This is a genomic window from Aquimarina sp. AU119 (genome assembly GCF_900312735.1).
Lineage (GTDB): Bacteria > Bacteroidota > Bacteroidia > Flavobacteriales > Flavobacteriaceae > Aquimarina > Aquimarina algiphila.
This window is the reverse complement of the sequence record NZ_OMPF01000001.1, coordinates 173,015-288,357: the sequence shown is the minus strand read 5'-3', so window position 1 is coordinate 288,357 and position 115,343 is coordinate 173,015. Positions and strand designations below refer to the sequence as shown.

Sequence of the window (115,343 nt, the reverse complement as noted above, 5' to 3'; positions counted from 1 at the left end):
TCATTGGTTTTATGTTTCCAGTTTACACTTAACCCTTTGTTTTGTGTAATTAATGAATCTACAACAAGTTCTTCTCCTCCTGTAAAGTCAAAGTCCAAACGGTTTCTTGTGTACAACCCACTAACAGAGATGCTATTTTTGACATTAGGTTTTAGAATAAGTTTTGCATTAACATCGGCAAAAGAAAAATCATTATTACTTGTTTCAGGGTTAAAATCATCATCTGTTTCAAGTTCTAATACATTACCGTTACTATCTCTGGCTATTCCAAAGTTTGTAAATATTTTATCTTCATAACTTTGATATGTAGGAGTTTCTACAATATCAGAATATGACCTTCTTGCAAAGGCATATACAGCAGTTTTTTGGGATAAAGGAACTTTTACAAATCCATTTACCGATAAACCATCAATTTCAAATCCGCCTTCTGTTTTTTCAGGAATTAGTTCTCCGCTGGAAATATCGATAATTCCAGAAATACGATCACCATAACTAGCACTTGTGCCAGACCTGAAAATGGTTGCTTTTTTTGTAGCAAAAGGGTTAAATAAAGAAAACATTCCATAGAAATAACCTGTATTATACAATTTGATATCATCGTACAATATCAAATTTTGATCGGGTGATCCTCCACGAATCTGTATACCCGTTGCAGATTCATCTAAGGTTGAAATACCAGGGATTAATTGAATACTTTGTGCTATATCGGGGCTTACCAATCCCGGTAAAATTCCTAATTTTTCAGAATCAAGGGCTATCGATCCATCTTTGTTTCTGTCAATCCCAGAGGTAACATATCCTAATACAACGACTTCATCAAGTACCGAGGATAAAAGATTTAATTCAATTGATGTACAAGGTTCTCCAATAGAGAGAGTAATGTTTTTTTCATCATATCCAATAAAACTGATACGTATATTTCCTGTAGTCGAACTAATATCTTTAAAATTAAAATATCCATTATCATCACTAACAATGGATTGATCATTATCAATGGTAACTGTAGCAAACGGAATTGGCTTTTTTGTAGTGGCATCAATAATATAACCACAGATGATTCTTTTTTGGGTAATAATTACCTGTTGAGAAGATACTTTTTCAAAAATAAGTCCTGTCTGCGTTTCCAAAAGAGGAAGTAAATTGTCAATAGTAATTTCTTGTTGAGGTAAGGTGATAGACTTAGAAGCTATTACTTCTTGGGCATAAGAAAAAAGTATAGTTGTTTTTGATTCTACATCAGTCAATACCTCTTTCAGAGAACTGTTGGTATAAGAGATAGTCAATTTTTCCTGAGTATAGCACACCATAGAAACAAGGAATGTGAATACAAATAATAGTCGTTGGTTCATCAAAATTAATTGTGCAATTATTGTAAAGATACAACAGTTTTATCTTCAGAAAGTGTATACAAAATGCCCATTGGAGCGAGTGTAGATTTTAATGCTTTTTCTAAATCGTTATGTAAAAAACTTCCCGTAAATAACCTAGATAGATCAGCATTATTAACCTGAAAAGTAATATTGTATTGAATGCGTATTTCATCCAGAACTTCATGTAAAGGAGCTCCTTTGAATATACTGATACCATTCATCCAGTTGGGTATGTTTTCCTTGGTTTTTTGATCTACGAGCTTATCATCTGAAATAATAATTCGATCATCTTTTTTCAGAATACGATGTTCTTCTGTAACTAGCTTATCAAAGCGAACCACACCTTCATAACAATTTAATTCAAAGGATTTAGATCGTGCTCTAATATTAAATTTGGTTCCTAGAACAGATATAGTTCCATAAGTAGTTTCTACTGCAAAACCTTCTCCCTTTTCTACTTCAAAATAGGCCTCTCCTTTTAGGCTGACATTGCGATTATTTAACCAAAAAAAACGTTTGTGCGTTACTTCAGAATCTGCATTGAGTTGTATAGTAGAACCATCAGGTAAAGTAACAGCTAGTTGTTCTCCGTAGGAAGTTGTATAGCTTTTGGTAGATGTAAATAATCCAAATACTCCCAGAATAATCACAATAGAAGCCGCAACGGCATACCAGGTAGTATATGTTGGTTTGGTTTTCTTCCCAAAAGTAATTTTTTCTTTTGTTTTTATTAGCGACTGTCTATGGTCAACAGGCGGAGCCTTAAAGTTTTGAGATATTTCATTAATACGATGAAATCCCTGGTATGCTTCTGATTTTTTGAACTCAGATAATTCTTCTTCGCTCAACTCACCAGCTACCCAACGCGCTATAAATGTTTCATCTGATTCGTATTTTTCCATAATAGTAAGAAAGCCTAAAACTTTCGGTGATTATAAGATTATCTTTATTAAGAGTTGATCGAATTGAACTTCTCTATATAATTATAATACAGGTAACTATAAGATTACCCTATTTTTTTTAAATATTTAAGTCGTTACCGAGTAATTTTCTAAGAGTTATAAAGGCATTACTCATCCTTCTTTCTACGGCTTTTACAGAGATGTTGGTGATTTCAGCAATTTCTTTATAGGTTTTTTTATCAATTCGGCTTAATAAAAAGACTTCTCTTTCTTTGGAGGATAATTTAGCAATGCAACGTTCTAATTTATCTTTAAACTCTTCTGTCTCCATTATAAAATCCGGACTTTCGTTGTTTTTATCATCTCTTGGTATAGCCTCATAACGTAATACCACTTTTTTATGTGCGAATTCATTTAAGAGTGCATTATTACATATGGTAAAAATTAAGGATTTTGCAGTTTCAAATATGATATCAGCACATTGTTTCCACAATTTTACAAAAGCATCCTGCACGATATCTTCTGCCTGTTGCAAGTCACCACATTTATAATATAGGTAGTTTCTCGCCGATTCAAAATGAGTATTGAACAGGGAGTCAAAATTCTTTTCCTCACAAACAGATTGCTTTTTTTCGGGCATGGGGTTTTAAAGTTAATAGGATATTCAAAACTATTAAAAAAAAGCGGAAAACCTAGACAATTCCTAATACAAACAGTTTCTTAAGAATGAATAAATAACTGTTTTACAGGGTTTTGTGTTTTTTTGTAGGGGTGTTTGTAGGGGTGTTTTTTTCTTTAAAAGTATAAAGCCCGACATATTTTTTGCGTCTCCCAAACTTCAAATCTTTTAACCTATGATTATGTTTACCTATTTCATCGACCTCTTTCCTGAGTATTTTAAATATCATCTTTTTTAGAAGATTATAGATTACAATATCATTTTATCTCTATTTATAAAAAATAAAAATAGGGTATCTCCAAACTTGGCTGTATTACATAAAAGACGATCAAAACAAATTAAATTTTTAAACCCCTTATTTATGAAAAAACTACTACTATTGTTATTAGCATCTTTCTGTTTTGCTTATAACCTACAAGCACAATGTGGGCCTGGACAGGATACCACTCCACCTGTAATTGACAGTGCAGGAGATGGAACCCTTGCTCACCCTTTTCGAAATTTATTACAAGCTACTGTAGGAAGTGTTCCTAGCGGGACTTACTACTTTAATTTTAACGGCAGCACTTTCCAAGGAGTATTAGATAATGATACCGATGGTGGTGGCTGGTTAATGATTTTGAATTATGTACATATAGCTGGTGATAATTCTAACCTAACAGTACGAAACAACGATTTACCTTTATTAGGATCTTCTACCCTAGGCGATAATGAAGCTGGAACCACTAATTGGGGACATATAGGTAATGCTTTGGCAGCTGCTATTGATTTTGAAGAAATGCGACTTTATGGAGTAACCACGGGACATAATCGTGTAATCAACTTTAAGACAAGCTTTCAAGGAGTATTAAATTGTGTAAAAACAGGAACAGGTTCTTTTGATCGAATTAATGAAGTATCAAATCACACGGTATTATCAAACCATTCTGCTAATATTCCGGCTCAAGCTTATAATGAATGGGCAGATCAAGGAGATCTCGCACTAACCAATTTCCCGTTTTGGACTGCAGGGAATTATCATTGGGGAATTCGTGGAGGAGGTTCTCGTTGGGAAGTAGATGATTTTGCTAATAATACACAAAGTACTATACACCGTGTATGGGTGCGTGGTGACCTTTCGCCAGTGGGTCTGACAACGCTTACAGTGAATTTAGATGCAACAGGTAATGCAACCGTCGCACCAGGAGATTTTGGATTAACCGCTATAGACAATTGTACTACTCCTGGTCTTAGTTTAAGTCAAACTGACTTTGATTGCACAAATGTTGGTAGTAATATCATCCAATTCACCGCCACCGATGATCAAAACAATAACACATCTATTGATGTTACTGTTGTAATCGTTGAGTCTGCACCAGTAATTACCACAGATAATTTTGCACGTGTTAATTTGGATGCTACAGGTAATGGTTCCATTACATTGGCAGACCTTAATGCTAGTGCAACCGATGATTGTGGATTACAAAGTATTACACTAGACCAAACAGATTTTGATTGTACTAATGCGTCTCGTACAGTAACGGTAACACTAACAGCTACAGATGTTAATGGAAACGTAAGTACCAGTCAGGTACGTGTAGCTGTTCAAGATCAAATAGACCCTATAGTACAATGCGTAGCTCCAATTACTTTAGAATTAGATGCAACTGGTAGTGCTACCATTAGAGAAAACGATTTAGTGTTGAGTGCTACAGATAATTGTACAGTCAGAGGTATCAGTTTAAGTAAAAGTTCTTTTACCTGTGCAGATATCGGGGATAATGTAGTAACGGTAAGGGTAAGAGATAATGGTGGAAATTTAGTAAGTTGCTCAACCACAGTTACTGTTACTATTCCATCTTGTCCTTCAGATTTCACTTTAGAAAGTGATCCTACTGCCTGTGGAGCTGTATATAATTATCCTTGTGCCAGTAATATTACCTCTGGACCTGCAAGTGGAACGTTGTTAGCTATTGGAAGCACAACAACCTTTACTTATGATACTTTGGATAATGACGGTAATACGGTGCAATGTAGTTATGATGTTAGTGTGGTTGACACCAGAGCCCCATTGTTTAATACTAAAGACACGACACTTGCACTAGGAAATTTTGAAGATACGGTTACCGTTACTCCACAAGACATTATAGGTGCAGACCCAATAGCTCGCGACTATACCGTAGAAACTTCGGGCACATTTGATCGTGTAGATATTAGTACTTCAGGAACCGAAGTAACGCTGAGTGATGACGAAGTATCTGAAGCATTACCTCTAGGATTTGAGTTTGGTTTTTATGGAAATTTATACACAGAGTTTTATGTCTCATCAAATGGGTTTATCACTTTTTCTGATGAAGGAGAAGATGGATGTTGTGGTTGGGATCCTCTTCCAGATGCTTCTACACCAAGTAATCTCATTGCTTTCGACATGACTGATCTTAATCCACTAGAAGGTGGAACCATAAGATACACTACCATAGGAACAGCTCCTAATCGAATAGTTATTATAGATTTTGATGCTGTACATTATTATGATACCACACCAGATGCAACGACCACCCAAATAAAGTTATTTGAAGGTACTAATCGTATCGAAATACATGCCACTAGTACTTTTGATTCGGATAATGATAAAATACAAGGAATAGAAAATATTGATGGTACGGCAGCAGTTGTGGTTCCTGGACGTAATGCTAGCGTTTGGACAACAACCAACGATTATGTGGCTTTTGTGCCGACTAATGGTGCCTTTGATAACTGTGGAATCGATACCATGGTAATTTCTCCTAATACCTTTAATGTCAGAAATATTGGAGACAACATCGTAACACTTAGTATTACTGATATTAATGGTAATGTATCTGAACAAACCGCTACAGTAAACATAACTGGAGATTGTTTTATAGATAATTTAACCGATACTAATTTCCAGATTCAGACGTCTGGTGAGACCTGTGCTGGTAAAAACAATGGTATTCTAAGTATCGACGCAATAGAAAGCCTTAATTACATAGCAACGCTCAATGGCGAAGATTATCCTTTTAACACTACTCTTGTTATACCTGATTTAGTCCCGGGAACCTACCCACTATGTATTGCTATTTCAGGAATTACGGACTGCGAAAAATGTTATGAGTTTGTGATTGAAGAGGCTCCAGTGTTAGAAGGTAAAACAACAATGGATGAGATCAATAATAAAATGTTTGTTGATATCCAATCAGGTACTGCTCCATATACTGTTATTATTAATAATAAAGTAGTAGGTGAATACAATACTAATAGTTTTGTGGTCGATGCTAAAAATGGAGGGATAATAGAAGTATTTTCCAGTAAAGCTGCTTGTCAGGGTAAATTATCAACAACTATTGACGAATTAGTAAACATTAATGCATATCCTAATCCAACCCGTGATAATGTGACCCTTAGCATACCTAATACCGGTAGTGATACTGTGAGCATTGAAATTCATAATGCATTGGGAATAACCGTATCTTCTGGAATGTATAACGTCACGGCTAACAAGGTAGAATTATCGATGCACTCATTACCAGCAGGGATATACTTTGTGAGCATAAAAGGTACATCTAAAACCATAAGAATAAGCAAACAATAGAAAAAATAATCCCTTTGCCTTTTTTAAGGCAAAGGGTATAAAATCATAAAAAATAAATACCCATGAAATATATATATGTTTTTATTTTAAGTACACTATTATTATTTTCTTGTAGTGTAGAGGAGGATGAAAGTATACTTGTAGAATCTCTACGAGACCTAAGATTAGAGCCAACGATTCCAAGTTTAATATACCCTACAAATGATTTGGTATGTACAAATTTTAACCTTGAGTTTGACTGGAACAGATCTACATCTATTTATAAAAAACCATTAGATTATGTTATTGAAATTGCAACCGACAGAGGGTTTGAAAATTTATTGTTTACTACTACAACCTCAGAAACAGAAAGTAACTTTACCTTAGAAAAAGGAACCTATTATTTCTGGAGGGTAAAAGCCAAAGATAATAAAGGAAATGAAAGTTTGTATTCAAGTATTCAAACCTTTATTACAGAACCCGAGGGAAATACAAATATACTTCCTTCAATTTCTTCTTCGAGTACACCCATTACAGGAGCAATAGTAACGGGAAATACGACTAGATTAAGCTGGAATGCTAATGATCATGATGCGGACTCATTAGTATATGATGTATATTTTGGAGAATCCAACCCACCTCAATTAGTTGCAGAAAATATTGATGTAACAACATTAGATGTTCAGATCGAAGCCAATAAAACCTATTATTGGAGAATTGTTGCCAAAGATGATAAACAAGGAGTAGCTATTGGTCGAGTTTGGAATTTTAGTACTCAATAAAGAATAATGCTTACATAATACTATAGAATCATAAAAATTAACATTGCGAAAGTAAGGGGTCGTAATTGATTTGTTTAAAAACCACTCAGGAAACTGAGTGGTTTTTTCCTTCCATCACTTCCTTGATTTATGTTAACCATTTTTTAATATAAAGTCAAAGTCTATTCTTAAATAAAGTTTACTCTAGATATATAATAATACTTTAAGAAATTAGGTTAATGTTCAGGTGTGTATAAAGATGATTCCAGCATGCAGTTTTATCGACCAGCAAGATTAGGTAACTCTCTCCCCCTTGCACATCGGTAAGGCTTCAATACACTACTTTTACCGATCAACGGCATTAGGTGATCCTCCCCCGCAGATAGGTGACCCTCCTGCGCACTACTTTTATCGACCAGCGGTACAAATTGGGGCTCCAGCGGCGCGCGGACCACTAATAACATGAAGGTGTTCTCAATAACACATTGCAAAGGGCAAGCTAATCAGTCAGTTCAGCTAATGGTCAAAATAATAATATAGGCTTTTGTAGGGGTGTTTGTAGGGGTTCATTTTTGCTTATACCTGTAAGTCCTAACCTATTTTAGCAATCCCAAAACCCAAATCAATAAAACCTATATAACATGAACTCTTTTAACCGAATTTCTTTCACTTCCAAAAATGCTTACTTAATAGCAATTCAAAAAAATTCAAAAAAAATTCAAATTAAAAATAGGGTATTCTAAAACTTAACTGTAATACCTATAAGCAGCACTATTAAAATTGCTGAAAAATTTAATAGTAACATTAACTAAGCCCCTAGTACCATGAAAAAAATTACTCCTTTGATATGCGTAACAGTCTTTAATGACTTCTATAGAAAGTTTCTACCTGCTCATGGTAGAGTCTATTTCCAATTCTTATAAGTACAACGAACAAAGTAATTAAATCTTGATCTAGGCAATGTATGTGCAATTCATGCAATTGCTCAGATGATCTTACTGCCATTTTATATAAAAAAATCAATTACTAATAAACCCCCTTATTATGAAACTTCTTTTACCCAAAACTAATTCAGGAATTACAAGAAGCACGCAAAAGCTTCTTTTTATGACCTTTTGTTTTTTGGTTACTACTATTTCTTACGCTCAATTTGACTTTGCATCTGAAACAGAACCAAATAACCTTACTAATGATAGTGGTGTACAAACACTTACTGTTGCAACCACCAATACGACTACTATTTTTAGCGGTGGTACTGCCGTTGATTCTGACGAGGATTATTGGAAAATCGGTAGGTCTCCCTTTGTACTAGGTAGTATTGGAATGGCTATTCAATCCAATAGTGGATCGTCGCAGCCACAGATTTGGCTAGAAAAAAGAACCGGAAGCTATGATGGCCCATTAGTGTCTAATACGCTAATACATCCTGGTACTGACCAATCGAACAGACCCATGACATTGAGCTATACCGCAGCAAACGAATACTATTTGGTAAGAGCAGGAGGAAATCTTTCTGGTGGTTATAATTATAGGGCTCATTTCCCTAGGTGCGATATTCCCGGTTTAACAACAGTATTATCAACAAACCCTACCGAAAATGATTTTACTATAACCGGTGTTGCGGGAAGTACAAATATCTCTTTAATAAAAGTAAATACTGTAAATAGTTTTACAGACCCTAGTTCTGGTTATACGTATCCAACTGCTACTACTGCTACTAATGTTGCTTACTCAGGATCGGGAGAACAAACAGTTTATACGGGGAATTATACTACACCCAATGTTACTATTTCAGGACTAACAGCAAATACAACATATTATGTTAAGGTGTTTAACTATAGTGATTGTGGAGGAAATTTACAATTAAATGCAGGTAACGTATTTACGGTTACTACTTGTGGCGCAACTCCAACAACTGCCACAGCATTAAACCTAGCAGCGAACAATGAAAGCTCTAGTTATGTGAGTTCTATTACCGGAACAACTGGAGCATCTATACGATATGTTGTAAAAGCGAACACAACCAATAGTTTTACCGCGCCTGCAAACGGTACAACATTACCAACTGCAAACGCAGTATATGGTGCAGGAGAGCAAGTGGTATATGTAGGTGACTCTGCAACTCCAAATGAGTTAATAACAGGGTTGACTACTGGAACAGAATATTTCTTTAAGGTATATACCGCAGAATTATGCGGTGGAAATTACTATTTTGAATCTACAGGAGTGAACTCATCAATAACACCAGTTTGTTCACCACCAAACAGTAATGCAGGTATTTATCTATATGCAGAACCAACCAATTTACATAACTCTATTGGCGTTGTAAATTTTACCGGAGGTAATAATGCTGATGGTAAGATTATCTATATGAGTGATGAAAATAATTTCACATTACCCACTACGTTACCAGTAGCATCTTTACCCAACGTAAGTACTGATTATTCAGGAAAAACAGGTCAAACAGCTATTTATACTGGCGCAGCTACAGGGTTTAGAGTTACAACTACAGGATTATCTCCAAACACTACCTACTATTATGCGGCAGTCAATTATAAAATATGTAATGGTGTTTATTATTTCTATCCAACCGGTATTTACAGTCAACAAACTACTTGTGGTGTAACTTCAGCATTAGCATCAGGTGCAGTTCTAAATAATATTGACACAAGCTCTATGGAGTTGAATTCTTTTACGGCTCCAACAGCGACAGTAAATGCACCTGACGGATATGTAATTAAAATGAATACTGTAAATAGCTTTTCACCTTTGGCTATTGGCGTAGCTATTCTGACAGGAAATACGGTGTATGCCGGAGGAGAACAAGTTATCTATTCGGGAACTTCGGTTACTCCAAATCTTAATATTACAGGACTATCAGAGGGAACTCAATATTTCTTTACGATTTATGCGTATAAAGATTGTAACGGTACACCAGTATATCAGCAAACAGGATATACCTTTTCGCAGTCTTCTTTAGGGTTGAATTTTACATCGCCTACATTAACATATAATGATCCTGCTACTGCACTAAGTTCGACAACCACTAGTACAGGAGCCATTTCTTATAGTTTAATAAATGATACTACAGGGGCAACTTTGGTTGGAAGTGATTTTACTCCAGGAGCAGTAGGTAGTACAACTTTAAGAGTTTCGGTAGTAGCAGATGGTATTTACCAAGCTATTTCAAAGGACTATAGTTTAACGATCACAAAAGCTACCCCAGTAATCACTTGGAATGCACCAGCAACAATTGGCGAAGGTATACCTATTGATGCTTCTTACTTAAATGCGACAGCCAATGTACCAGGTACTTTTGAATATTATACCTTTTATAATTCTTTTATAAATAGTTTTTCAGGAAGAATCACAGAAGGAGTCACCACCTTACCATACGGCAGTGGTTTCCCTACAACAATTTATACGAGATTCATTCCTAATGATACCAATTATAATGTAGCTGTAGGAAGTACTCTAATCTCTGTAACAAGTTCGGGTAGTAGTCTTAGTGTTGAAATTACACCAAACGATATTATAAAAGCAATAGGAAGTGCAGATCCAACGCTAACTTCTGCAATAACTAGTGGTGCTTTAGCCCTAGGTCATAAAATATGGGCACCTTTCACAAGAGTACCAGGAGAAACGGAAGGGACGTATGTTATTTCTCTAGATCCAACTGCTCAGGCCCCTGCTAGTTTTGATCGTTTAAGTACTTGTCCTCCTGGAGTTTGTATAGTAGCACCAGATCCAGATCCATTTGGTGAAGGAGAAGATATTTCAGTTACTAATAATTATACTATTCAAACAAACACAGGAACCTTTACCATTACTAGTAAAGAACAAGTAACCATTACGTTAGATCGATTTGATTTATATGCAACTATTTATACTGCTAATCCAAGAAGTGCCGTAGATATTTCTAGTGTTGTATTAACTTCTGATGGAAGTCCTGTTTCACCAACAGTAAATTTATTTTATGCAGGAAATGATATATTAGGAAACTCATATGCCCCATCAGCAACGCCGCCAACAAATGCAGGTAATTATACGGTAATAGCATCTGTAGATTCAGCCGATCCTAATTATTTTGGATCTGTAACGGGTAACTTTACTATTAATCAAAGATATATCGCTATTACTCCAGATACGCCGCAAACAAAAGTATATGATGGTAGTCCTAAAACTTTTGAAGCTACCGCAACAGGATTATCCGGAGAAAATATTCCTTTAAGAATATCATATAGAATCGGAGCTTATTTTAGTGAAGCAGCACCTATAGAAATAGGAAGTTATCCGGTATCAGTTTACGCATCCGAAACAGGAAATCATAATGTTTCCTATTCGGCAGGAACCTTAGTTATTACCGATAATTCAGAGGTAACTATAACTCTTGCAAATCTTACGCAACAATTTGATAATACTCAAAAACCTGTTACAGTAAGTAGTATTGAAACGAGTCCAGGAGTAGCTGCAACACCAACGCCTACCATAAACATAACTTATGAAGGAATTAATGGAACTAATTATAATAAGACTACTACACCGCCAAGGAATACTGGAGAGTACAAAGTATTTGCCTATGTAGATACAGCTGATGCCAATTTCTATGGGAGTGCAAGTGCAACATTAACCATCTTTGATAAAGAGTACGTAACCTTTAATTTTGGTTCTGGAAATTTAACCTATAATGGGACACCACAAGGAGTCAATATTGTAAGTATTACAGATAGTAATGATGTTGTTATTACTCCTACTCCAGTCTATACCATCTCGTATGATGGAGAAGATTACGACGGAAACACATATGGGCCAACTACAGTACCACCTACAAATGCTGGAGACTATACTATAACAGTAGCCATAGATGCAGCAGACCCAACGTATCAAGGAAATGATACTTATGACTTTACTATAAATACAAGAGCTATTGAAGTTACTGCCGATGCTAAAAGTAAAGTATACGGAGAAGCAGATCCGGCATTTACATACCAAATTACTAATGGAAGTTTATTAGGTAGTGATGTCTTAGTAGGAAGCGTAGAAAGAGCAATAGGTGAAGATATAGGGACCTATGCTATAAATCAAGGAGCACTAAATAATTCCAATTATAGTATTTCATTTGTAGAAAGTAATTTAGGGATTACGGCTAGACCTATACTACTAGCTGCTGATTTTAAAACTAAAGTGTATGGTGAAACTGATCCAACATTAACACATAGTATCGTAGCAGGTAATGTACTTAATGGAGATATGTTTAGTGGTGAGCTTATTCGTGTTGCGGGAGAAGATGTTGGAAACTATAGAATAAATCAAGGTACACTAACTTTAGGAGTCAATTATACTATAATTTTTAACCCAAGTACTTTAGGAATTACTCAAAGAGTTATTGAAGTTACAGCCGACCCAAAGACCAAAGTTTTTGGAGATCCTGACCCAACTTTCACCTATCAAATTACTGCGGGTGCGCTACAGTTTAGTGATGCATTTGCAGGAAGTTTATCTCGTGTAACAGGAGAAAATGTGGGGACCTATGCTATTGAGCAAGGAACTTTAACGGTCGGTCCTAACTACAATATATCTTATATATCCGATGATCTCACCATCGGTTCAAGAACCATAGAAATTACTGCCGATGCTTTGAATAAGCAATATGGGGATACTGATCCTGCACTTACGTATCAAATTACCTCTGGAACGCTTGTTGGAAGCGATATCTTTACGGGAAGTCTTTCAAGAGTAGATGGAGAAGATGTTGGCGATTATGTCATCAATCAAGGTACATTAGCATTAAATCCCAACTATGCCTTAAGTTATGTGAGTAATAATCTTACTATTGGGGAAAGAGCCGTTGAAATTGCTGCAGATGCTAAAACCAAAGTATTTGGTGATGTAGATCCAGCATTAACATATCAAATCACTTCAGGAAGTTTAGTAGGTAGTGATGCCTTTACAGGAAATTTAATTAGGGTAGCAGGAGAAAATGTAGGAGCCTATGCAATTAATCAAGGAAGCGTAGCTTTAAATGCAAATTATACGTTGACTTATGTAAGCAATAACTTAACTATTAATCAAAGAGCAATTGAAATCACCGCTGATGCCAAGAGCAAAATCTATGGAGATGCAGATCCTGTCTTAACTTATCAAATTACTGCTGGAAACTTAATGGGTAGTGACGCAATTATAGGGGTCTTAGAAAGAGCAGCAGGAGAAAATGTAGGAACCTACGCAATTAATCAAGGAACTTTAGGAATAAATCCTAATTATGCAATATCGCTGGTTTCAAATGATCTTGAAATAACAACAAGAGCTATAGAGGTTACTGCTGATGGTAAAACCAAAATTTATGGAGATGCAGATCCTGCATTTACATATGCAATTACCTCCGGAAGTTTAGCCGGTAGTGATACCTTTACAGGAGCTCTAGATAGAATAGCTGGACAAGCACAAGGAAATTATGCCATTAACCAGGGAACATTGTCTTTGGGAGCCAATTATGATTTAACTTTTGTACCTGGTAATTTATTTATTAATTATCGTTTTATAAGAGTAATTCCTGTCGCTCCTATTTCAAAAACCTATGGAGATGCAGACCCAGATTTAACCTGGCCATATATTATAACACAAGGGTCTTTAGCATTTGATGACACCTTAGAAACCTACGGAACATTTAGATCTCCAGGTGAAAATATAGGAAGATATCAGATAAGAGGCTTATCTGCTCGGTTTACATCCAACAACGGAGGAGAGTCTTCTTACTCGATAACATTTACTAATGGAGGATCCGTAAGCCTAGACATTACAGCTCGTTCTATAGAGGTAACTGCAGATGCGCAAGCCAAAGTGTACGGAGATACAGACCCAGCATTAAGTTATCAAATTACTAATGGTGCTTTACAGTTTAGCGATGCCTTTACGGGAAGTTTAGCCCGTGTAACCGGGGAAACTGTAGGAAACTATACTATTGCTCAAGGAAGCTTAAGTGCAGGTAGAAATTATACATTGACTTATATTAGTAATGATTTTACAATTGGTCAAAGAGCTGTCGAGATCACGGCAGATGACCTTACCAAAGTTATAGGATCTACAGATCCTGTCTTAACGTATCAAATTACATCGGGTACTTTACAATTCTCTGATGCGGTAACTGGAAATCTTACACGAGTAGCTGGAGAAACCCTGGGGAACTATGGTATTAATCAGGGGACATTAAGTGTTGGGAGTAATTACAACCTGACTTTTGTACCGGGTAACTTAACGATTACTAATTTAATACCACAAGCGATTACTTTTGGAGCGTTATCTGATCGTACTTTTGGAGATGCTGATTTTGTATTAACGGCTACAAGTGGTGCATCAGGAAACCCTGTAACATATGTAAGTTCTAATACAGCAGTAGCTACCATATCTGGAAATATAGTAACTATAATAGGGGCAGGATCTACAACTATTACGGCATCTCAAGCGGGTAATGGGACTTATGCAGATGCAATAGATGTTCAACAGATTTTAACTGTGAATAAGGGAGATCAGACAATTACTTTTGCATCTTTAGGTGATGTAAGTGTTGAAGCTTCTACCTTTAGCTTAAATGCAACGGCAACTTCTGGATTGGGAGTGACCTATACAAGTTCTAATCCAGTGGTGGCAACAGTTACAGGAAATACGATCTCTGTGTTAGGTATAGGAACCACAACGATTACAGCGTCGCAAACCGGAGATGCCAATTGGAATGCAGCCATAGATGTTATGCAAAACTTAACTGTAGTAGAAGCATGTCCATTGGCGAGCCTTCCTGCTGATAATATACAAGTACAAGCTTCTAGCGAAACCTGTACCGATAAAAATAATGGAATTATTACCATAAATGCTGGTCAAGCTCAGAACTATATAGCAGCGATAAACAGTCAAACCTATAATTTTACATCTGATCTTACTGTGACAGATTTAGCCCCAGGAACTTATCCTGTATGTGTTGCTATAGCTGGATTTACCAATTGTGAGCAATGTTTTGAATTAGTTATAGAAGAAGCGCCGGTATTAAACGGTAAGACGACGATAAACTCGAATGGCAATAGTGCAAAAGAAGTATTTGTTGAGATAGCGACAGGAACAGCTCCTTTTACTGTTAAAGTTAATAATGCTATTATAGGAGAATATAATGCTAATCGCTTTATGATAGAGGCCCAAAGTGGAGATACTGTTGAGGTTTCTTCTAGTCGGGAGTGTGAAGGTAAATTATCTAAAACTATTGATGCATTTGCAGATGTTACTGCATATCCTAATCCTACCAGAGCAGGTGTAACACTTACGTTTCCTGACACAGGTAGTGATGCAATAACGGTAGAGATTTATAATGCGCTTGGAGTAAATGTATCTGTAGGAAGATATTCTATAACGGGAAGCAAGGCTGTACTTCCAATGGAAAATTTACCGGCAGGGATATACTTTGTAACACTTAAGGAAGGGACTGCAAAAACATTTAAAATCATAAAAGAATAAGTAGAATAGAATACGCTCTCCTGTTAAAAAATAGGAGAGCATTATTATTTAAAAATAAATACAATGAGAAAAATATATATTATACTACTCAGTTTATGTGTACTACTTTCATGTAGCCGTGAAGAATTTGTAGATGAAGCTCCAAAACCTGAGCCTGTAAATGAAAATCCTACCATACCAAATTTAATCTTTCCAGCTAATAACCAAGTGTGTACTAATTTTAAGCTTGGATTTGATTGGGAAGCCTCATCAGACGCTAATGGAGATGCTATTGCTTATCAAATAGATATTGCTACAAATGATACATTCGAAAATATTTTGTTTTCTATAACTACTTCAGAGACTACCAGGGCATTTAATCTGGAAAAAGGAAACACCTATTACTGGAGAGTAAAAGCCATTGATAGTAAGCAGAGTGAAAGTGAGTATTCTGTGATTCAGGCATTTTTTACAGAACCCGATGCAGGAGTTAATCATGTTCCTTTTTCACCTTCAGTAATATCTCCTAAACCAGGAGAAGAAGTATCAGGAAATATCATAACGTTGGATTGGGATGCTACGGATACTGATGATGATCCATTGTTGTTTGATGTATATTTTGGAACTACAAATCCGCCGGTATTATTAGCTCAGGATATCTCTGTATCCGCATTAGACGTAAATGGATCTCCAAATACCACATATTATTGGAGAGTTGTGGTCAAAGATGATAAACAAGGAGTTGCGATTGGCCGAGTTTGGAGTTTTAGAAGAAATAATATGTAGATATATAGAATAAATGCAATGCCTAAATAAAAAAGTAGCCTATTTAGGCTCATTTGTTAAATTCATATAAGGATGTGGTTTAGATCTTTTTAGTTAGAATCAGAAAGGTTTAAACCACTTCTATTTGAGTGTACGTACCTTTTTTATAATATTTTTATACGTATCACTTAATGTAGCTTTGTGGTTTCCTGACAATAAAATAAGATTGTCACCAGGAATTATTTCTGTTATCTTTTCTATATTAACAATATAATTTCTGTGTGTTCTACAGAAATCTGAATTGTCCAGTAATTCTAAAATTTTTGTGAGTGATATTAGAATCACAAACTTCTCTTTTTCGGTAATGATGTTACAGTATTTTTCTTCTACTTCGATATATATAATATCAGAGAGAAATACTTTTTTTAAAGCTTTTCCTTTTTTTATGAATAAATATTCAGTACTTATTACAGTATCTTCTTCTTCGCTTAGAAACACATCAGTTTGTCCATAAAACTTTTCTACGGCCATTTCAATAGCATATAAAATTTCTAGTTCATTAAATGGTTTTATAAGATAGCTAAAAGGCTGTGTAAGTTTTGCTCTTTCAAAGATTTGACGATCTGTAGAACTGGTTAAAAACACAAATGGTCTTCGTGCATCAGGTACAATATTAATAGTTTCGGCAAAAGTAATTCCATCTGGAGTACCATCTAGAAAAACATCTACAATCGCAATGTCTACTTTAGCATTGTAAAACATGGTCAGTGCCTCCTTTAAACTTCTGGCGACACCTACAATATTGTAGTTATTAGCCAGGAGTACGTTTGATAAAGTATCACTTTCTTCGGGAGTATCCTCTATAATAAGTATGTTTACATTATCCATTAGGAGGCGTTTTAGGTAAAGATACGATCATTTTTGTACCTTTTCCTAATTCACTTTTAACAGAAAATTTCCCTTTGTTTTTTTTAATCATTGATTTACATAATTGCAAACCTAAACCTGTTCCAATAATATTTTCATTTTCTTTTTTAGAAAGCAAAACAGAATCTTTAAGCAAATCTAAACGAGTGTTTTCATTCATACCTACTCCTGAGTCTTCTACTATTAATTCGCAATAGATATCATCTGTATTTCTGGAATAGATTTTAATTTCCCCATCAGGATTAGAAAATTTAATGGCATTGTCTATTAGATTTCTTAAAATAATTTTTAAAGATTCCTGATCGGCATAAACCATATCACTTTTTGATACTTTATTCTTAAAATCTATATTTTTCTCTAGCATTAAAGGTTTGTAGTTATAGGCAATTTGTTCTACGATAAAAAATAGACGTATAGATGTGATCTCAAAATATGATTGTTGCGTCTGTAATAAGGCCCAATGCAATAAATTGTCGAGTAAATTATAGGCTCCATTTACAATAGCACTGTTGTTTTGTAATAAGCCATCTAATACTTCCAGGTTCTTATTTTCTAGATTGTCTACTAATTTTGTATTACTTGTTTTTAATGCATGTACAGAAGAGCGTAAATCATGACTCACAATAGAAAAGAGTTTGTCTTTTGTAGCATTTAGCTCATCTAGAGTCTCTTTTTGTTTGGTGATAATAGCATTGGTTTTTACTTTTTCCCTATAAAAATAAACCCCTGCTGCTAATACGACTAATAATACTATAGCAGAATACAAGAACCCGTTTCTCTCGGCTATTTTTATTTTATTTTCTGCTTGTAGGACCTGTACCTCTTTCTGTTTTTGTTTGACAGCAAATTGTTTTTCGAGTTCTGCTACCTCCCAAATTTTATTTTGGTCGTTTAATGAATCTCTCCATTTTTCATATTCTTTTCTATAGACAAGAGATTGAGAGAGGTTTTTACGATTTTCTTCGACCACAGCCATATTACGTGCTGTATTTTGCTTAGCCGTATAATCGGTAGTTGTTTTAGAAAGGCGATATGCTTTTTCAAAATAAGGAATCGCCTGTTGGTCTTTATATTGCTCATAATATAAACTGGCAATATTACCATAAGTCCCTATTAATCCTAAAGTGTCTTTTTGTTCTTCTTGTAATTTTAGACTTTTAATTAGGTATGGTTCTGCGGCATCAAATTCTTTAAGGTGTAAATAACAAATACCTAAATTATGTTCGATGTTACTTTTTTTGATACCATAAAGTTCATAAGTACTTAGGTGTTCGATCTCTTTAAAATAGTGTGTGGCGTCTTTAAATTTGCTTTGTTCTAATGCGATTGTCCCTAAAATCATCTTTACCCGATTGTAGAAATAGAATGTTTTAGAGACCATCGATAATTCTCTTTTTGCTTCTTTTAATGTCTTTTTTTGGAAGAAGCTATGTCCTCTAAAAAGGTGACAATAATTCTTAAGTTCTTCAGTATTTGTAGTGACATTTAACTGTTTCATGGTATACACCAAAGTAGAGTCCCATTCCTTTGCTAAGTAGAAGGATTGCGCTTTGTTAAAATTTGGTTTGTCACTAAATTGAGTACTCCTTTTTTTGATTTCTTTTTCAAAAAGACTTGTATTTGTTTTTTGTTGAGAAAAAAGCAACGTAGAAATGGTAAGAAATAGAGGGAAGAATATTGCTTTAGTCTTAATACCCATATACTAATTTATGAGCAATTTAGTTAATTTTGGAGTATAAAAAAAGCAGAGGATATAGTATCCTCTGCTTCTGGTTCAAAAACCGCCCCCCAACGCTTTTTGATATGTTGTATTCAATTTTCTTTTTATTCTGTAGGAGGAGGGACAGTAGTTACTGTGCCTCTTGAAGTTTCTGGGTCCTCATTCCATAAGAAAATTTGTATACTTCTAATTAATTGCCCATTAGGGGTTTGTATTTTTAATCCTAAGTTTAATGGATAAAGATTATAAGAATCAGTTTCTGGGTTAGCTGGAGGATTACCATCGGCAAGGAAAGGGCATATGTACAAAGTCAATTGAGGTGCTCCGGTACTACAAGTGGTATAGTTTTGATAAACAGAAAAATTTGTAACAGGAATTGAAGAATCTATAAAAACCATTGCTTCTATCGCAACGCCTCCTGTATTAGTATAAACTGCTTTAATCAATGGAGGTAATTGTTCTCGGGATGGAGAGCCTAAAGAGAATGTGAATTTTTCATTCCCGCACAGTAATGGAGTTGCTTTTATTTTAGGGTTCTCTGGATTAATTATTGTTCCTGGTGGAGTTATTGGAGTACAAATTCTTTGTATTGTTTGAGCGCACATAATAATTTATTTTAGGGTTAATATTTATTTCGTTAAGTACTACATTTAATAATCAAATAGATTCTTCTTAATTACCGTTACCTGACTAACAGTAACACTACAAAGGAAACAGAATAACCTCATGATTTCGAAAAAAAAGGAATAAGACCAGAGATTATAGGTATGAAATGGTGAAAATGCAGTATAGGACATAGAAAAGGTTTAAATTTTTTTAATTCATCCAAAATTCTAATTGTTTTTTCCAATATATACAAACAATAATTGGCCTCATGAGACACTAGAATTTAATCTATTGATGTTTTTCTTTTTTGAGTAAAAACCAAATCTAAATCCTACATCTTCGGCATAGACATAACTTTGTATACTTATATCATATTCAATAGGAGCATTTAATTTTTTCATGATATCAATGATGCGGTACAATTTTGTTCTGGAAATTCGTAGACGAGATGCTAATTCTTCTGGGGAACCTGTAGCCTGTAGTCTAATAAATTGATCAATTCGTTCTATAATTTCGACATGTTTAATAATAATATTCATATAGTTTATCCCTTTGTTGTTAGTAATGACTTTTGATTGTATTTATATGATATGACGATGTCTATGGGTACGTTGTGAGTTATTATTATTTTTTAGACTGAGAGTTTAAGATTTTATATAACCTATAGGTGTAAAATGCCGAAGTGGTTATATAATATAGATATTGCATGGAAAGGATGAGAATGTTGTCAGTGTTCATTTTTTTGTATATTTTAGCGTTAGGAATACAAATATAGTTCAAAATATTAAACTTGTAAAATTTAAATAATTAATATTTTGAACTTTAACACATTTGTATTTTATCAAAGTTTAGATTTTGAATTTTTATTTTTACTATGGAATTACATAAAATCAAGGAGTTAGCCGATAAAAAGGGCAAGCAAATAAAAGATTTAATTGAAGAGACAGGAATAAAGAAAGGAACGCTATTTAATTATTTGAAAGGAAAAACTCCTATTACCTTAGAAGCATTCTTAAAAATTTCAGAAGTTTTACAGGTTTCTTCCTTAGAGCTGCTTTCTTTTGTTCAAAATATTGAACTCGATGCTAAGGCTGCTCAATTTCTTGAAAAGATTGGGCCAAATAAAGATATCGCTCAAAAAGTACCAGAGAACGTTAATGTTATGATGATTCCTTTGGTGAATCAATATGCGTATGCTGGATATTTGGGAGGATTTGAAGATGAAAGTTATGTAGAAGAATTACCAAAAATACCATATTTGGCAGATAGAGAATATAAAGGTAATTATGTGTTTTTTGAGGTGAAAGGAGATTCGATGGATAATGCAAGCTATGAAAGTTACCTTGAGGGTGATCTTATTCTCTGTAGAGATGTACGGCAAGACTTTTGGATGAGTAAATTACATATTAATAAATGGGATTTTGTAATTGTTCATAAGACAGAAGGGATACTTTTAAAGAGAATTACAGATCATAATGTAGAAGAAGGAGTACTTACACTCCATTCCCTAAATGAATATTATGAAGATAGTAAAGTACATATAAAAGATATTGCCAAGATTTTTAATGTGGTTGATGTAAGAAGAAACAAAAGCAGAAGATAGCTATACATTTTCCCTGAAGAGATTTAACTCTCAAAATAAAGAATCGTTAAAATAAACTAAGAAACCCTCTATTTTTTATTAAATACTGTTTTATTTGCATTAATTATTAGTGAAAATATAAAAACAGGATGTTGTTTTGATAAAATAACTTTGTGCTTTTAGAATAAAAGAAAAAATTAAACTCTTCTTTTTATGAAATTAGATAGTGATTGTAAAAAACAAGAACCTTCTACAATGGCGGTTCACTTTCAACAGTTTGAAAAATATATTATAGGGAATAACCATTCCTTTGATTCTATAAACGGGAATCAAAAACTATTATATACAGATTGGATTGCTAGTGGAAGATTATATGGCCCGATAGAAGATATAATGCGCGATACGATTGGTCCAATGGTAGCTAATACACATTCTTTTTCGAGTGAAACAGGTAAAGCCTCTACATATGCCTATAAGCATGCACGTCAAATCATAAAGGAGCATGTAAATGCAAATAAAAATGATATCCTTGTAACGGCAGGTACGGGGATGACAGGAGTATTGTCAAGATTACAACGTATCATGGGTTTGCGATGGCCAGATGTAGTAAAAGATAAAATCAATATTCCAGAAAATGAACGTCCGGTTGTTTTTATTACACATATGGAACATCATTCTAATCATGTTCCCTGGATGGAAACTATAGCAGATGTGGTCATTGTACCTTGTGATGAAAATAATTTGGTTTGCCCTAATCGTCTTGAAATAGAAGTTGAGAAATATAAAGAAAGACCTATAAAAATTGGAGCATTTACGGCTTCATCAAATGTAACAGGAATTATAACACCATATCATACGTTAGCCAAAGTGATGCATCAACATAATGGCTTATGTATTATAGATTTTGCGGCTTCAGCTCCTTATGTGCAGATCGATATGCATCCCAAGGATCCAGAAGAACAGTTAGATGCAATTTTATTTTCTCCTCATAAGTTTTTGGGAGGACCAGGTACTTGTGGTGTTTTAGTGTTTAATAAAGCATTGTATAATACTAATTGCCCTGATGTTCCTGGTGGAGGAAATGTAAAATGGACAAATCCCTGGGGAGAATATGGATATTATGATGACATAGAAACCAAAGAAGATGGAGGTACACCAGGGTTTCTACAAGTTATGAGAACTGCATTGGCAATTCGGTTGAAAGAAAAAATGGGAGTGAAAGAAATTGCTCAAAGGGAAGAGGAGCTATTAGCACTATGCTTTGAGAAGTTAAAAGAGATTCCAGGTCTATATGTTTTGGGAAATACCAATAAAAAACGAATTGGTTGTGTCTCTTTCGGAGTAGAAAACATCCACTATAATTTGATTGTTCGTTTGTTAAATGATCGTTTTGGGATACAGGTGCGAGGAGGATGGTCCTGTGCCAGCACATATGGACATCATTTATTTAATATTGAAACTGATTCTTCAAAAGAGATGATCCAGGATCTATTAAATAATAACCTGACAAATAAACCAGGATGGGTGCGATTGTCATTACATCCAACATTGACAGATGAACAACTAATTTATACATGTAATGCGATACATAAAATTGTAGACAATATAGACGATTGGAGTGCATCGTATACATACAACCCTAAAACCAATGAATTTGAAGTAGAGGGAGTTGGGGATGATAATATCTTGAAAGAAATAAAAGAGTGGTTTACCATATGATCTAAGAGGTATATTTTTATACCGATTTCAATTTGAAAAGATAACTTCAAATGAATTGCTGTGATTGATGGTTAGTTTCATATATATGAACTACAAAAGTTATATTTTTAATAGATAATGGAGTATGTTTTATTCAATAAGAAAAAGGAAAAAGTATTAACAATAACTTCTCTTTCTAAAAACTCTTTTTTTTCTGTATTTGAAAGACCTAATTTTTATGGAGTCTTCTTCTTTACCAAAGCAAAAGGAGTATTAGTTATTGATCAGCAACAAATTGAAATAAAGGATCACTATATCTTATTTTATTATCCATATCAGAAACTATCCTTAGAAGGGGTTTTTGAAGGAACTTTTGTTCAATTTCATCCTGATTTCTTTTGTATAGATATTCATGCTAAAGATATTGGTTGTCAAGGATTGTTATTCAATAATTTTTTTAATGATTTTTTGTTGCGATGCGCTAAAGAAGAATTTAATAAGTTATTTGATTTTCATGTCTTCATAAAAAATGAACTACTAAAGAAAGAAATAGGGCAGTTAGACATGGTATCAAGTCAGTTAAAAATATTTTTGATTAATGCCGTTAGAATTAAAAAAGGAAAACAAGAGAAAGAACTTCCCTCCAAAGATAATGTACATCACCAAATCGAAAAGCTAATAGAAAATAATTTTGTTACGGAGTCTTCTCCAGAATTTTATGTAAAAGAGCTAGAGATTTCATTAACTACTTTTAATCGATTATGTAAAAAATATTTTCAAAATAGTTTTATTACTATTCTAAATCTAAAAAGAATTGCAATCGCAAAAAATAAGCTGTTCTTAACCAATAGTCCTGTTAAAGATATTGCTTATGAAACCGGTTTTAATGACCCTCTTTATTTTAGTAGAGTTTTTAAGAAGCATTGCGGAGTTTCCCCAAAAGAGTTTAGGAAACAATTGAAAAACAATAGGTTGGTTTAATTGTCCATGTTTTGGTTATATACTCCTTATTTCTAATAGGAGTACTGATCTATTTTTGTTTAAAACTTAAAACATAAATAGTTATGAAACCAAATAATCTAGATATGGAACAAAAAGAAATATGGTTAAAAAGTCTGATTACAGAAAGCCCGCAAGAAGGATACGAGTTGGCTATACAACTTTCTAGAATGGGAGTAAAATCAACTCAACCAGATATAGAAGTATTAAAACGATTGCGCACAGATTATGCAAATAGTGCTTCTGGACTTACAGCAGCTTCTCATGTTATAGCATTGAACTTTCAAACTATTTCTGCTGCCAATGGATATTGGAGGTAGTATTTTAGAAATGAAAAATGATTTTAAGTAATTATTACTGTTTAGATACTAACTTCAAAAAACCAAAAACCTCATAATAATGTGAAGCTTTTGGTTTGAATAAATACTACGTTCAAAAACAGATTATAAGTAATGTACTTTATCAATAGTAAACCCTTTTACCTCATGGTCATCTAATAAAATAAGTGTGGTTTGATCTTGGATGCTTTTTAATAATTGAAGTATTAATTGTTGAGTTTTTATATTCAATTCTTTTAATGGCTCTTCAAGAATAAGAATAGGTTTTTTTGTGAGCAGAGCCCTACAGTACATAAGTATTTTTTGTTGGCCAGAGGTTAGGTTAGCTCCAAGGTCTCCTATTTTACTTTCTAGTTGTAATTGATTTTGCTTGTCTTCGTGTTGCTGAAGGTGTTCTAGTAAGAGTTCGGCTTTTTCTTTGCTACGATCCTTTCTATTGTAAACAACAGCTTCATATACATCTTTACCATATAATGGAAAATCCTTAGATACAATAGCGATGTTTTTTCTAATCGTCTTTTCAGATAATTCACTGCAACAACGATTTCCAATAGAAATACTTCCTTTAGATGGTGACATTAATTTTAGTATTAGACGAATGAAAGTTGATTTTCCTGTTCCTGATCTACCTTGCAGGAGTGTAGTGCTTTTTGCAGAGATCGATAAGCCAAAATTCTTAAATACGGGTTTTGAAGCATTAGGATAGCCAAAATAAACATCTTTAAAGACAATTTCTTCTTGATTAAGCACTAAGTGTGCAAATGGTAATTGGTTTTCCTTTGGTAAGCTAAAGATATCTATAAGCTTAGAAAAAGAGATCTCTCCTAATTTCCAGACGATGCTTACTCTTAAACTTCTTCTCAATACAGGAAGTATAGAAATGATCAGTAATATAAGTACTAATAATGAGGATCCACTCAGAATTTTATCAGGGTTTTTTGCAGATATAAATACATATAACATAATAATTCCTAACATAGCATAGGTAATGGCAGGGATGATAGCTTGTAGCAATGATACAATTTTGGCATAACGTTTTCCTATAGTATAAAGATGATCTGATCTTTTTTGATATCGCTTTTCCTCGGGCTGATATTTATTAAAAGCTTTTAAGGTTAAGATCCCTCTCAATCTGGTGTTAACAAAAGTTAGCATTCCAGAACGACTATTTCGTCTGTCAAGAGAAACCTCATATAACGCTTTGTTAATGAGCCAAAGCAGTATAGAGGAAATGAATATACATCCAGCAATAATCAACGCCAAATACACATCAAAATAACCAATGGCAATGACTACAATGAGTAATAAGAATACATCTTGTAAAAACCTGATTAATCCATTTCTCATATAATTTTGAATGCTCTTAAGGTCTCCGCTATACCTCAATAGGTATTTGCCAATCCCTTTATTATCATATACTCCCATTGTTAGCTGTAATTGATTGATAAAAAGCTGCTCTCTTAATCGTTTGGTAAAACGTTCTCCGACAAGAGCAATGCCATATCGATTAAAGTATTCGAATACTAATCGTAACAAGACTAATGAAAAGAAAAAGACAAGAAAAGAGCTAAAGTCAGGAGCATCCATAAAAGGAATGAACTTGAAAGCGGCCAAACGATGTGAAGAAAAACCAAAACTAAGTTCATAAAATTTTCCAATACTGATTGGGATCATAATTGTAAGGATATTATAGCAAAGCCCCATAAGAAAAGCGAAGATTACTAATGTTATATTCTTACGCCCAAAATTTTTGATAATACTCCATTTATTGCTTAACATAGTATGAATTTAAATAGGTTCTTTTTTAAGAAAATAAATAAGCGGAAGGCCAAACCCTGAAAAGGACACTCTAAATCTCTTTTCAGAGTTGTTTTTTGACCCGCCACTTGAATTTTTATTCATAATTCCAGAAATCTCATCTTTTGATCTGTTTGTGGTAGCTCACATTTTTGCTGTTTGCCAAACCATCGATATCTGTTGGCGGCAATAATATCGTATATGAAATCTCTAAGTATTTTGGGGATGACCCCAAAAAAGCTTCCTAAATGCCATGGTGAATTGAGGTTTCTGCAGATACGCAACACCGCATCACTCTTATGATAAATAGTGTTATTTTCTATAAGAATGATGGATGATAGGTTTTGGGGTATATTGTTATCAACTAGTAGTTTATTAGCAGTTTCTGATTGTAATGAAGCAAAGAGATATTGCTGGTTTTTTTCTCTTTTTAGAATGAATTTAACCCATCCGTTGCATAAATTACATACTCCGTCAAAGAGAATAACGGGTTTTGAAACTCCATTATTTGTCTCTTTTTTAGCATATTCACTGACTTTTTCTTTTCTGGAAGGGTTCCATAGTTTTTCCAGATCAAAGAATGATAGGAAGATCAATCCACTCATTTGATAGCGAAAACTTATGCCCATGATAAAAAAGATACCCCAATGCATCATCCAGGTTAAGGCGGCCCAAGCCATACCCCATCTCCTTTTCACCAAAGCCAGTGGTGCTCCCAGCTCTAGGACAAAGGTCAAAATACCCATTCCTAGAAATAACCAGGTGTGCTCAAATAAAAAGTCGAAAAGGGGGGCGCTTTCTGAGCCTAACATTTCTTTGCGTATTGCATCTACAGCTACTTGCGAACGCATAGCACTTCCATTAGCCCATTCTAGCGCAAGATCACCAGCAAGCTTAGCAATACCTGAAAGAAAATATGAACCAACAGTCACTGCACAAATGAGCTGAATTGGCCAACCATATTGCCAATGGGCTTTGGGGATTTTAAAACCCTTTTTCGTTCGTTTCCAGGAATCCCATGACCATGCATCAGCAGATGCTACTAATCCTAATATTATAATATGTAGAATGAGAGCATTTCTATTGTGATAAATCATGGACCAGGAGTTACGATAGGTAAAGTATAATAGGGCCACAATAGCAAATGCAGGACCGGTACTTTTAAATTTCCAGCCAATGATATAGAGTATGTTCAAAAGGATTACTCCTATACTTATCCACCAGAATAATTCTGGAGATATAGGGTGTTTCATCCAACTTAATACTCCGATAGGATCAAAAGCTTCTAAATTTTTACCCATCTTCTGAAGCATATCAAAACGAGAAAGTAAATACCATAAGCTAAATAAGCCTGTGGCAATACGTAATAGAGCAAGACGTTGTGGAGTCACGGTCATAAACCAGTGATCTCGTATGATTTTTAAATACTTATTCATGGTTTTTCAATTTTATAAAAAGCCACTTTTCTTTCATGAACAGGGAGTGTATCTTTTTTTAGAAAATAATTCTCTAAATGATAATATCCTTTAACTAATTCAATTCGCACTAAATTGGAATAAGGATACCCCTTTTTATTGGCGATTTTTTCTGCAACTTTTTGTGTGAATGCCTGAGCTCTATCTGATCGAGCCGCTTTTCTTATTTGCCTTCGAACTTGATTAAAACCTCCTGTTCCTGCAATTTTGTAAGAGATCTTATGTCGTTTTTGAGTAGTATCATACCCTACAAAATAATATAAACCATAGGTCGCTTTTCTTTTTTTAGAAAACATTGGATAATACGATAAAGGAAAATTGTCTTTTGGTTTACTAGCCCAGTTTTCTGCAACAGGTGATAAAATCAAAGCAATAATTAATATACTTACCCACATGGCTTGTTTTTGAGAATATTTCATGGTGAAGAGTTTTTTTGATGAATTATTCTTTTATACAGCAACATTCACATCCTGTGATAACAGATCAATCAATATGTCAGATTGTACTAATTTACTAAGTGAAAGAACAGGAGTTGAAAATTGACTCTGGACCTCAGCGACTAGAAGAGGACTGCCAGTAAACAGGCCTGCTAAAGCAAATAAACGGTCATTAAAAATTGGAGATAACATCTGTATACCACTATGTATTGCTAGACTATCACAACAGGATAAAATAACATGATCAATGGTTTCTGTAAATAATGAATGGTTTAATAGTGCTTTGGTTTCTTGTTGATACAATCCATCGGCTATTTCAATGACCACATAATCTGGATCTGCTTGTGAGACATCGGATAATAATCCTTCATATAAATCCATTATGATAGTAGTAGAACAGAGATACGTAGAAGGAAAACCAAATTCTGAAAAATCACTAACAATATCTGCACCACAATCATACGCTAACATTCTGTCTTTATTAAAAACAGTTCCGGTAAGTTTTATATATGCTACTTGATATCCAGAGGACTTTAATCCTCTACAAAGGTATGCTGCAGTAGTAGTTTTACCACTATCCATACTAGAACCTATAGATAAGATAGTTTTAAAGTTTCTTATTTTTTTGGCATTGAACTTTACTGGTTTTCTATGATGATAAATAGTATTTATTACTTTGCCATGCTGTTGGGTAACATATCCAACTAATTTTAGTTTAGTAGGACCTTTAAGTTCTAATTTGTAAAACATAGAGGTTACGGTGCCGGCTACACCGCCTTTACCTAAAAGATCATATTCTTGATGATATCCTTCGGGAACATATCCTTCGAATTGATTGCTAGCATAACGATTGCCAAATGCCAGCATTATTTTGTCTCCTTCGAAAATATAACAGTTTCTTCCTTCAAAATCTTGAATTGCATTTAAAGAGCCAATACTAATGACTTCAAATATCGCCACATCTCCAGCTATTGGTTGATGGTTTTTGACAATGGTTTGGTCAATTTTATAATTGACAATATTTTTACAGATGTTAGATTTTTTGATTGTTTTCATAATACATATTGGTTAAAAATTAATATCTAATTAGTGTTTAAATTTATTTAGAGGCTAGTGTTGTTTGTAAAGCATTGATTTTGGAGAAATGACTTCCTACGGATGTCGATGATGATTTTTTTCTTAAATCGAGTTGATAAGAAAATCGAAACATCACAACAGAAAAATGGTTAAATGCTCTACGGATTTTACCGTTTCTTGGATCTGTTACATTAATTTCCCGATATTTATTACCGATATTGAATTCTGTTTGCCTCATATAACTTAGACTAGCATTTGCTCTTTTAAAAGGTCTAAAACGAACCCCTAAAGTGATTCTATGAGCATGAAGGCCGTTAGGAGATTGTTTAACTACTTTTTCTCCTAATTCATCTCTATATTGTAGAGGTCTTCCGGATAAGTAATAATGAAATTCATTTGTAATAAACGGAGTGGTTTTAAAAGGTAAACCCCAATTACCACGATGAACTCGAAATCCATAACGTAAGCGGTATTCGAATTTACTTCGTTCGGGGAAATGCCATTCTCCTCTAAGGCTATTTGCAATACGAAATTTGCCTAATTTTAGATCTAACCTAAAACGACCTGTAATTCTATTTCTGGCTTCCTGATCAGGGTCAGAAGGGTCAGACGATCTAAGGTAGCCTACTCCAAACCGAATTCTCTTATTCAATCTGTAGGAAATATTGGCACTATTTTGCAGAGAGGCCAATTCGAATGGTTCTTGGCTAAATAATAATAATTGACCAACGTTAAGCCTCCATTCTTTGGTAAGTTTTGCCTGAGCACTATGTCCAGTCCATACCTTAAGATCTTCTTGTCCCATGGTCGCGGTAACGAAAAAATAGAAGAAGAGTATAGTTATTATTTTTAGTTTAGTCACAGTAGTAATATCTAATGAGTTAATACTTTGTTGATATGTTACCCTTATAAGAGAGAAAGGGTAATAGTGTGACAGACTATTTTTATTTTTTTTTTAGAAACGTCTAAAAAAGAGAAGAGGAGGACTGTGAAAACATAATTTTGATACTTATTTTAATCGTTTTGAATAGTGCCATATGAAAAAGAAAAGTACAAATAACCCCACTATTACTATCCAAATAGTTGGACTTATGGACTCTTTGGTTTTGTCAATTTCACCCAATAAAATAAAATTAGCCCAATAATAAGGGTGTTTTTTGTTTGGCTCTGTTCTGGAAAGATAATCCAGTTTGGATTGATGTAATGCAAGGTCTTTAGGTAAACCGTCATGTATGTTTTCTAAAAAAGATGTAGTGATGGCTATAGAACTTGCTTCTGTAGCATTCCATAAACTAGACATAATGTTGTGAGCACCTCCTAATAAAAATGATTTACTCATTCCTTGAACTCCTTCTCCACTGTATATTTTTCCGCTTGCAGAATGACAAGTACTAAGAAGTACCAAATCTGCATTTAACCGATTTCCATATAGATTTTGGGCAGAAAGAATAAATTCTTTCTGGTTGTCATCAAAGAGTATACAAGATCTACCTGGATCATCCAAATCGACTAAGCCATGCAGGGAAAGATGAATAATATCTGCATCAGAACTATGTTTTAAAAAATTTTCTAATGAAGCTTCATTATCAATATACATTTCTCCATCAAAAATAGCTGCTCCTCTTTTTATTTCTTCATCAGAAAGAACAAGTTGCATCAGGTTTTCACTTCCAAAAAAACGTTTACGGGCTTTTAATTTTTGATTGAGTTGACCACTATATCTTGAACTAAAACCGATATAACTCTCCAGAAATGACGAATTTTGTTTTCGAAATAGTAAAGCTACCGAATAGGAATAGGAGATCGTGTAATCTTCAATTAAATATTTTTTAGTCTTGTTATCGCTATCGATTAGTGCTTCAAAAGAGAGTTTGTGTAACTGGCCGTCAGGAATTATACATAGACGTTTTATGTCTTTTCCAATCTTTTTAATGCCTTTTTTGAGACATCTCTCGAATATGAGTTGAGAAAGCTTTTCTGATACTTCTGACTTTGGATCGTGGCATTGTGTAATAAAGTTATCCAGCGCTTTTATAATAGTTGGATCATAAGGAGTAGTAATTGAAAAAAAATCATTTTTGGTTAACCAAAAACTATAGATATTGTTTTCAGAAAGAAAGTATTCTACTACCGCCATATTGCTTGGTAAATCCCCTTGTATATCTTTCAGTTTTGGAGGCCGGATAAAAGTATATTTCTCTTTAAAATAGGTGGGCTCTTTTTGTTCAATTTCTTTAAGATAACTATCTAATGCATATTGAGCTTTGGTATACACTTGTAAAAGAGAATCTTTATCATCCGTGGCTTCAGAAAGTAATACTTGTTGGGCATGCATTTCTGCACGTAAATCTTGTTCATGCTTCACTATTTCTGGAGAAACATTGGATTGAAATGCGTCTGCTTGATTCAGTTCGTATTGCAAAACTATTGCTTTAGTTTTGGAGGAAAAATAATACGCTTCTTTAAGATAAAAAGGATCTCCGGTAATTCGATGTAGTTCCAAAGCATCTTCAATAGCCTTGCCATAATGTTCAAATTTCAGGTTTAAAAAATCTAATTTGGATTGTTCAAATTGAAAAGAAACCAAGCTTCTATTAATTACCGAATCAATCTTATGTTGGGTACTCAAAGCTTGTTTAAGAAATTTTATATCTTTTGATCTTTTATATTTAGCTTTAAATATTTTTATTTTTAATTCAATTAGTCGTATTAAATGTTTGTTATCTAGTGATTTAGATGTTTTTATAATAGGTAAGTGTTCTTTGTCAAAACTCGCATTAGGAACTAATATGTCAAAGGCTTTATTTAGATTATGATTCCCTTTTTCTATATCTCCTTTTCTAATAAATATATCGCTAAGATTTTCATAGGCATGAACTATTGACAATTTGCTTTCTCCTTTTTCAATCATAGTATTTCTGATATCTAATGATCTCATGAGGTTTTTTTCGGCAAGATTAAATTTTTCTTCTTCTAAATATATCATTGCCATTAATTCGAGGCCGATTGCAAAGTAATAGGGTTTATTTTCATTAGTTAATAAGTTTAAGCCCTTTTGCGCCATTTGTTTTGCGGTTTTATATTCCTTGAGCTCTAGATGGGTTGTTCCGGCATTTAGATATACCCAGGCTAAATTAAGTTTTGGAATTGTTTCGGGAAAGTTTTCATGAATAGATAAAGCTTCATCAATATACTTTTTAGCCTTTTCATATTCTTTGAACTCCTTGCTCATAGCAATAAGATTATTAAAGACCTCAAATTGCTTAGCTTTAGTGTTATCTTGTTGTTTATACAGGTTTATTGCATTTTTAAAATATAATTCAGCACGAAAAAGATCATTTTTATTCTTATAAAATTTACCAATACCATGATATTTATTTGCTAATTTATAGCTAGAATAAAGTGTGTCGTTTTCAAAAATGTAAAGAGCTTCATCTAGATATAATTTAGCTGTTTCTATATCATTAAGATATTGGTAAGAAACCCCAATATTGTATATAGTATTAGCTCTTTCTGAAGGAGGAACCTTAGCACAATTTTCCCAAGTATTTAAGACTTCTTCCTTAAAATAAGCTATCGCTTCTGATTCTCTATTGAGAAGATAATAAGATACACCAATTTTGTGCGATATCTTTCCTTTGTAATAACAATCCAACATTTTGTAACCTTTTTGTTTTACTAGGTTCTCAATCAATTGTAGATTATCTTCATAACGCTTCTGTTTGATATTCTGATTAATTTCTTGATAGTGTTTATTAAAAAAATCATCATTTTGCACAGTTGCCATAGACATTGAAGTATAAAAAATGAAAATGCAAATGAAAGGTATTTTTAAAATCATAATTCAATCTCTTTTAGTGCAAGGAGTATATGTTTCGAGTAATTTTTAGGGAAAAATAGTATTAATAAAATCACTTAATACCTTGCGAATTCAATAGCTTTACTATTAAAAAAATCACTAATTCTTGTATCCATGCTGTTGGATGCAAGAATTAATGAATTTTAGATTTGAAAATACCCAGAACGTACAGCGGGTTTAGGTAATGAGAACGTTGTGGTTATTGTTTTATTATAGTATGCATCGTTGTATTGCTTTCTGTATTTACTTTAATAAAATACATTCCCGGTTGTAGCTGATCAGTTTGTGGTAAGTCAATTTGATTTTCTCCTGGAGAGATATGAAATTGATTTTTTAATGTTAATATTCCGTTTTGATTATACATTGAAACGGTGATTTGTTGTTTTGAATCTTCTTTAAGGTGCAATTGAAGTATTTCTTTAAAAGGATTTGGGAAAAACATAGATTTTGGTTTGGAAATTGTAGATCCGCTAGATTTATTTATTGGGAGTTGACAAGCATTATTAAGTTGTTCGAATGCTGCTTGAAAGTTAATAACACCATTGGAAACTACTTTTTCAAATAAATCTGATGAGGTAGTAGAAGTGTTAATTAAAGAACATTTAATTTGTTGGTAGTTAAATGGAGATTGATGTGTGGCTAAAATTGCCGCAAGTGCTGTAACATTTGCAGAAGAAAAAGAAGTTCCTGATTGGCTGGTTATAGCTGCATTTAAACCAGGGCCAGGAATATTTTCACCTAATAAGGCTACATCTACTCTTTGTTGCCCATAGCTACTAAATTGGCTTAGCTTATTATCACAATCTGTGGATGCTACAGATAAAATATTATCGTTAGGATAGGAGGCAGGAAACGAAATAATATTATCTGTATCATTATTTTCATTTGTATTACCCGCGGCTGCTATAATCATAGCACCGTTTTGCTCTGCGTAGTCGATAGCTAACTTTAGTGGCTTATCTGTTGGGTTTACATTGTAGTTCTGGTAACTAAAACTAAAATTTAGAATATTATTACCTTCGTTTACAGCATCTAAAATAGCAGGAATGAGATTAGAAACATATCCTCTTCCTAAATGATCATGAGTTTTCCTAATATCGAACGAGATAGGAGAATTTGTAGTTCCTTGATGATGTAAAAGGTGTTGTATAATGCCTGCAATATGACTACCATGACCATTTTGATCATTGGGTATTGAGTCATTGTCAATATAATCATATCCGGTATACTTATCTATATTAAAAGAATATCCTGGGAAATTTGCATCTGATTGCGTACTAATTCCCGTATCGAAAATAGAAATTTTTATAGGATTTGTACCCAGCGAATATTGGGGGACTATAGTATTAAAACAGAAGTTTTGTATATCTACAGGAGGGTTGGGTACAATATGACCAATATTAAATTCAACCCCATCGATATCAGTTTTTCCTTCTGCAGACTGTACTTGTCCATCTATATTCGTAACGGTTTGGCCATGTGCAGAAACATATGGAAATTGGGTAGTATTCCACAATCTTAGATTGATTTCTTTTCGATACCAAATTTCTTCAGAATTTAATTCACTTAATAAGTCATTAACTGCACTTTGATTAATTGAAGGATCTAGTGTTACAAAATATAAAGTAGGGTGTTTAATAATTTCATCTTCATCTTCATCATCATCATCATCGTCATCGTCATCGTCATCGTCATTATTTTTGGATATATCCACTGATTTGGGCACATGGTTTTGTGTAGTGTTTTTTTGCTGACCTAGAATTGGGAGTTGAAACAATAATAAAAGAATTAGGATTAAAATTTTTTTTAGAGTTTTCATGTTCAAGTGAGTTAATGGTTTTTAATTGTGTGAAATGGTCTTTTTAAAGCGTACTATAGCATGGCATTCAAAATAGAGAGTGACTATTCTGTGCCTGATAATTTCAGTTTCTAACTAGTCTTAGCGCTATTTTTGTAGACTTAGTTAGATACTGTTTATTAAAAATTAGAATTTACATTTGGTGTCGAATATCCTATTATGTAAAGAATGTATAATCGTGTTTAGTTATTCTTCATTGAGTTTTTTTAAGAATTGTTGTGCATCTTTATATTTCCAATCGGTATTGCGAATTTTCTTCAATTGTATTTTTGCTTTTTCATTTTGTTTGTTGAGTATGTATGCCAAAGATTGATACCAATTTAGCTCTTGTTTAAACCTATTGTTGTTAAGGTTGTTCTCCTCAAATTTTTGGATAGCTTCAGTATATTGCTGATTTAATAGTAAAGCTAATCCGTAATAATATTGATCTTCTTCATTCGCAATCCTCAGATTTTGGAAATGTTTAACTGATTGCTGATATTTTTTACTATTAAATGCCTGAATCGCCAGTATTCTATTTTGATCTTCTTCTATAGAACCTTTAGAGGCACCAGGGTGCAATATTTCTTGTTTATCCAGATATTGCTGTGCCATTGCATTAGAATCTATAGAAGGTGTACTTAACAACTGCAAGGTTACAATTAAACTGATACAGGCTGCTGCTGCCAAGAAGATTTTTATATACTTAGAGGATGATGTCGTTTTTCTTTTTCCATTTTTACTTCTTTGTATATCATAATCATTAGCTAGTATTTTTTTCCATTTGACTCTTAAATCATTATCATTTTTCTGCTTTAGTATGTCTTCAAAGATTTGATCTTCTTCTTCTTTAGAGATATCAGGGTCTAAAAGTTTATTTAATTTATCCTTCATGACTATACAATTTTTTTTAAACTAAATTGTTCTTTGAGTTGTTTGATACATCGCTCTTTTTGTTTTCTTATTGTTGCTGGACTCTTTTGGGTTTCTGTGGCTATTTCTGACAGTTTCATTTTTCCATAAAAATGCCAGGTCAGTAGCTTTTTACAAGAATCTCCTAATATTTGCCAAGCATTATTTAGTAAGCTTAACTCTTCTGAATCGGTTGATTCTGTTTCGGTTTCTTGAGCCAAAGTAATTACGCCTTCAATATTGGATGTATTTTTTTTAAGATTTCTAAATAACATTTGCGAAGCCATTTTTGTGAAAAGGAAGCGAAGGTTTCCATATTTTAATTTTCCATCTACAAATCGTGCTCTAAATTCGATTAAGGCATCCATTGTTGCGTCATATGCATCTTCACGGCTTGATTTGTGTTCTCTACATAGATACTTCATGGTTTCTTCAAATTGTTTTAGAAAGACTTGTTCAAAAAAATGCGAATCATTTCTTTTTAGATCTGATATCAGTTTTTCAAATGATGTCTCACTTAGTCCAAAATTTTTATGTTTCATTCTTATTTGGTTTAGTCTCCAAAGGGGTACATAAGATATAAGACTAATTTACTAAGAAAAAAACGGTTTCATTATTGAATTATGTATCCATATAAGGTGCGAAAATGTAAAACGTGACAAATTTTAGTTAAAAATTGTTAAGTTTTTTTATTTCCGTGTTTTTCAGTTCATTTAGTCAAATAATTGTTCATTTACATATGAACAGTTCAAAAAGAAATTACCCTAACTGTATTATGAAAAAAAATGTAGTTATGTTCCAAAATTTAGGCTGAGTTTAATTTTATAAGGTTCGCATATTTAGGTATGGTATATATAAATCAGGCTTCTATGTAAGTAAAACCCTCTTGAAATAACAAGAGGGTTTTACTTAGATTATCTTTTATGGATAATATTTTAAATGCTTTTGAGTAGTATTATGCAGCTAATACCCTGGTAGGCATTCCATATATTTCTATCGCAGGTTCTAGGGTATCCTCAGTAAAAGAAGATTGTAAAGATTCTAATACATTATAATTAAACCATATGGATATTAGTCTGTAAGGAATTTCTAATGAATCTTTTAACCCCAATTTAGAATCTTCCATATGAACCCATCTTTTAAGGGGTTGCTCATATATTTTATTCATGATTTCTGTTTTTCCGAAATGTTTCTTCATTTTGATAAACATTTCTACATCGAATAACCATCTGCTGAAGAAGCTTTTATTGAAAATCACAGGAACCAATTCGGCTTTAAATACTTTAGCACCACATTGCGTATCCTGAATGGATAATCCCAGTATCAATACAATAAGAATATTGATGAATTTTGATATTATAGCTCTAACTCCGTTTTTTTCGATGTTTCCTGAAGCTTCCTTTGCTCTGGAACCAAAAACAAAATTTAATCTTCTATTTGTTTTCAACGTTTTTAAAAGCCCGTCAAAATCTTCAAAATCTGTTGATAAATCTGCATCTATAAAACCAATAAATTCCATATCTCCTCTACTATGTAAATATCTGGCACCTGCTCTTACTGCAGCAGCTTTACCTGAATTTTTTTTCATATCAATAATACTCACTTTATGGGAATTATGAGATTGAATATCTTTTAACACTTCTAATGTGTTATCCTTACTTCCATCATTCACAAAACATAAATGAAAATTGTTTTCTTTTTGAACAAAATTAACAAAGGCAGCCACATTTAATCTCTTTTCTTCGTTATAGCAAGGTATGATGATTCCAGTTTTCATAATAGATTATTTTGGGATTATGTTTCAAATGTAGCAGTGTCTTGGGCCTTAAAAACAGGTATTTCGGTGAGCAGAAAATTGCTATCGACGAATGGTTTTTATCGAAAGACATACCATTCGTCTAAACCCAAACCTTTGTTGTATATTTAAATCGAAAACTACGGCGAGTCTTTATGGATAAATCCACAAATAAGTATTTAATTAGTGCATTACTGGTTGGAGTAATCTTTCATGGTACTTCAATATTTTTTACATTAGAGTCTACCTATGATGCACTGATTCATCTTTTTTTTGGAAATCATTATGCAAATAACTGGTTCGAACCTTGGAATTATAGTTGGTATACTGGGTTTACAGTCATGGGATATCCACCTTTGGTACATCAAAGTATTGGATTACTGTCATACATAGGTGGATTAAAGTTTGGTCTGTTTACTGTTGCTATTATTGGGATTATTCTTTTTATAACAGGAATATATCGTTTTGCTTTGGTGCTAACATCAAATAGGAATGTTGCCGGGTATACAGCTATCTTTGCAGTGTTTTCTTCTACTTTTATAGAAACACTACACGTTTTTGGTCAACTTCCTAGTATAATCGGACTTTCTATTTTACTTCATGCATTGCCAGAAATTTATCTTTGGATAAAAGTTGGTAAGTATAAGTATTTAGTAAATGCTTTAAGTCTTCTTGCAGTAACAGTTACTTCTCATCATGTGACTCCAATTTTTGGGATGGTATTTTTTATTTTCCCGTTAATAGGAATGATCATTATGGATGCATCCAGAGAGCAGGTAAATTCATATAAAGAAGTTAGGTTTTTATTGTTCTTTAAAACATTTCTGTCTCTTTTTAAAAGAATTGTAAGCTTTGGTTTTGGATCATTATTGTTAATCATAATTTGTATTCTTCCGTATTGGATTAACACCAAAAACAATCCTATTACCCAGGTACCTATCCCTCATGGTTCAAGAGATAATTTTTTTGAAGTTACTTCTTCTGGGCTAGTGTTTTTTTTAATTCCATGGGGAATTTTATTGTTTATTCTTCCTTATGTATGGTATCGATTTTATAGTAAACGATATTTGTTTTTTGGTTTATCATTTACCCTTTTAACAATTTTAGGAACAGGTGGAACAACACCAATACCTAGAATGATGTTAGGAGAAAATGCCTTTAATATTCTTACACTGGACAGGTTTACATTGTGGGCATCGATTATGGCATTACCTATTTTTGGGGAATTTGGTTATCGTTTTATAGAGGGTGATCTTAAAAAAAGTATTCAGGATAGATATGGTGGGGTATATCGCAGAATTTTAGGAGGTTTATTTATGGGGACTTTTGTATTCATTGTTTTCTTTACTATGAGTCTTGGGTATTTTAGACCTTTTCAGCCTCAAAAAATTAAAATGCTACCCATTCTTAATTTTTTACAACAAGATCAACATGATCATTGGAGGTATTTACCTTTGGGATTCGGAGATCAAATGGCATGGCTATCTGCTCAGACTAATGCAATGACGGTTGATGGAAATTATCACTCTGCACGTAGATTGCCAGAGTTAACTACAAGAGCAGTTGAACGACTAGAGAATTCTAAGTTTAGAGGGGTAGAAGGAATAGGTTCTTTACAGCAATTTCTTACCGTACCCGAGAAATACAATTTAAAGTATGTATTCTCTAATGATAAATTTTATGATCCTATTTTGTATTTCTGTGGATGGCAAAGGTTACGACAGTTAGAAAATGGAATTATGGTTTGGGAAAAATTAAATGTACCTCCATTATCCAGTATTTTACCCAAAGAAGATGTTCCGATGTTTCAAAAACTGATGTGGGGCCTTATTCCTGTTGGAACTGTGTTGTTTGCATTCATTATTAATATACAATTGATTTGGATTCATGGATTAAAATCAAAACAAAAGAGCTTTCCTGTTTATTTTAAATTCGGAATTCCTTATGAAGGGTTTCATAAAGGAATTTTAAAAATATCTCATCTATGGGGAGGTGTAATGATTATTGTTTTTGGAATAGGGTTTTATAAATTATATATAAAAAATGCAAAGCAAATTAGTCCGGTTAACGTAACAGAATCCTATTATGATGCATTGGATTTTAAGGAATTTGAACGTGCGTATTCCTACCTGGATCCCAGTAGTGATAAAACCAAAGATCAATTTATGTTAGAGATTGCTGTTACTGATGGTTTGTTAAGTTCGTATGCAAAACTGGATGAGATTAAAGTAAATATAACAGACAAGACTGATAGTACAGCCAAAGTAAAAGCGCTAACGAGTTGGATTACGCCTTTAGAAAAGATAGATAAAACATTCTATCATGAATTGGTGAAAAAGAATAAAAAATGGTTTGTAAAACCATCTCTCTATGATTTGGATATTCCTCCAGATCAATTATTTGTAGAAAATACTGCAGAATATCATAACCACGGAAGACGCAGAATAAGCTCAGAGCAAACATATCATGAAGATGTATTAAAACAACCAGTTTTAGAAGTGTTGTCTGCAAAGATTGTCACTTATGAGGGGCGACATGTGATTATAGGTGAATTGCAAAATATTGATAATGTACCGGCAGATGTTGTTATAACCGGTACATTATATGAAAACGATATACTATTGGCAAGGTATAATGCCAAACATCAAATGAAGCATAAATTGATACCAAAAGAGACCACTAGTTTTCGTGTTAATTTTGAAGGAATCGCATGGGTGGATCAAAAAGAACGTAAGCCAGAAACCTTTAATCCAGACGAATTTACCCCTATGGATTTTGAAGACAAACCAAATACATTTGATTTACAATGTGCAGGAAATGTAGCCACTGTAGACTTATATAAGGGAGTTGCGATTAATGAACTTTCTGTTCAAAAAGATCATGTTGAAGGAGTTTTGTTTAATTCGGGTTTGCAAGAAGTTACAATCCCCTTATTATTAATCTCCTACTATGATGAAAATAAAGAATTAATATGGGTAGATCACCAATATCTTCCAGAAGGTATTCGACCACAGCGAAAACAGTATTTTGACTATAGATTTTTAAACTTGTCAGAAATAGAAAAAGGAGAAAACAATCTAAAGAATGTTTTTGTAAATGGCTTGTCAAATACTGTCATTAGTGATAAAGTAGTCCCCGAACGAAAATATGATCATCAATTTGCATCAATGATATCAGTAGATGGAAAAGGATTTAGTTATATAAAATTAGAAATCAATACATATATAGGAGCCCCTAAATAATGAAGGTGAAACTACGACATATAACTCCTCTTTTAATTGTACTGGTACTGTGTATAAGTATAGCATTTACAACTGTTTTGGAGAAGACAGAGGAGGTTTCGGCTGCTTTAATCACAAAAAAAACGATGTTTAATGCAGGAAGCATCATTATACTTAAGTTTAAACTTAATATACCTTCAGAAACTCAGCTTTTTGTACATTCATCTTATGGAAGCACAGTTATCAATCCAGATACACACCAAGGGAGTCAATTTACAATTCCTTCGTTTATAGCAAATAAAAAAGGAATAGTAACGTATACATTGTTTTATCAATCCAAAATACTTACTCAAGGAGAAATACAAATTACTTCAAATGAAACAACCCAAATATATCTAGAATCTTATATTGGTCCGCCAAGTATCATAGCAGGTGGAAAAGATTATACGATGCATGTGGTTGTCCCGACAGATGCTTATGATAATCCATTACCAGATAGCACTGCAATAGTGATGAAGCATCAATTCTTAGAGACAGAAAAAGAAAGGATCATATATAGTAAAGACATGATAGGATGGACGAATATATTCTCATACAATCCATCGGGAAGATTATTATTATTTTCTAAGGTAAATAAAAAAGTTTCTAAAGAATTTTCTGTTGATGTATTCCCTGCGTTACCCGAAAATTTTCAAATACGCAGTAAACGTAAACATATGTATGCTGATGGAAATCAAATTACTCAATTTATTACCTCTGAGATAAAGGACGAATATGATAACGTTATAAGCGATGGTACATTGGTGGATTTTGTAATTAAGGATACAAAGGGAGTAATGTTGCACACCCAGGGAAGTACAATTAATGGACAGGCAATTGCCAAAATGTTACACCCAGATAAAAAAGAAACCTGGGAGGTTAAAGCTTATGTGCAGGGAATGGCAGAAAGTAATACGCTAAGCATAACATATACCCAGGTTTTGGAGGATTTTAACGTGCAATTCAACAATAATAATCGTGAGATTATCATAGGGCCATTACAGAGTTTTATGGAGCAATTAATTCCAGATGGAGCTATGGTGAGGATGGATATTTTTAAGGAACAAAAAAAAATCGATACCAAGATCAAAACTACTTCAGAAGGAATAGTTAGATTTTTACTTCAAGAAGGTTTTTATCCTTCTGGTAGTTACGATATTCAAATTAAAGCTTTAGGAGTTCAAAAAGAATATAAGAAGACAATACTACAATGACAAGTTGGAACAGAAATATATATAGATCGTTTATTATCATTTCCTTTATAGGTATTGTTGTTTTGGTACTTTTCGGAATTAGCCAAGTACTATCATATCTTAACACAGGAGCAGATAGAACCTCTATGCTTCATCTAGCAGTGAGCAAAGAGCAGGTGTATTTACCTAAATTAGAATGGAAGGATACCATAAACCCGGGACGTCCAATAGAAAAACAAACATTGCTCGATATAGAACACGATTATCTTAATGCCTGGTATATACGTAATGCGGCATATCAAACAAATAAAAAAGAAGGAATAGAAGATTATTATACCAAAAGTGCTCGGCAAAACCTCTTAAAATCAATAGGTTCTAATAAAAAGAAAGATATCGCAATACATGGTACAACGATTCATCACAACATTGCATTAGATTTTTATAGTGCAGATGGGCAATTGGCAGTATTATCTGATACAAATGTAAAAGAATATCAAAGAGTTTACAAAGGTGATGAAGTACTGCTCGAAGCAGAACTACGATCAGATTATCAGGTTATGTTAATGTTAGAAGATGGGTTCTGGCGTATCCGTCATATAGTAAAAGAAGAACCCCGACCATTAGATACAATATTACAAAACAAAACTTTGGCCAGAGTGATAGGGGGTAAGATTGTTATAGAGAATCAAGAATATCAAATTAAAGGAATAAATTATTATCCCCAGAAAACACCATGGAATATGTTTGGAGATGATTTTGATATTGATGTGATCGCTAAGGATTTTGATATTATTAATGATTCGGGCTTAAATACGATTCGAATTTTTGTGCCGTATGAGGTTTTTGGTAAAGCAAAAGTTGAAACCGAAAAATTAGATAAACTAAGACAAGTACTTGATAAAGCCAAGGATAAAAAACTTAAAGTTATTGTTACGCTATTTGATTTTTACGGAAATTATTCTGTGTTAGATTGGACATTAACACATAGACATGCAGAACAAATTGTAACTGCTTTGGCAGATCATGAAGCTATTCTTGCATGGGATATAAAGAATGAACCTAATTTAGACTTTGAGAGTAGAGGGAAAGAAAATGTAGTAGCATGGTTAAAGGAAATGATATCACAAATAAGGCAATTTGATCCAAATCATCTGGTTACAATCGGGTGGTCTGATGTAGAATCTGCAAGTTTACTGAAAGAAGAAATAGATATTGTGTCTTTTCATTACTATAGGGATATCAATAATTTTATCGAAGCCTATAATCAATTGAATACCCAAATAAATAAACCGATGGTATTACAAGAATTTGGATTACCGTCAAGCAGAGGGTTTTGGAGTCCGTTTGGTCCTTCAGAAAAAGGACAAGCAGAGTATCATAAACAATTTCAAGAGATAATTAAACAAGAAAATATACACTTTCTTTCTTGGACATTATATGATTTTGAAGAAGTTCCGAGTGCTGTTGTCGGAAAATTACCCTGGCGAAAACATAAACAAAAGCATTTTGGGTTTATAGATCGCAATGGAAATAAGAAACCTGCTTTTGAATTTATTGCAAACTAAAAGCATAAAAGACTCATCTAAATTATGTAAAAAGACCTGGGGTTTGAGAATCTGAATATAAATTAACAAAATTATATGTTAATGTTTAAGTTAGAAAGTTAAATTTTGTTCTAGGAATTCGACCGAATACAATAATGCTAACCCTTTTTTTAACATTTTTTAAAGTTTAATATTTTTCCTTTTCAAAACTTTATTTTATGCTGCCTAACTTATCAGTAATCAAATAGATGATTGTTAGTTTTTCAATTATAGTAATTCTATAGGATTGTTATGTTTTTACGGGATATCCATTCTTACGAAAAGGTTTTGTTACACCTTAAACCACCCGCTATTACTGGGGTTGTTAATTTTTTTGTTTTTTGAATTTCCATATATTCGACTCATAATTTAAACATAAACTCAAACTTTTTACATTATGAAAAAAATTGCTTTTTATGCCTGTCTAGGTTTAGCTACCCTAGGTTTGGTATCTTGTGAATCAGAAAAAGATAACGTAGAAGAAACTGAACAACTATTAGTTGCTTCTCAAATCAAATCTTTAGGTTTTAGTACTGAAGGTATGTATAAAACTGAAATGAATGGACAAAATGGTTTTGTTATAGAAGGAGATATTTTCTTAAATAAGGAAATGATTGATGACCTTTTAGAGAACAAAAAGGCAGAAACTAATGGAGTGAATCAAAAGCACTATGTAACTCCTAATCTATTACCAAGGAATAGGGCAGTTACCATTGATGTGTTTTTGGACCCCGATTTTAGTTCAACGATGGTAGCTGCTTTTAATGAGGCATTACTTCGCTATAACGAGTTGGATTTAAATCTTACATTTAGAAGAACTTTTCAGGAAGGTAGTTCTGATATTGCAATATTATCAGAAAACATACCCAATACCCCAAGAGGAGGTACTGTTTTAGGTCGAAGTGCTGGATTTCCAAGAAATGAAAGACCTGCTACTCCGATCGTATTAAATTCTCGGGTATTTGGAGGTACAAGTGTACGTGCAGATGCTCCTACCGTTATTGCGCATGAGATTGGTCATGCCATTGGTTTTCGTCATACAGATTTTGCAGATCGCTCCTTTAGTTGTGGTGGAGATTTTGATCCAGAAGGTCGTTTAGGAGCATTATTTGTTCCAGGGACACCTAGAGGAGCAGAAGCTGGTTCTTGGATGCTAGCATGTAGTGGAGGAACTGATCGTCCATTTACAGCTTCGGATAGAACAGCATTGAGGTTTGTGTATTAAATAGACAACAGTATATAAACTTATTTACATTATTGAAAAAGCGGAAAGTATCGAAGATCTTTCCGCTTTTTGGATATTATAATTAAAGATATATTTTACAAGGATGCTTGTTCATATGTCTTTTTAACCTTAGGTTTTTTTTCTTCTTTTATAGATGTAAACTGGTCTATATACATGTTAGTAATTTTACTCATTGGATAGGCTGTTGCTGCTTTATAATTTGCTTTTTCTAATACATTCCGATATTCGGGATCTAAAACAATTTTTTCTATAGCATCAGCTAAGCTATCTACACTTTCGGCATCAAAAAACTCTCCTTGATACCCTTCATCTTTTACTAAAATACTTAGATCACCCAAATCTGGCATCACTACAGCTTTTCCATAGCTCCCCGCTTGATGTAATACTCCAGAACTACCGGTAGTAGAAGTGTAAGGGAATACAACCATAGCGCTTTCAGTAAAAATACGAGGTACATCGACTTCATCTACATAACCAGTAAATGTGAGTTGAGGTACATGAGCGTACTTCTTTTTCATTGATTCTAAATATCCAGGAACGTTTGGGTTATCAGTTCCTGCAATTACAATCTCGAGATTAGCATCTGTTCTTGAACGGATTTTTTCGACCGCTTCGATCATAATCTCAACCTTTTTGTAGGTGCCAAATTTTCCAAAGGTCATTATTTGTAATGGTCCCTCAGGAAGAATATATTTTGGCTCTTCATGGAGTTCAAAGGTTCCATGAGGAATTTGTACTACGTTTTCAACTTTATATTTTGCTTTTAGGATATGTACATACTTATCAATGGTTACAGCAACAATATCAGCAGATAAAATAAACCGTGTAAGCATGGTTCCAATTCCATTATAAATTTTCTGTAAAATTTTATTCTTTGTGAACCCAGAATTTTCCAGATCTACTTGTTCCATGATATTATGCAATAGAACAATGGTAGGTATTTTCTTTAAAACACATCGTTTCGGTAGCAATAACCCAAGTGCAGCAGCTATTTTTTTATCTCCAAATTTCATGAACTGAAGGTTAAACAATACAGCATCTGGTTTTGTTTGCTTTACAGCTTTCATTACAGAGAAAATATTGCTATAGCTATTAAATTTCCAACATTGCTTAACCGTAATCTTACATCCTTTTTCTTCGAACTGCACATCAGCCTCTTTGGGAGTAATATCGGTTAATAAAATAACTTCAGAAACCTCGGTATGCTGTCTAAAATATTTTACCAGGTGATATGCATACTCATTTAAGGTTACTTTACTAGGTGGGTAGGCAGTTACAATAGCTAATTTCATCTGTAAATGTTTGTGTTATTTTTTTTGAACTAGACAGAGACGAAGTAAAATCGTAAAGAAATCTTATGGGGTAGTATAGGTTTCAAGATTTTAGGACGAATGGGGTAGTACGTCTTTTTTAATTTAATTGATATACAATTTATAATAACCTTGTTAAAAAAGCAACTGAAATCTTATAATAATAAGCACCTTCGGTGTTTTTTAGACAACTTTTGTAAAAAGTTATTATCATACGAACCATTAATAATCTTCTCTAAAAATATGACTTACTTTATTTTTTTGAAAAGCGTTGATAATTATTTTATTTTCTTTACCTAGTACAAAGAGTATTTTACTTCTTCTATTTGCTTTGGCATAAATATCCTTTAAAACTTTTATCGCCTTTTGGTCAATTTTTTTTACTTTTCTTAGTGACATGACTACTTCTTCATAATGATCTAGTAAATAGTTAAAATGATCTTTTACTGTTTCGGTATTTTCTAAGGTGAAGTTTCCTATGATTTCAAATTTTCCTGAAGCATTTATAATTTGTAGTTTCATAACATGGGTATTTTGGGGAGGTTGTATTTTATACAAAGTCATTTCTTAAGATATAACTTACGCTACCAAAAGCTTTACTTACTTTTTTGTTTCCTTTTCCTATGATGAAAAATATCTTATTATTTTTCATAGCATTCCTAAATAATTTGGTGAGCACAGTAACACCAAAGGCATCAATTTTTTTGACTTTATCAATACATAATATTACTTTATCACAATTAAATAACAACTGCTCAAAATGATGTTGAAGAGATTGCGCATTTTCTGCAACTATACTTCCTTTGATTTCAAAAATTTCGTGGTTCTTAGTAATTTGCAAGGCCATAATATCTTGTTTTAAAGGTTACTGTTATGTTTAAAGATCGATCAATCTTTTCTTTTTATTGATGCAATTCTGTTGAGTTGCAGGTATCTTTCGACGAATTGATTTAATCGTTAGTTGAGCTCTTTTTTAGATAATTTTTGATAGCTTATAAAAAAGAATAATTGAAATGTGAGAAGAATAGCCATGGCTATGATTTGCATAATAACAACTTCTGATAATGTGTTGTGAAAGAATATGATCAATACTACCTGAGAAATTCCAAGTAAAGCCGATAATATGACGGGTATATATTGATCTAAGGATAAGAAGTAATATGCAAAAATATTAGAAATAGCAAAAAGAGAGGTTGCAATAGCATATTTCCAAAGTAGTGGAGCAACACTTATGTATTCTGGACCAAACATGATATTAATTACAAACTCTGGAAATAGGAAGCATCCTAGTACAATTGCTGCAGACAATAATGTGATATAAAGTACATATTTAAATAGTATCGGAGCATGAGATTCTCCATCTTTTTGTTTTTGTACGACTTTGGGCAATAACAGCATGACAAACATCCAGGCTACAAAATATACCACCCTGCCGATAAGAGCTAACGAAGCATACAATCCAGCTTCATAGGTCTCAAAATAGTGTTTAACCATCAAAATATCACTATTATTAATGATGATCTGGGTGAGTTCGTAGAATGCCGTTAAGATAAAAAATTTGGTAATGTACTTTGACTCTGCCTTTGGTAATTTATGTTTTTTGGTTACTTCTATATCTCTCGAACGAAAAGGGATCAAACCAAATAAAAAGGAAATGGCGATACCTGAAGCTACCAAAACAGAAGATTGAAAAGTAGTAATCGTATAAATTAAAATAAGAGTAATAGTAAGCCTGCTTATCATCTCACCCTGATAAGTAATGGCGAGGCTATCAAATTTTTTACTTCCCTGAAAAACACCTCTATTTACACTCATGATAAAATAAATAGGAACACCAATTCCAAAGAGGATAAACATGGTCGAAGATTGTGTATTAAAAATTGCCTGAAGTTGTTTTGAAAAAACAATCATGAGAACTCCAAAAATAATTCCGGTTATACTCGAATATTTATAAGTGATATTAATAAAACTCTTGAATATTTCTTTTTCAAAAATCACAGAAAATTTTGCAGTTGATAATTGAAATGTCATCGCTACAAATGATAATACTAGAAGGAAGGTAATTAATAATGCAGCATCAGCAAACTCCTCAGGCCCTAAGATTCTACCTAAAAGCAGATTGTATAGATAGTTCCCTCCATTAACGATAATAACACTGATCATAAATTTTTGCTCAGCGCTTAGTTTTTTTAGAAGAGAGCTATTAATTACCATTGATTAGGTTCAATTTTTATTCTTTGGGGATGTATAGATGTTCTTAAAGATACTTTCTTTTTTTATAAAATTACTATGCCTTATGTTTTTATAAAGCATAGTAATTTTTGATTATTATTTTATTAGGAAACTTCCTTCGTACCTCTTTTTGAAGTTATCTCCTCTTATGATATATTTATATACTCCTTGTCTTAAATTTTTTGCTGTAAAAATAAAATTCTTTGATGGGGTTCCTATACTTCCTAATTCCTCCTCTTGCACAATTCTACCTAACATATCAATTACAGAAATTGTTATTTTTTGATTTTCTTTAGGCATCTTTATTGTCGTTTGTGTACTAAATGGATTTGGAGAGTTGATTATGGAAGTTTCACTATCATCTATTATAATGTTTTCAATGTCATTATTATTATTATTATTATTGATTGTAACAGGATCGGTAACCTCTTCGAGTTCTTTTTCATCAGTAGTAAACTTAAGTTTAGCAACTTCTAGATCAAAAGAAGTGAAACTTGCATAATCTCCCTGAATAGAGAATACAACACTTCTTAAATCTTCAATTGCAACAGTCTGTTTTGCTTTACTATAAAAGTCTGAAAAAGGAATAGTGTATTTTTGTTTTGTATCATTAGCCTTTATAGTATATCTAAGCCTTTCATTCCAATCAGTAAGGTCTTTGGTAACTAATATAACTTCTACATCCTGATCAGAGAACAATTCGAATTGTACAGCTTCATACTCAGAAACATTTAATGTAAGATCACCACCAAGGATGTTTCTAAACAAATTCATAGTTTCCTTAAGGTTACCGCTTACCTTAACATCTCGTTCTACGGTATACTCGTTCTCTTTATTTTGAGTTTTGGTATTTTTACCAATATCAAAATTGGTTATGGTTGCTCCTTGTTGTAAGAAGTCGATTCCCCATGGGCCATCAGCTAAGTATAATACATCTGCCTTATTGGGATCGTCACCAGTAATAGCAAAACCAATATCAAATAAGTACCCAGTTTCTATAGTGGTCGTTTCTTTGTATTTACCAGATAATGCTACAGTTTTTATAATTAACTCTTCATTTGATAATTCTGTAGCTCTTTTATTCCCTCTAAAGTTAAATTGACTTACCTGAGATTTATTTACAATGTCCAGAACAAGCTTTCCATCTTTATAGAATCCCTTTTGTACAAATACTGATGGGATATTAATAGGAATAAATGTTTTGCCTAATGACTTTTGATCGATTAATTTGTCGATGATGCTATTTGCAATAGTAGCTACTTGTGGTATAGATCCACCCCAAATCTGGAAGTTGAGATAATCACCCTCAGGATATTGATCGATATTCCATAAACTATAGAGTTCATTTTGAAATTCGTCTATTCTCACTGAGAAATGTAAAGCTTGTTCAATTTCTCCGGTAACTCTTCTGATTTTGGTGTTTACCAAGGTATGATTTCTCACTTTTAAAGTCCTGATATCTTCTAAAACAGAACCATTAAGTCGATCACATATCGTTTTTGAGTGATCATAAACTGATCCATTGGTAGCCATCGCTAAGGCTGCACCAACTCTTTGATCTTGATTGTAATAATCAATTGAAAAAACAGAGGTTGCATTGGTTATACCAATTAAATCATCTGGACTAGATACAAAAGAAGTTTCGGTTCCTGAAGCGCCAGTTTTTGGGAAATAGATACTCAAGTCCTTGCTACCGGATTTATATGATTTTGCACCTGGAGCAAAGCGTTGTTGCAATTTCTTTTGATTATATACTGTATTCGTTTTTGATCTTAAAAAATTTCTTTTGGCAATCAAGTTGGCAAGATCACCATTACTTTCTAGCCCACCATCATTACCTGATGTTACTACACCTTCTTCGGTTAGTTCGGGGATGTTTGTAGTTTTTAGGGACGAGTATTGATCAGCGCTTACATGAAACAATACATCATTAAAGTCATGGTCAGCAGCAGGGTAGTCCCTTCTTGTATCTTCAAAACCAAGAACAATAGTTTCATTAGCAGTATCTGCCAATAAGATATTGTGCGGTCGTAATGTCTCATCACATTCTGGGTTATAATCTGGATTAGAGTAAATTTGCCATAATCCGGTATCTATAGCTGTGCCATTCCACCCATCTGCGAGTAATACCCAGGCAATACCAGTATCAGTTGGGAAACTACCCAAATTCACAGTGTTACCGATATTTAAACCACCATCGCTTCCTACTTCAGAAGTGTTTGGAAAAACAATGGTTATGTCTTCGGGGTTAGGTGCAGTAGTAGAAGGATTATTAATGTCGTAAGTGTAAAATCCAAGTGTATTCTTATAAGTTGTGTTTTCACCGATAAAAGTAACTGAAATATTTGTTGTATTTTCTATGATGATATTAGTATCATATCCAGAATAAATGTAGTTAGGATTGAGATTAGGGACAGAATTTCCTTCTGGTAATGCGTCATTGATTCGCGTTAAGTAATCTGTAGATAATATTTCATTTGTTCCTAAATAATTAGGAGTTCCATTACCATCATATGTCCCTGGATATTGGTATCTTTCTCCAATACTCAATACAGGAAAACTACTCGGAGTTTGATTACCATTATCAGAATCGAATACAGTTTCTTTTAGATCAAAATTATCATCTAAACCATCCTGATCAAAATCATTTCCTATGGCAACTGTATCGGCCGTACCATCACTATTGGTGTCATATCCATCTACGATATCTAATGTGCCATCATTGTTAGAATCGGTATCTAAAAAATCTGGTTTATCTGTGCCATCTGTATTTATATATCCTTGCGGAGTACCTCCTTGATCAGGATCAAAAGCATCATCCATACCATCCCTGTCTGTATCTAAACCAGAAAGAGTGATAAAATTAAGGCTATTTTGTCCTTCGATAAGATCAATAATACCGTCTTGATCGGCATCAATATCATAGGCGTCATAAATTAAATCACCATCTGTATCAGCGGGATAGAAGGCAACTCCAGTTTGATCAATATCTACAACATCAGCTATTCCGTCGAGATCAGAGTCTACAAAATTAGCATCTTGAGCATTAAAGTAACCGTCTCCATTAGTATCATAACTACCCAAACCGGCTTCGACAATGTCAAATATCCCATCATTATCACTATCAAGATCTAATACATTTGGTACACCATCCCGATCGGTATCAAAAGCAAGAGAAACTCCACTATTACAAGTATTCCCAAAATCAGGATCCAGGTAATTAAAAATCCCATCAGTATCATCATCTCCATAGGGATCAACACCACCACCTTCTACGATATCAGGAATTCCATCACCATCAGTATCCTTATCATAAGGATCCAGAACTTCATCTTGGTCAGCATCAATAGGGGATACGCCACTAGCACATTTAAATCCATCATTAGAATTAGTAACCTCGGTATTATTTAATAATGTGGCATAAGGAGTAACAGTTTCATAGTCATTTACCAGATGTAGTCCTCCATTATTGCTGGATACGTATAACCTGTTACTGGTATCAGTATAGCATGCACCAAACGTATGATTTGGTAAATCAGTTACAGTTTTACTACTAAAAGTCGGGGTATTCGAGGAAAGATCCCATTTGAATACTTTTCCTTTGGCACCACCATATAGATTGCCATCAATAAATACAATATCGGCACAAGGTGTTGGCGATGGTTGATCAGAAACTACAATCTCAAATACAGGAGAGGATGAACCATCATAACTCTGTAGATTAATAATCTTATGAAAAGATTGTTTATCCAATGAATTTTGAAAGACCCATAAATTTCCTTCGTTATCAACATCGGCAGCATAACCGCCTCCAAAATTGATACCTCCATTAGGCGCTACTGCTCCCAGATCTACTATAAGATCAGTTCCAATACGTAATAAATGCTTGTCACTATTTCTTATCGCATATAAAAAGTTATCTACAGGGTTATATCCTCCTGCATTGTACGCAGAATGTGTATGGAGTGGGTCAGAATACGTACCCGTTATAGGGTCATACGATCGCAATGCTCCAGAGATTACTTGATAAAACTTCCCTTCATTACAATCAAAAGGTTGTTGAGCATAAGTAATGTTTGCTATAAGAATTACCAAAAGGATGATGGTCTTTTTCATAGTATATATTGATGTTTGTCTTTTTTGTAATTGTTAGATTACTAACTAAAGACAGTTTTTTATGATTTAGAATTTTGGTTGAATCGGTTTTTAAAAAGAAGAAAGTAGTTATTTTACCATATTGTATTCTGCTTTAAGATTAAAGATAGTTGAAGCACTTTTGATACGAGTTCTGATTTTTAAGTAACTAAACCAGATTACTAATAAATTGATAGGAATCAAGAAAGAGTCTTTTAAAGTGATTTTAGAACCTTCTACTTCGATCCAACTATCCAGTGGTTCTTCACTAATAGTATTTAAAAGATCTTTTAATCCAATGTGTTTTTTTAACCTTAAGAAGATCTCAATATCAAATAACCATCTGCTTATGAATTTTTGGCTATACACATTCTCGATAATACTTTTTCTAAATACTTTGGCTCCGCATTGCGTATCCTTTATAGGAAGCTGAAGAATAAACCGAATGAAGAATCCAACAAAATTAGATAAGAATTTTCTAATGATATTTCGATCGATGTTAGCTGACTCATCTGCTTTTCTAGATCCAAAAACCATGGTTAATTGAGGATTACTATTTAGTTTTTGTACCAAATTATCCATTTCGTCTAATGATGTAGAAAGATCAGCGTCAAGAAAAGCAATGTTTTCTACAAAATCAAGATCTGCAAGATAATTGGCTCCAGTTTGAACTGCAGTAGCTTTACCTTGATTGACCTCTAGATTGAGTACAGTTATTTTTTGAGGGTTGAATTGTCTAAGTTCATTTAACATCTCCAAAGTATTATCAGAGCTGCCGTCGTTTACAAAACATAAATGGTAAGAAGGGTTATTAGTTAAGAAGTTACAAAATTTTTCCTTTGGTAGTCTGTTATATTCATTATAACAAGGAACAATGATTCCAGTAATTTTCGTCATATCAATTTTAAATTTAGGGCTACTTCTTGGGGTAGTAGAAGTATTTAGTTTTAAAAGTGACCTTTCTTTTTTAAGGTCCCTGACATTTTAAATTATGTTAAACATTCTTCTGGGGATTTTTGAAGACTATTTTACATTTTGACGAATTTACTTTTGAACTTGAATTGATCATAAATAGTTAGTGATCAATACGGTGTAAAAGTAATACCAGTTTTTGAAAGTTAAATACGGTAAAACCACAAAATGTTTATGTGAAGTCCAAAAACAGTGTATTTTGTCGATATTCGTGTGGTTTTCACTGAAACTTTAACATTTGTTTATTGTTTTTAAGAAAGTAAAATCCTACAATTGTTAATAAAATAGAAGATTCTCAACGGGTTTTTGTGTTAAAGTAAAGGGGTTTTCCCCCGGATTTTTTGAATAATTACTTAATGATATGTTAAAATGAAAATAATTTTTCTTAAAAAGAAAGCTGAGAAAAATATAAATTTTACAAAACTTATTGAGTTTTTAGGCGCTATTTTTTTAGTTATTCTTACTTTAACCATAATTAATCAACTTGGACACAAAATAATGCACTTAAAACCATTTTTTTATAGCTTCCTTTTTTTGGTATCATTTTCATCTTTATTTGCTCAAAATATGCAAGAAGGTTTTAAGTATCTCGAAACAGGTAAATATGCTAATGCCAAAATATTTTTTGAAGACATTCTAAAACAATATCCTCAAAACAAAACCGCCCGTTTATGTTATGGGAGAGCAGTGGGACTTTTGGGAGAGTCTAAGCAAGCAGTATCTATTTTTACAACATTATTACAAGAATATCCAGATGATTTTGAGATTAAATTAAATTATGCAGAATCGCTACTTTGGGATCGTCAATTTAGCAAAGCAGAGAGTTTCTATGAAAAATTAACTCAAGAGGATGATACAAGTTTCCCGGCAGTATTGGGATATGCTAATACACTTTCTAATCTCAAGAAATATGAGAAAGCATTAATATTAGTGAATAAAGCATTACAATTACAGAAAGGAAATGCAAATGCGTTGTTATCCAGAAAGTATGTTCGTTTGGGGTATGCTAATGCAATAGCTCAGGACAAAAAATATGATGAGGCACTACAACTATTGGATCAAAACCTAATTGATTTTCCTAATGATAAAGATACACAGTTAAATAAAGCAAATATTTACCTGATCACCAATAAACTTGAAAAAGCAAAAAACACATATAAAGCATTAGCTGTTAGCCCTAAGGACAGTATCATATCTTTAAATGGTCTAGCTTTGGTAGCTCATAAAAATAATAAAGAGAAAAAGGCATTATTCATTGCTGGTCAAGCAAAAAATAAAGCAGAACATTTTAAAGATGATGATAAAACACTTTATCTGTCTACCGCAGAACGATATATACAAGCCCTATTATGGAATAAAAAATTTAAGGATGCTAAAGAAAGTATAGATCAATTACAACTATTGTATCCTGATCATTCGAGAGTACTGGCATTATACGCAACTCACGGGATGTATACTAGTCGTTTTAAAACCAGTCTTCAAAATTATAACACGATTTTAGAAAAAGAAGCGGGTTCTTTTGATGGTAATTTGGGTATTGCAAACGCATATAGAGCTGTTGGAGATGATATCAAATCCTATACCTATGCTTTTAAAACCCTGGAGTATTATCCTAAACAACCAGATGCCGAAAAACTAATCAAAACATTAAAAAAATCCCATACTCCTTTTATAGAGGAGAAAACGGCATATACTTTTGATAATGGAGACAATGAAGCAGTAAACATTACTTTAAAGGTAGAAGTTCCCTTATCCACTAGATTTAAAACAGAAGCCCAATATGATTATAGAACAACAAAAAATACAGTCACTAGAAATGAAGCAACTTCGAATGACTTTTGGTTAGGAACTCTTTATAAATTCAATGGTAATATTTCTTTGCAATCTAAGGTAGGATTGACAAATGCAGATGGATTTACAGCAGATTATACAGAGTTGGTCGCCGAGGTAGTATTAAAAACAAAACCTTTTAGATTACAAAACCTGGATATAGGGTACAAGAGAGAATTGCAAAATTTTAATGCAGATTTATTAAACAGAGAAATTGTAATGAACAATTATAGCCTAAATTATAATTTAGGGACTAATTTTAATTTAGGCTGGTATACACAATATATTTACACTTCGCAGACAGATGATAATACAAGAAATCTATTATTTACATCTTTATATTACTCGATTTTACAAAAACCAGTGTTAAAGGCAGGGCTCAATTATCAATATATCACTTTTAAAGATCAGGTACCTACCATTTATTTTAGCCCTGATCAATTTAATCTAGGAGAAGTGTTTCTAGAAGTTGTTAGTGATCCACAAAAGAATTGGTATTATAGTGCAAGTGCAGCATTTGGTCAACAATTTGTAGAGGATGATCCGGCATCTTCTACTTTTAGGGCAGAAGGAAAATTTGGTCATCAATTTTCTCAGCGATTTAATGCCAATATCTATGGTAAATATAGTAACATTGCTTCTGCCACTGCAGCGGGTTTTGAATTCGTAGAACTTGGGTTTAGATTAAAATGGTATTTTATGAAAAATCCTATTTTTAATAAAAAGATAATGGGATTAGAACCGTAGTGACATTGAGACTATATTTTGGGAGACGGTATTAGATCAGTATTATATATTAGTGCTTTGTTATAAGAGATAGAAATGCAATAAGTTGGTATAATGTATAAATGATAGTACCCCTTCTCGACAAGGGGGTAAGCTATCTCATAAGAGACTCCAATCCAACAAAAGGTAATTAGCACCGATCATGTGCCGCTTCGATTGGATAATGTCAGGCTTCGAAGCGATATGCTCAAACTTCTTTTTGATACTTTATGGGATAAAAGGGATAGGTTTACGGTTTTTTGCGATAGATTGAGGAGTGTCAATCCAAAAAAAGGTGGTTCGAATTACCTAAGGATCGCTTCGCAATACCTTTTTGATCATTCGAACCACTTGGGTAGGTATTTCAAAGGAGTATGATACGCCTTCTAATTACCTTTGTAAAGCTTCATATTATCTTGGCTATCTATAACATCATGTATTAGAGCCTTCATCGTTATTGGTACTACTGCTACGTTTAAATAATAGTTTCATATCCTCATATACAGGTTTGGCTCCAGGCTCGTTTTCGCCAGCCAAAAAACGCATCATACGGTAAAAACTTAATGCATTGGTATAATTATCATGATCTAGCAGGGTTTTGGTATCGAGTAATTGTTGCGATAAATTCTGTAACTGCTGTACATGAGTTTCTACTTGTTTACGAGTAGTATAATCGCGATCAAACTCTTCTTTATCCAAAAATCGAGGAATCCAATCAGGATGTTGCTCCATGTAATTCTTAGCTTTATCTACAATCAATTTGTTTTGATTAGCAATACGTCCATACTGTCCTCGTTGTTCTGGAGTAAGATTAACTGTTTTATTCGATAAAACCTCTTTTACAATCTGTAATCCTTTAGTGAGTTTGTTTAATTCCTCTTCTGTAAACGTAACACTAATTAGATTTTCTAATGCCATATTTTTATGGTTTTAAGTGATTAATACTTATTTATGATACAAGAATAGATACTACCAGTTTCATTTTTTGAAACTGGCTAATTTTTTATTAAGTTTTTTTGGTGTAAGGCAGTCTAGACATAACTCAAATAAGTAAAAGATCGGATGTATTAGGCAAATCTCTTGGTTTTGAATATGGTGGAGATTAGAAAAAAACTGACAGACTATACTTTCAAAATGGTATGCTTTACTATTACAATGAACAAGGAAATTTCTAGGAGTACTATCAAATAATTGAAAAAAACGTGTAACAAATCTAACATTTGAGACATTAAGGTATATATCAATTTCTTAAAACCTAACTGTGCGAAAAAAGCACTCTTCAACAACAATTTGACTTTAACGATTAATTAACATCACCATTATTACAGAATCCCGAAAAATGAAACTGGCGTATCTTAATATTGCAATGAATAACAACACAAAATAATAACAAATAAAAATCCAACTTATGAAAACGATACCCTATTACACTCATTAGAAGAATCACATAATAAATCATAACATAGAAAAAAACAATAAGAGTATAGCGCTGTATTCAAGTTGTTGATCATAAAGGAGTTTCTCCTTTAACAGACCTTATTGTGACTTTAGGTCTGATGTTACCCCAATATAAAAATAATGCAAGTTCGATATAAGGTATTTGTAAAATCAAGGCTCAATGTTTGGTTTGAATACTTTATGTCACACTGAGCCCTTCGACAAGCTCAGGACAGGCATTGTCGAAGTGTAATTAATAACCATTTAAATTATTACAAATGAACAAATCCATTATATGGGGCTTGTTATGCCTTGCCCTAACTTTTACGCAACCTACGTTTGCGCAACTCACAAAAACCGAATGTGATCAAAAAGCAGAAACCGTATTAGAGCTAAAAAATAGTTTTAAAGATTACCCTGCTCCGTTTATTGACGAGCTTATTAGTTTTATTACTCCATGTGCAGAGAGTGGCTACGGAAGGCTTAGTCCCGCATCTGGTTATGCTAAAGGGTTACTTCATCTTAAAAAAGGAGATCACGCTATAGTTTTTGGTAGTATCCGTGAACTATCTTTTTTGCACCTTTCTAGGGCATCATATAACCAATACCCTCCGGCAGTACTTACCCATAGTATTAATTTATTAACTAGAAAGTACATAGGAGGACACGATGTAAACACAGTAAGTATAGCTAACAATCTTGAGCCTTTGTTAGCTCAAGATTATAAAAAAGACATAGTACATTATATTTTAGGGTATTTAAGCCTTAAAAACTTAACTTCATACGAGGATTTTACAAACGTCAGCCAAATAAATAAAGCTAAAGCCCACTTTGAAGCGAGTAATCATCCAATGGCAAAACACTGGTTAGCTATCATGCATCATTTTGGTTATGGTACTCCAGAGGACAAAACAAAAGCTTTACAAATCTTAACGGATAATGATATTCTTAACAGCACGACATTAGCTCAAACGTTGCAAAGTCAAAACAATGAATGGATTCCGATTTCAGCAGAGGAACGTTTAGCCTCTTTAGAAAATTACAACTCAAACAACAATGACATTACGGTTATTAAGGATGGAAACACTATTTTTAATGGTCATCTTATAATTTATGACTGGACGGCATCTGGTGTAAAACAATATGTCCCTGTCAAAGCATCTATAACAACAAAAGAAGATTATGGCACACATAAGGACATTACTCTTTCGCTAGATATAGAAGATCAAAGAAAAGTTGTAAATGCAACCCTTCGAAAAAGCACTAATCACGGAAGTGAGCTTGTAATGAATATAGGAGGTGGTAAATTTTTGATAGTACCGCCATTAAAAAACCTATTACAAGACCATCCAGACAAAAACACACTTACCTATAAAACTAATAGTTTGCTTTTTAAACAAGAAACAATTAACCAAAAAGAAGCACTAATCGTTAAAATGACTACATCTAGTGAAATTGTAGAGTTTAAAGAAAGAATACATACTCCTATTAGGTTTGTTTTATACCCGCAAGAAACACCTATTACCCCAATAGCTGCTATTGCAGAAACAGACATAAAAACATCAACACCTTTAGAACTGGATAAAAACTTTGCTACTATAGCACCTAACCCTATTGGGAATCAATTTAACATTACCTATTCTTTAGATAAAGAAGCAGAAGTGCAGATTTCTATTTATGATTTATTCGGACAACAACGTTTGAGCTTACCTAGTCAAAACAACTCGAATAGTAGCTTACAATCTACAACTATAGATAGTAGTGCTCTACCTAGTGGTACATACATTGTGCAAATGAGGATAAACGGGCAGTATTTTACTAAAACTGTAATTAAAGAATAAGCTAACCATACAAGATAATAATTATGAAATTTATATATAAAATATTAGTATTAGGTATGGTCTGCCTAATATCAAACGCTACATACGCACAAATAGAACAATATTCTAATGACGGTACAGAAAGTTGTCTCGATTGTGAAGAAAAAAGTAGTGAAACTAGTGGCTGCCTTTGTACTCAATTATTTCATTTTAATGCCTTTAATCTTGCCATACCCATAAATAACACAAAAGAAGAATGGTTGCGTGGTCAGGAAGGCTTGTTAAAAACAGCTATGAGTGGCTTACCCACTGAAAGTTTTACAGATGTTCAAAGGAACTATTTTAAACGTGTTGAAACCAATCAACTTGCCTTAAATTATGTCTCTAGATTATCAGCGAGTATAGCTTCAATAGAAAACTATAATGAGGCGACATTACAAACTTCTACTGCTGCTGTAAGTATATTAGATATCAGAAAAAGAAATGGTAATTATGGAGACTTAAAATTTCGCAACAGATACCTTAAAGACATAACAGACAATGAAGTGAATTCTTTGTATAACGAGCAGTTAGGGGTTAGAAATAGTCAACGCGAGGCAGCGAATAGATTTGGTGTTCGTAATAGTCGTTTATTACGTATGCAATCTGACGGGTACATATCTAACTTTTTGGCGGGTAGTCTTGTTGTACATTATAATCATTTAGATTATGAACCCGCTATTCGTTTTATGACTACCTATATGATTCGTAATGCAACAGGGGTTGATGATGCACCAAAAAATTTAACAGATTTTGAAGGGAATCCACTTGTTTTTTTTAATGAAGCTGACGATTATAGTTTAACGGAAGAAGGCACTGAATCACAAAACTTACAGACACTTTTTGCAAGAACAGGCGCAAGCGCACAACCAACACAAGTAGGTTATTCTCCTCCTGTCTTTGGAAACACACCTTCGGACGACGAAGTATTGTTTAATTATGCGATAAATGGTTTTGGTGGTAACTTAATTAATTTTTTTAATGGTCAACCCGATATAAGAAAAAGAGTTAAAGATTATTTAGGATATCAAGGCTATAAAGAAAACTCTTTAAACTTATCCGAGAGTTTATTAAATGCAGTTAATTCTGATACCCCTTTTCCTCATGCTAATTATACATATAATTCTGTAACACCTGTTAATTTTCAAACAGCATCAAACCAAGACCTCGCTTTTAATATCAAAAGAAGCTTAACATCCAATAGAGAATATTATGGTTTAGCTAAAATGCTTGAGGTTCTTGACAGGACAAATGTAAAACCTAATCTAGTAGGTCAATTTATACAAGAAATAGCGTCTGATAATGGTATCAATATGCAAGGCATACTTAGTTATGAAGACACCGCTTTATTATTTGATTTTCTCATAGAAGAACAATATTTCACATTAAGAGAAGCTACATATTGGGTAAACTTTAAAGATAATGTTGGAAGTGTTTTATGGGCAAATGGTTTAAGTTTCCCCTCAATGTTACAAATTCCTTATGCGGTTGAAGGAGCCTTAGCAACAGCCAGAGGTGAAACTTTTGACTTTGCTTTTAGAAAGAAAGTGTATGATATTTCTCAAGCCCTTAATTTAAATCCTGCGCAACAAAACGAGTTGATTAATATGCCAACGGAAACTGGCTTAATTTTTGATTATTTAACTGCAAATAATTTTTCTGCAAATAGTATTGCTTTTGCAAACGAGGCTTATGATGTTTTAAGAAATGGAGGAAATGTGGATTTTGTTGATGAAGTGATTTTAGACTCCTCTTTTTTATCAACAAATGCATATTGTGTTTATAGTGAATTAAAAAAACGTAATGGTAACCTTTTTAGAACAACTATTGGCTCATTTATTGATGATCCTAAATATAAATTGTACTTTAGAGTAGGTGAGTGTACTACTACTGATCAAGCATGTACTGATGATGAATTATTAGAAAGTTCAAATATTCTAGTTGTAAAACTGGAAAATACAAATGTTCAATCATTAAATGCAGCAGCACTATTATTACATGAAGGTATACACGCCGAATTATTTAGATTCGTAAATGAAGCTAATCAAGGAAATGTTAATCCAAATGAAAGAAAAAGGTTATTTGATTTATATAGAAACTTCCAGACAGATTTAAGTACAATGAATGATATGGCTCAGCATACATATATGACAGAAAACTATGTAACACCTATGGCTAAGGCTATTAGGGAGTTAGATAATAACAAGTATCCTTTAGACTATTATATGGGCTTTGGATGGGATGGTCTTAGAGCCTATGATTATCAAGGAACCCTATCTACAGAAGAAAGCAATGAGTTCTATCGTTTACAAGCAATCGTTAATGACAACACCAATTTTAACCCTAATAACTGTAATTGATTATGAGAATTGTATTTTTAATAATTGGATGTGTTATTCTTTTTTCTTCTTGCGAATCGAATAAAGAAAAGAGAGAAAAAAACACTTACCAAATTGTATCACTACTTATTGATGAAGTTGGCGGCCCTATAAAACCTCCTCCTCCTCCTGAAGGTCAAAAAGCTTATTTCACAAATAAGCAAATTGATTCTATTATGACTAGAAGTCAGGATATTGCTCTCCATCCAGTCTTTAAGAAAGTAAAACGAAAATTTGTAAAGAAAGATAATTATGGAGAAAAGTTCAATGTACTATTAGAACAATTAAATAAACTCAAAGAAGAAAAGCTGATTGATACTTTGAAAATCAAAACATCAATATCATGTCGATTAAATACCATTGACACTTTATTATTAAAATCAGACAAAAGATATATAGATAAAAATTATGATATACTTATTTATTTTTCAAATATATCATTCGATGATGACTTCAGTAAAGCAGTTTTAATATTAAGTTCAACAAGAGGTTATTTAAGTGGCAGTTCTTCAATAATTTTTTTAGAAAAAAAAGATGGAATCTGGCAGATAAAAGAAACTGATACTTTCTCAATATCATAATTGGATAAGGTCAGCCCCATAATGATTTCATTATGGGGTTTACTTTGTCTAGATAAAAGCTATTAGGGAGTTAAATAATAGCAAGTATCCCTTAGAATATTATATGGGTTTTGGATGAGATGGTCTTAGGACTTAAGATTATCTCTGTACCTACATTAACAGGTAAGGATGGGGATCAAGTAAATGGAAATACTTCGCCTCCAAAAGACGGAATAATTGTAATTGAAATAAGTACAAAAAGCGCAGCATCTCGTTCAGCATTAAGTGTTGCAAGAACAATAATTCATGAATATATACACGCAGATATGTATAGAAAAATCGAAGATACATCAATACACGACCAACAAGATGTTTCTGATTTTCTTTCAATTTATTATGATTTTGACAACACTAAATTTGAGCCAAAACCACAACATCAAACAATGGCAAAATTATATGTTAATCAAATTGCAAACACCCTAAAGGAATTTCATAAAAACGTATTAGTTGGCGATTATAATTATCTAACTAATAATGGAACAATTTCTTTGGATGATTTTTATCAAGGTTTAGCTTGGAGTGGTTTAAGAAATCACAATGTACAAGCGTGGATTGATTTAGGAGCTGTAGAACAACAAAAATTAATAGACGCTACTCAAGAGTATTTTCATGCTACAACCAAGACTTGTCCTACAAATTAGTAACTTAAAACCTATAGATATGAAAACAATTCAGATAGTAACGGTAATCACATTTTTATTCTTTTCAAATTTTTTGTTCTCTTGTGATTGTGAGCCACCGCGCCTTATTAATCGATTCATTTTTAGTGATTTTGTAGCTAGTGCGAAAATTTTGAAGGTGACAAAAGACAATAAATCAAATGATTATCATAACATTGAAGTTGAAATACTTGACTTGTATAAAGGAAAAAATACCACTTCTTTAAGAATATTTAGTGCATTAGGTTCTTCTTGTTCCTTTTTAACTCCGGAAAATTCTACATGGTTAATTTTTGCAGATTACAATAAAAAAGGACAGCTTGTTTTTAATTATTGTTCTGGAGCGCAACAAATTGATCAAAGATTTAATAAAGAGATGTTCCCAAATGCACATGAAAATCATAAACGCTCTATAGAGTTACAAACACAAGTTTTACATTATCTCAAAAATCAAAAGCTCAATCTCAAGAATGAATATAATTTAAAAGTAGGCGTTAGTTCTGAATGTTTAAAACAATTTAGAGGCGTACAAATTAAAAATGATAGATTTGCTCTTTACGAAGTAACAATTAACAAAGACTTGTCTATAGAAAAAGTCCATTCAATAAAGAATTTTGATAATTTAGAAATTCAAGAACAATTAATGAAATGTCTGGAGGATAATGTAAAAGTATATAATTATAGGTCGATATTGAAAATTCCAAAAAAGACAAAAATAATACTGCCGCTTTATTTTTATCCACCAGAAAAAAGCCATCCCGGTTTTATATCCAATTTTGACTTGTAGTTTTAAAAGCAGGAAAATAATAAAAAATGAAAGACTCGCAAAATCAGCTGCAAGAGGGGAAAAATGCCCTTAAATGTTTAGTGTTTTTAACTTTGTTGTCGTTTACATCGTTTTCTCAAAATTTAAAGGGAACGTATTGCATGAATTTTAAAGGACAAAAAGTTGATAATTGTATTACTTTTTTAGAAAATAATAAATTCATATACAAAGGGCATTGTCGATTTGGCGATGTTGGCTCTGATTATGGAGTTGGTCATTATGAAATCAATAAAAACTCATTACGATTACACTTTGATTTAACAAAAGAAAGTTACGGAAATTATCACAATATAGAACGAAAAAAAAACACTTCTGACTCTATATATGTTAGTATTAAGGTAGTTAATAAGGAGAATGAAGTAATTCCTAGTACGAATATTGACTTAGGTAGTGGAGTTGTTAAAACAGTAGGAGTTGATGGTGTCGTTAATTTTAAAGTTAAAAAGTCTCTTGTGCCAAAAAAATGCAATGTGTATGTTATTGGATATGAACAGTATGATTTTTATCTTAACTATAACGCTGATTATAATATTGTTGTAAACTTAGACACATCTCATGGATGCAATATCATTGATGAATTGTGGAGTTATAAGATTATAGAAAAAGATGATAAAATTATTCTTAAAAGAAACAATAAAGAATTTAGACCAACAATCAGGTCTAAATAATAGAATAAATCATAAACTAAGCCTTGATTTCAGGGCTTAGTTTTAACACTTTACATCTATGAAATTAACAACCAAGACTTGCCTCTAGCTCCGCAAAGTCTCCCGACTTCGCGGATTTTTTTTTGATGTATACTACAAAGTCAGGAGACTTCTTAGAACTGGCTGGCATCCTTTTTGAAGAAACTGTATTTGGTGAAACGGTTTGGAGAAGTAATGTTGGAATAATATTTAGAAATATTGGGAACTGGTAATTATGAAAAAAACAATTTTATTTTTAGCGACATTAGTTTTTAGTATAAGTCTAACTAAAGCACAAGACGAGTTAAAACCTTGTTACGAGAATCTTTACAAATTCGCTTTTGAGGATTCAAAGCTATTCAAGAATAAAGCGGCAGAAATTGATATTGGTTACAAACCAAGTGAGTTTGTTGTAAATTCTATTATAGAAATGAAACTTTTTAGTAAAGATGAAATAGAACGGTTTACAAAATCAATAGATAATGAAGATTATAAACCTTGTGCTAAACTAAAAAAACAAGTAGAAGTGTTATTAAGTGATGATAGAATTAGAGAAAACGGAAATTATATGGTATACTTTTTCTCTAAAATTATATCTCTATCAAACTCTAAAAAAGTTGTATTATCGTCTACTTCTATAAGAAGTAAGAAACATGAAGGAGGTAAAGCTATAGGTGACGAAAGGATTTATATCTTCAATAAGGAGAAGGATAAATGGGCTTTAGAAGACAAAAAAATCATCGCAACGTATTAGAATTCCAAATCATAAAACCGTCACGTATATGTGGCGGTTTTTTTAATAATGAACGTTATCAAAAACAGGTGCTAAAGATTAAAAATGCACCAGCTCCGCAAAACCTCCCGGCTTCGCGGAGTTTTATTGTTGATGTATGCTACAAAGTGAGGAGACTTCGTAGAACTTGGTTTTAGATTAAAATGGTATTTTATGAAGAACCCTATTTTTAATAAAAAGATAATGGGATTAAAAAAATAACGAGAATAATCATAAGACTATTCTCGCTATTACCCAAATCTGAAACCAACCTGATATTAGTATCGTATTAAAAAATTACCTTTATATCTTTCTTTATTATTACCTCTTATAGTATAATAGTATACTCCGGGAATAAGATCTCTGGTTTCAAAAGTTATTGTGTTTTGATTAGGAACTATACGTTCTTGTCTAACGGTTCTTCCTATAATATCAATAACTGTCATTTCTAATTCATTATGTACACCTGGTACTGTGATCGTAGTTTGATTATTAAATGGGTTAGGATAATTCATTAATCTGATGGTCTCAGGTTGTTCATCCATTACTTGTGCCACTTCATCATTTTCATCATCTCCAGCATCTGGAGTTTCTGGATCAATTTCTGGACTTATACTTTTGGTACTTGTAAATGCTAAATCTGAAACTTCTACATGAAATGGTGCAAAGTTTTGATAATCTCCCTGTATAGAGAATACTACACTTCTTACTTTTTGAAAAGTTTCATTTTCTTTACTACCATTGGTAAAGTCAGAGAACGAGATTGTATGTGTCTTTTTTTCTGAAGCTGCGTAAATTTTATATCTAAGTCTATTATTCCAGTTGGTAAGACCTTCTGTTACCAATATCACTTCGACATCTTTATCATTAAACATTTCGAATTGCAGCGCGTCATAATCAGATATATCTAATGTAAGTTCACCAGCTAAAATATTTCTGAATAGGTTTAATGTTTCTTTTACATTACCCTTTACAATACTATTACGCTCTACGATATATGTATTCTCTTTGGTTTCTTTATCATGTTCTATTACTTCAAAAGTATCAATAGTAACCCCTTGTTGTAAGTAGTCGATACCCCATGGTCCATCGGCCAAATACAATGCATCTAATTGTGGAGAGTTTTCTCCTGTAATCGAGAATCCTATATCAAACAGATATCCTGTATCTATAGTTACCTGCTCGTGATACACTCCGGATAATGTGATTGTTTTTGTAATGTTTTCTTCTGGGGATTGTTCTGTTTTTCTTACGTTTCCATTAAAGTTGATATGGTTTGAACCATGTTTGTTAATAATATTTAACGTCAATTTACCATTAGTGTAAGATCCTTTTTCTACAAATACGGTTGGTACTCGATGACTCACTTTATGACTTCTTAATGGTTTGTCTGTTGTAAACGAATTTAAGATATGATTGGCTATATTGGCTACCTGTGATACTGATCCTCCCCATACCTGGAAGTTTGTATAATCGCCTTCAGGATAGTTTCCGATGTTCCATAAGCTATAGATTTCATTTTCAGAATCACCTTTCTTGATAGAGAACGTCAAGGCATATTCAATTTCTCCAGTAGCTCTTTCAATTCTAGTACTTACGATGGTATGATTTTTTATTTTTACCGTTCGTACATCTAATAATTTAGAACCATTTAATCGATCACATATCGTTTTTGAATGATCATAAATAGAACCCTTTGTCGAGGTAGCTAATGCAGCTGCTACTCTTTTACTTCCTTTATAATAATCTACAGAGAAAATTGCATTTGCGTTGGTGATAGAAATTAGATCTTCTGGGCTAGATACATACGTAGTTTCTGTGCCAAATATTCCTGTTTTTGGGAAATATATACTTAAATCATCCTTGTTACCAGATGTATATGATTTTTTTCCTGGTTGAAATCTTTTTTGTGATTTTTTAGTATTAAAAATTGAATTTGTCTTTGTTCTTGTAAAGTTACGTTTTGCAATTAGGTTTGCTAAATCTCCGTTACTTTCTAACCCACCATCATTAGCAGAAGTTACATCAGTAGCAGTATCAATATCAACATAATTATCGGTAACTATGGCAGTGTATGGACTAGCTGTGATATAGAATAAAGCATCATTAAAATCCTGATCGCAAGAAGCATAATCTCTTCTGATATCTTCAAAACCTAATATGATTCTTTCATTTTCTGGATCAGATAATAATACATTGTGATATCTTAATTCTGGATCGGTTTCTGGATTATAATCAGGATTAGAATGTAATTGCCAGTTTCCTGTTCCTACACAACCATCAGACCAAGCATTGGCTAGTAATACCCACCCTATTCCTGTGTTAGGAGGAAAGCTTCCAATATTTACTTTATCACCAACTTCTAATCCGCCTCCACTTCCAACAGCAGATACATTAGGGAAAATAATAGTAATATCTTCTGGAACAGGCATAGATGGTGATGGATTATTAATGTCATAGGTATAGAAACCTAAAGTGTTTTTATATCCTGCTCCTTCTCCTACAAAAGTTACCCAAATATCAGCTTGTTCTTGAACAACAACATCGGTATCATAGCCTGAAGAAATATAATGTGGATTAAAATCTGGTACAGGGTATCCTTCTGGTAAAGCATCATTAATCATATCTATAGTTTCCTGACTCACTACGTCTTTTTCGTCAAAGTATAATGGGGTACCATCAGAAGAAAAATCTCCTAAGTAATTGTATCTGTCACAAATTTCAGGAATTGGGAAACTGTCTGGGCTTTGTCCTCCATTTTCAGGAGCAAAACTACTTTTTCTTAAGTCAAAACTATCATCTAACCCATCATTATCGTTATCTATTCCAGAAGGGGTTGTTTCTGCCACTCCATCACCATCACTATCATAAGCTTCTGTGCTGTCTAAAATACCGTTATTATCAGAATCAGTATCCAAATGATCATACCCATCTGTACCATCTGTATTTACCGTTCCGTTTGTTGTTCCGCCAAAATCAGTATCAAAAGCATCATCTAACCCATCTTTATCCTCATCAATATTAGAAAGACCAATGTATGCATTACTTTCTTGTCCTTCTATAATATCTACAATTCCATCATTATCAGAATCAATATCATAACAATCATAGATGTTGTCGTTATCTGTATCTAAAGGAATAAAAGTAGTACCTGTTTGATCAGGATCAAAAGAATCAGCTATACCGTCATTATCTGTATCCTGAAAATTAGTGTCAGATCCATTATAAATTCCGTCGTTATTAGTGTCTTTATCTCCTTGACCAGCTTCTACAATATCATAGATCCCATCATTATCTGAATCAATATCTAAGAAATCTGGATTGCCATCACCATCTCTATCAAAGGCGTCTTGTACCACATTGTCTCCATTACCACTTATATCGTTATCCAAATAGTTATACATATCATCACCGTCATCATCTCCATAAGGATCTAGTCCGTTGCATTCTATGGTGTTAGCTATACCGTCGCCATCACAATCTGCATCCATAGAATCCAAAATACCATCTTGATCTTTGTCTAAAGGAGAGATGCCACTAGCACATTTAAATCCGTCATTAGAATTTGTAGTTTCTGTAAGGTTAAGTAACGTAGCCGTTGGGGTGTTACCCTCATAATCATTTATTAAGTATAACCCGCCATTATTATCAGATAAGTATAATCTGTTGTTAGCATCTGCATAGGCAGCACCAAAAGTACCTCTTGGAAGATTACTAACAGTCTTACTAGAAAATACAGGTGTACCAGATGAAAGATCCCATTTGTATAGCTTTCCTCTACTACCTCCATAAATGTTTCCGTTGATAAATGCAATATCCGCACATGTACTGGGAGAGGCTACATCAGCCTCGATCACCTCAAATACCGGAGATGAAGAACCATTGTAATCTTTTAGGTTTGTTATTTTATGAAATGATTTTTTATTATTGTTCTGAAAAACCCAAAGATTACCATCTGTATCTACATCTGCTGCATATCCTCCTCCAAAAGCTGTAGTTCCTGACGGTGTTACTGCACCCAAGTCGATAACCATATCTTTGGCGATTCTTAAAAGGTGTTTATCACTATTTTTAATAGCATATAAATAATTATCTACTACATTATATCCTCCTGCATTATAGGAGGAATAGGTATGTAAAGCATCAGAATATGAACCTGTGATAGGATCATAAGCTTTCATTACACCAGAAATAACCTGATAGAAATTACCTTCGTTACAATCAAAAGGCTGTTGAGCAAAGCCCAATGCTCCAAAACATAAAATCAAAAGAGTAATAATTTTTTTCATAGCGGTATAGTTTAAGTTTTCAGATGGTTAAAATTAATCTATACTTGTGCCTGATCATGGAGTTATTCGATCAGAGGTAATTTACTGTAGGTGAATGGATTTTGTATCAGGTTGTATCTGTCTATAGTATTATTGTACAGATTGATAAGAGTATTGTTTCAGATTATTTTTATACTATTCTGAGACCATTATATAATCATCTGTCAATATTTATTTCTATTTTTAACAAATCATGAAAAAAATGACGATCTATATAGTATGGTCAATTTAAATTTTTTATGACTAAATTTTGTTTTAGCTATGAGTGGAATTATGATTATTGTTTTTATTGTTTTAGGTGGTGTTATCCTGTTGTTTTTGGCAGGGATTTCTATTTATAATAGTTTAGTTACTAAAAAGAACCTTATGGAAGAAGGATGGAGTAGTATTGATGTTTTTCTAAAAAAAAGAAATGACTTAATACCTAATTTGATGGAAACCGTTAAAGGGTATGCAAGTCATGAAAAAGAGCTTTTTGAAAACGTTACTGCGTCGAGAAACTTAGTTCAGAATGCTAATACGGTATCTGATCAGGGTAATGCAGAAAATGCACTAAAAAATTCTATGATGAATCTTTTTGCAATTGCAGAAAATTATCCAGAATTAAAAGCAAATCAGAATTTTATCGAAATGCAAAATGAATTAAGTGCTATTGAAGAAGAGATTGAGATGGCTCGTCGATATTATAACGGTACCGTAAAAGAGAATAATATAGCAATAGAAAGTTTTCCTTCTAATATTATTTCAAATATGTTCAACTTTAATAAGGGAACTTTTTTTGAAATCAAGGAAACATCACAGCGAGAGCCAACAAAAGTATCTTTTTAGATGATGTTAAATGTTTATGCTGCTTATGATGTATTTCCTAGTTCTAAAGGATCATCTACACATATAAAAGAAATGATATCTGAGTTATCGACACATGGGGATGAACTTAGATTATTATGTCTAAGGGGAAATGATAAGCTTCCCGCAGTACAAAAGCACGAAAATATCTTAATCAAGAGGTACTATTCTAATGAAAGATTAAATTATTTAGAAAAAGCCTCTCTGTTCTCTGAAGAAATATTTTTAGAAATTGAAAGAAATAAAAATAATATAGAAATAGCCCATTTCAGAGATATATGGAGTGGTATGGGAATCATAGCTCATAAAAATATCAAGTCAGTTTTTGAAGTTAATGCACTTACTTCAATAGAATTGCCTTATCGATACCCCAATCTTACAGATGATTTTCTAAGTAAACTTAGGTTTTTAGAACAAAAATGTCTCACAAATTCAGATGTCATTATTACACCTTCATATACAACAAAAAAGCTGTTAGTGTCTGAGTATAATGTTCTTGAAGATAAGATTAAAGTGATTCCTAACGGAGCATATATTCCTGAGTCTTTTGAAAGACCAAATGACGCTCCAGATAACTATATCATTTATTTTGGAGCTTTACAACGATGGCAGGGAATAGAAGTGCTTTTAAAAGCGATGACTTTTTTACAGGACTACGAAGATTTAAAATTAGTGATTTGCTCATCTGTAAAAGAAAAAGCGTTTAAACCATTACAAAAACTAATAGAAAAATTAGAAATTAACGAACGCGTTATAGTAAAGTCAAAATTACAAAGAGAAGAACTTTATAATTATATACATTTCGCAAAATTATCAATAGCCCCTTTAAAAGCATGCAATAGAAATATTATTCAAGGCTGTAATCCTTTAAAAATATTAGAATCTATGGCTTGCGGAACTACGATTGTAGCATCAGATTTACCTGTAGTAAGAGAACTTGTATCTGACAAAGAAGCGATGTTAGTAGAACCAGACAGGGAGTTAGATCTAGCTCGATGTATCCGTTTTTTACTGGATACTCCAGAAGAGCGTATAGCTTTGTCAGATAGAGCATTAAAGAAAATGAAAGAGGAGTTTACCTGGCAAATACAAGTAAAAAAGTTAAACCAAGTGTATGAGGATTTAAGAAATTAATATGAATAAACAAGGATCTGTTTTAACTGCCGAACAATTTAGTGGAGCTCCTATAGAAAGAGCACATTTACATAGGGGCTTTACATCAAAAAAGACACCATTAAAATGGATTCGTTTTTTTAGAGCTTGTGTATTACAAAGAGAACATGCAAATAATAAAAAGAAAAAAGAAATTAAAAAAATATGGATTGGGGCAGTATCATTAATTGTTCTTGGGTTTATAATTAATTATTTTTATTATTTTCCCGTAGTCATATTGATTATAGCGAGCATAGGTGGTGGAATACTACTTACTGTAAATGTTAATAGTAAGTTTAGGAAAAAATATACAGACGGGTTTGATTTTTTTTCAGATTATTTTTCTGCTTTTTTTACATTAATAGAAGAGGATTTACAACCTCAATCCAGAATTTCGTTAGAAGCTAATGTAAAAAACACAATGCAATCCACAAATTTGGTAAAACAAGAAAAACATGAGGCAAACACTTCTGGGTTCATTTCGGGAAGTAATTATTATTATGAAAAAGAGATTAGTAAAGGATCTTGCTTTTTAAGTGACGGATGCATGCTTTCCTTTAATTTTACAGAACGATTAAGAAATCGTATTATTACCAAAAGAGGGAGTGTAAGTGGTAAACGAAAAACAAAACGGAAGTATAAATCGGTATATCCTTTTGTATTAAAAATGAAAATTCCAAAAACAAAATATATACTTAAAAAAGAGGTGGATAAGTCTAATATACAGTTAGCAGAAGACACAGACTTTTATATTGTTAAAACCACTAGAAAATTTGATATTAAAAATGAACACCCAGAAAAATATCAACCGTATTCATCAAGCTCTATAGAGATGTTTTCTTCTGATTATTTTGCTTTAGAATTAATTAATTTGATAAACGTAAGTTATAGTTGTGTAACTCCAAGAGTGTAAACCTATATGGAAGAAAGAAAAAATTGCGAAGAGACTATCGGGTTATTTGTTTTACGAGCATGTGATACAACAATGGTTCATAATTGTAAAAGATGTGATAAACCCATATGTAATATTCATGCATTTAAGCCTTTAGAGAATACTAATGCAGAGATAGGAGCACAAAACTTATGTTTAACGTGTTTTACAGAGCAAGACACAAGATTAACCAAAGATATTGAGTTATACTCGAAAGACCGATATGTGTGGCGTAGAAAAATGATAGAACGTTTTCATAAAGAATATGAGTATATGACCTTTATTGCAGAGGATTATGGAGGACTATTTATGGTTGATGACTATTATGATAATTATGATGATACCGATGATGGAACTTCTTATTTTGATAGCTAAATGAGCCTTCTTTTTATTACTCAACATTATCACCCTAGCAAAGGAGGGATGGCAGAATCTTGCGATCGATTAATTCGTAATTTCAGAAAGCATAAGGTAGATGTTCACGTCATTCACTTTACAAATAGAAGAAAAAAGTTTTACACAGAAGCTGCTGTACAAGGAAGTTATTCTGCGGTACCAGTTTATAATTCAGAAGAGTTTACGCTTAATCTAGCTTCTCAATTTATAGAAGGATTATCCATATTAAGTGATATAAAATATGTTGTTGCGTTTGGCGGACATCTGCCTATTGTTTTAGGACCAATTATTTCAAAATGGATAGATAAACCATTAATTACTCTAATTAGAGGTAATGATTTTGATGAAGCAATTTTTTCTAAGAGACGCGAAGCTTTGTTATATACATTAAAACAATCTAAATTTATTTTCACAGTTACCGATGAGAAAAGAGATAAAATTGTTAAACTAATACAACATCCAAATGTGTATTTTACGCATAATGGGATTAATTGTAAACTATGGGAACCTGGTAATAGTCAATTAATACAGATTGATGCATTAAAAAAGAATTCTGAGGAAAGAAAACGAATTGTTATCGTTGGACAATTAAAAGCCAAAAAGGGGATATTAGAATTTTCAACTACTTTTTCTTCTTTTAGTAATAAAGAAGAATATGAAATTTGGATGGTTGGTGATATAGAAGAGTCTGTCAAGGAATACATTAATCAACTCGATATTAAAGTATGTTTTTTTTCATTTGTAAATAAAAATAAATTAATAATCTTTTATCATGCGGCAGATATTATTTTAATCCCTTCTTTTTATGATGGAATGCCAAATGTATTATTAGAAGCGGGAGCTTCAAAAAATGTGGTTATTGCCTCAAGAGTTGGAGGCATAAAAGATGTAATCGAGCATGAAAAAGATGGCTTTTTATTTAATCCATTACAACCTTCGAGTCTTCTAGAAGTGCTCATGAAAGTACATAAATTAGATTCAGAAGCAAAAGCTGAAATTTCTAATCGTTTATTTAACAAAATAAACAATGAATATACCGAAGAAAAAGAGATCATAAATTATTTAACTAAACTGCAATTATGAAAAAGATATATACTGTAGCATTACTTTGCTTATTGTTAATCGCAAGTAGCTGTAAAACAAATACCGAAAATAATACATCAAAAGAGACCGAAGCAAACCATGTTGTAGAAACAACTAATGTTGATGCTCAAATGGTTATTTCGACAACAACAGGAGAAAAAATAGGAGGATTTACTCTGGATCCCTTAACGATTTATGCAGGAGGAAATAAGCATACAAGCAAGAACAAACCTGATAAGCATAAGTTTTATACCAACGGGTCAATGGTGTATGAAGTTAAGTTTAAAAGTGAAGGTTTTAAATTAAGAGATAAAAATTCAGAGTTATTATGGAAAATTAAAATATATCCAGATAAAATTAAGATATCAAACAATGAAGAAAATGAAAATGCTTTTGAAATCAAGAGATACGAAGATAAAATCAAAATAAAGCGTAATGAAGAAGAGCTGTACGCTATCCAATTAGGTTCTTCCTCGGTTATTATCAATGATGAAGCGCTATACCAATTGTCTTCTGATCAGGATAGCTATGCATACGCCATTTTGGCTATAAAAGAAATCCCAGAAGATCAAAAAATATTCATTCTTGCAGAATTGTTGTCACAGCTACAATGATCTTATTTTATGTATATGGATCTGGATTAGGACACCTTAATAGAATACTTAGTTATATCAAGATTAGAAAAATAGAACTTTCATCTTGTATTATTCTAACCAATTCGCAGCATAAAAAATTTCTTCCGCAAGAAATAAAAATGATGTGTTATCCAGATTCTTTTTTTAAGGATCATGAGTTGTTTTTTAGTACACTTATTCGATGTATTGAAAAGTATGCTATCTATGAACTTGTAGTTGATGTTTTTCCATGTGGTTTTTATGGAGAACTTAGTATTCTAGATAGAGTTAATGTAAAAAAAACAATAGTAACTCGTATTCTTAAAACATCTTATTTTGATAAATATAGTTGTCCTCATTATGACGATTTAATTTTACTAGAAAAGGGAATTGAGCTTGATTATTATAAGTGTTCAAATCTGATATACCTATCTATTCAGGAAGGTTTTGAATATTCAAAACAAAAACTACCATTAAAAGAACCATTCTTTTTTATTATTCATTCTGAACCTAAAGAAGAAGTGATTCAATTGTATAAACTGGCGCAGTTATATCAAAAAAACAATGAACATATTTATATTCAAACATTCAGTAAAATAACTGAATTTGATGAAGAAGATGTGACTTTTATTTTTTCTGAAAAACCAATTCTACCTTTACTTGAACGTTCTGTAAAAATTTTTACAGCTTGTGGATTTAATACTTTTTTTGCAACACAAGACTATCGTCAAAAACAACATTTTTTACCCTTTAAAAGAAGGTTTGACGATCAATTTAAAAGAAAAAAATACAATCCATTATAACAAGTTTAATCTTCTCATGAGTTCAGGTCGATTTGATCGACTTACTGGGATTACATCTTTAGCAATAAGGACACTATTATCTTCTATATCAATGATTTTTTTGATATTGATAATGTAGGAACGATGTACTTTTAAAAAAAGGTCATCAGGTAATTTTTCTTCAATCTTTTTTAATGTAGAATGAACCGTATAATTCTGTTTTTCAGTTTTAATTAGGATATAATCTCCTTTTGCCTCAATTACATTAATAGTGGGAATATTAATTTTAATTAATCTTCTATCGATATTAATATAGAGTTCATTTTCTTCAGAAGTAGGGTTTAAAGAAGACTCCGTTTTTGTTTCAACTTTTGCCGAAACAGTAGCGTTTTCAGCTTTTTGAATTGCTTTAAGAAAACGAGGTAACGTTATTGGTTTTACCAAATAATCTACAATACAGTCATATTCAAAAGCTTCTAGAGCAAAATTCTTGTCAGAGGTCGTTAAAATAATTTTTGGAGGGTTTTTTAGTGTATCAATAAAATCAAAACCGGTAAAATCAGGCATGTGGATATCCAGAAATATAAGATCAACTTCTTCTTTATTTAAAAATTTTATAGCCTGAATTGCATTAGGAAAATCCTGAATTACATGTAATTCATCAACTTGCGAACAAAGTTGTTGAATAATAGCTCTTGCAGTTTCTTCATCATCAATAATAATACAATTCATATGATTTTGATTTTTAAATAGTTTTAAGAAATTGTTCTATGGATTCTAAAATTAACATAAATTTTGAATATAATGAAGGATCATTATCTTTTAGTCCCTCTTCAAAATTTATTGCAGTCTGGTAACCTTCTTCATATCCAAACATACCAATTTTGTGTTTTAGTTTATGTACATTTTCTGCTGCTTTACTATAAGCATTTGTTGTATAGTTGTTAAGGAATTCTTTTTTTTCTTCAGGAAATTCTCGTTTTACGATTCCTATTAACTTTTGTTCGAAAACAGCTGAACCGGCAGCTAGTTCTTTGATATATATAAGGTTAGGGATTTCGCTCATTTCTTATTTTTTTAATGTAAAATAAAAAGTAGTACCAATCCCTTTTTCTGATTCTATCCAGATTTCACCATTATAAAATTCCACTATCTTCTTCACAATCGATAATCCAATACCTGTTGAAACTTTTTTGTCATCAAGAGTTTGAAATATTTCAAATATCTTGTTATGGTATTTTTTAAGAATTCCTTTACCGTTATCTTGAATACCAAATTTCCAGAAATCAGGAAGTTCTTCAAAAAGAACTTCGATCTCTCCTTTTTCCTTATCAATTGCATGTATGGCATTATTAATCAAATTCTGAAATATTTGTTTTATTCTAGAGGGATCTGCATGTATAATAGGAAGCGTATTGGGAATGCTAATAGTAATATGATCTGATATCGGTATTAAGTTTATGATTCCTTCAATTAAATCAATCATATTAATATCAGATTCTAGATTTCTTGCTTTATCATCAATAACAGAATATTCTAAAATTCCGCTGATTAGATTATCCATTTTTTCAATGTTTTGATCAATCAAATTAAGATTATTTTCTGTTGTGGTTTCAAGTTTCCCTTGATTGTCTTCTTTTATCCAGGTAATTAGTGTATTAATACTCCTAAGAGGAGATTTTAAATCATGAGAGACCACATGCGCATAATCATTAAGTTCTTTGTTACTTTTTTCAAGATCTTTGAGTAGTAATTCTCTCTGTTTTTCTACTTCCGAAATTTGATTTGCTTGTTCTTCTATTAATGTTGCAAGTTCTATTCCGGTGAGCTCTTCTCCTTGATGATCTCCTTTTTGTTTTTTGAATGTTAATAATTGTAAAGTTTTGGTTGCGTCGGTTAGTCTGGTAATCACTTTTTTTTGTCGTTCTGCTTCTTGTTGGAGTTTTTGATTAGCCTCAAATAACTCCTGAGAGCTTATAGACATAGCTCTTTGCAACATGCTAAATTGATCTTCAAAATTATGATAAGATTTATCAATAGCACTAAGGAATTTTTCCATGTCCAGAAACTCTTTGGTGTCTGGATCGATATTCAAGAATTTTCTAATTTGTCTTACTAATAATGAATGCATATTATTCACTAAATAGGGTTAATGTCATAGTTTGATTATGTAATTCACAATTTACGTTTCCCGAAAAAGGAGCCAATTCGCCATAAGAATAAAACCCAGCTATAGTAGATTGAGAGCCAATATGCTCCATGACTTCTTCTATCTCTTCTTCTACACGTTGATCCATAACTAATTTTCGACCTATACAGCTAACTAATAATGCTAATTCTGGTTTGTTTTTTCTGTTTTCCATACCTATTTCTGCTGCTCTTAATGCACCATCAACAATATGATCAATATTTGCCATCATCAATTGCACGACAGATCCTTCGGGAACATCACCAGCTAGTATCATAGCATTAGCTTCTTCATTAATGGTGAGGATAGTCCTTACAATAGACTCTTTTTTATCCTTTGATTTTACACTAAGAGGGTATAGTAATGCAGATTGAGGGAGCTCTGCAGCTTTATCGCCTAAATATTTTTTATATAAGTCTAAAGCAGGTTGATTGTCTAATTCGTAGAGAATATTTTGTTCAGACTTCGTAATAATTCGTTCTGGTCCAAATGGTGTCCAGCCACCATATTGAGCAAAACTAATTTCTAGAGACTCCCCATAAAATGCAATTAACACAACTTCACCTTCTTTTGGGTTTTCGTTATAACTAGCAAGGGTTTTTTCAAATCTCGAATCATCTCCGCACAAACCACCAGTTATAGCAATTTCGTCATGCATTGTTTCTAGACCTTCTATCAAAGCAGAGCCATTGATAAAACTCCCTTCTGAAACAATGAAAATATGCTTTAAACCTTGTTTGGGAACTTTTTTAATAAGTTTACGACCTATTTGTATAGCATCTTTGTTGTTATCCAAACTGTTTTCACGAAATATTGAATAGGTGCTTTTTTCAAATTCTATAGCGGTTAATGTTATTGATTCATCAAGAACATTTCCTCCTATGATTTCTCCAGCAGTAGAACCAAAAATGATTTCTCCATCAGGAAATAAATCTTTAACTTCTTGATAAATACTCTCTTTTTCTAATGCGTATCGATTTCCAAAAACTAAAACTAAAGGCTTTTTTAGTTTTGGTTGCGTATGATCTTTAATAGTCCACGTTTGGTTTTTTTTCTTTTCAAATTGTTGAAATTTCATAAGACTTATTTTTTTAGTGTAAAGTAAAATGTAGTACCTATATCAGGAGTACTTTCCAGCCATATCTTTCCTTCATATAAATCCACTATCTTTTTGACTATAGCAAGTCCTATTCCTGAAGAATTTTCATTATCTCCAACAGATTCAAACATTTTGAATATTTTTTCATGATATTCCTTTTTGATTCCAATACCATTATCTTTTATAGAAAAAAGATGGTGCGTTTTTTTATCCTTATGGTCTATTTCTATTTCCCCTTTTTCTTTATCCATATAAATTACAGCATTACCAATTAGGTTTTGAAAAAGTTGTTGTATTCTTATCTCATCTCCATATATAATAGGTAACTGTTTTTTGCTATAAACCACAATGTGTTCTGGAATTAGTACAATGCTTTTGATTTCATTTATGAGTCTATTAAGATCGATGTCTTTGCTTTTGAGGTTGTCTTTATTACTTACACTAGAATAACTAAGGATATCATTGATTAAGACTTCCATTTTTTCTAGTGTTTTTTCTATCATAGAAAGATGATCAAGTCCGCTCTTATCAAAGACAGTACTATAATCTTCCTTAATCCAATTCACAAGAGCATAAATGCTTCTCAATGGTGATTTTAGATCATGAGATACAATATGTGCATAATCTTTAAGCTCTTGGTTAGTTTTTTCGAGATCGGTTACCAACTTTTCTCTTTGTTTTTCAAACTCTAACTGCTCTGTAATATCCTCTATTAGTGCAACCTGATATTTTACACTTCCATTATGATTACGAACAGCGCCTACATTCGTTTTTGCCCAAAGTGTATTTCCGTCTTTTTTGAGATATCTTTTATTTACTGTAAAACTATCAATCTCTCCATCATTTACTCGTTTCATATTATCTTCAGAAGCAACATATTCATCTTTTAAAGAAATATCTTTCACTTCCTTTTTTACGAGTTCTTTTTCAGAATATCCCAGTAAATTTTGAAAAGCTTTATTGGTTTGAATTATTTTACCTCCCTGAGTAAGCGCAATACCAAGAGATGAATTCTCGACAATAACAGATAATTGTTTTTTTTGTTCTTCAAATATCTGTTTCTGCAGAAGTTCTTCAGTAATGTCTCTTACAATTCCTTGAGCTCCTATAGGGTTTTTGTTTTTATCTTTAATTATACTTGCATTAATATGTACGGTTCTAATACCATTATTTTTTGTATATACTCTGGCTTGGTAATTAGAAAAAGAACCTTTAGTGATAAGTTCTTGAAAAGAGTTCATGGCGTATTGATAATCTTCTTTGTAGATAAGAGTCATGACATTTAGAGTGTCCTTACTGATATCATATCCAAATAATTGATTGGCAGCATGATTCATTTCTAGTACATTGCCTGATATATCCATCAATACATAGGCGTCTACTAAGTTGTCAAAAACACCTTGTAATTCAGACTCTTTTTTGCCTACTAGGTACTCTAGTTTCTCATTAGTCTCTTTTAATTCCTGGGTGATTTGGTAGAGTTCTAGTGATTTATCTTCTAGAATATTTTCTGCTTGTTTTCTAGCAGCTTTTTCTCTTTGAAGGGCTCTTTTTAGTATGTCTACATCTTCATTACTCATTTGTTTTTACAATGCTAAATTTTACTTCCGTTCCATCTGATTTGAGTTTTTCGAAGGTAATCTTTGCAGTAGTGTCAAAGTGTTCAAAAGTTTTGTTCATTAGCCCCAATCCAAAACTATACATGGCTCTACTTGATTTATAAATCATGACCAATTTGGTGTCAGTTTTTTCTAATACTTCAAAGGTTGGTAGTTCGGCGTCAGGGTATATTTTTCGAACTTCTACATGTATATGGTTCTCGATAGAGGATAAAAGTTCTATAGGATCGTTGTATTTTTCGATCAAACCGGGATAACTACCTGCTAAAACGCTAAAAAAATGTTCTGCATAGACAAGAAGCAAGTCATCTATGCTCAATTGGGTATGTTCACTTAAATGTTTAAGTAAACCTAACATTTCAGAGAAATCATAGGTGCCGATTGCAGTGTAGACTCCTTGAGATGGAAGGTTGGATTGTTGTATGATTTTATCAACGACTTCTAGTCCGAATTTATCTTCTACTAACTCTAAAAATTCAGTAAATACAATACCCTTCATATAATTATTATGTTTTTAGTTTATCCTTTTACAAGCTCATTTACAGTCCAATATTCGATAAGACATTTGATCTTGTGTACATAATCTTCATATTTTAATGGTTTGACAATATATCCTGAAGCACCAATTCTATAAGCCTCTTTAAGATCTTGATGATTGTTAGAAGTGCTTAATATGACTACAGGTAAATATTGTAAAGTTGCATCTGCCTTTAGTTCTTTTAAAAACTCCAAACCGTTCATTTTTGGCATGTTTAAATCCAGAAAAATTAAATCTGGGAGTTTCTCTTTTTGAGCTAAAACATCTAGTGCTTCTTCACCATTAATAGCTTCAATAATGTTGTGGGGGTAATTGTTTTTTTGCAAGACTCGTGCAAATTTTAATCGTTCTATTTCGTCATCGTCAATCAATAAAATGTTCAAGCCCATTTCGTTTCAGTTTATTAAGTTAAGTTAAAAATTGTTTTTTAACAACAATAAAGATGTTCTTTTTATTGATGGATTTAGTATTTCTTTCGCCAAAACCTATTTTTAGTGTAGATGAATGGGAGTTTTCTATAGATGAATGGAAATTATTTTTTTTCTCATCAAGATATCAAAATGATCAAGATATAGAGAAGACTTAAACCTTCTCAAACTACCATTATTATTATGTTGATTGATTTTTAGGAGTTAATGTTTTGATAGCCATTCTTTTAAGAAAATAGAAGAATGATCTATTCTTTTTTCTTAACGACGAATCAAAAAAATGAAAAAAGGTTTGGTTTATTTGATTTACTTATATAATTTTGAAGTGTACTAGGTAACTAATACACTAATCATGATACATTTTAAAAACATAAGATTTTATTACCCAAAGGGAAAAACAATCCTTGATGATATTTCATTGGATTTTGTTCCTGGTAATATATATGGAGTATTTGGGAAAAATGGAGAAGGAAAAAGTACTTTGATGAAAATTGTAGCAGGGTTATTGTTTCCAAAGTCTGGTAAATATCATGTTATGGGAGAGGCTATGTCCAGAAATACAGTAAAGTATCTTCAGCATATGTTTATCGTACCAGAAGATTTTGAGTTACCGGGAATAAAGATTTCTAGTTATGAGCATATAAATTCTCCTTTTTATCCTGAGTTTTCGAGAGAGCAATTCTATGAATTGTTAAAAGAGTTTAAACTTTCACCTGACGAAAAGATATCTACGCTTTCATTTGGACAAAAGAAAAAAGTACTGATTGCATTTGGGGTTGCTACAAATACTAAGTTATTACTGATGGATGAGCCAACTAACGGTTTGGATATTCCATCAAAAAGTCAGTTTAGGAAAATTATGGCTTCAGTAGTAGATCAAGGTAAATGTGTTGTGATTTCAACCCATCAAATTCGGGATTTGCATAGTTTAATCAATCATATAGTGATTCTGGATCAGTCCAAAGTTGCTTTTGATCAACCGCTTTCAACTATTTCTGAATGCTTATGGTTTGGAAAAACCAGACGAGATAGCAATGAGTCTATTATTTACTCTGAAGCATCATTTGGAGGTAAAACCATACTCTCACGTCAGGATAAAGATGAAACAGAGGTTGATCTTGAGCTTTTATTTAATGCGGTATTAAATGAGCCTGTACGGATTAGTAATGCTATTAAAAACACCTATCATGACTCAGCAGTTTAATATTAGAAGAATAGGTAATTTTATCTATAGGGATATTGTATTACTTAGAAATACAATAATTACAACCTTGTCTGTAGTTGGTGCACTTTTATTATTCTTTTTTTTATATGATTTAAGAGGAGATCATATAATATCAGAAGAAGAATTTGCAAGTAATTTTATGAAGTTTTATGTTGTATTGGGGATATTATTTACGTTCTCCATTTTTAGAGAGGCTCATCATAAGAAATCAAACCTTTTTTACTTTTCGCTTCCAATCTCATCTTATGAAAGAGTAACTGCAATATGGTTAACGACTAGCGCTTTGTATACATTGCTATTTTCAGTATTCGGCTTTTTGATAGGGCAAGTAGCTATAGTTTTGGGTAGTATGTTTTCTGAAACTAATTTTCACCTATTACCAATATTTTCAGAAAGCTATTGGCAAGGTGTAACATTCTATTTTTTTATTCAACCTACTTTTTTATTGGGAGCCATACTATTTACCAAAAATAGAATTATAAAAACATTGCTCTTTGTTGTATTGCTTGTTTTTGGGCTATTTATTTTTAATGGAATACTCTTTTCAATATTCAATATTGGATATGATATATTTTCTGAGGATCAGATAGTTTCTAATGCATTTTCCCTAGCAAGAGAGGACTTTTCGGGAATTGGAATATTCTTATTTGTGATTATTATGGTGCCAGTGATGCTTCTGGCTGCATATTTTAAGATAATTGAAAAGGAAGTTTGATCATGGATTTTGATAATAGTAAACCTATTTATTTACAAATCGTGGACTTTTTTTATGAAAATATCCTCTCAAAGAGATGGCCCGAAGAAGAACGAATACCTTCTGTAAGAGAGATTGCAGTAATGGTAGAGGTTAATCCTAATACTGCCATTAGAGCTTTTAACCACCTACAGGAACTAGGGGTGATTTATAATAAAAGAGGAATAGGATATTTCGTTTCGGAAAACGGATATAATACAGTTCTTAGTATTAAGAAAACAGAGTTTAAAGAAGAAATTCTTCCGGATATATTTAAAAAAATGGGACTCCTGGAGATAAAATTTGAAGAAGTAAAAGATGCTTTCAACCAATATCTAAATAATAAGGATAATGAAGAGAAGTAACCTGATCTTATTAAGTGTATTAATTGTCATTTTTTTCTTTTTTCTGGCATTTCAATTATCGGTACATCGATATGTGGTAAAAGAAGAGAGAGAAGAAAAAGAGATAGTGATTAATAGAAATGTTATAACTGAAAAAAGATCAATTTTGGACTTTAGTAAAATATCAGTAAAACATGGAATTCAAGTTTTTTTTCACCAAGACAGTGTAATACAGTTGAAAGTTGAAACTCTGGAAAATTTGATGCCTTACGTTAAAACCGAAGTACAAGATGGAAAACTAGTAATAGAAAAAATTGAGAAGGTAAAACAAAAAGATACAATTAAAGTGTTTGTCTCTGCAAATAAGTTAGAGGAGATTAACATGGGTACAGGAGTACATTTTGAAACCATAGGAAAAGTTTCAGGAAAAGATTTAAAACTAGAATTTAACGGCGATAATACTGGGAATTTAGAATTGTATTATGAGTCTGTACAATGTAAAACTGCACCAGGTTGTAATGTAACGTTAACAGGAGATACAGAGGAAATAAACTTTACCACATATCATGAAAAATAATGAAAATTAAATTTTAAAATATAAAATCATCATCAATCAATCATCAATCAAAAAACGAACATTATGGAATCACATAAAAAAATCGGAAAAATAGCAGGAGGTTTATTCTTGCTTATGATTATAACCGGTGCCACGGGTAATTCACTTAGAGGGTTGTCGTTGTCTCTTATAGCATCTCAAAATTTTTTTAACCAAGTTTTAGAAGATTTAATACAAATGAAAATAGCCATTCTTTTAGATTTAATTGCAAGTGGTATTGGAGTTTATATTGGTATCATACTATTTTCTATTCTAAAACAATACAACAAAAAAATAGCTATTGGGTATGTTAGTGTATTGGTCGTAGGATTTACAATAACTGTAATGAGTAATATCACTCATCTATCTTTTATATCATTATGTCAGGAGTTAGCAAAAGGTGTAGCTCTGGATGAAAACTATTTAAGGGTGTTAAGTCTTCTAAAAGTAGAAGAATATTATTGGGCACATTTTTTAATATTAATCACTTTTAGTTTAGGAGCATCAATTTTATATTATGCGTTATTTAAAACAAAGTTGATTCCACGGTTTTTATCAATATGGGGGCTTATTGCTGTCATACTGGTCTTTTCAGTATCGATGCTACAGGTTTTTGACTATGCGGTAAACTTTATTTTTTACGCTCAAAATGGAGTGTATCTATTATTTTTTTCTATATGGCTTATGGTTAAAGGATTTAATCCATCCGCAATTATTACTAAGTCTGCTACATAAAGCGTAGAATATATTTAACATCATCAATACAATTGCTTTTTACAAGGCAGTTAAAATCATCATCAATCAAAAAACGAATATTATGACCACAGAAAATCAGGTTGTGGACACACAACAACGCAACCCTAAAAGTGAAAAAAAACTGTCAAAAATACGATTGTATTTAATGAGAGGACTCTACCTTCTTACGTTCTTGAGTTTAGGATACAATTCATGGTTAGAAATTATCATACCCAGCGAAAAATGGGGGCCTTATGATGGTATTACCTTTAGTTTTTGGGCAGCGTATGCCATTTTGATGGGTATTGGAATTCGATATCCGATAAAAATGCTACCACTTTTATTACTTCAATTATTTTATAAATCGGTATGGTTAATAGGTATTGCATATCCTTTATGGTCGACGGATCAATTGGATTCGGTTTCAGCAGATTTTCTTAGACCATTTCTTATTGCAATTCCAGTAGATCTTATTGTGATTCCATGGGGATACGTATGGATACATTACATCAAGGGCTTTTTTAAGTTTAGATAATAAAAGTTATTTAGATATATACGTATTTAATTTAGGTTTTTGGTAAAATGACCAAGAACCGTTTCATCAATCATCATCAGTTAAAAAACGAATATTATGAGTTTACAACATAGTGTTGTCGCTACACCGCAACGTAAAAAAAGAGGTGCAGATAAAGTACTTAATGCAACCGTTACTTTTTGGTTTACCGTTGCAGTAGCAGGTCAATGGTTATTTGCCTATTATGTAACTGCCTTTTATGGAGGAGCAGCTCTACAAGGCGACCTTATGAAATGGAATCAGGTATTACCACACGGATACACGCCAGGTGAAACCATGGGGAATCTTGCCGTAGCTATTCATCTTTTATTAGCTGTGATTATGATGGTAGGAGGTCCACTTCAGTTTATTCCGCAACTTAGAACTCGTGCAAGATCCTTTCACCGTTGGAATGGTCGATTATACATCATAACTGCTTTCGTGATTAGTTTTAGTGGAGTGTATATGGTTTTAAGCAAAGGAACTGTTAGCGGTTTGATAGGCGACATTAGTGTTAGTATTAATGGAATCCTTATTATGCTTTTTGCAGCACTTGCTTGGCGTACCGCTGTTGCCCGTAAGTTTGATGCGCATCGTCGGTGGGTACTTCGTCTGTTTTTAGTAGTAAATGGTGTTTGGTTTTTTCGTATAGGCCTGATGCTGTGGTTATTTATCCATGGTGGTCCTGTTGGATTTGATCCAGAAACCTTTAGAGGTCCATTTCTTATTTTTCTTGGGTTTGGGCAATATGTGATTCCGCTTATTATTTTAGAACTCTATTTGTATGTGCAAAATAATTCAGGTGCACTTGGACGTATTCTTATGGCAACTGGTTTTGGAGTATTGACCATTTTAATGGGTATTGGGATTTTTGCTGCTACTATGGGGATGTGGTTACCTCGTATATAATAAAGGAGTTTCAATCAAAAACTAATTTTCTCTTAAAAATATTAGAAGATGAATACGATAACAATCAAGAATAAACACGATAGAAAAATAAACGAATTAGAAAAAATATGTATAAAACTCAGAGAATTTGAAAAGACTAAGGATTATAAAGCATTTTATACTTTTATAAAAACTACACAAGTTCCCTTTATACCTTGTTATGAAAGAAAGGCAAAAGCGATTTATCAGGAATGTTTTGATACTTTGCATAGTATTGGTGAGATTTCAATTCCTGTTGCCGTAGCATTATCAATGCACTATTATGTTTTAGCATCTTTATCATCATATCCTTTTTCTATACAAAGTATGGAATATTGGAAAAGAGAAATGTTATTAAAAAAAATTAGAAAAGAAAAATTGTTGATAGCTAACACGGGCTCGATACGAACATTTAAAGATACTTCTATAAATGAAAACATAATTACACAAATAGAAAAAGACAACTATATAGTTAATGGAGAAGCACCATTTATGTCTTTGTCTGAAGTTGCTGATTATATAGTGTTTACTGCTGAGTTATCAAAAGAGGATAAGCTCGTGTTTTTTGTGTCGTCAAATACTAATGGAATTACATTTCATGATGCTCCCTTCGGAGATGAAATGTTAGGATCATTTACAAAATCAGTAAGATTCGATAATTTAAATGTTAATAGCAATAACGTTATTAAATTAAACAGTGCCAAAGAGGAAAAGTATGAGTTATTGATCTATCAAAGATCCTGGTTCCAGGGGTTGATATCTGCGCCTTATTTGGGAGCAGCGTTAAGTGTTATTTTGTGTTTGAAGGAATTTAGCAGGAAAAAAATCAGACATGATAAATTACTTTCTGAGTCAGATAATTTCCTGGATAGTATTGGAGAATTAATGATGAAGTATAAAACTGCAAATCAATTATGTAAATATACAGGGGTGTCAATTTCGAATTTTAAAAAAGGAGATACGGTACTATTAGAAAAGATGTTTGAAACTTCTGTGCTATCAAAATATTATTCTACACATATTGCTGAAGAAATTGTTACTAAAATCAGATCCTTAATGGGATCAAAGTTTCTATCTCCTGGTACAATAACCAATAAAATCTATAAAGAAATAGTATATGGGTCTTTACAGCCTATGACTGATCTGGATATCAAAAATTACTTTGGGACAAAAGTGATGCATCATGAAACTTAAATCCATGTTTTATTCGATCGTTTGTTGTATACTACCACAAGTAAGCATATTATTTCCAAAATATGGATTGCGAATTTCTTTATCTAAACTTAACCAGGATGCTCCTTTGTTATTATTTGCCATAGGACAGAATTGACTATACACTTTTTGGGAAATACCAAAGGTTTGAATTGCATTGGTTAACCCTATCGACAAACCTATAAAATGATTTCTTTGTTCTTTTATATCAGGTGCGTTGATTATAGCATGTGTAGCTCGCTTAATTTGATCTTCTATTTGTATCCATTGATTCTGATTCGATATGTCGATAAGTAATTTTACATTGATGGCTTCTATATTTTTGATCATAGCAATCGACGCTTTTTTAGCTATATCAGCGTCGTCTTTTACCAAAGCATCTTTTAAAAGTATATACTCATCGAGTACTTTTTTTAATTGCTCTTGAAATTTTAACGATGTTTCATTCTTTGTCATTGCATTTGATACATCTACGGCATGATGCTCTTTTGTTTTTGAGTTTTTTGTACTCATCATAGATTTTTTGCCTTGTAATTGTGCAGCAGCATCAACCGTAAATGTACCATGAGTAACAATTTCATCTCCTGTATTTAAACCATCAACTATTACATAATGGTCACCTATTTTATTTCCTAAAGTAACTTCTCTCATTTCAAAAACAGGAGCGTTGAGGTCTGTTTTGAGATACACTACAGATCGTTTTCCCGTCCATAAAATAGCAGTCGAAGGAATACTTAATAGTTGCTTTTTGTTCATATTAATATCACCGCTAATGCTACCTTCAATAAACATTCCAGGTTTAAATTGAAGTGCTGTATTATCTAAAACAGCTCTTACTATTACTGTTCTTGTTTTAGTATTCAAGACAGGATCTATAAATGATATTTTTGCATTAATAGTCGCATTTGGATTTGCATTTGTAGTAATCGATATAGGCTGGCCTTCTTTAAGTCCGGTAATTTGTTTTTCATAGGCATCAAAATTTGCCCAAACGGTATTTAAGTTTGCCACTTTCAAAAGAGGTTGCCCTTGTTTAACATAGTCACCTTGTTCTACTAGTTTTTCTGAAACCGTTCCAGAAACCGTAGCGTATACAGGAATATTCTCCTTTACCTGGCCTGATGTTTCTATGGTATTAATTTGACGATCAGAAAGTTTCCATAGTTTTAACTTATTGCGTACTGCTTTATATAATGCCGGTTGAGATGTTTTTAAAGAAGCAGCAGTTATCAATTCCTGTTGCGCCGCAAATAATTCTGGAGAATATATAGTTGCCAATAATTGACCTTTACGTACTTGATCTCCAGTGAAATTTATATTCAGACGTTCTATCCTTCCAGAAAAATAACTGACTTGCACTGTATTTGCTTCTTCATTTTCTACAATCTTACCAGACAGTTTTATGGTGTTACTTTCAGTCTCATTATGACCAACAATAGATGTTTGAATATTGGCTAATGCCATTGCATTTTCTGTCAGTTTAAATTGATTTGCTAATAACCCGGAGTTTTCAGTATCAACAGGAATTAAATCCATTCCGCAAACAGGACAATCTCCTGATTCAGGTAACATAATTTGTGGATGCATAGCACAAGTCCACATTTGATTGGTTTTCTCATGTTTGTCATGATTATGGACAGTACTTTCGTTAGAAGAGCTTCCAAAAAATAACCATCCAAAGAATAATCCGATAGCTAATATTATAATATATACGAGATAATTTTTCATCTTAAAAAATGTTTAATAACATAAATATTGCCATAATGATCATAATAGCATTTTCTATAAATGTAGCTTCGGTCATAGGAAGTTTTAAAGCAGTACCCAGACAGGCACAGCGAATTGTTTTTTTATCAAGAAGTGTTTTTGTAACACCGATTGTGGTAATACTCAAAATAACAAGTGTACTAATTAAAGCAATTTGTATTTCGAATCGCATTAAAAACAAGATTCCCAAAGCGGTTTCGATAAATGGGTATATCCTACCATAGATAGGTAAACGTTTTGCTAATGGGTCATACATGCTAAAAGATGCGGGAAACCCTTTTAAATCCAGCATTTTAAAAAAGCTAAAAACAATGTAAAACAACCCCATGAAATCTAGCATTACCTCACTAACACTCCAGTTTTTATAATGTAACAAATTACTAGCTACGGTAATGTACAAGAGAATTAGTAATAGTGGTTGTAGTTGTTGTAATTTATTTTTTTCTTTTACAAGGGTATTAGAATCTTGTTTAGGTTCGAAAATGTTTTTAGATTCTTTTTCTGCAATTGTATATTTTTCGGGTAACCCTTCTTGTAAGATTGAAGTTGGGATATGAGTATTCATTGTCACTTTGGCTTCAGCTTTTTCCAGATTTACTAAAACTTGAGTCACTCCATCGACTTTTCTCAAATATTTGTCAACAGAAGCTTTACATCCGCCGCAGGTCATTCCTTGTATTGTATATGTGTGTTCCATGTTTTTAATTGCTTAAATAATTGATGATGGTTGTAGCATTAAAATATGCTTTCACCGATGCTATTTGATTCATTTGAAATTTTAGTTGTAATTCCTGAATGTCCAGAACATCATTAAAATCAATGGTTCCGGTTTCATAACTCTTTACCAATATTTCTTCTGCATCTTTTGCTTGCTTTAAATTTTTTGCTTGAGTATCAAAACGTATTCTTGCTGTTTTTCTATCTGTAATTGCTTTATCCAGTGCAGTTTTTAATGTATTAAGTCGTTCTTGTTTTTGAACCTTAATTTCTTGCTGCTTTAATTGATTTTGCTTTGTTTTTGATTTGTGTTTTTGATTGAAAAGAGGAATAGATAATGACACCATAGGCATTATAATATCTTTTCCATTATCGCTAAAATTCATATTTGGTCGTTCTGAAACGGCTATATAATCGATACCAAATCCAATCATAGGATTACTTTTCTTTTGATTCAATAGTTCTGATTGCTCTACAGATTGGTATAATTTATCATATTTGATAAGTTCAGGATGTAATGCTAAAGTAGTAGAAGTAAAAGATACATTTTCTGAAGGAATAGTTAATTCGTTTACGATCTGGATTTCTATAGACTTATCTCTATCTAAAAGGGTGTTGAATACGGTTTGCTCAGCGAGAAAGTCTTGTTCTGATACGGCCAATACCTGTGATAATTCGTTTTGTCTAATTTGCAAACGCAACACATCGACTGCTGAAGCTTTACCTATTTCTACAGCTGTTAGAGCCAGTGTTTCATATGTTTTAAGTAATTCAATATGTTGTAGCAGGATTTTTTGTTGTGCATTAATCGTGTATAAATTGTAATAGGATTGTGAGACAGCAACGATTAATTTTCTTTTTGCAATGACAATATCCTCGTATTTGGCATTTGCAATAGCACTCGCATAACTTTCTCGCGCTGTTATAGAACCAAACCAGGGGATCATTTGTTTTATAGATACTTTTGCTTTTTGAGCTCCTGTTCTGGTTTCAGGCTCACTCACAAAATATCCAACACCAATTTCTGTATTGGGGATGGTACGAACTTCATTTGTTTTCTCCGTTGTAATTTGATATTGCAGTTCGAATTTTTGAATTTCTGGACTATTTGCTAGTGCCTCTTCAATATAAGTTTCGAGTTGTTGACCACTAGTGAAGTGAAAAGTGAAAAGTGAACAACCGAAAACAAACACTCTTTTAGATAGAGAACAGAATATGAGATTACAAAAACCTGATATGTATTTTACTATTTTCATTTTGAAATACTTGATTTTGAAGTTTTAATACTACTCACTAACATTGCCACTAATTCTTTGTTCTTTAGAAGAGATGTCTCATGTTGTTTTTTGTTAATGTAACCCGTATCTTTTAGCTGGTCTATCCAATACATAGATTCGTTTGCTTCTTTAAGGGAAATACTCATTTTGTGAATGAAATCGTTTTTACTTTGTGCAAACTCAGCTTCACGGATTAGAGCACCAATAACTGTTCTGCTTCGTAATAATTGTTTGCTTAAAACATATTCTTTTTTTTCAGAAACTAAGAACTGAGATAACTTCACAATTAAGATTGCAAAGGCATAACTTTTATCTTTTAATATACTTTTACTCATAATTTCTGTTTTTTCATTTTCAACTTAACATTTTTCATTTCTAACTTTTCGTTTTCTGAATCACTTTGACAAGCTCAGTGTGACAATACGTTTTTTAATACTTCTTATGTATTTCACTTTTCACTTTTAGTTTTCCATGTTTCATTCTTCACTTTTCACTTTTAGTTTTTCACTTTTCACTCTTCACTTTTCACTTTCATCTCTTCTCTCCAGCTGAATAGCACAGGTACTACAAAAAGTGTAATCAGAGCTATTAACATACCCCCAAAACTTGGTATCGCCATTGGTATCATAATATCGCTACCTCGTCCTGTCGAAGTAAGAATTGGTAACAAGGCCAAAATTGTTGTGGCTGTAGTCATTAAACAAGGTCTGATACGTTTTTCTCCTGCTTCAATAATTGAAGCTCTAATCTCCTGTTTTGTTTTGGGTGTGTTTCTATCAAAAGTTTGCGTTAAATAGCTCGCCATGACCACTCCGTCATCTGTGGCAATGCCAAATAGAGCAATAAAACCTACCCATACTGCAACGCTTAAATTAATAGGATGCATTTGAAATATGTTTCTTACATTTTCACCAAACACACTAAAATTCATGAACCAACCCTGACCATAGAGCCATATCATTACAAAACCACCTGCAAATGCTACGGCAATTCCTGTAAATACGATTAATGAAGTTGTTGTAGATCTAAATTGGAAGTAGAGAATTAAAAAGATAATAAGCAATGCCAAAGGCACAACGATGGATAAGGTTTTTTCTGCCCTTAATTGATTTTCATAGGATCCGGTAAATTGATAATTAATTCCTTTTGGAACTGTTAATTCCCCAGAATCAATCTTTTGTTGTAGTAATTTTTGTGCATTTTCCACTACATTAACCTCGGCAAAACCATCTAATTTATCAAACAATACATATCCTACTAAAAAAGTGTCTTCACTTTTTATAACCTGTGGACCTTGTTCATAGCGTATGGTGGCCAGTTCACTTAATGGAATTGGGTTGCCTTTTTGAACCGGAATATAAATATTTTCCAGATCTGTAGGAGTCGCTCTTAATTCCCTGGGATAGCGCACTCTAATTCCATAGCGTTCTCGACCTTCAATCGTTTTGGTTAAAACCATTCCGCCAACAGCAACTTTTAATGTGTTTTGAACTTCATTAATAGAAATACCATAACGTGCGATTTTTTCTCTATCTATATCGATTAGTAGATAGGGTTTGCCAACAATACGATCAGCAAAAACAGCTTCTTTTTTTACACCTTCGACTTGTTTTAAGATATGTTCTAATTGTAGACCAAAAGCTTCAATTTCTTTTAAATCTTGCCCTTTTACTTTTATCCCCATAGGTGCTCTCATACCTGTTTGTAGCATGATCAAACGAGTTTCTATAGGTTGTAATTTTGGAGCAGAAGTTACTCCAGGTAATTGAGTCACCTTAACAATTTCATTCCAAATATCATCTGGAGATTGAATATGAGGTCTCCAATTGCGAAAATATTCACCATCATGATCTGGAATCAATTTGTCTGCAGTTACAGGAAATGCTGTTGATGTATTATCTTCTTCTGTATTTAGGTTTGGATTTTTTACAAATCCACCATTTTTTAATTCAAATAATCTGTCATCATTTACTTTATAGCGTTGTCTTTTTCCTTTGGAATTCAGCATATATTCTGGTTTATACTGAATCATGTTTTCATACATAGAAAGTGGAGCAGGATCCAGGGCAGAAGTTGTACGTCCAGCTTTACCGACAACAGTCTTGATCTCAGGAATGCTAGCTACCGCCATATCCAATTGCTGAAGCACACGTTTATTTTCTTCTATTCCTGAATGCGGCATTGATGTAGGCATTAATAAAAATGAACCTTCATTTAGAGAAGGCATAAATTCTTTCCCTGTATTTTTCATAATGAGAAACCCACATATAACAATGGTAGAGGGTATTGAAAGAAATAGAATTTTGTTGCCTAATGCCCATTGAAGAATTTTAGTATAATACTTCCTGAATAGTGTAAATACGGTTAATAGACCAAAACATATTAGACTTACAAAAATGAGATTCCAGAATATATTTTTGTCTACCCCTAAGGGTCTCCAATATTCTGCTAACAGAAATATAATGGTTACCGCAGATATACATATGGTGATAAGATTTGCATGTTTTTCTGAGAGTTTATTACTTAATTTTAAAAATGTGATAACTCCAAATGCGACCAGTATGAGTCCAAGCCAATAACCAGAAATGATAGCAAACATTCCTAATAGTATTAAAATACTGTTCAGGGTGTACTGTACTGTGTTTTTTAAAGATCTTTTTTTGAATAAGAAAGCGGCAAAAGGAGGTATTAAGAATAACGCTACGATTACAGATGCGGTTAAGGCAAAAGTTTTTGTAAATGCCAATGGTCTAAACAGTTTGCCTTCTGCTCCAGTCATAGTAAACACAGGAATAAAACTTATAATTGTGGTCAATACTGCTGTTAAAATTGCTCCTGACACCTCGGTAGTTGCGTTATAAACAATAGTATTTATAGGAAGGTTTTGTTTGTTTTCGTCTGCATGTCTTATGATGTTTTCAGAAAGGATCACTCCTATATCTACCATGGTACCGATAGCAATTGCAATCCCCGATAAGGCTACAATATTTGCATCAACGTTAAAAAACTTCATAGCAATAAATACTATCAAAACAGCTACCGGTAATAATCCAGATATCAAGACAGAAGCTCTGAGATTAAAAACCATAATGATAATCACCAAAATAGTAATTAATATCTCTAAAGTTAATGCTTCATTGAGAGTACCTAATGTCTCTTGAATAAGTTCTGTTCTATCATAAAATGGAACTATAGTAACTTGAGAAGTTCTACCGTCTTTTAATACTTTTGATGGTAATCCAGCACTTAATTCATTAATTTTCTGTTTTACATTAGTAATGACTTCTAAAGGATTTGCACCATAACGAGCAACTACAACGGCACCAACAACTTCTGCTCCTTCTTTATCTAATATTCCTCTTCTAGTGGTCGGTCCCAAAGAAACTTTACCAATATCTTTAATTTTGATAGCTGTATATAAAGATGAGGTAACAACAGCATTTTCTATATCTGAAGTTGATTTTATATATCCTAAACCACGAACTAAATATTCTGCTTGATTAATTTCTAAAGTTTGCGCTCCAATATCCTCATTACTTTCTTTAACTGCTTTTACAACCTGATTCAATCCAATGTTATATTGACGCATCAGTTCTGGATTAACATCCACCTGATATTCCTGTACATGCCCACCAATAGAAGAAACTTCTGAAACACCATTTGCAGAGGACAACGCATATTTGACATAATAGTCCTGGATACTTCGTAGTTCTTGTAAATCCCAACCACCAGTTACATTTCCATTTTCATCACGACCTTCGAGTGTATACCAGAATATTTGACCTAATCCTGTGGCATCTGGTCCCAATGAAGGACGAACACCTTCGGGTAATAAGCTACTTGGGAGGGAATTCAGTTTTTCGAGTATTCGACTTCGACTCCAATAAAACTCTACATCTTCCTCGAATATGATATAAATATTAGAAAAACCAAACATAGAAGAGCTACGAATAGTTTTTACTCCAGGAATCCCAAGTAAAGAAGCAGTTAATGGATAGGTAATTTGATCTTCAATATCTTGTGGTGAACGACCATCCCATTTTGTAAATACAATTTGTTGATTTTCTCCAATATCAGGTATAGCATCCACTGCTACCGGATTGTTTGGTAAGAAACTCAAATCGGTATTAAAGGGCGAATTAATACTTCCCCAACCTATAAAAAGGAGGAGTAATAGTACTGCTACCAGTTTGTTTTCTATTAAAAACTTGATGCTTTTATTGAGCATTTATTTGATTATTAAACAATTAGACGTGGGTGCGTAAAAACACCAAATACAAAGGGTTGACCTAATGGAGAAAAGTCCATTAGATACTGTAGTCTATTGTTTGAAAATCAAATTAAATATACTTCGTCAAGTTGCTGAATGTTCCTGACGACCAGCGGAGGAGAATATTCCTTAAATGGAACTATATGTTCTTCTAAACCTTCAAAAAGGTCAATGTATGCATTGTAAAAAGATGCTACAAAAATATATTGCTCCAAAGTGAACTTATCATATGAAATTTTAAGTTCATCCTGTCCTTCAAAATTTAGATGTTTATCAGAACAACAATTCTTTTTTGTCATAGCACAGGTGGTAGCTGTTTTTGATTTTTGCATTTCCATTCCGCAAGTTTTTGCTTCTTTGAAAAGTGAAACATCTACCAAAGTCTTTCCACAATAATGCATGTCTACAGTAAATGATAGTGTAGAAAATAACACTACAAATGCTAAAAGGCATGCTGATATATTGTGAACTATTTTTTTCATCTGATATACAAAACTACAAAAAATTAATATAAGAGATTTTTCTTTGATAAAAGTTTAAGGTATGACACATGATATATTAAATATTATAAAGCATAATTTTTGATCAGGAATTGCTCTTTAAATCCAAGTTTTAAATATACATTTTTTCCCATGCTGGATGCTTGTAGGGTCATAAAATCACTTTCGTCACCGATTGCTATATTGATTAGATGTTTCATAATTTCTGATGCAAAACCTCTTTTTCTCATTTCAGGAATGATGCCTACACCATGAATTCCGATTGTTTTTTGTGTCTGGAATGTTATTGCCGTTCCTATGGGCTGGTTTTGATAATATGCTAAGAAATAGTAGATATCATTCCAGGTGCTAGTGATTATTTTTTTAGGGATGCGATACCCAAATGCTCTTGGATAAAGAGCTGCCCATAATTCGGCTTGAGCTTCATTTGAAATATGAACCATGGTCAAATTACTGCTAATTTTAAAGGTTTCTTCTAATTTTAGAAACATTGCAACCTGCTCAAATTGTAATTTGAAATCATTTTTTTCTAAGAGTTCATATGCATTTTTAGTATTAATATTAAAATATGGGATGGTGAGGGGAGAAGATAATGTAGATAGTTTCTTTTTTGCCATATCAATAGAACTCTGGTCTATGGGTTGATTAAACCACAATCTATTTGGCCAATCAGAATCTTTGACTTCACAATACTCAAAAACCGAGTTTTTAAAGTGGGAATCAAAAGGTACACTAGCGGTTTTCCAAAGTGAAGTGAGGTTATTAATATTCTGTGTTATATGTTTATCTTTCATGAGTTTATTTTAAATTGATTAGTACGATTCCAGCTATCATTGAAATCGCTCCAATTATTTTTTTAATAGTAATAGGTTCGGTTGGTAAGTTTAACCATCCAAAGTGACCAGCAAGTATAGAGAATGTTAACTGTCCAAACAGACCAAGAGAGATCATAGTAGATATTCCTAATTTGGGAATAGTGTAATAATATAAACTAACACCTAATACACTAAATAACCCACCAGAAAACCAAAGGTAAACAGGGATCTCTTTTATATCCGTCCAAGTAGGAATATCCTTTACGGTTAACAGGATAAAGGTAACAGCAAAAATAGTGCTACAGAAAAATGCAACCACCGAAGCGAGTATTGGATTTTTAAGAAGAACACCTAAGTGGGCATTGAGACCTCCTTGAGCAGCTAAAAAGACACCTGCGATGAATGCTATAATAGATAATATATATTGATTCATAGTATTTCGAATATATGATCTATAGGTTTACGGATTTTTTTTAAATATTGCGACTTATCCTCTTTAGATCGATACCCAATGGCGGCAATAACTGCGGCATTAAGATTTTTGTTTTTTAACCCTAATATTTTATTGTATTTATCATTTTCGAAGCCTTCCATTGGGCAGGCATCTATTTTTAATTCGGCACAAGCATTTAGTAAATTACCTAGTGCGAGATATGTTTGTCTTATGGTCCAATGATGTAGTTCTATCTTAGTTTTTTCTTTAATTTTTTGTTTCATGAAATCTCCATAACCCTGCAAACTATCAATATTAATTTGCCTGGTTTTTGCTGTTAATTCTAAATAATCATCAATATGTTTATGTTGTACTTTGGTATAATTACAAAAAACAAAGAGTTGAGAAGCGTCTGTAATTTGGGATTGTCCCCATGAAGCAGATTTTAGCTGATGTCTAATTTCTGGATCTTCTATAATGAGTACCCTATATAATTGAAGCCCATAGGAAGAGGTGGATAATTGAATTACTTCTTTTATTTTCTCAAGATTTTCAGGAGTAATTTTCTTAGAAGTATCGAATAATTTAGTCGCATAGCGCCATTTTGAGTTTTTTAATAAATGCATATCACTTTTTTTTAAAGTTTACAGCAAAAATAAACTCAGCGGATAAGGTGTGCATTTACATATGTTGATTCAGAGGTTTTTCTTTAAACTTTTTCTTATTCTGCTCAATTGTGTTGGAGTGATACCTAAATGTGAAGCAATATGTAATTGAGGTATTCTTTGATTGATATCTGGATGTAGTGCAATAAGTTTACTATACCTTTCGGTAGCATTTTGCATTACTAATGAAATTTCTCTTTCTTCTTTTTCGATAACCCAATTTTTTTCGAGATAAGCGATGTAAAAGGCTTTTAAGTCATCATTTTCATTAATTACTTTTCTATAATTTGTATAATTAATATTGATGAGAACAGTATCTTCCAAAGCTTCTAAGGTAAAATTGGAAGGGGTTTTTTGAAGAAGAGAAACCTTAGAACCTGCCAGATCGTGTTCAAGAAAAATGTTTTTATTGTAAATGTTACCTTCAAAATCAGTAAAAAAAGCCCTTAAGGCTCCTTTGCAAACAAAATGAATGTTTTTAGCAACTTGTCCGTTTCTTAATAAAGTATCATCTTTTTTTAGAATTTGAAATGTAATTAACGACTCAATTTGTAACCAGGATTCCCGACTGATAGGAGCATAACTTTCAAATTTTGATTTTAGATCATCAATGTATTTTTCTTCATCCATTATCATTTTCACTTTTAAGTTTTATATCGGGCTAGTGTGATACAAAAATAATGGTATATCAATTACTTTTTGTAATGCATTGTTTCTTTTACACTATGTATTAAGAAAATATAAAAGTAATGTTAGAAGAATACTAATTTATAGAGCCTTATAAATCCACGTCATTTTTTATCCGATTTACGTCATTTAATTATTTCTATGTAGCCATAGTTTTGCACTTTACTTATTTAGACCAAATAAAAATAATTATGTTATCAGAAACCCAACTTACTCTAAAACCTGACCTGGCGGTTGATTATCTTTTTGATGCTTATTCTAAATATGAGTATGAAGTTCATATAGAGAAAGCAGTACAGCACATAAAAAACTTTTTAGACAATACCTCTTTTTATAGTGGAGCATCTGTAGAAGAATTGAGGTCTCGCAAAAGAAGTATTGCTGTAAATGCTAAAGAAAATATAACGTTGGATGACGCATTGCATGAAATTAAGGATGTATTCCTTGATCATGCAATTTCATTTCATCATCCACATTATGTAGCACATCTCAATTGTCCTGTATTATTACCTGCGTTAGTGGGTGACCTTATAGCTTCATCTGTTAATACGGCTATCGAAACCTGGGATCAAAGTACTTCTGCAACATTGATCGAACAGGAAATAATTCGCTGGATTTGCAATAAGATGAATTTCCCTATACAATCTGATGGTGTTTTTACCAGTGGAGGAACGCAATCAAATTTCAAAGCACTTTTGATGGCTCGGGATCATTATGCATTTACCCATTACGGAATAAACCTGAAAGAGAATGGTTGGTCTGATGAAGTAAGCAAATTCCGTATTTTTTGTTCAGATAAAGCGCATTTTAGTATTAAAAAGAATGCTGCATTACTAGGTATGGGATACGATTCTGTAATACCAATAGATACCGATGATAAACTAAAAATGAAGACGGATGCTCTGGTACAAGCTATTGAAAAAGAAAAGCAAAAAGGAAATATACCGATTGCTATAGTAGCCACTGCAGGAACTACTGATTTTGGAAGTTTTGACCCTTTGGAAACGATTTCCAAAATAGCAAAAGAATATAAGATATGGTTTCATGTCGATGGTGCCTACGGCGGATGTTATGTGTTAACCGATACTCACAAAACCCAACTTAAAGGAATTGAATATGCAGATTCTATAACCATAGATTTTCATAAAACCTTGTTTCAACCTGTATGTTCTAGTGCTTTTCTAGTTAGAGATACTAAACATTTTCAATACGTATCTTACTATGCCGATTATCTAAATCCATTAGAGAGTAGAGATGAAGAGTTTCCTAATCTGATCGAAAAATCCATTCAGACCACTCGTAGGTTTGATGCATTAAAATTGTGGTTCACCTTGAAGGTTACAGGAGAGAAAACATTAGGTTCTTTCCTGGAAAAGGTGCATCATCTGGCGCTGGATGTATATCACAATATTAAAGATGATATCTATTTTGAAGTAGCGCATCAACCAGAACTAAGTACACTTGTATTTCGGTTTAAAATTCCCGGAATTGAAGATGATAAGATTTTGGATACTACAAATCTTTATATCAAGAATACACTTTTCAAATCTGGGAAAGCTTCTGTGGCTAGTACAAAACTAAATGGCAAAACCTATTTAAAATTTACGCTTTTAAATCCAAGAAGTACAAAAGAAGATCTTTTTGAGGTGATCAGAATGATTAAAGAACAAGGGTTAAACTATACTACAAATAATTAAAAAAGATAAGATAATGGTGAATGATAGTAAAATATTAGATTTTGTTGCAGTAGGTATTGGTCCTTTTAATCTGGGGTTGGCTTGTTTAACGAATCCAATTGATGATCTCAAAGGTGTTTTTTTAGACAAAAGCTCTGGTTTCGATTGGCATCCCGGTATGTTACTTCAGGACACAACACTTCAGATTCCATTTATGGCAGATTTAGTGACTTTGGCAGATCCTACAAGCCCTTTTAGTTTTTTGAATTATATTAAAGAACAAGGGCGTATATATTCTTTTTATATTAAAGAAAATTTCTTGTTGCTTCGTAATGAATACAATCAGTATTGTCAATGGGCAATACAAAAATTACCTAATTTATTTTTTAATACAGAGGTGATTCATACTCAATATGATGAAAGTGAGCAATGTTATATTATAACTTCTAGATGCACACAGACAGAAGAAATAAAAATATATAGAGCAAAGAAGTTGATTTTAGGAACAGGAACACATCCTTACGTTCCAGCATGCTGTAAAGAATTAGAAGGAAAGGCAATTCATTCTTCATCTTATTTGCAGTATAAATCAGATCTACAATCTAAAAAAGCTATAACGATATTGGGTAGCGGACAAAGTGCTGCCGAGATTTTTTATGATCTTCTTCAGGATATTGATACAAAAGGATATCATCTTAATTGGATTACAAGATCTCCAAGGTTTTTTCCATTGGAGTATTCTAAATTAACTTTAGAAATGACATCTCCAGAATATGTTGATTATTTCTATAATCTATCGCAAATCAAAAAAGATGATTTGATTAAAAATCAAAAACATTTATATAAGGGTATTAATCAAAATCTCATTGCTGATATCTATGATATGATCTATACAAAGCAGTTGACTAATGATAATATCAAGATAGGTTTACGTACTAATTCTGAATTGACCAAGGCTAAATATGAATACAATCAAGACGTTTTTAATTTAGAATTACACCAAACAGAACAGGATAAGATGTATAGACATCAAACTGAAGCATTAGTGCTAGCCACAGGTTATACTTATAAAATGCCTGAGTTTATTGATGGTATCGCAGATCGAATTCAATGGGATGATCAAAGTCGATACGCTGTGCATCGCAATTATAGTATTGATAAACAAGCTAAAGACATTTTTGTGCAAAATGCAGAATTGCATACTCATGGGTTTGTAACTCCGGATTTGGGAATGGCATGTTATCGTAATTCTTTTATCATTAAAGAACTCACAGGAAAAGAATACTACGCTATAGAAAAGCGCATTGCTTTCCAACAGTTTGAAGTAACCAAGGAAGAAGAAATAACTATAGAAGAGCCCATTTTAAAATGACAAATCTCTAAACCTCACTGATCTTTAAGATCTGTGAGGTTTAATACATTAGAAAAAATCGTAGAATAAAAGAAACTTATCAAACCAGAGCTTTAAAATAACAAATGAATCTTAAAAACTTTCTTATACTCATGACTTTGATAGCGGTGGTTAGCGATTATTTGCTTCACCCTTTCTATCCACAGTTTTTTGAAGCTCGTTTTGGGGTTACAAATCCAGAATATGTTGGCTATTATTTTGCTGCTATTTGTTTTATGGTGATGATTGCGTTTCCATTTTGGGCGTATATATCTAAAAAAGTCGCCGAACTTAATATCTTAAGTTATACACAATGTATAGCAGGGATATTGGCTTTATATTGCTATTGGACAACTTCTTATTTTAATTTCTGGATAGTATCTCTAAGTATGGTTTTGTTTAAAGGGAGTTATCTTTTAGTATACCCTTATATTCTTAAAATTATTACTAAAGAAGAACACGTTAATACAATAGGAGTACTCTCTGTTGTGGTTCATTTAGGCGGTATTTTGGGAGCAGTAATCGGCGGTTTAACTGTTGATTTGATTGACGCCAGTTATATATTCTTGATTATGGCGATAGGAGATTTTGTCCAAATGGGGATGAGTATATTTCTATTACAAAGTAAAAAATATAATACTGATAAGAGTATTACAAAAAAAATCACTCCTGAGATTAAGGATAGAATTATCCCCAAAGGCTTTATCCTTAAGATTGGATTAGTGACCATGGTTTTATATTTCAGTGATTTTCTAATTCGTCCTTTTTTCTCTTTATACTGGGAAAGCATATCCTTATATAGTAGTAAAATAATTTCTGGGTTTGTATATGCTATACCTGGTTTCATTGCTTTGTTTGCATTATGGTATCAAAAAACACGAAGCCCAAAAGAGAAACACAGCGGTATTATATCTGCATTGTTTTTGGGAATAATTGGGGCATTACTTCAGGGTTTTCCTGTTGATGTAATTGTGATCGCAGGCAGAATAATTTATGGGTGGGCAATTTTTCAAGCAGTAGTTCGCTTTGATGTATTACTATTCGAATTTAGTTCTCCGGATTCTTATGCAATTGATTATAGTAAAGTACATTTTTTTCAAAACTTAGGTGTATTACTAGCTTCTTTTTCGGTTGGAATTCTTGTAGAGTTTCAGGGGCTCCAAATTCCATTTGTGATAACTAGCATAGGTTTTGTAATAGCTCTTGGAGTGTATTATTTCATATTTCATAGAGTATTTAGGCAAAAACAGGTGAAACAACTAGCAAAAACATAAAGATTTTATGTCAGTACAGCAACAAACAGATTTTGTAGCCGCGTCAAAAGAAGGGTATGAGTTTTCATCTACCTATGAAAACTTTGGAGACATCCATATACGGCATTTTAATGTAGAAAAAGATAGCGTTGTATTACATGATTGGGTAAATCGTGATTATGCAATATTTTGGGGTATGCAGCACTATTCGATTGAACAGGTAAAAGCCGAATATGCTAAATTAATGACTCCAGATCATTATGATGTATTTGTAGGTATGTATAAAGAAGAACCTGTTTTTATAGTAGAGCGTTATCATCCTCAAAAAGATATCATTAAAGACTATTATCAAGCGCAGCAAAATGATTGCGGAATACATATCATCGTGGCTCCACGATCAGAAAATAAAATAAAGAACTTCACCTGGTACATGTTCAATACGATCATGAATTTTATTTTTCAAAATCAACAAGTACATCGCATATTGGTAGAACCCGATATTAGAAATAAAAAAATGTTTGCGATATGCCAGCGAGTAGGATTTCAGCTTAATGCAATAGTAGAGCTCCCTCATAAAACGGCTCAGTTAGCATTCTTAACCAGACAAAAACACCAACAACTTAAATTAGTTCCACAAATCAATAAACGAAGTGCTATGAATACTTTAGATAACGCCGTTTCACCCCAACAATCTGTTGCTCATATACAATCAGAATTATGGGTAAAAGTAAATACATTACTGATCAAAAAAGCAATCTGTGAGTTTAGTCACGAATTGCTTATACAACCTAAGATCATTGAAAAGCTAGAAGATGGATGGAATCGATACCTTTTAAAAACAGATGATTCTACCATTCAATATGAATTTTGCGCAAAGCCTTTAGCATTAAATCATTTGTGGATTAATGAAATTTCTATTAAAAAGTATCAAGAGGCAATGACAATACAACTTGATGCTATCTTATTCATTAAAGAATTTAGAAAACAATTAGGAATTAAGGATAATGCAATGCCGGTTTATCTGGAAGAAATCATTAGCACACTGTACGGAAGTGCTTTTAAGCATATCAAAAGAAATCCAGAAGCTAAAGATTTGGTAGCTGCAGATTTTCAAACCATAGAGCAATCTATGATGGAAGGGCATCCTGGTTTTGTAGCGAATAATGGTCGTATTGGGTTTGATAGTAGTGATTATAGATCGTATGCTCCCGAAGCCGGAAATTCCTTTAGTCTTATCTGGTTAGCCGGGCATAAAAAAAATACGGTATATGCAGCTATAGAGGACTTGCCCTATGATAAATTAATTCAACAAGAATTAGATCAGGAAACGATTTTAGCATTTAATACAGCAATAAAAAATAAAGGTTTTGATCCGGATGATTATTTCTTTATCCCAATGCATCCATGGCAATGGTTTAACAAACTAGCCAATATATTTTCACCAGAAATTGCTATGGGAAACCTAATCTGCTTAGGTTATGGGCCGGATCAATACCTTGCTCAACAATCTATCCGAACCCTATTTAATATCTCTAATCCCCATAAACTATATACCAAAACGGCACTTTCTATTCTAAATATGGGATTCATGAGAGGATTACCATTATACTATTTGGGAACAGCTCCAAAAATGGCAGTGTGGTTAGAAAAATTATTATATAGTGACCCGTATATTCAGGAAACGGGCTTTAGAATGCTTGGTGAAATAGGATCGATTAGTTATGTGAACCCATATTTTGAAGAGTTTGGTCCGCACAATGATTATAATAAAATGTTAGCCTCGTTGTGGAGAGAGAGTCCTATGTCTGCAATAGAAAAAGAACAACAGCCGATGACCATGGCAGCTTTTTTACATATAGATCATCATGGAGAGGCATTTCTTCCTAAAATTATTGATACATCGGGACTGTCGATATCAGACTGGTTACGTAAATATCTTAAAGCATATCTAAGTCCGCTATTACATTGCTTTTATCATTTTGATTTGGTATTCATGCCTCACGGTGAAAATATCATTATGGTTTTAGAAGATCATATTCCGGTAAAAGTATTACTTAAAGATATTACAGAAGAAGCTTGTATTCTTAGTCCTGATGTTGAATTACCAGAGCATTTAAAACGAATGTATGCTCCAGTTCCTGAAGATGTAAAGTTACTTTCGATCTTTACTGATGTTTTTGATGGTTTTTTTAGATTCATGTCTCATGTTCTGGTTGAGCATGCCGAGTATACTGAAGAAAAATTCTGGAAACTTGTAGCAGAAAACATATGGGATTATCAGGATCGTTATCCAGAGAAGAAAGCAAAGTTTGAGCAATATGATCTTTTTGCATCAGATTTTCATTTATCCTGCCTCAATCGACTTCAGTTAAATAATAATAAGCAAATGATTGATCTGGATGATCCCGTAGCACTACTTCAGTTTGCAGGAAGATTACAAAATCCGATTGCAACTTTTAAAAAAGAAGAATCTACATCACAAGTATAAGTTACCTGTTTATGAATAACACTGAGATCATATCAAAACCTATCTTTTCTAAAACCATTCATGGTCTTGGAGATATACACCTGCGTTTTTTGGATTTAGAAAATGATATTGAAACCGTTCATGATTGGGTTACCAGACCATACGCTTCTTATTGGGGTATGCAAGAATACCCTTTGGAAGAAGTAAGGATCGGGTACCAGGAAATTATTGAATCTGATTATCATGATGCATTTATAGGAATATTAGATAATCAACCTATTTTTTTAATGGAACGGTATCAAGTTTCAGAAGATCCAATATCGACATATTATGATGTAAAAAAAGGAGATATTGGCATGCATATTCTTGTGAGTCCTCCACAAAAAAAGATCCCAAATTTTACATGGCACATATTTTCTACGATACTTGACTATTTATTTAGTGATATCCAGACAGAACGTATTGTTGTAGAACCCGATGTGAGAAATGAAAAAATCCATGTGCTTAATAAAAGAGCCGGATTTCAATATCATAAGGAGATTCAATTACCTCATAAAAAAGCAGCCCTTGCCTTCTGTAAAAGATCAGCATATAAGAAAGCACTTTTATTAGAAGAGAAGAAAAATAGTACTCTTAAAAACGAAAAGCCATGAGCGGTAAAAAATTAAATAGTTTACCCGTACATTTTGCTCATCTACAGCCCGAGATTTGGAAAAAAGTAAATCGAACTTTAGTCAAAAAAGCAATTAGTGAATTTGCGCATGAACTACTTATAAAACCAAAACTACAATATCAGGAAAAGGATTGGGGACGTTATGTTTTGATTTCTGATATCCCCGGAATTACGTATGAATTTTGCGCCAAAAAAAGGTATTTGGATCATTGGAATATCAATGAAAATAGCATCATAAAAAGAAAAGATGGAAACCCAACAGTACTGGATGCATTACATTTTATTTGGGAATTTAATAGTACGTTGAAAATTCCAACGAATCTGCTACCTACTTATTTCGAAGAGATCACCAGTACACTATCTGGAGCTGCGTATAAATATTGTAATAAAAGATATTCATCCTCAGAATTAGCGCAGGGCAGCTTTCAATTAATAGAACATGCTATGACAGAAGGACATCCTTGTTTTGTTGCTAATAACGGAAGAATCGGTTTTGATGCAGAGGATTATATGAAGTATTCGCCAGAAGCTGATCACCCTTTTCAGATAATTTGGGTAGCAGGACATAAAACCAAAGCTACATTCACTGCAATAAAAGGATTTGAATATAAATCATTAATGCGGCGAGAACTTGGTGTTTCAACTATTGCTAAATTTAATACGATACTAGAAGATTTAGGCTTAGATCTGGATTCTTATATTTTTATACCTGTCCACCCTTGGCAATGGAATACTAAAATACTGCATGTTTTTGCTGCTGATATAGCAAATAATAACCTTGTGCTTTTAGGAAAAGGAGATGATCAATATTCAGCACAACAATCTATCCGAACATTATATAATAAAACCAATCCAGGTAAACTATACACCAAAACAGCACTCTCTATTTTAAATATGGGCTTCATGCGTGGTCTTTCTCCATATTATATGCAGAGTACCCCAAGTATTACAGCATGGATAACAACATTATTGATGAGCGATCAATATTTAAAGAAAACGGGCTTTACAATGTTAGGTGAAGTGGCTACAGTTGGATATAGAAACCTTAATTACGAAGTTTTAGGAAAAACAAATGCTCATAATAAAATGCTCTCGGCATTATGGAGAGAATCACCAATGTCAAAAATTAAAGAAGGTCAACAATTAATGACAATGGCTGCTTTTTTACATATAGATGATGAGGGTACTTCTTTATTAAGGGAGTTGATAAAAGCATCTCCTTTTGATACGACGACTTGGTTAAAAAAATACTTGTATTGTTATCTGAGCCCCTTGATACATTGCTTTTATACTTATGAGATGGTCTTTATGCCTCATGGAGAAAACCTGATTATGGTGATGGAACATCATACCCCTGTAAGAGTATTAATGAAAGATATAACAGAAGAAGTTATTGTTTTTAATTCAGAATTAGATCTACCGGGAAAAGTCAAACGATTGTATACAGAAACTTCTGATAAAATGAAGGTGTTATCAATTTTTACAGATGTATTTGATTGTTTTTTTAGGTTTATGGGAGATATACTAGCAGAGCACGATGAATATCCCGAAGAACTATTTTGGGAACTGGTTGCTGATTGTATTTTGAATTATCAGGAAGAACATCCTGAATTACAAGCAAAATTTGAGAGATATGATCTTTTTACACCAGAATTTGATCGATGCTGCCTGAATAGATTACAACTGAGTAATACAAAACAAATGTTGAATTTGGCAGATCCAATAGAGAGTTTACAATTAGTAGGAACACTCAAAAACCCTATTGCAGCATATAAAACAAGAACAGTTAAAGTATCATTTTCTCAACATAATATAGTAAAATAATAGAATGGAAAATAATAAAAGAATTTTAGCAATTGACTTTGCTAGGGGAGTAAGTGTACTTATGGTCATCATGGTACATACGTTATGGATATATGGAGATTTATCTACACAAGGTGATACCTGGCTTGGAGAAGTAATACATTTTATAGGAAAAGGAACGCCTATGTTTCTTCTGGCAATGGGAGTATCGTTTACATTATCTAGAAATCAAAATATGATATTGTCTATAAAAAGAGGAATCTATATTCTTTTGGCAGGGTATATTATGAATCTATTAAAGTTTGTTGTTCCAACTATTATAGGAACGACTCCTGATTCTTTTATAGAAGCTTATGGTTGGACACCTCCAGCCAATATGGATAATATGCTTTTTATGTTATTAACCGGTGATATATTGCAACTGGCAGGAGTGTCACTATTATTTATGGGAGTGATAAATAAGTTGTCAAAAAATAAGTATGTTCCTTTGATTATTGCATTTTTAATAATACTTACTACCAAGGAAGTACACGGGTTTCAACTAGGGATACCAGGAGTGGATTATATATTTGATCTAATGTGGGGAGCAGAATGGAATGTGTATTTTGCGGTATTTCCATGGTTTTCTTTTATACTTATTGGGATGTTCTTTGGAATGTGGTACAAAGAAAATAATAAAAGTGAACGATACATATTTGTTAGAATGTTACCAGCTGGAATTATTTTGATGCTGATAGGAGGTGGTTTATGCTATTATAATTTTGAATATCATTTCGGAGATTACTTTCATTTAGGCCCTGGAGGAGCAATCTATCTCACAGGTTTTAACTTGTTATTATTGCGATTTGCATTTATGATGGTCACTCGAATTCAACCTAACAAGGTCTTTGATTTTCTGTATTACTGTAGTAAAAGGGTGACAACGATTTACATTATTCAATGGGTAATCATTTGTTGGGGAATGGGCATACTAGGATATCAACAATTTGGAATAACTGGTGTTTTGATTTTGCTGCCGATATTTACGATAATCACACTTTTATTACAAAAGGGGTTAGATATACTTTTGACACCGAAAAAAGTAAAAAATAATAAGGTAATATCACGAAAGTCAATAGTATAAAATACATTAGTAATGAGAAAGTTTAATTGTCTGAATGTAGAGTACTATAAAGAACACGAGGTATTACTTTGGAAAATAAAAGATACCGGAATGCCTAATTTTTGCTTAAAAGGGTTGCTGGAATTTAAAGAGTTTGCGATTTGGGTTAGAGATTATTTTTCTCATCCAGAAAGGCCTGTTAAATTCATTGTTTCTGCATCAGAACATGATGGTGTTTATAATATGGGAGGTGATTTACCTTTTTTTGTAGAAAGTATCAAATCTTGTAATAAGACTGCGTTAACACAATATGCACATTTATGTATTGATGCTATTTATGAGATTTATACTTCTTTTGGGCTCCAAGCCCTTACCATAGCAATGGTTGAAGGAAATGCATATGGAGGAGGGTTTGAATGTGCCTTGAGCCATGATATTATTATTGCAGAAAGAAAAGCAAAATTCTGTTTACCAGAGAATAAGTTTAACCTTTTTCCCGGTATGGGAGCGTATAGTTTACTCTACAGAAAATTAAACACAAAAGATGCTAACACTGTTTTAAAGGCTGGAAAAATCTACCAAGCAGAAGAATTATATGATTTGGGATGTATTGATAAGTTGAGTAACAAAAACAAATCGATACAAACACTATTTTCTTATATAACCAAAACCAGAGAACGTTATAATTTTGAATATCATCATAATGTATGTAAGAAAAAGATTTTCCCGCTTGATAAAGCAGAATTAATAGATATTACAGATATCTGGGTTGATGCCTGTATGAAAGTAGAGTTATTCGACATAAGGAGAATGGAAATTCTTGCCAAAGCTCAATATAGAAAAACAAAAGTTGTACTCTAATAGATTAAAGAGTGACTTCTTCTTTGGTCAAATAATGTTTTAACTCTAGCTTTATTTGATGTACCCATTTTTCTAATCGCTCATCACTTAATTGAGATTCATTATCATGGTCTAAGGCCAGGCCATAAAAATACCCTTCTTTTTCTTCTATCAAAGCAACAGAATCGGTAAAACGATATCCTTCTATAGGCCAATGACCTATAATTTCACCTCCATTTTCTATGACAACTTTTGCCAAAATCCCTATTCCGTCAACAAAGTACTCACCATATCCTATCTGATCTCCTAATCCGTAAATTGCAACCACTTTGTTACTGAAGTCAATTTCTTGAAAATCATCAAAAAAGGATTCCCAATCACTTTGTAGATCTCCATCATACCAGGTTGATAATCCAAAAATGAAAATTTCAAATTGATCAAAGTCACTCTTGGATACATCTCCAATCTCTCTGATGTCTAAATTTTCATCTCCCCATATAGAAGAAAAATCTTTGGTGATATCATCTGTACACCCTGTATCTGATCCATAGAATAAAGCTATTTTTTTCATATAAGTATCGATTAAATATTTCTACAAAAATATATTATTTTTAATTATTCTAAATAAAAATAATATAATAAATTTGAATATTCAAATTTAGATGTATGTATATTTTAGATCCATTATTTAAGAATAGCACAGGTTCTGCTTTTAGTATAAAAAATACAGATATAACAGGGGAAGTTAAAGAGAAAATACAATTGCAAATAGGTGATATTGCTATTTATATGGATATTATAGAAATAAAAGCATTTCTTACAGTTATTCGTTCGGCAAAGAAAGGTTGTCAATGTAAAGACTGTAGTTGTAAGGCTCCATATAAAACAATAAAATGTAATACGCCACATGCAGAAATCAATTTTAAATTAACTCCAGAAATTTTGGATGGTTTAGAGGAACTGGTTTTAGGAATTTTGTTTTATGGAGAATATGACAATATTTTAAAAGATAATAGTATAAAAAATATGCGCTAAAGATTTTTTTGTTTTCTTGAAAAGGAAGGCGTTGTCATGTAGTTTGTAGACCTTTTTGTCTGTATTTTTTTGGAGTAATACCTTCAATCTTTTTAAATGCTGCTGTAAAGTGCGTAGAGTTTTTATAACCTACCAATTCTGAAATTTCATAGATAGGTTTTTTACTATGGTTTAATAACTTTTTTGCTTTGGTCATTCTTAGTTGTAATGCATACTCGAAGATAGTAGTGGCAAAAACACGTTTAAATTCTTTCTTGAGCATAAAGTCATTAAGTCCAACTTTACGTGCTAATTCATGTACTGAATATTGAATGGTGAGGTCAGAACTGATAATAAATTGAACTTCATATAGTTTTTTTATCAGATGATCTGTGTTGGATACTTCAGTTTTGGTACCCTTATCCATATCAAGATGTAGTGCTAGGAGCTCTAATACTTTTGATTCTAGAAATAGACGCTTTAATAATCCTTGTCTGGTATCGGTTAACAGTTCAGTAAGTATTTCTTGCGTTTTAGAACATAAGGGCTGAATAGAGTTTTGATCTATTTTATCTAACGCATATTTTTTACTGATTCCGTATGTCGAATTAAGCTTATGCTTTTGGATAAAATCAGGGTACATACGTATTTTGACTTCTTTAAAATATTTATTTTTGTGATATTGTATTGATCCAGACGCTTGAGTGATATAAACAAGATAACTTTCCTGACTTTCGTATATAAAGTCATGATTTTTCCCATCAATTCTGATGATTTGTTCACCGTCAATAAGATACGATAGTTCTAAAGCGTTGATACTACTTCTAGCATAAGTTTTAACATCCTTTTTTAAGGACACATCAAAAATTCCTATAAACAACCCATCAAAGTGATTATATTCAAAATATCCATCTCCAAATTCTGGAGAAAATTTAAATTTTCTGGAACGTACACCACAATGTTCTTGTGATTTAATAAGCTCGGTTACAGTTCGTAATGTGCATCTTTTTTGTTTCTCTAAATGTAATGTTTTTGAACGCTCTTTATCGCGTCTTTTTTTATCCATAATGCGTCATTTTTCTCTTTCCCTAGACACTAATTTTGCATTAAATTTATTTAGATTAAATATAAATAACAAAGATAGTGAAATGAGAACGGATAAAACAAATCCTTATTTCAAAAAAGGAAACAAATCTTTTTTTAAGCGTAGATTTTGTTCTTGCCTTCACTTTTATATCAACAAAAATTACAATCAAAATGAAAAAAGTAAACTGGCTATTTGCAATAGCTTTTTTGTGTGCTTCTAACTTTATTTTAGCACAATCCGGAATCATCAATGGGAAAGTGATTTCGAATACAGGAAATATACTGGAAAACGTAAATGTAGCTTTAAAGAATACAAATCTAGGGGCCAAAACAATGGCAGATGGTACATTCGAAATTTCTAATGTACCTGTAGGAACATACACACTTACAATAAGTTTTATTGGATATACTTCAAAACAAATTTCGGTTACAGCTACCGAAGGTCAGACTAGTACTATGGGTGATATTGTTTTAAATAAATCTGTTCAGTCATTAGATGAAGTAATGGTTAATGGCGATAGAGTAAATAAATTTTCCAGAAAAGAGAGTATAGCAGTGTCAAAACTTCCTTTAGGAAATCTTGAAAATACTCAGGTGTATAATACAGTGAGTGCAGAATTAATAAAAGATCAGGTAGTGACAACTTTTGATGATGCATTAAATAATGTTGCTGGATTAGATAGATTATGGGAATCTACAGGTAGAGCTAATGATGGGGCAGGATACTTCGTTCTTAGAGGTTTTGAGGCTCAACCCAATTTTTCTAATGGCTTACCGGCACTTACAAATGGTAGTCCAGATCCAATCAACATAGACAAGATAGAAGTAATAAAAGGACCTTCGGGAACCTTATATGGAGGACCTTTAACTAACTATGGAGGGTTAATCAATATTTCGACCAAAAAGCCATATCAAGGTTTTGGAGGTGAAGTATCGTATACAACCGGAACCTATGGATTAAATAGAATAACGGCAGATATTAATACCAATCTTGATGAAGAAGGGAAATACTTATTTCGACTAACTAGTGCTTACGAGTACAGAGGAAGTTGGCAAGATGCTGGTTTTAAAAGATCTTTTTTTGTGGCACCTACATTATCATATCGAGCCAATGATAGATTGTCATTTTTGATAGTGGCAGAATATAAAAATGGAGAACAAACAAATCAACCGTTTATTTTTCTAAACAGAGCTACTCCATCAGCGGTGCTCAATGCAGATGATGTTGGTATTAATAGAGATAGATCTTTTACTAGTAATGATCTTACATTAAAAAATCCAACCTTCAATTTACAAGCTCAAATGAATTATAAAATTTCTGAGCATTGGAATTCTCAGACAGCGGTTTCTCGCGGAGTAACAAAATCAACAGGGTATTACTCTTTCTTATTTGATGTCGATGGTCAGTTTAACTTTGCACAATTCATTAAGCAAGAAAATTCGACTACAGAAACGACTAATATTCAACAAAATTTCAGAGGTGATTTCACCCTAGGAGGTTTACGAAACAAAGTGTTGATTGGGGTTGATTACTTTAATCGTACTATAACGAATAATAGTGATACGAATTTTGTTACTATTGGGAGTTTTCGTCCTGATGGAACAGCTGGGCCGACTAATCTACCATTAAATCGTTCTTCTGTAGATGGAGCATTAGTAAATAATCCTATTAATAACATAAAAACCAAAGAACATGTATATGGATTTTATGCTTCAGATCAATTAGATATATTACCAGAAGAAAGTACTCAAAAACTTTCGGTTATGGCAAGTTTACGAGTAGATATTTTTGATAATGAAGGTGATCAATTTAATGAAGATGATGATTATGATCAAACTGCAGTATCTCCAAAGTTTGGATTGGTCTACCAGCCGATTAAAGATCAGGTGTCAATTTTTGGAAACTATCAAAACAGTTTTAGAAATGTAGCTCCTAATACTTCTGCTACTGGAGAATTAATAACTTTTGATCCAGAGCAAGGAAATCAATATGAATTTGGGGTAAAAACAGACCTATTTGATAAGAAACTTTCTGCAACGGCAAGTTATTATAATATAAAAGTTAAAGATAGAGTATTCCAAAATGTTATTTTGGACAATACAGGAACTCCTATAGGTTTTGAATTCGTTCAGGGAGGAGAAGTAGAAAGTAAAGGGTTCGAATTAGAGATTGTAGCGAATCCTGTTCCTGGGCTTAATATTATTGCCGGATACAGTCATAACGATAGTGAAATTTTAACATCTACAAATAATCCAGGACCATTTGATGAAGTAGGAAGAAGACCAGATAATGCAGGTCCTGAGGATTTAGCTAACCTATGGGCGAGTTATACATTTCAGGAATCATCTGCCTTAAAAGGTTTTGGATTAGGTGCAGGATTCAATTATGCAAGTGATAGAAAAACATTAGATAGTTCGATAACCGATACGTTTATTATTCCAAGTTATACCATAGTGAATACTTCATTATTCTATCAGAACAAAGATTATCGAGTGGCACTAAAACTTAATAATGCATTTGATAAGGAATATTTTAGAGGTTGGTCTACCCTTAATGCGCAACAACCAAGAAGCTTATTAGCTAGTGTCTCTTATAGATTTTAAATAAGATAATAAAAATGAAAAGAACACTTAAAATAGCATTGCTATTGTTATTGATCAGCACAAAATCTTTTGCACATTTCTTTTGGATAGAAACAAATACTAAAGGGACTATTAACAAAGAACATGAAGTACGAATCTATTTTGGAGAATTTGGAAGTAATGTCGTAGAAAAAACCAATGGCGAAGTTTTTCAAGATGCTAAACATTTTATAGTTTGGGTTATTGATCAAAAAGGCAATAAAACAGAACTGAAGACCACTGCAACCGAATCTTATTATACAGGTAAGTTTATACCAAAATTAGAGGGTACATATTCTATAATCCTTGATAATAAGAAATATAAAGTTCTGGATTATACTAAGTATGATTATGGAATCTTTAGACCTCAATACCATTCGATTACTAAGGTAGAGATAGGCAATAATATTGAACATAAAACGGCTGCTGTTAATCCAGAAAGCATTACAATAATTGATCTTTCTTCAGAAAAAGAAAAGGTAAAAATCCAAGTGCTCTTTAAAGAGCAACCTCTAGCAGAAGCAGAAGTTACTGTATTTATGAAAGATAATTGGTCAAAGAAGATAAATACCGATAAAAACGGAATGATAGTTTTTAACCTCCCATTTAAA

General features: G+C 32.6%; 92 protein-coding genes (2 of these 92 running past the window's edge). 48 read left to right on the top strand and 44 right to left on the bottom strand.

What is annotated here, in order from left to right:
• The 3 genes from DK442_RS01135 to DK442_RS01125 all read right to left on the bottom strand — a co-directional run.
• Positions 1-1,349, bottom strand: partial view of a TonB-dependent receptor gene (locus tag DK442_RS01135; RefSeq protein ID WP_109434002.1) — the 5' portion only. 1,318 nt of this gene lie to the left of the window's left edge; 1,349 of the gene's 2,667 nt are visible here — the first part of the coding sequence; its start codon is at positions 1,347-1,349; its stop codon lies beyond the left edge, outside the window.
• 17 nt (positions 1,350-1,366) lie between these two features.
• Positions 1,367-2,272: a FecR family protein gene (locus DK442_RS01130; protein WP_109434001.1), complete on the bottom strand. Its 906-nt coding sequence runs from the start codon at positions 2,270-2,272 to the stop codon at positions 1,367-1,369.
• A gap of 118 nt (positions 2,273-2,390) precedes the next feature.
• The gene (locus DK442_RS01125) at positions 2,391-2,912 is read right to left on the bottom strand and encodes an RNA polymerase sigma factor (RefSeq protein WP_109434000.1); all 522 of its coding nucleotides are present in this window, start codon (positions 2,910-2,912) and stop codon (positions 2,391-2,393) included.
• A gap of 400 nt (positions 2,913-3,312) precedes the next feature.
• Here DK442_RS01125 and DK442_RS01120 point away from each other — a divergent pair, with 400 nt between their 5' ends.
• From DK442_RS01120 to DK442_RS01100, 4 genes are all read left to right on the top strand, one after another.
• Positions 3,313-6,543 (top strand): T9SS type A sorting domain-containing protein, encoded by a 3,231-nt coding sequence (locus DK442_RS01120; protein ID WP_109433999.1) that lies wholly within the window; start codon positions 3,313-3,315, stop codon positions 6,541-6,543.
• Between the two features lie 62 nt (positions 6,544-6,605).
• Complete coding sequence (locus DK442_RS01115) at positions 6,606-7,304, top strand: hypothetical protein (RefSeq protein WP_109433998.1); 699 nt, start codon at positions 6,606-6,608, stop codon at positions 7,302-7,304.
• 1,023 nt (positions 7,305-8,327) lie between these two features.
• Positions 8,328-15,782, top strand: a complete 7,455-nt coding sequence (locus DK442_RS01105) for an MBG domain-containing protein (protein WP_109433996.1) — start codon at positions 8,328-8,330, stop codon at positions 15,780-15,782.
• A 63-nt stretch (positions 15,783-15,845) separates the two neighbouring features.
• Entirely contained in the window at positions 15,846-16,547 is a 702-nt protein-coding gene (locus tag DK442_RS01100) for a hypothetical protein (protein WP_109433995.1), read from the top strand.
• Positions 16,548-16,667: 120 nt separating this feature from the next.
• Here the strand turns inward: DK442_RS01100 and DK442_RS01095 are convergent, their stop codons facing one another.
• The 4 genes from DK442_RS01095 to DK442_RS01080 all read right to left on the bottom strand — a co-directional run bounded on the left by DK442_RS01095 (position 16,668) and on the right by DK442_RS01080 (position 20,318).
• Positions 16,668-17,414, bottom strand: coding sequence for a LytTR family DNA-binding domain-containing protein (locus tag DK442_RS01095; protein ID WP_109433994.1), 747 nt, complete (start codon positions 17,412-17,414; stop codon positions 16,668-16,670).
• Positions 17,407-19,152, bottom strand: coding sequence for an ATP-binding protein (locus DK442_RS01090; RefSeq protein WP_109433993.1), 1,746 nt, complete (start codon positions 19,150-19,152; stop codon positions 17,407-17,409). The genes DK442_RS01095 and DK442_RS01090 overlap by 8 nt, the downstream gene beginning before the upstream one ends.
• Positions 19,153-19,277: 125 nt before the next feature.
• Positions 19,278-19,778 (bottom strand): hypothetical protein, encoded by a 501-nt coding sequence (locus DK442_RS01085; RefSeq protein WP_109433992.1) that lies wholly within the window; start codon positions 19,776-19,778, stop codon positions 19,278-19,280.
• A gap of 267 nt (positions 19,779-20,045) precedes the next feature.
• Positions 20,046-20,318: a type I-E CRISPR-associated protein Cse2/CasB gene (locus DK442_RS01080; RefSeq protein WP_109433991.1), complete on the bottom strand. Its 273-nt coding sequence runs from the start codon at positions 20,316-20,318 to the stop codon at positions 20,046-20,048.
• Positions 20,319-20,653: 335 nt separating this feature from the next.
• Between DK442_RS01080 and DK442_RS01075 the strand changes: the two genes are divergently transcribed.
• The 4 genes from DK442_RS01075 to DK442_RS01060 all read left to right on the top strand — a co-directional run bounded on the left by DK442_RS01075 (position 20,654) and on the right by DK442_RS01060 (position 24,378).
• Positions 20,654-21,382, top strand: coding sequence for a helix-turn-helix domain-containing protein (locus DK442_RS01075; RefSeq protein WP_109433990.1), 729 nt, complete (start codon positions 20,654-20,656; stop codon positions 21,380-21,382).
• A gap of 192 nt (positions 21,383-21,574) precedes the next feature.
• Positions 21,575-23,080, top strand: coding sequence for an aminotransferase class V-fold PLP-dependent enzyme (locus DK442_RS01070; RefSeq protein WP_109433989.1), 1,506 nt, complete (start codon positions 21,575-21,577; stop codon positions 23,078-23,080).
• Between the two features lie 117 nt (positions 23,081-23,197).
• Positions 23,198-24,040 (top strand): AraC family transcriptional regulator, encoded by an 843-nt coding sequence (locus tag DK442_RS01065; RefSeq protein ID WP_109433988.1) that lies wholly within the window; start codon positions 23,198-23,200, stop codon positions 24,038-24,040.
• An 83-nt stretch (positions 24,041-24,123) separates the two neighbouring features.
• Positions 24,124-24,378 carry a hexameric tyrosine-coordinated heme protein gene (locus DK442_RS01060; protein ID WP_235010880.1) on the top strand — a complete coding sequence of 85 codons (255 nt, stop codon included), beginning with the start codon at positions 24,124-24,126 and terminating at the stop codon, positions 24,376-24,378.
• Between the two features lie 123 nt (positions 24,379-24,501).
• On the opposite strand, the gene DK442_RS01055 is transcribed toward DK442_RS01060, so the two are convergent.
• From DK442_RS01055 to DK442_RS01010, 10 genes are all read right to left on the bottom strand, one after another.
• Positions 24,502-26,175 carry an ABC transporter ATP-binding protein gene (locus tag DK442_RS01055; protein WP_109433987.1) on the bottom strand — a complete coding sequence of 558 codons (1,674 nt, stop codon included), beginning with the start codon at positions 26,173-26,175 and terminating at the stop codon, positions 24,502-24,504.
• A gap of 119 nt (positions 26,176-26,294) precedes the next feature.
• Positions 26,295-27,629 (bottom strand): DCC1-like thiol-disulfide oxidoreductase family protein, encoded by a 1,335-nt coding sequence (locus DK442_RS28570; protein ID WP_235010878.1) that lies wholly within the window; start codon positions 27,627-27,629, stop codon positions 26,295-26,297.
• Complete coding sequence (locus DK442_RS01045) at positions 27,626-28,087, bottom strand: hypothetical protein (RefSeq protein ID WP_109433986.1); 462 nt, start codon at positions 28,085-28,087, stop codon at positions 27,626-27,628. Before DK442_RS01045 ends, DK442_RS28570 begins: the two co-directional genes overlap by 4 nt.
• Before the next feature lie 30 nt (positions 28,088-28,117).
• Complete coding sequence (locus DK442_RS01040; protein ID WP_109433985.1) at positions 28,118-29,161, bottom strand: hypothetical protein; 1,044 nt, start codon at positions 29,159-29,161, stop codon at positions 28,118-28,120.
• 43 nt (positions 29,162-29,204) lie between these two features.
• Entirely contained in the window at positions 29,205-29,987 is a 783-nt protein-coding gene (locus DK442_RS01035) for a DUF2490 domain-containing protein (RefSeq protein WP_109433984.1), read from the bottom strand.
• Between the two features lie 204 nt (positions 29,988-30,191).
• A complete protein-coding gene (locus DK442_RS01030; RefSeq protein WP_160114001.1) occupies positions 30,192-32,969 on the bottom strand; it encodes a CHAT domain-containing protein in 2,778 nt (925 codons plus the stop codon).
• A 271-nt stretch (positions 32,970-33,240) separates the two neighbouring features.
• The gene (locus DK442_RS01025; RefSeq protein WP_109433982.1) at positions 33,241-34,860 is read right to left on the bottom strand and encodes a S8/S53 family peptidase; all 1,620 of its coding nucleotides are present in this window, start codon (positions 34,858-34,860) and stop codon (positions 33,241-33,243) included.
• Between the two features lie 225 nt (positions 34,861-35,085).
• Positions 35,086-35,772, bottom strand: a complete 687-nt coding sequence (locus DK442_RS01020; RefSeq protein ID WP_109433981.1) for a tol-pal system YbgF family protein — start codon at positions 35,770-35,772, stop codon at positions 35,086-35,088.
• 2 nt (positions 35,773-35,774) lie between these two features.
• Positions 35,775-36,332, bottom strand: a complete 558-nt coding sequence (locus tag DK442_RS01015; RefSeq protein ID WP_109433980.1) for an RNA polymerase sigma factor — start codon at positions 36,330-36,332, stop codon at positions 35,775-35,777.
• Between the two features lie 413 nt (positions 36,333-36,745).
• Entirely contained in the window at positions 36,746-37,567 is an 822-nt protein-coding gene (locus tag DK442_RS01010; protein ID WP_109433979.1) for a dolichyl-phosphate beta-glucosyltransferase, read from the bottom strand.
• A gap of 173 nt (positions 37,568-37,740) precedes the next feature.
• On the opposite strand from DK442_RS01010, the gene DK442_RS01005 reads away from it, so the two are divergent.
• The 4 genes from DK442_RS01005 to DK442_RS00990 all read left to right on the top strand — a co-directional run bounded on the left by DK442_RS01005 (position 37,741) and on the right by DK442_RS00990 (position 44,846).
• Positions 37,741-40,827, top strand: coding sequence for a hypothetical protein (locus DK442_RS01005; RefSeq protein WP_109433978.1), 3,087 nt, complete (start codon positions 37,741-37,743; stop codon positions 40,825-40,827).
• Entirely contained in the window at positions 40,827-42,059 is a 1,233-nt protein-coding gene (locus DK442_RS01000; protein WP_235010877.1) for a hypothetical protein, read from the top strand. Before DK442_RS01005 ends, DK442_RS01000 begins: the two co-directional genes overlap by 1 nt.
• Positions 42,056-43,603: a cellulase family glycosylhydrolase gene (locus DK442_RS00995; RefSeq protein ID WP_109433977.1), complete on the top strand. Its 1,548-nt coding sequence runs from the start codon at positions 42,056-42,058 to the stop codon at positions 43,601-43,603. The genes DK442_RS01000 and DK442_RS00995 overlap by 4 nt, the downstream gene beginning before the upstream one ends.
• A 415-nt stretch (positions 43,604-44,018) precedes the next feature.
• Positions 44,019-44,846 (top strand): M57 family metalloprotease, encoded by an 828-nt coding sequence (locus DK442_RS00990; RefSeq protein WP_109433976.1) that lies wholly within the window; start codon positions 44,019-44,021, stop codon positions 44,844-44,846.
• Positions 44,847-44,941: 95 nt separating this feature from the next.
• On the opposite strand, the gene DK442_RS00985 is transcribed toward DK442_RS00990, so the two are convergent.
• The 6 genes from DK442_RS00985 to DK442_RS00960 form a co-directional block, all read right to left on the bottom strand.
• Positions 44,942-46,159 carry a glycosyltransferase gene (locus DK442_RS00985; RefSeq protein ID WP_109433975.1) on the bottom strand — a complete coding sequence of 406 codons (1,218 nt, stop codon included), beginning with the start codon at positions 46,157-46,159 and terminating at the stop codon, positions 44,942-44,944.
• Positions 46,160-46,399: 240 nt separating this feature from the next.
• The gene (locus DK442_RS00980; RefSeq protein WP_143915786.1) at positions 46,400-46,699 is read right to left on the bottom strand and encodes an STAS domain-containing protein; all 300 of its coding nucleotides are present in this window, start codon (positions 46,697-46,699) and stop codon (positions 46,400-46,402) included.
• Between the two features lie 28 nt (positions 46,700-46,727).
• Positions 46,728-47,024, bottom strand: coding sequence for an STAS domain-containing protein (locus DK442_RS00975; RefSeq protein WP_109433973.1), 297 nt, complete (start codon positions 47,022-47,024; stop codon positions 46,728-46,730).
• Positions 47,025-47,134: 110 nt separating this feature from the next.
• Positions 47,135-48,340 (bottom strand): oligosaccharide flippase family protein, encoded by a 1,206-nt coding sequence (locus DK442_RS00970; protein ID WP_109434451.1) that lies wholly within the window; start codon positions 48,338-48,340, stop codon positions 47,135-47,137.
• A 165-nt stretch (positions 48,341-48,505) separates the two neighbouring features.
• Positions 48,506-52,525, bottom strand: a complete 4,020-nt coding sequence (locus DK442_RS00965; protein WP_109433972.1) for a DUF4114 domain-containing protein — start codon at positions 52,523-52,525, stop codon at positions 48,506-48,508.
• Positions 52,526-52,633: 108 nt separating this feature from the next.
• Positions 52,634-53,440: a glycosyltransferase gene (locus tag DK442_RS00960; protein WP_109433971.1), complete on the bottom strand. Its 807-nt coding sequence runs from the start codon at positions 53,438-53,440 to the stop codon at positions 52,634-52,636.
• A gap of 444 nt (positions 53,441-53,884) precedes the next feature.
• On the opposite strand from DK442_RS00960, the gene DK442_RS00955 reads away from it, so the two are divergent.
• On the top strand, positions 53,885-56,092 hold the full coding sequence (locus DK442_RS00955) for a tetratricopeptide repeat protein (RefSeq protein ID WP_370444650.1): 2,208 nt from the start codon (positions 53,885-53,887) through the stop codon (positions 56,090-56,092).
• Positions 56,093-56,542: 450 nt separating this feature from the next.
• On the opposite strand, the gene DK442_RS00950 is transcribed toward DK442_RS00955, so the two are convergent.
• The gene (locus DK442_RS00950; RefSeq protein WP_109433970.1) at positions 56,543-57,028 is read right to left on the bottom strand and encodes a hypothetical protein; all 486 of its coding nucleotides are present in this window, start codon (positions 57,026-57,028) and stop codon (positions 56,543-56,545) included.
• Between the two features lie 797 nt (positions 57,029-57,825).
• On the opposite strand from DK442_RS00950, the gene DK442_RS00945 reads away from it, so the two are divergent.
• The 8 genes from DK442_RS00945 (at position 57,826) to DK442_RS00915 (ending at position 65,329) form a co-directional block, all read left to right on the top strand.
• Entirely contained in the window at positions 57,826-59,388 is a 1,563-nt protein-coding gene (locus tag DK442_RS00945; RefSeq protein WP_109433969.1) for a T9SS type A sorting domain-containing protein, read from the top strand.
• 23 nt (positions 59,389-59,411) lie between these two features.
• Positions 59,412-61,766 (top strand): hypothetical protein, encoded by a 2,355-nt coding sequence (locus tag DK442_RS00940; protein WP_109433968.1) that lies wholly within the window; start codon positions 59,412-59,414, stop codon positions 61,764-61,766.
• 2 nt (positions 61,767-61,768) lie between these two features.
• On the top strand, positions 61,769-62,365 hold the full coding sequence (locus tag DK442_RS00935) for a hypothetical protein (RefSeq protein ID WP_109433967.1): 597 nt from the start codon (positions 61,769-61,771) through the stop codon (positions 62,363-62,365).
• A gap of 110 nt (positions 62,366-62,475) precedes the next feature.
• Positions 62,476-63,045, top strand: a complete 570-nt coding sequence (locus DK442_RS00930; RefSeq protein ID WP_160114000.1) for a hypothetical protein — start codon at positions 62,476-62,478, stop codon at positions 63,043-63,045.
• A gap of 19 nt (positions 63,046-63,064) precedes the next feature.
• Positions 63,065-63,850, top strand: coding sequence for a hypothetical protein (locus tag DK442_RS00925; RefSeq protein ID WP_160113999.1), 786 nt, complete (start codon positions 63,065-63,067; stop codon positions 63,848-63,850).
• A gap of 26 nt (positions 63,851-63,876) precedes the next feature.
• A complete protein-coding gene (locus DK442_RS00920; protein ID WP_109433964.1) occupies positions 63,877-64,557 on the top strand; it encodes a hypothetical protein in 681 nt (226 codons plus the stop codon).
• Positions 64,558-64,682: 125 nt separating this feature from the next.
• Positions 64,683-64,808, top strand: coding sequence for a hypothetical protein (locus tag DK442_RS28745; RefSeq protein ID WP_255412199.1), 126 nt, complete (start codon positions 64,683-64,685; stop codon positions 64,806-64,808).
• Positions 64,809-64,810: 2 nt separating this feature from the next.
• Positions 64,811-65,329, top strand: a complete 519-nt coding sequence (locus tag DK442_RS00915; protein ID WP_109433963.1) for a hypothetical protein — start codon at positions 64,811-64,813, stop codon at positions 65,327-65,329.
• Positions 65,330-65,625: 296 nt separating this feature from the next.
• Here DK442_RS00915 and DK442_RS00910 read toward each other — a convergent pair whose 3' ends face one another.
• Positions 65,626-69,636 (bottom strand): DUF4114 domain-containing protein, encoded by a 4,011-nt coding sequence (locus DK442_RS00910; protein ID WP_109433962.1) that lies wholly within the window; start codon positions 69,634-69,636, stop codon positions 65,626-65,628.
• Positions 69,637-69,936: 300 nt separating this feature from the next.
• Between DK442_RS00910 and DK442_RS00905 the strand changes: the two genes are divergently transcribed.
• Genes DK442_RS00905 through DK442_RS00875 form a run of 7 tightly spaced genes read left to right on the top strand, consistent with a single transcriptional unit; the run spans position 69,937 to position 75,500 of the window.
• Positions 69,937-70,503: a LemA family protein gene (locus DK442_RS00905; RefSeq protein WP_235010876.1), complete on the top strand. Its 567-nt coding sequence runs from the start codon at positions 69,937-69,939 to the stop codon at positions 70,501-70,503.
• A complete protein-coding gene (locus DK442_RS00900) occupies positions 70,504-71,655 on the top strand; it encodes a glycosyltransferase family 4 protein (RefSeq protein ID WP_109433961.1) in 1,152 nt (383 codons plus the stop codon). It begins immediately after the preceding gene.
• 1 nt (position 71,656) lies between these two features.
• Positions 71,657-72,586 carry a hypothetical protein gene (locus DK442_RS00895; RefSeq protein WP_109433960.1) on the top strand — a complete coding sequence of 310 codons (930 nt, stop codon included), beginning with the start codon at positions 71,657-71,659 and terminating at the stop codon, positions 72,584-72,586.
• Positions 72,587-72,592: 6 nt separating this feature from the next.
• Positions 72,593-72,979 (top strand): hypothetical protein, encoded by a 387-nt coding sequence (locus DK442_RS00890; RefSeq protein WP_109433959.1) that lies wholly within the window; start codon positions 72,593-72,595, stop codon positions 72,977-72,979.
• A complete protein-coding gene (locus tag DK442_RS00885) occupies positions 72,980-74,083 on the top strand; it encodes a glycosyltransferase family 4 protein (protein ID WP_109433958.1) in 1,104 nt (367 codons plus the stop codon).
• Complete coding sequence (locus tag DK442_RS00880; protein ID WP_109433957.1) at positions 74,080-74,697, top strand: hypothetical protein; 618 nt, start codon at positions 74,080-74,082, stop codon at positions 74,695-74,697. The genes DK442_RS00885 and DK442_RS00880 overlap by 4 nt, the downstream gene beginning before the upstream one ends.
• On the top strand, positions 74,694-75,500 hold the full coding sequence (locus tag DK442_RS00875) for a hypothetical protein (RefSeq protein WP_109433956.1): 807 nt from the start codon (positions 74,694-74,696) through the stop codon (positions 75,498-75,500). Before DK442_RS00880 ends, DK442_RS00875 begins: the two co-directional genes overlap by 4 nt.
• Here the strand turns inward: DK442_RS00875 and DK442_RS00870 are convergent.
• The 7 genes from DK442_RS00870 to DK442_RS00840 are packed head-to-tail and all read right to left on the bottom strand — an operon-like array spanning position 75,495 to position 81,312.
• On the bottom strand, positions 75,495-76,211 hold the full coding sequence (locus DK442_RS00870; protein WP_109433955.1) for a LytTR family DNA-binding domain-containing protein: 717 nt from the start codon (positions 76,209-76,211) through the stop codon (positions 75,495-75,497). The genes DK442_RS00875 and DK442_RS00870 overlap by 6 nt on opposite strands.
• A 13-nt stretch (positions 76,212-76,224) precedes the next feature.
• Entirely contained in the window at positions 76,225-76,545 is a 321-nt protein-coding gene (locus DK442_RS00865) for an Hpt domain-containing protein (RefSeq protein ID WP_109433954.1), read from the bottom strand.
• A gap of 3 nt (positions 76,546-76,548) precedes the next feature.
• A complete protein-coding gene (locus tag DK442_RS00860; protein ID WP_109433953.1) occupies positions 76,549-77,610 on the bottom strand; it encodes an ATP-binding protein in 1,062 nt (353 codons plus the stop codon).
• A 1-nt stretch (position 77,611) separates the two neighbouring features.
• Positions 77,612-78,745 (bottom strand): FIST signal transduction protein, encoded by a 1,134-nt coding sequence (locus DK442_RS00855; RefSeq protein WP_109433952.1) that lies wholly within the window; start codon positions 78,743-78,745, stop codon positions 77,612-77,614.
• Between the two features lie 5 nt (positions 78,746-78,750).
• Entirely contained in the window at positions 78,751-80,346 is a 1,596-nt protein-coding gene (locus DK442_RS00850; protein WP_109433951.1) for a PAS domain S-box protein, read from the bottom strand.
• Positions 80,339-80,884: a heme NO-binding domain-containing protein gene (locus tag DK442_RS00845; RefSeq protein WP_109433950.1), complete on the bottom strand. Its 546-nt coding sequence runs from the start codon at positions 80,882-80,884 to the stop codon at positions 80,339-80,341. The genes DK442_RS00850 and DK442_RS00845 overlap by 8 nt, the downstream gene beginning before the upstream one ends.
• A gap of 20 nt (positions 80,885-80,904) precedes the next feature.
• Positions 80,905-81,312: a response regulator gene (locus DK442_RS00840; RefSeq protein ID WP_109433949.1), complete on the bottom strand. Its 408-nt coding sequence runs from the start codon at positions 81,310-81,312 to the stop codon at positions 80,905-80,907.
• A 68-nt stretch (positions 81,313-81,380) separates the two neighbouring features.
• On the opposite strand from DK442_RS00840, the gene DK442_RS28740 reads away from it, so the two are divergent.
• The 9 genes from DK442_RS28740 (at position 81,381) to DK442_RS00800 (ending at position 87,657) form a co-directional block, all read left to right on the top strand.
• Positions 81,381-81,509 carry a hypothetical protein gene (locus tag DK442_RS28740; RefSeq protein WP_255412198.1) on the top strand — a complete coding sequence of 43 codons (129 nt, stop codon included), beginning with the start codon at positions 81,381-81,383 and terminating at the stop codon, positions 81,507-81,509.
• A 194-nt stretch (positions 81,510-81,703) separates the two neighbouring features.
• The gene (locus tag DK442_RS00835) at positions 81,704-82,555 is read left to right on the top strand and encodes an ATP-binding cassette domain-containing protein (protein ID WP_109433948.1); all 852 of its coding nucleotides are present in this window, start codon (positions 81,704-81,706) and stop codon (positions 82,553-82,555) included.
• The gene (locus tag DK442_RS00830; RefSeq protein WP_143915661.1) at positions 82,539-83,291 is read left to right on the top strand and encodes a hypothetical protein; all 753 of its coding nucleotides are present in this window, start codon (positions 82,539-82,541) and stop codon (positions 83,289-83,291) included. Before DK442_RS00835 ends, DK442_RS00830 begins: the two co-directional genes overlap by 17 nt.
• A gap of 2 nt (positions 83,292-83,293) precedes the next feature.
• Entirely contained in the window at positions 83,294-83,674 is a 381-nt protein-coding gene (locus DK442_RS00825; protein ID WP_109433946.1) for a GntR family transcriptional regulator, read from the top strand.
• Positions 83,661-84,230: a GIN domain-containing protein gene (locus DK442_RS00820; protein WP_109433945.1), complete on the top strand. Its 570-nt coding sequence runs from the start codon at positions 83,661-83,663 to the stop codon at positions 84,228-84,230. Before DK442_RS00825 ends, DK442_RS00820 begins: the two co-directional genes overlap by 14 nt.
• A gap of 63 nt (positions 84,231-84,293) precedes the next feature.
• Complete coding sequence (locus DK442_RS00815; protein ID WP_109433944.1) at positions 84,294-84,983, top strand: DUF4386 domain-containing protein; 690 nt, start codon at positions 84,294-84,296, stop codon at positions 84,981-84,983.
• Between the two features lie 82 nt (positions 84,984-85,065).
• A complete protein-coding gene (locus DK442_RS00810) occupies positions 85,066-85,518 on the top strand; it encodes a hypothetical protein (protein ID WP_109433943.1) in 453 nt (150 codons plus the stop codon).
• Between the two features lie 96 nt (positions 85,519-85,614).
• Positions 85,615-86,445, top strand: coding sequence for a DUF2306 domain-containing protein (locus DK442_RS00805; RefSeq protein WP_109433942.1), 831 nt, complete (start codon positions 85,615-85,617; stop codon positions 86,443-86,445).
• Between the two features lie 48 nt (positions 86,446-86,493).
• A complete protein-coding gene (locus tag DK442_RS00800) occupies positions 86,494-87,657 on the top strand; it encodes a hypothetical protein (protein ID WP_109433941.1) in 1,164 nt (387 codons plus the stop codon).
• A 9-nt stretch (positions 87,658-87,666) separates the two neighbouring features.
• Here DK442_RS00800 and DK442_RS00795 read toward each other — a convergent pair whose 3' ends face one another.
• From DK442_RS00795 to DK442_RS00750, 10 genes are all read right to left on the bottom strand, one after another.
• Entirely contained in the window at positions 87,667-89,403 is a 1,737-nt protein-coding gene (locus DK442_RS00795) for an efflux RND transporter periplasmic adaptor subunit (RefSeq protein WP_109433940.1), read from the bottom strand.
• 1 nt (position 89,404) lies between these two features.
• Positions 89,405-90,139, bottom strand: coding sequence for a heavy-metal-associated domain-containing protein (locus tag DK442_RS00790; RefSeq protein ID WP_109433939.1), 735 nt, complete (start codon positions 90,137-90,139; stop codon positions 89,405-89,407).
• Between the two features lie 4 nt (positions 90,140-90,143).
• Positions 90,144-91,415, bottom strand: a complete 1,272-nt coding sequence (locus tag DK442_RS00785) for a TolC family protein (RefSeq protein ID WP_109433938.1) — start codon at positions 91,413-91,415, stop codon at positions 90,144-90,146.
• Positions 91,412-91,771, bottom strand: coding sequence for a four helix bundle protein (locus DK442_RS00780; protein ID WP_109433937.1), 360 nt, complete (start codon positions 91,769-91,771; stop codon positions 91,412-91,414). Before DK442_RS00780 ends, DK442_RS00785 begins: the two co-directional genes overlap by 4 nt.
• A 176-nt stretch (positions 91,772-91,947) precedes the next feature.
• Positions 91,948-95,664 (bottom strand): efflux RND transporter permease subunit, encoded by a 3,717-nt coding sequence (locus DK442_RS00775; RefSeq protein WP_109433936.1) that lies wholly within the window; start codon positions 95,662-95,664, stop codon positions 91,948-91,950.
• Positions 95,665-95,771: 107 nt separating this feature from the next.
• Positions 95,772-96,188: a hypothetical protein gene (locus DK442_RS00770; RefSeq protein ID WP_109433935.1), complete on the bottom strand. Its 417-nt coding sequence runs from the start codon at positions 96,186-96,188 to the stop codon at positions 95,772-95,774.
• A gap of 83 nt (positions 96,189-96,271) precedes the next feature.
• A complete protein-coding gene (locus tag DK442_RS00765) occupies positions 96,272-97,000 on the bottom strand; it encodes a GNAT family N-acetyltransferase (protein ID WP_109433934.1) in 729 nt (242 codons plus the stop codon).
• Positions 97,001-97,004: 4 nt separating this feature from the next.
• Complete coding sequence (locus tag DK442_RS00760; protein WP_109433933.1) at positions 97,005-97,454, bottom strand: DMT family transporter; 450 nt, start codon at positions 97,452-97,454, stop codon at positions 97,005-97,007.
• Positions 97,451-98,080 (bottom strand): NAD(P)H-dependent oxidoreductase, encoded by a 630-nt coding sequence (locus tag DK442_RS00755; protein ID WP_109433932.1) that lies wholly within the window; start codon positions 98,078-98,080, stop codon positions 97,451-97,453. The genes DK442_RS00760 and DK442_RS00755 overlap by 4 nt, the downstream gene beginning before the upstream one ends.
• A 69-nt stretch (positions 98,081-98,149) precedes the next feature.
• The gene (locus tag DK442_RS00750; protein ID WP_109434448.1) at positions 98,150-98,755 is read right to left on the bottom strand and encodes a Crp/Fnr family transcriptional regulator; all 606 of its coding nucleotides are present in this window, start codon (positions 98,753-98,755) and stop codon (positions 98,150-98,152) included.
• 242 nt (positions 98,756-98,997) lie between these two features.
• On the opposite strand from DK442_RS00750, the gene DK442_RS00745 reads away from it, so the two are divergent.
• From DK442_RS00745 to DK442_RS00715, 8 genes are all read left to right on the top strand, one after another.
• Positions 98,998-100,503, top strand: coding sequence for an aspartate aminotransferase family protein (locus DK442_RS00745; protein WP_109433931.1), 1,506 nt, complete (start codon positions 98,998-99,000; stop codon positions 100,501-100,503).
• 13 nt (positions 100,504-100,516) lie between these two features.
• On the top strand, positions 100,517-101,854 hold the full coding sequence (locus DK442_RS00740; protein WP_200825071.1) for a lysine N(6)-hydroxylase/L-ornithine N(5)-oxygenase family protein: 1,338 nt from the start codon (positions 100,517-100,519) through the stop codon (positions 101,852-101,854).
• A gap of 131 nt (positions 101,855-101,985) precedes the next feature.
• A complete protein-coding gene (locus DK442_RS00735) occupies positions 101,986-103,146 on the top strand; it encodes an MFS transporter (protein WP_109433929.1) in 1,161 nt (386 codons plus the stop codon).
• 7 nt (positions 103,147-103,153) lie between these two features.
• Positions 103,154-105,613 carry a GNAT family N-acetyltransferase gene (locus tag DK442_RS00730; RefSeq protein WP_109433928.1) on the top strand — a complete coding sequence of 820 codons (2,460 nt, stop codon included), beginning with the start codon at positions 103,154-103,156 and terminating at the stop codon, positions 105,611-105,613.
• 11 nt (positions 105,614-105,624) lie between these two features.
• Entirely contained in the window at positions 105,625-106,245 is a 621-nt protein-coding gene (locus DK442_RS28030) for a GNAT family N-acetyltransferase (protein ID WP_143915678.1), read from the top strand.
• Positions 106,242-108,089 carry an IucA/IucC family siderophore biosynthesis protein gene (locus tag DK442_RS00725; RefSeq protein WP_160113998.1) on the top strand — a complete coding sequence of 616 codons (1,848 nt, stop codon included), beginning with the start codon at positions 106,242-106,244 and terminating at the stop codon, positions 108,087-108,089. Before DK442_RS28030 ends, DK442_RS00725 begins: the two co-directional genes overlap by 4 nt.
• A 4-nt stretch (positions 108,090-108,093) precedes the next feature.
• Complete coding sequence (locus tag DK442_RS00720) at positions 108,094-109,191, top strand: heparan-alpha-glucosaminide N-acetyltransferase domain-containing protein (RefSeq protein WP_109433927.1); 1,098 nt, start codon at positions 108,094-108,096, stop codon at positions 109,189-109,191.
• A 12-nt stretch (positions 109,192-109,203) separates the two neighbouring features.
• Positions 109,204-110,031, top strand: a complete 828-nt coding sequence (locus tag DK442_RS00715) for a crotonase/enoyl-CoA hydratase family protein (RefSeq protein WP_109433926.1) — start codon at positions 109,204-109,206, stop codon at positions 110,029-110,031.
• 4 nt (positions 110,032-110,035) lie between these two features.
• On the opposite strand, the gene DK442_RS00710 is transcribed toward DK442_RS00715, so the two are convergent.
• On the bottom strand, positions 110,036-110,581 hold the full coding sequence (locus tag DK442_RS00710) for a flavodoxin (protein WP_109433925.1): 546 nt from the start codon (positions 110,579-110,581) through the stop codon (positions 110,036-110,038).
• 95 nt (positions 110,582-110,676) lie between these two features.
• On the opposite strand from DK442_RS00710, the gene DK442_RS00705 reads away from it, so the two are divergent.
• A complete protein-coding gene (locus DK442_RS00705; protein WP_109433924.1) occupies positions 110,677-111,045 on the top strand; it encodes a hypothetical protein in 369 nt (122 codons plus the stop codon).
• A gap of 34 nt (positions 111,046-111,079) precedes the next feature.
• Here DK442_RS00705 and DK442_RS00700 read toward each other — a convergent pair whose 3' ends face one another.
• On the bottom strand, positions 111,080-112,090 hold the full coding sequence (locus tag DK442_RS00700; RefSeq protein ID WP_109433923.1) for a helix-turn-helix transcriptional regulator: 1,011 nt from the start codon (positions 112,088-112,090) through the stop codon (positions 111,080-111,082).
• Between the two features lie 191 nt (positions 112,091-112,281).
• Between DK442_RS00700 and DK442_RS00695 the strand changes: the two genes are divergently transcribed.
• Both DK442_RS00695 and DK442_RS00690 read left to right on the top strand, forming a co-directional pair.
• Positions 112,282-114,714 carry a TonB-dependent receptor gene (locus tag DK442_RS00695; RefSeq protein ID WP_109433922.1) on the top strand — a complete coding sequence of 811 codons (2,433 nt, stop codon included), beginning with the start codon at positions 112,282-112,284 and terminating at the stop codon, positions 114,712-114,714.
• A gap of 14 nt (positions 114,715-114,728) precedes the next feature.
• Positions 114,729-115,343 carry the 5' portion of a DUF4198 domain-containing protein gene (locus DK442_RS00690; protein WP_109433921.1) on the top strand. The gene runs 114 nt beyond the window's last position, so the window shows 615 of its 729 coding nt (coding positions 1-615); the start codon lies at positions 114,729-114,731; the stop codon falls past the right edge of the window.

Coding starts and splice junctions, on each gene's coding strand:
- DK442_RS01055 (WP_109433987.1), bottom strand. CDS start 26,175: ATGTTAAGCAATAAATGGAGTATTATCAAAAATTTTGGGCGTAAGAAT.
- DK442_RS01010 (WP_109433979.1), bottom strand. CDS start 37,567: ATGAAAACTGGAATCATCATACCTTGCTATAACGAAGAAAAGAGATTA.
- DK442_RS00850 (WP_109433951.1), bottom strand. CDS start 80,346: ATGAGTAATGAAGATGTAGACATACTAAAAAGAGCCCTTCAAAGAGAA.
- DK442_RS00750 (WP_109434448.1), bottom strand. CDS start 98,755: ATGATAATGGATGAAGAAAAATACATTGATGATCTAAAATCAAAATTT.
- DK442_RS00705 (WP_109433924.1), top strand. CDS start 110,677: ATGTATATTTTAGATCCATTATTTAAGAATAGCACAGGTTCTGCTTTT.
- DK442_RS00820 (WP_109433945.1), top strand. CDS start 83,661: ATGAAGAGAAGTAACCTGATCTTATTAAGTGTATTAATTGTCATTTTT.
- DK442_RS01080 (WP_109433991.1), bottom strand. CDS start 20,318: ATGAATATTATTATTAAACATGTCGAAATTATAGAACGAATTGATCAA.
- DK442_RS01030 (WP_160114001.1), bottom strand. CDS start 32,969: ATGGCAACTGTGCAAAATGATGATTTTTTTAATAAACACTATCAAGAA.
- DK442_RS00870 (WP_109433955.1), bottom strand. CDS start 76,211: ATGAATTGTATTATTATTGATGATGAAGAAACTGCAAGAGCTATTATT.
- DK442_RS00780 (WP_109433937.1), bottom strand. CDS start 91,771: ATGAGTAAAAGTATATTAAAAGATAAAAGTTATGCCTTTGCAATCTTA.
- DK442_RS01090 (WP_109433993.1), bottom strand. CDS start 19,152: ATGGGTATTAAGACTAAAGCAATATTCTTCCCTCTATTTCTTACCATT.
- DK442_RS01000 (WP_235010877.1), top strand. CDS start 40,827: ATGAAGGTGAAACTACGACATATAACTCCTCTTTTAATTGTACTGGTA.
- DK442_RS00815 (WP_109433944.1), top strand. CDS start 84,294: ATGGAATCACATAAAAAAATCGGAAAAATAGCAGGAGGTTTATTCTTG.
- DK442_RS00770 (WP_109433935.1), bottom strand. CDS start 96,188: ATGAAAAAAATAGTTCACAATATATCAGCATGCCTTTTAGCATTTGTA.
- DK442_RS00805 (WP_109433942.1), top strand. CDS start 85,615: ATGAGTTTACAACATAGTGTTGTCGCTACACCGCAACGTAAAAAAAGA.
- DK442_RS00925 (WP_160113999.1), top strand. CDS start 63,065: ATGAAAACAATTCAGATAGTAACGGTAATCACATTTTTATTCTTTTCA.
- DK442_RS00915 (WP_109433963.1), top strand. CDS start 64,811: ATGAAAAAAACAATTTTATTTTTAGCGACATTAGTTTTTAGTATAAGT.
- DK442_RS00695 (WP_109433922.1), top strand. CDS start 112,282: ATGAAAAAAGTAAACTGGCTATTTGCAATAGCTTTTTTGTGTGCTTCT.
- DK442_RS01045 (WP_109433986.1), bottom strand. CDS start 28,087: ATGAAATATTCTCAAAAACAAGCCATGTGGGTAAGTATATTAATTATT.
- DK442_RS00745 (WP_109433931.1), top strand. CDS start 98,998: ATGTTATCAGAAACCCAACTTACTCTAAAACCTGACCTGGCGGTTGAT.
- DK442_RS01100 (WP_109433995.1), top strand. CDS start 15,846: ATGAGAAAAATATATATTATACTACTCAGTTTATGTGTACTACTTTCA.
- DK442_RS01095 (WP_109433994.1), bottom strand. CDS start 17,414: ATGGATAATGTAAACATACTTATTATAGAGGATACTCCCGAAGAAAGT.
- DK442_RS00825 (WP_109433946.1), top strand. CDS start 83,294: ATGGATTTTGATAATAGTAAACCTATTTATTTACAAATCGTGGACTTT.
- DK442_RS01130 (WP_109434001.1), bottom strand. CDS start 2,272: ATGGAAAAATACGAATCAGATGAAACATTTATAGCGCGTTGGGTAGCT.
- DK442_RS01075 (WP_109433990.1), top strand. CDS start 20,654: ATGGAATTACATAAAATCAAGGAGTTAGCCGATAAAAAGGGCAAGCAA.
- DK442_RS01070 (WP_109433989.1), top strand. CDS start 21,575: ATGAAATTAGATAGTGATTGTAAAAAACAAGAACCTTCTACAATGGCG.
- DK442_RS28745 (WP_255412199.1), top strand. CDS start 64,683: ATGTATACTACAAAGTCAGGAGACTTCTTAGAACTGGCTGGCATCCTT.
- DK442_RS01085 (WP_109433992.1), bottom strand. CDS start 19,778: ATGTGCGCTCAAACAATACAAAGAATTTGTACTCCAATAACTCCACCA.
- DK442_RS00885 (WP_109433958.1), top strand. CDS start 72,980: ATGAGCCTTCTTTTTATTACTCAACATTATCACCCTAGCAAAGGAGGG.
- DK442_RS00760 (WP_109433933.1), bottom strand. CDS start 97,454: ATGAATCAATATATATTATCTATTATAGCATTCATCGCAGGTGTCTTT.
- DK442_RS01105 (WP_109433996.1), top strand. CDS start 8,328: ATGAAACTTCTTTTACCCAAAACTAATTCAGGAATTACAAGAAGCACG.
- DK442_RS00865 (WP_109433954.1), bottom strand. CDS start 76,545: ATGAGCGAAATCCCTAACCTTATATATATCAAAGAACTAGCTGCCGGT.
- DK442_RS00920 (WP_109433964.1), top strand. CDS start 63,877: ATGAAAGACTCGCAAAATCAGCTGCAAGAGGGGAAAAATGCCCTTAAA.
- DK442_RS00790 (WP_109433939.1), bottom strand. CDS start 90,139: ATGGAACACACATATACAATACAAGGAATGACCTGCGGCGGATGTAAA.
- DK442_RS01065 (WP_109433988.1), top strand. CDS start 23,198: ATGGAGTATGTTTTATTCAATAAGAAAAAGGAAAAAGTATTAACAATA.
- DK442_RS28740 (WP_255412198.1), top strand. CDS start 81,381: ATGGATTTAGTATTTCTTTCGCCAAAACCTATTTTTAGTGTAGATGAA.
- DK442_RS00840 (WP_109433949.1), bottom strand. CDS start 81,312: ATGGGCTTGAACATTTTATTGATTGACGATGACGAAATAGAACGATTA.
- DK442_RS00910 (WP_109433962.1), bottom strand. CDS start 69,636: ATGAAAAAAATTATTACTCTTTTGATTTTATGTTTTGGAGCATTGGGC.
- DK442_RS00800 (WP_109433941.1), top strand. CDS start 86,494: ATGAATACGATAACAATCAAGAATAAACACGATAGAAAAATAAACGAA.
- DK442_RS00855 (WP_109433952.1), bottom strand. CDS start 78,745: ATGAAATTTCAACAATTTGAAAAGAAAAAAAACCAAACGTGGACTATT.
- DK442_RS00900 (WP_109433961.1), top strand. CDS start 70,504: ATGATGTTAAATGTTTATGCTGCTTATGATGTATTTCCTAGTTCTAAA.
- DK442_RS00775 (WP_109433936.1), bottom strand. CDS start 95,664: ATGCTCAATAAAAGCATCAAGTTTTTAATAGAAAACAAACTGGTAGCA.
- DK442_RS00975 (WP_109433973.1), bottom strand. CDS start 47,024: ATGGCCTTGCAAATTACTAAGAACCACGAAATTTTTGAAATCAAAGGA.
- DK442_RS00720 (WP_109433927.1), top strand. CDS start 108,094: ATGGAAAATAATAAAAGAATTTTAGCAATTGACTTTGCTAGGGGAGTA.
- DK442_RS00890 (WP_109433959.1), top strand. CDS start 72,593: ATGGAAGAAAGAAAAAATTGCGAAGAGACTATCGGGTTATTTGTTTTA.
- DK442_RS01040 (WP_109433985.1), bottom strand. CDS start 29,161: ATGAAAACAATCAAAAAATCTAACATCTGTAAAAATATTGTCAATTAT.
- DK442_RS00990 (WP_109433976.1), top strand. CDS start 44,019: ATGAAAAAAATTGCTTTTTATGCCTGTCTAGGTTTAGCTACCCTAGGT.
- DK442_RS01005 (WP_109433978.1), top strand. CDS start 37,741: ATGGATAAATCCACAAATAAGTATTTAATTAGTGCATTACTGGTTGGA.
- DK442_RS00785 (WP_109433938.1), bottom strand. CDS start 91,415: ATGAAAATAGTAAAATACATATCAGGTTTTTGTAATCTCATATTCTGT.
- DK442_RS00895 (WP_109433960.1), top strand. CDS start 71,657: ATGAATAAACAAGGATCTGTTTTAACTGCCGAACAATTTAGTGGAGCT.
- DK442_RS00765 (WP_109433934.1), bottom strand. CDS start 97,000: ATGAAAGATAAACATATAACACAGAATATTAATAACCTCACTTCACTT.
- DK442_RS00835 (WP_109433948.1), top strand. CDS start 81,704: ATGATACATTTTAAAAACATAAGATTTTATTACCCAAAGGGAAAAACA.
- DK442_RS00905 (WP_235010876.1), top strand. CDS start 69,937: ATGAGTGGAATTATGATTATTGTTTTTATTGTTTTAGGTGGTGTTATC.
- DK442_RS01120 (WP_109433999.1), top strand. CDS start 3,313: ATGAAAAAACTACTACTATTGTTATTAGCATCTTTCTGTTTTGCTTAT.
- DK442_RS01035 (WP_109433984.1), bottom strand. CDS start 29,987: ATGGGACAAGAAGATCTTAAGGTATGGACTGGACATAGTGCTCAGGCA.
- DK442_RS00950 (WP_109433970.1), bottom strand. CDS start 57,028: ATGGCATTAGAAAATCTAATTAGTGTTACGTTTACAGAAGAGGAATTA.
- DK442_RS01015 (WP_109433980.1), bottom strand. CDS start 36,332: ATGAAACATAAAAATTTTGGACTAAGTGAGACATCATTTGAAAAACTG.
- DK442_RS00735 (WP_109433929.1), top strand. CDS start 101,986: ATGACTTTGATAGCGGTGGTTAGCGATTATTTGCTTCACCCTTTCTAT.
- DK442_RS01020 (WP_109433981.1), bottom strand. CDS start 35,772: ATGAAGGATAAATTAAATAAACTTTTAGACCCTGATATCTCTAAAGAA.
- DK442_RS01115 (WP_109433998.1), top strand. CDS start 6,606: ATGAAATATATATATGTTTTTATTTTAAGTACACTATTATTATTTTCT.
- DK442_RS00985 (WP_109433975.1), bottom strand. CDS start 46,159: ATGAAATTAGCTATTGTAACTGCCTACCCACCTAGTAAAGTAACCTTA.
- DK442_RS00730 (WP_109433928.1), top strand. CDS start 103,154: ATGTCAGTACAGCAACAAACAGATTTTGTAGCCGCGTCAAAAGAAGGG.
- DK442_RS00710 (WP_109433925.1), bottom strand. CDS start 110,581: ATGAAAAAAATAGCTTTATTCTATGGATCAGATACAGGGTGTACAGAT.
- DK442_RS00740 (WP_200825071.1), top strand. CDS start 100,517: ATGGTGAATGATAGTAAAATATTAGATTTTGTTGCAGTAGGTATTGGT.
- DK442_RS00700 (WP_109433923.1), bottom strand. CDS start 112,090: ATGGATAAAAAAAGACGCGATAAAGAGCGTTCAAAAACATTACATTTA.
- DK442_RS00995 (WP_109433977.1), top strand. CDS start 42,056: ATGACAAGTTGGAACAGAAATATATATAGATCGTTTATTATCATTTCC.
- DK442_RS01025 (WP_109433982.1), bottom strand. CDS start 34,860: ATGAAAACTCTAAAAAAAATTTTAATCCTAATTCTTTTATTATTGTTT.
- DK442_RS28030 (WP_143915678.1), top strand. CDS start 105,625: ATGAATAACACTGAGATCATATCAAAACCTATCTTTTCTAAAACCATT.
- DK442_RS00715 (WP_109433926.1), top strand. CDS start 109,204: ATGAGAAAGTTTAATTGTCTGAATGTAGAGTACTATAAAGAACACGAG.
- DK442_RS01125 (WP_109434000.1), bottom strand. CDS start 2,912: ATGCCCGAAAAAAAGCAATCTGTTTGTGAGGAAAAGAATTTTGACTCC.
- DK442_RS00830 (WP_143915661.1), top strand. CDS start 82,539: ATGACTCAGCAGTTTAATATTAGAAGAATAGGTAATTTTATCTATAGG.
- DK442_RS00970 (WP_109434451.1), bottom strand. CDS start 48,340: ATGATCAGTGTTATTATCGTTAATGGAGGGAACTATCTATACAATCTG.
- DK442_RS01060 (WP_235010880.1), top strand. CDS start 24,124: ATGAAACCAAATAATCTAGATATGGAACAAAAAGAAATATGGTTAAAA.
- DK442_RS00955 (WP_370444650.1), top strand. CDS start 53,885: ATGAAAATAATTTTTCTTAAAAAGAAAGCTGAGAAAAATATAAATTTT.
- DK442_RS00875 (WP_109433956.1), top strand. CDS start 74,694: ATGATCTTATTTTATGTATATGGATCTGGATTAGGACACCTTAATAGA.
- DK442_RS00845 (WP_109433950.1), bottom strand. CDS start 80,884: ATGAAGGGTATTGTATTTACTGAATTTTTAGAGTTAGTAGAAGATAAA.
- DK442_RS00860 (WP_109433953.1), bottom strand. CDS start 77,610: ATGCATTCATTATTAGTAAGACAAATTAGAAAATTCTTGAATATCGAT.
- DK442_RS00880 (WP_109433957.1), top strand. CDS start 74,080: ATGAAAAAGATATATACTGTAGCATTACTTTGCTTATTGTTAATCGCA.
- DK442_RS00940 (WP_109433968.1), top strand. CDS start 59,412: ATGAAATTTATATATAAAATATTAGTATTAGGTATGGTCTGCCTAATA.
- DK442_RS00960 (WP_109433971.1), bottom strand. CDS start 53,440: ATGACGAAAATTACTGGAATCATTGTTCCTTGTTATAATGAATATAAC.
- DK442_RS00795 (WP_109433940.1), bottom strand. CDS start 89,403: ATGAAAAATTATCTCGTATATATTATAATATTAGCTATCGGATTATTC.
- DK442_RS00935 (WP_109433967.1), top strand. CDS start 61,769: ATGAGAATTGTATTTTTAATAATTGGATGTGTTATTCTTTTTTCTTCT.
- DK442_RS28570 (WP_235010878.1), bottom strand. CDS start 27,629: ATGAATAAGTATTTAAAAATCATACGAGATCACTGGTTTATGACCGTG.
- DK442_RS00945 (WP_109433969.1), top strand. CDS start 57,826: ATGAACAAATCCATTATATGGGGCTTGTTATGCCTTGCCCTAACTTTT.
- DK442_RS00980 (WP_143915786.1), bottom strand. CDS start 46,699: ATGAAACTACAAATTATAAATGCTTCAGGAAAATTTGAAATCATAGGA.
- DK442_RS00965 (WP_109433972.1), bottom strand. CDS start 52,525: ATGAAAAAGACCATCATCCTTTTGGTAATTCTTATAGCAAACATTACT.
- DK442_RS00725 (WP_160113998.1), top strand. CDS start 106,242: ATGAGCGGTAAAAAATTAAATAGTTTACCCGTACATTTTGCTCATCTA.
- DK442_RS00810 (WP_109433943.1), top strand. CDS start 85,066: ATGACCACAGAAAATCAGGTTGTGGACACACAACAACGCAACCCTAAA.
- DK442_RS00755 (WP_109433932.1), bottom strand. CDS start 98,080: ATGCATTTATTAAAAAACTCAAAATGGCGCTATGCGACTAAATTATTC.